This window comes from uncultured Tateyamaria sp., from assembly GCF_947497045.1.
Lineage (GTDB): Bacteria > Pseudomonadota > Alphaproteobacteria > Rhodobacterales > Rhodobacteraceae > Tateyamaria.
The window spans coordinates 115,074-225,644 of the sequence record NZ_CANMEU010000002.1 but is presented as its reverse complement, the minus strand read 5'-3'; the positions used below and the strand labels follow the sequence as shown (position 1 = coordinate 225,644).

Annotated in this window: 122 protein-coding genes, 2 tRNA genes and 1 other RNA gene (2 of these 125 running past the window's edge); 75 read left to right on the top strand and 50 right to left on the bottom strand. The window is 60.2% G+C overall.

The window, feature by feature from the left end; translation table 11 throughout:
- On the top strand, window positions 1–195 hold the 3' end of the coding sequence (locus Q0859_RS04630) for an ATP-binding protein (protein WP_299148912.1). The gene continues 2,007 nt to the left of window position 1, outside the view; 195 of the gene's 2,202 nt are visible here — the last part of the coding sequence; its start codon lies off the left edge, out of view; it ends in the stop codon at window positions 193–195.
- A gap of 6 nt (window positions 196–201) precedes the next feature.
- Here Q0859_RS04630 and Q0859_RS04625 read toward each other — a convergent pair whose 3' ends face one another.
- Window positions 202–801, bottom strand: coding sequence for a gamma-glutamyl kinase (locus Q0859_RS04625; RefSeq protein ID WP_299148034.1), 600 nt, complete (start codon window positions 799–801; stop codon window positions 202–204).
- Between the two features lie 195 nt (window positions 802–996).
- Between Q0859_RS04625 and recA the strand changes: the two genes are divergently transcribed.
- The 3 genes from recA (at window position 997) to Q0859_RS04610 (ending at window position 5,183) form a co-directional block, all read left to right on the top strand.
- On the top strand, window positions 997–2,076 hold the full coding sequence (gene recA / locus Q0859_RS04620; protein WP_299148032.1) for a recombinase RecA: 1,080 nt from the start codon (window positions 997–999) through the stop codon (window positions 2,074–2,076).
- A 163-nt stretch (window positions 2,077–2,239) separates the two neighbouring features.
- Window positions 2,240–4,894 (top strand): alanine--tRNA ligase, encoded by a 2,655-nt coding sequence (gene alaS, locus Q0859_RS04615; RefSeq protein ID WP_299148030.1) that lies wholly within the window; start codon window positions 2,240–2,242, stop codon window positions 4,892–4,894.
- Between the two features lies 1 nt (window position 4,895).
- A complete protein-coding gene (locus tag Q0859_RS04610) occupies window positions 4,896–5,183 on the top strand; it encodes a DUF1330 domain-containing protein (protein WP_299148028.1) in 288 nt (95 codons plus the stop codon).
- A 54-nt stretch (window positions 5,184–5,237) separates the two neighbouring features.
- Here the strand turns inward: Q0859_RS04610 and typA are convergent, their stop codons facing one another.
- The 6 genes from typA to Q0859_RS04580 all read right to left on the bottom strand — a co-directional run bounded on the left by typA (window position 5,238) and on the right by Q0859_RS04580 (window position 10,774).
- Window positions 5,238–7,055 carry a translational GTPase TypA gene (gene typA / locus Q0859_RS04605; protein WP_299148026.1) on the bottom strand — a complete coding sequence of 606 codons (1,818 nt, stop codon included), beginning with the start codon at window positions 7,053–7,055 and terminating at the stop codon, window positions 5,238–5,240.
- Between the two features lie 83 nt (window positions 7,056–7,138).
- Window positions 7,139–7,474: an SMR family transporter gene (locus Q0859_RS04600; RefSeq protein WP_299148024.1), complete on the bottom strand. Its 336-nt coding sequence runs from the start codon at window positions 7,472–7,474 to the stop codon at window positions 7,139–7,141.
- Between the two features lie 297 nt (window positions 7,475–7,771).
- Complete coding sequence (locus Q0859_RS04595; protein ID WP_299148022.1) at window positions 7,772–8,986, bottom strand: NADP-dependent isocitrate dehydrogenase; 1,215 nt, start codon at window positions 8,984–8,986, stop codon at window positions 7,772–7,774.
- Between the two features lie 317 nt (window positions 8,987–9,303).
- Window positions 9,304–9,885: an HD family hydrolase gene (locus Q0859_RS04590; protein WP_299148020.1), complete on the bottom strand. Its 582-nt coding sequence runs from the start codon at window positions 9,883–9,885 to the stop codon at window positions 9,304–9,306.
- Complete coding sequence (locus Q0859_RS04585; RefSeq protein WP_299148019.1) at window positions 9,882–10,121, bottom strand: hypothetical protein; 240 nt, start codon at window positions 10,119–10,121, stop codon at window positions 9,882–9,884. Before Q0859_RS04585 ends, Q0859_RS04590 begins: the two co-directional genes overlap by 4 nt.
- Window positions 10,121–10,774 carry an alpha/beta hydrolase gene (locus Q0859_RS04580; protein ID WP_299148017.1) on the bottom strand — a complete coding sequence of 218 codons (654 nt, stop codon included), beginning with the start codon at window positions 10,772–10,774 and terminating at the stop codon, window positions 10,121–10,123. The genes Q0859_RS04585 and Q0859_RS04580 overlap by 1 nt, the downstream gene beginning before the upstream one ends.
- Window positions 10,775–10,934: 160 nt before the next feature.
- On the opposite strand from Q0859_RS04580, the gene Q0859_RS04575 reads away from it, so the two are divergent.
- From Q0859_RS04575 to Q0859_RS04510, 14 genes are all read left to right on the top strand, one after another.
- Window positions 10,935–11,396: an Rrf2 family transcriptional regulator gene (locus Q0859_RS04575; protein WP_299148015.1), complete on the top strand. Its 462-nt coding sequence runs from the start codon at window positions 10,935–10,937 to the stop codon at window positions 11,394–11,396.
- A 63-nt stretch (window positions 11,397–11,459) separates the two neighbouring features.
- Window positions 11,460–12,500, top strand: a complete 1,041-nt coding sequence (locus Q0859_RS04570) for a cysteine desulfurase family protein (protein WP_299148013.1) — start codon at window positions 11,460–11,462, stop codon at window positions 12,498–12,500.
- A gap of 20 nt (window positions 12,501–12,520) precedes the next feature.
- Complete coding sequence (gene sufB, locus Q0859_RS04565; protein ID WP_299148012.1) at window positions 12,521–14,056, top strand: Fe-S cluster assembly protein SufB; 1,536 nt, start codon at window positions 12,521–12,523, stop codon at window positions 14,054–14,056.
- A gap of 47 nt (window positions 14,057–14,103) precedes the next feature.
- The gene (locus tag Q0859_RS04560; RefSeq protein WP_299148010.1) at window positions 14,104–14,271 is read left to right on the top strand and encodes a hypothetical protein; all 168 of its coding nucleotides are present in this window, start codon (window positions 14,104–14,106) and stop codon (window positions 14,269–14,271) included.
- Window positions 14,268–14,474 carry a hypothetical protein gene (locus tag Q0859_RS04555; RefSeq protein WP_299148008.1) on the top strand — a complete coding sequence of 69 codons (207 nt, stop codon included), beginning with the start codon at window positions 14,268–14,270 and terminating at the stop codon, window positions 14,472–14,474. Before Q0859_RS04560 ends, Q0859_RS04555 begins: the two co-directional genes overlap by 4 nt.
- Window positions 14,471–14,785 carry a heavy metal-binding domain-containing protein gene (locus Q0859_RS04550; RefSeq protein ID WP_299148006.1) on the top strand — a complete coding sequence of 105 codons (315 nt, stop codon included), beginning with the start codon at window positions 14,471–14,473 and terminating at the stop codon, window positions 14,783–14,785. The genes Q0859_RS04555 and Q0859_RS04550 overlap by 4 nt, the downstream gene beginning before the upstream one ends.
- Before the next feature lie 31 nt (window positions 14,786–14,816).
- Window positions 14,817–15,572, top strand: a complete 756-nt coding sequence (gene sufC / locus Q0859_RS04545; RefSeq protein ID WP_299148004.1) for a Fe-S cluster assembly ATPase SufC — start codon at window positions 14,817–14,819, stop codon at window positions 15,570–15,572.
- Window positions 15,572–16,852, top strand: a complete 1,281-nt coding sequence (sufD, locus tag Q0859_RS04540) for a Fe-S cluster assembly protein SufD (protein ID WP_299148002.1) — start codon at window positions 15,572–15,574, stop codon at window positions 16,850–16,852. The genes sufC and sufD overlap by 1 nt, the downstream gene beginning before the upstream one ends.
- Window positions 16,852–17,334 (top strand): YIP1 family protein, encoded by a 483-nt coding sequence (locus Q0859_RS04535; protein WP_299148001.1) that lies wholly within the window; start codon window positions 16,852–16,854, stop codon window positions 17,332–17,334. The genes sufD and Q0859_RS04535 overlap by 1 nt, the downstream gene beginning before the upstream one ends.
- Entirely contained in the window at window positions 17,331–17,927 is a 597-nt protein-coding gene (locus tag Q0859_RS04530; RefSeq protein WP_299147999.1) for a YIP1 family protein, read from the top strand. The genes Q0859_RS04535 and Q0859_RS04530 overlap by 4 nt, the downstream gene beginning before the upstream one ends.
- A gap of 1 nt (window position 17,928) precedes the next feature.
- Window positions 17,929–19,149, top strand: a complete 1,221-nt coding sequence (locus Q0859_RS04525) for a cysteine desulfurase (protein WP_299147998.1) — start codon at window positions 17,929–17,931, stop codon at window positions 19,147–19,149.
- 158 nt (window positions 19,150–19,307) lie between these two features.
- Window positions 19,308–19,384, top strand: a tRNA-Arg gene (locus tag Q0859_RS04520).
- Window positions 19,385–19,480: 96 nt separating this feature from the next.
- The gene (locus tag Q0859_RS04515; RefSeq protein ID WP_299147995.1) at window positions 19,481–20,626 is read left to right on the top strand and encodes a DNA cytosine methyltransferase; all 1,146 of its coding nucleotides are present in this window, start codon (window positions 19,481–19,483) and stop codon (window positions 20,624–20,626) included.
- The gene (locus tag Q0859_RS04510; protein WP_299147993.1) at window positions 20,623–21,480 is read left to right on the top strand and encodes a hypothetical protein; all 858 of its coding nucleotides are present in this window, start codon (window positions 20,623–20,625) and stop codon (window positions 21,478–21,480) included. Before Q0859_RS04515 ends, Q0859_RS04510 begins: the two co-directional genes overlap by 4 nt.
- Before the next feature lie 134 nt (window positions 21,481–21,614).
- Here the strand turns inward: Q0859_RS04510 and Q0859_RS04505 are convergent, their stop codons facing one another.
- Complete coding sequence (locus Q0859_RS04505; RefSeq protein WP_299147992.1) at window positions 21,615–22,184, bottom strand: DUF882 domain-containing protein; 570 nt, start codon at window positions 22,182–22,184, stop codon at window positions 21,615–21,617.
- A 405-nt stretch (window positions 22,185–22,589) separates the two neighbouring features.
- Between Q0859_RS04505 and Q0859_RS04500 the strand changes: the two genes are divergently transcribed.
- From Q0859_RS04500 to Q0859_RS04485, 4 genes are read left to right on the top strand one after another with little or no spacing between them, the layout of a single operon-like run.
- Window positions 22,590–24,128 (top strand): L,D-transpeptidase family protein, encoded by a 1,539-nt coding sequence (locus Q0859_RS04500; RefSeq protein WP_299148909.1) that lies wholly within the window; start codon window positions 22,590–22,592, stop codon window positions 24,126–24,128.
- Between the two features lie 29 nt (window positions 24,129–24,157).
- Window positions 24,158–25,249 carry a UDP-3-O-(3-hydroxymyristoyl)glucosamine N-acyltransferase gene (locus Q0859_RS04495; RefSeq protein WP_299147990.1) on the top strand — a complete coding sequence of 364 codons (1,092 nt, stop codon included), beginning with the start codon at window positions 24,158–24,160 and terminating at the stop codon, window positions 25,247–25,249.
- A gap of 33 nt (window positions 25,250–25,282) precedes the next feature.
- Window positions 25,283–25,543, top strand: coding sequence for an acyl carrier protein (locus tag Q0859_RS04490; RefSeq protein ID WP_299147988.1), 261 nt, complete (start codon window positions 25,283–25,285; stop codon window positions 25,541–25,543).
- Window positions 25,543–26,751 (top strand): beta-ketoacyl-[acyl-carrier-protein] synthase family protein, encoded by a 1,209-nt coding sequence (locus Q0859_RS04485; protein WP_299147986.1) that lies wholly within the window; start codon window positions 25,543–25,545, stop codon window positions 26,749–26,751. Before Q0859_RS04490 ends, Q0859_RS04485 begins: the two co-directional genes overlap by 1 nt.
- Before the next feature lie 59 nt (window positions 26,752–26,810).
- On the opposite strand, the gene Q0859_RS04480 is transcribed toward Q0859_RS04485, so the two are convergent.
- Window positions 26,811–27,449 carry an invasion associated locus B family protein gene (locus tag Q0859_RS04480; protein ID WP_299147985.1) on the bottom strand — a complete coding sequence of 213 codons (639 nt, stop codon included), beginning with the start codon at window positions 27,447–27,449 and terminating at the stop codon, window positions 26,811–26,813.
- Window positions 27,450–27,863: 414 nt separating this feature from the next.
- Here Q0859_RS04480 and Q0859_RS04475 point away from each other — a divergent pair, with 414 nt between their 5' ends.
- Entirely contained in the window at window positions 27,864–29,405 is a 1,542-nt protein-coding gene (locus Q0859_RS04475; RefSeq protein ID WP_299147983.1) for a helicase HerA-like domain-containing protein, read from the top strand.
- Window positions 29,406–29,586: 181 nt separating this feature from the next.
- Here Q0859_RS04475 and Q0859_RS04470 read toward each other — a convergent pair whose 3' ends face one another.
- The 10 genes from Q0859_RS04470 to Q0859_RS04425 form a co-directional block, all read right to left on the bottom strand.
- Complete coding sequence (locus tag Q0859_RS04470; protein WP_299147981.1) at window positions 29,587–30,006, bottom strand: hypothetical protein; 420 nt, start codon at window positions 30,004–30,006, stop codon at window positions 29,587–29,589.
- Window positions 30,007–30,106: 100 nt separating this feature from the next.
- Complete coding sequence (locus Q0859_RS04465; RefSeq protein WP_299147978.1) at window positions 30,107–30,433, bottom strand: hypothetical protein; 327 nt, start codon at window positions 30,431–30,433, stop codon at window positions 30,107–30,109.
- 77 nt (window positions 30,434–30,510) lie between these two features.
- Window positions 30,511–30,996, bottom strand: a complete 486-nt coding sequence (locus Q0859_RS04460; RefSeq protein WP_299147975.1) for an SRPBCC domain-containing protein — start codon at window positions 30,994–30,996, stop codon at window positions 30,511–30,513.
- Window positions 30,989–31,327, bottom strand: coding sequence for a metalloregulator ArsR/SmtB family transcription factor (locus tag Q0859_RS04455; protein ID WP_299147973.1), 339 nt, complete (start codon window positions 31,325–31,327; stop codon window positions 30,989–30,991). Before Q0859_RS04455 ends, Q0859_RS04460 begins: the two co-directional genes overlap by 8 nt.
- A gap of 223 nt (window positions 31,328–31,550) precedes the next feature.
- Window positions 31,551–32,855 carry a branched-chain amino acid ABC transporter permease gene (locus tag Q0859_RS04450; protein WP_299147971.1) on the bottom strand — a complete coding sequence of 435 codons (1,305 nt, stop codon included), beginning with the start codon at window positions 32,853–32,855 and terminating at the stop codon, window positions 31,551–31,553.
- Entirely contained in the window at window positions 32,852–33,862 is a 1,011-nt protein-coding gene (locus Q0859_RS04445) for a branched-chain amino acid ABC transporter permease (protein ID WP_299147969.1), read from the bottom strand. The genes Q0859_RS04450 and Q0859_RS04445 overlap by 4 nt, the downstream gene beginning before the upstream one ends.
- Window positions 33,862–34,293, bottom strand: coding sequence for a hypothetical protein (locus Q0859_RS04440; protein WP_299147968.1), 432 nt, complete (start codon window positions 34,291–34,293; stop codon window positions 33,862–33,864). The genes Q0859_RS04445 and Q0859_RS04440 overlap by 1 nt, the downstream gene beginning before the upstream one ends.
- A gap of 2 nt (window positions 34,294–34,295) precedes the next feature.
- Window positions 34,296–35,120 carry an ABC transporter ATP-binding protein gene (locus Q0859_RS04435; protein ID WP_299147966.1) on the bottom strand — a complete coding sequence of 275 codons (825 nt, stop codon included), beginning with the start codon at window positions 35,118–35,120 and terminating at the stop codon, window positions 34,296–34,298.
- 112 nt (window positions 35,121–35,232) lie between these two features.
- Window positions 35,233–36,015 carry an ABC transporter ATP-binding protein gene (locus Q0859_RS04430; protein WP_299147964.1) on the bottom strand — a complete coding sequence of 261 codons (783 nt, stop codon included), beginning with the start codon at window positions 36,013–36,015 and terminating at the stop codon, window positions 35,233–35,235.
- Window positions 36,016–36,117: 102 nt separating this feature from the next.
- Window positions 36,118–37,314 (bottom strand): ABC transporter substrate-binding protein, encoded by a 1,197-nt coding sequence (locus Q0859_RS04425; RefSeq protein WP_299147962.1) that lies wholly within the window; start codon window positions 37,312–37,314, stop codon window positions 36,118–36,120.
- Window positions 37,315–37,500: 186 nt separating this feature from the next.
- Here Q0859_RS04425 and Q0859_RS04420 point away from each other — a divergent pair, with 186 nt between their 5' ends.
- Window positions 37,501–38,559, top strand: a complete 1,059-nt coding sequence (locus Q0859_RS04420; RefSeq protein WP_299148907.1) for a PQQ-dependent sugar dehydrogenase — start codon at window positions 37,501–37,503, stop codon at window positions 38,557–38,559.
- Between the two features lie 141 nt (window positions 38,560–38,700).
- Here Q0859_RS04420 and Q0859_RS04415 read toward each other — a convergent pair.
- A tRNA-Ser gene (locus tag Q0859_RS04415) sits at window positions 38,701–38,790 on the bottom strand.
- A gap of 194 nt (window positions 38,791–38,984) precedes the next feature.
- Between Q0859_RS04415 and Q0859_RS04410 the strand changes: the two genes are divergently transcribed.
- The 10 genes from Q0859_RS04410 to Q0859_RS04365 all read left to right on the top strand — a co-directional run bounded on the left by Q0859_RS04410 (window position 38,985) and on the right by Q0859_RS04365 (window position 47,125).
- Window positions 38,985–39,812, top strand: coding sequence for a DUF2059 domain-containing protein (locus Q0859_RS04410; protein ID WP_299147961.1), 828 nt, complete (start codon window positions 38,985–38,987; stop codon window positions 39,810–39,812).
- Window positions 39,809–40,588: a DUF2059 domain-containing protein gene (locus Q0859_RS04405; RefSeq protein ID WP_299147960.1), complete on the top strand. Its 780-nt coding sequence runs from the start codon at window positions 39,809–39,811 to the stop codon at window positions 40,586–40,588. Before Q0859_RS04410 ends, Q0859_RS04405 begins: the two co-directional genes overlap by 4 nt.
- A 191-nt stretch (window positions 40,589–40,779) precedes the next feature.
- Window positions 40,780–41,463 (top strand): 50S ribosomal protein L21, encoded by a 684-nt coding sequence (locus tag Q0859_RS04400; protein WP_299147958.1) that lies wholly within the window; start codon window positions 40,780–40,782, stop codon window positions 41,461–41,463.
- Between the two features lie 12 nt (window positions 41,464–41,475).
- Window positions 41,476–41,745, top strand: coding sequence for a 50S ribosomal protein L27 (gene rpmA / locus Q0859_RS04395; protein WP_025046312.1), 270 nt, complete (start codon window positions 41,476–41,478; stop codon window positions 41,743–41,745).
- An 85-nt stretch (window positions 41,746–41,830) separates the two neighbouring features.
- Complete coding sequence (locus Q0859_RS04390; RefSeq protein ID WP_299147951.1) at window positions 41,831–42,379, top strand: GNAT family protein; 549 nt, start codon at window positions 41,831–41,833, stop codon at window positions 42,377–42,379.
- Window positions 42,379–42,981, top strand: a complete 603-nt coding sequence (locus Q0859_RS04385; RefSeq protein ID WP_299147949.1) for a LysE family translocator — start codon at window positions 42,379–42,381, stop codon at window positions 42,979–42,981. The genes Q0859_RS04390 and Q0859_RS04385 overlap by 1 nt, the downstream gene beginning before the upstream one ends.
- A 2-nt stretch (window positions 42,982–42,983) precedes the next feature.
- A complete protein-coding gene (locus Q0859_RS04380; RefSeq protein WP_299148905.1) occupies window positions 42,984–43,520 on the top strand; it encodes a GNAT family N-acetyltransferase in 537 nt (178 codons plus the stop codon).
- A gap of 132 nt (window positions 43,521–43,652) precedes the next feature.
- Entirely contained in the window at window positions 43,653–44,687 is a 1,035-nt protein-coding gene (obgE, locus tag Q0859_RS04375) for a GTPase ObgE (protein ID WP_299147947.1), read from the top strand.
- The gene (proB, locus tag Q0859_RS04370) at window positions 44,675–45,781 is read left to right on the top strand and encodes a glutamate 5-kinase (protein ID WP_299147945.1); all 1,107 of its coding nucleotides are present in this window, start codon (window positions 44,675–44,677) and stop codon (window positions 45,779–45,781) included. The genes obgE and proB overlap by 13 nt, the downstream gene beginning before the upstream one ends.
- A 78-nt stretch (window positions 45,782–45,859) precedes the next feature.
- Window positions 45,860–47,125: a glutamate-5-semialdehyde dehydrogenase gene (locus Q0859_RS04365; protein ID WP_299147943.1), complete on the top strand. Its 1,266-nt coding sequence runs from the start codon at window positions 45,860–45,862 to the stop codon at window positions 47,123–47,125.
- Window positions 47,126–47,145: 20 nt separating this feature from the next.
- Here the strand turns inward: Q0859_RS04365 and Q0859_RS04360 are convergent, their stop codons facing one another.
- Window positions 47,146–47,739: a histidine phosphotransferase family protein gene (locus tag Q0859_RS04360; RefSeq protein WP_299147941.1), complete on the bottom strand. Its 594-nt coding sequence runs from the start codon at window positions 47,737–47,739 to the stop codon at window positions 47,146–47,148.
- Window positions 47,740–47,777: 38 nt separating this feature from the next.
- On the opposite strand from Q0859_RS04360, the gene Q0859_RS04355 reads away from it, so the two are divergent.
- From Q0859_RS04355 to pip, 6 genes are all read left to right on the top strand, one after another.
- Window positions 47,778–47,960, top strand: coding sequence for a DUF3553 domain-containing protein (locus tag Q0859_RS04355; RefSeq protein ID WP_299147939.1), 183 nt, complete (start codon window positions 47,778–47,780; stop codon window positions 47,958–47,960).
- A gap of 104 nt (window positions 47,961–48,064) precedes the next feature.
- Entirely contained in the window at window positions 48,065–48,826 is a 762-nt protein-coding gene (locus tag Q0859_RS04350; RefSeq protein ID WP_299147937.1) for a GNAT family N-acyltransferase, read from the top strand.
- Window positions 48,823–49,656, top strand: a complete 834-nt coding sequence (locus tag Q0859_RS04345) for a lysophospholipid acyltransferase family protein (RefSeq protein WP_299147935.1) — start codon at window positions 48,823–48,825, stop codon at window positions 49,654–49,656. The genes Q0859_RS04350 and Q0859_RS04345 overlap by 4 nt, the downstream gene beginning before the upstream one ends.
- Window positions 49,657–49,871: 215 nt before the next feature.
- Window positions 49,872–50,681, top strand: a complete 810-nt coding sequence (gene rpsB, locus Q0859_RS04340; RefSeq protein WP_299147933.1) for a 30S ribosomal protein S2 — start codon at window positions 49,872–49,874, stop codon at window positions 50,679–50,681.
- Between the two features lie 79 nt (window positions 50,682–50,760).
- Window positions 50,761–51,636, top strand: coding sequence for a translation elongation factor Ts (gene tsf / locus Q0859_RS04335; RefSeq protein ID WP_299147931.1), 876 nt, complete (start codon window positions 50,761–50,763; stop codon window positions 51,634–51,636).
- Window positions 51,637–51,656: 20 nt separating this feature from the next.
- The gene (gene pip, locus Q0859_RS04330; RefSeq protein ID WP_299147929.1) at window positions 51,657–52,622 is read left to right on the top strand and encodes a prolyl aminopeptidase; all 966 of its coding nucleotides are present in this window, start codon (window positions 51,657–51,659) and stop codon (window positions 52,620–52,622) included.
- A gap of 471 nt (window positions 52,623–53,093) precedes the next feature.
- On the opposite strand, the gene Q0859_RS04325 is transcribed toward pip, so the two are convergent.
- From Q0859_RS04325 to Q0859_RS04305, 5 genes are all read right to left on the bottom strand, one after another.
- Window positions 53,094–53,843: a LuxR family transcriptional regulator gene (locus Q0859_RS04325; protein ID WP_299147927.1), complete on the bottom strand. Its 750-nt coding sequence runs from the start codon at window positions 53,841–53,843 to the stop codon at window positions 53,094–53,096.
- Window positions 53,840–54,283, bottom strand: coding sequence for a type II 3-dehydroquinate dehydratase (gene aroQ, locus Q0859_RS04320; protein ID WP_299147925.1), 444 nt, complete (start codon window positions 54,281–54,283; stop codon window positions 53,840–53,842). Before aroQ ends, Q0859_RS04325 begins: the two co-directional genes overlap by 4 nt.
- Before the next feature lie 66 nt (window positions 54,284–54,349).
- Window positions 54,350–54,580, bottom strand: coding sequence for a hypothetical protein (locus Q0859_RS04315; RefSeq protein WP_299147923.1), 231 nt, complete (start codon window positions 54,578–54,580; stop codon window positions 54,350–54,352).
- 13 nt (window positions 54,581–54,593) lie between these two features.
- On the bottom strand, window positions 54,594–54,842 hold the full coding sequence (locus Q0859_RS04310) for a MaoC/PaaZ C-terminal domain-containing protein (protein WP_299147921.1): 249 nt from the start codon (window positions 54,840–54,842) through the stop codon (window positions 54,594–54,596).
- Window positions 54,839–55,843: an NADP-dependent oxidoreductase gene (locus tag Q0859_RS04305; RefSeq protein WP_299147919.1), complete on the bottom strand. Its 1,005-nt coding sequence runs from the start codon at window positions 55,841–55,843 to the stop codon at window positions 54,839–54,841. Before Q0859_RS04305 ends, Q0859_RS04310 begins: the two co-directional genes overlap by 4 nt.
- Window positions 55,844–55,869: 26 nt before the next feature.
- Here Q0859_RS04305 and Q0859_RS04300 point away from each other — a divergent pair, with 26 nt between their 5' ends.
- Window positions 55,870–56,532 carry a histidine phosphatase family protein gene (locus Q0859_RS04300; protein ID WP_299147917.1) on the top strand — a complete coding sequence of 221 codons (663 nt, stop codon included), beginning with the start codon at window positions 55,870–55,872 and terminating at the stop codon, window positions 56,530–56,532.
- Here the strand turns inward: Q0859_RS04300 and Q0859_RS04295 are convergent.
- On the bottom strand, window positions 56,529–57,524 hold the full coding sequence (locus Q0859_RS04295) for an NADPH:quinone oxidoreductase family protein (RefSeq protein ID WP_299147915.1): 996 nt from the start codon (window positions 57,522–57,524) through the stop codon (window positions 56,529–56,531). The two genes, Q0859_RS04300 and Q0859_RS04295, sit on opposite strands and share 4 nt — an antisense overlap.
- Before the next feature lie 137 nt (window positions 57,525–57,661).
- Here Q0859_RS04295 and Q0859_RS04290 point away from each other — a divergent pair, with 137 nt between their 5' ends.
- The 12 genes from Q0859_RS04290 to Q0859_RS04235 all read left to right on the top strand — a co-directional run bounded on the left by Q0859_RS04290 (window position 57,662) and on the right by Q0859_RS04235 (window position 70,161).
- Window positions 57,662–58,486 carry an SDR family NAD(P)-dependent oxidoreductase gene (locus tag Q0859_RS04290; protein WP_299147913.1) on the top strand — a complete coding sequence of 275 codons (825 nt, stop codon included), beginning with the start codon at window positions 57,662–57,664 and terminating at the stop codon, window positions 58,484–58,486.
- A gap of 3 nt (window positions 58,487–58,489) precedes the next feature.
- The gene (locus Q0859_RS04285; protein WP_299147912.1) at window positions 58,490–59,377 is read left to right on the top strand and encodes an SDR family NAD(P)-dependent oxidoreductase; all 888 of its coding nucleotides are present in this window, start codon (window positions 58,490–58,492) and stop codon (window positions 59,375–59,377) included.
- 92 nt (window positions 59,378–59,469) lie between these two features.
- Window positions 59,470–60,666 carry an acetyl-CoA C-acyltransferase gene (locus Q0859_RS04280; protein ID WP_299147911.1) on the top strand — a complete coding sequence of 399 codons (1,197 nt, stop codon included), beginning with the start codon at window positions 59,470–59,472 and terminating at the stop codon, window positions 60,664–60,666.
- Between the two features lie 73 nt (window positions 60,667–60,739).
- Window positions 60,740–61,741, top strand: a complete 1,002-nt coding sequence (locus Q0859_RS04275; RefSeq protein ID WP_299147909.1) for a nitronate monooxygenase family protein — start codon at window positions 60,740–60,742, stop codon at window positions 61,739–61,741.
- Window positions 61,734–62,762 carry a phosphotransferase family protein gene (locus Q0859_RS04270; RefSeq protein WP_299147907.1) on the top strand — a complete coding sequence of 343 codons (1,029 nt, stop codon included), beginning with the start codon at window positions 61,734–61,736 and terminating at the stop codon, window positions 62,760–62,762. Before Q0859_RS04275 ends, Q0859_RS04270 begins: the two co-directional genes overlap by 8 nt.
- A gap of 185 nt (window positions 62,763–62,947) precedes the next feature.
- Entirely contained in the window at window positions 62,948–64,192 is a 1,245-nt protein-coding gene (locus Q0859_RS04265; RefSeq protein ID WP_299147905.1) for a branched-chain amino acid ABC transporter substrate-binding protein, read from the top strand.
- Window positions 64,193–64,338: 146 nt separating this feature from the next.
- The gene (locus Q0859_RS04260; RefSeq protein ID WP_299147903.1) at window positions 64,339–65,295 is read left to right on the top strand and encodes a branched-chain amino acid ABC transporter permease; all 957 of its coding nucleotides are present in this window, start codon (window positions 64,339–64,341) and stop codon (window positions 65,293–65,295) included.
- On the top strand, window positions 65,292–66,590 hold the full coding sequence (locus Q0859_RS04255; protein ID WP_299147901.1) for a branched-chain amino acid ABC transporter permease: 1,299 nt from the start codon (window positions 65,292–65,294) through the stop codon (window positions 66,588–66,590). The genes Q0859_RS04260 and Q0859_RS04255 overlap by 4 nt, the downstream gene beginning before the upstream one ends.
- The gene (locus Q0859_RS04250; protein ID WP_299147899.1) at window positions 66,587–67,342 is read left to right on the top strand and encodes an ABC transporter ATP-binding protein; all 756 of its coding nucleotides are present in this window, start codon (window positions 66,587–66,589) and stop codon (window positions 67,340–67,342) included. The genes Q0859_RS04255 and Q0859_RS04250 overlap by 4 nt, the downstream gene beginning before the upstream one ends.
- On the top strand, window positions 67,339–68,043 hold the full coding sequence (locus tag Q0859_RS04245) for an ABC transporter ATP-binding protein (RefSeq protein ID WP_366523184.1): 705 nt from the start codon (window positions 67,339–67,341) through the stop codon (window positions 68,041–68,043). The genes Q0859_RS04250 and Q0859_RS04245 overlap by 4 nt, the downstream gene beginning before the upstream one ends.
- Before the next feature lie 11 nt (window positions 68,044–68,054).
- Window positions 68,055–69,257, top strand: coding sequence for a serine hydrolase domain-containing protein (locus Q0859_RS04240; protein WP_299148902.1), 1,203 nt, complete (start codon window positions 68,055–68,057; stop codon window positions 69,255–69,257).
- 34 nt (window positions 69,258–69,291) lie between these two features.
- Window positions 69,292–70,161, top strand: coding sequence for an acyl-CoA thioesterase II (locus Q0859_RS04235; RefSeq protein ID WP_299147894.1), 870 nt, complete (start codon window positions 69,292–69,294; stop codon window positions 70,159–70,161).
- Between the two features lie 102 nt (window positions 70,162–70,263).
- On the opposite strand, the gene Q0859_RS04230 is transcribed toward Q0859_RS04235, so the two are convergent.
- From Q0859_RS04230 to Q0859_RS04220, 3 genes are all read right to left on the bottom strand, one after another.
- A complete protein-coding gene (locus Q0859_RS04230; RefSeq protein ID WP_299147891.1) occupies window positions 70,264–71,031 on the bottom strand; it encodes an SDR family oxidoreductase in 768 nt (255 codons plus the stop codon).
- Between the two features lie 78 nt (window positions 71,032–71,109).
- Window positions 71,110–71,742: a DUF1638 domain-containing protein gene (locus Q0859_RS04225; protein ID WP_299147889.1), complete on the bottom strand. Its 633-nt coding sequence runs from the start codon at window positions 71,740–71,742 to the stop codon at window positions 71,110–71,112.
- Window positions 71,743–71,815: 73 nt separating this feature from the next.
- Window positions 71,816–72,514: a B12-binding domain-containing protein gene (locus tag Q0859_RS04220; protein ID WP_299147886.1), complete on the bottom strand. Its 699-nt coding sequence runs from the start codon at window positions 72,512–72,514 to the stop codon at window positions 71,816–71,818.
- Window positions 72,515–72,723: 209 nt separating this feature from the next.
- On the opposite strand from Q0859_RS04220, the gene Q0859_RS04215 reads away from it, so the two are divergent.
- Complete coding sequence (locus tag Q0859_RS04215; protein WP_299148899.1) at window positions 72,724–73,800, top strand: PA0069 family radical SAM protein; 1,077 nt, start codon at window positions 72,724–72,726, stop codon at window positions 73,798–73,800.
- On the opposite strand, the gene bmt is transcribed toward Q0859_RS04215, so the two are convergent.
- The 3 genes from bmt to Q0859_RS04200 all read right to left on the bottom strand — a co-directional run bounded on the left by bmt (window position 73,797) and on the right by Q0859_RS04200 (window position 77,211).
- The gene (gene bmt / locus Q0859_RS04210) at window positions 73,797–74,810 is read right to left on the bottom strand and encodes a betaine--homocysteine S-methyltransferase (RefSeq protein WP_299147883.1); all 1,014 of its coding nucleotides are present in this window, start codon (window positions 74,808–74,810) and stop codon (window positions 73,797–73,799) included. The two genes, Q0859_RS04215 and bmt, sit on opposite strands and share 4 nt — an antisense overlap.
- Window positions 74,811–74,845: 35 nt before the next feature.
- The gene (locus tag Q0859_RS04205) at window positions 74,846–76,723 is read right to left on the bottom strand and encodes a phosphatidylglycerol lysyltransferase domain-containing protein (RefSeq protein WP_299147880.1); all 1,878 of its coding nucleotides are present in this window, start codon (window positions 76,721–76,723) and stop codon (window positions 74,846–74,848) included.
- Window positions 76,724–76,893: 170 nt separating this feature from the next.
- Window positions 76,894–77,211 (bottom strand): DUF1476 domain-containing protein, encoded by a 318-nt coding sequence (locus Q0859_RS04200; protein WP_299147876.1) that lies wholly within the window; start codon window positions 77,209–77,211, stop codon window positions 76,894–76,896.
- Window positions 77,212–77,366: 155 nt separating this feature from the next.
- Between Q0859_RS04200 and purC the strand changes: the two genes are divergently transcribed.
- The 6 genes from purC to Q0859_RS04170 all read left to right on the top strand — a co-directional run bounded on the left by purC (window position 77,367) and on the right by Q0859_RS04170 (window position 85,375).
- Window positions 77,367–78,128 (top strand): phosphoribosylaminoimidazolesuccinocarboxamide synthase, encoded by a 762-nt coding sequence (gene purC, locus Q0859_RS04195; protein ID WP_299147872.1) that lies wholly within the window; start codon window positions 77,367–77,369, stop codon window positions 78,126–78,128.
- A gap of 42 nt (window positions 78,129–78,170) precedes the next feature.
- Window positions 78,171–78,401: a phosphoribosylformylglycinamidine synthase subunit PurS gene (gene purS / locus Q0859_RS04190; protein ID WP_299147869.1), complete on the top strand. Its 231-nt coding sequence runs from the start codon at window positions 78,171–78,173 to the stop codon at window positions 78,399–78,401.
- The gene (gene purQ, locus Q0859_RS04185) at window positions 78,398–79,066 is read left to right on the top strand and encodes a phosphoribosylformylglycinamidine synthase subunit PurQ (protein WP_299147866.1); all 669 of its coding nucleotides are present in this window, start codon (window positions 78,398–78,400) and stop codon (window positions 79,064–79,066) included. Before purS ends, purQ begins: the two co-directional genes overlap by 4 nt.
- Before the next feature lie 37 nt (window positions 79,067–79,103).
- On the top strand, window positions 79,104–80,897 hold the full coding sequence (locus Q0859_RS04180) for an ATP-binding protein (protein ID WP_299147863.1): 1,794 nt from the start codon (window positions 79,104–79,106) through the stop codon (window positions 80,895–80,897).
- A 6-nt stretch (window positions 80,898–80,903) separates the two neighbouring features.
- Window positions 80,904–82,238 (top strand): sigma-54 dependent transcriptional regulator, encoded by a 1,335-nt coding sequence (locus tag Q0859_RS04175; RefSeq protein ID WP_299147860.1) that lies wholly within the window; start codon window positions 80,904–80,906, stop codon window positions 82,236–82,238.
- A gap of 542 nt (window positions 82,239–82,780) precedes the next feature.
- Window positions 82,781–85,375 (top strand): ribonuclease E/G, encoded by a 2,595-nt coding sequence (locus tag Q0859_RS04170; protein ID WP_299147858.1) that lies wholly within the window; start codon window positions 82,781–82,783, stop codon window positions 85,373–85,375.
- A gap of 46 nt (window positions 85,376–85,421) precedes the next feature.
- On the opposite strand, the gene Q0859_RS04165 is transcribed toward Q0859_RS04170, so the two are convergent.
- Window positions 85,422–85,649, bottom strand: coding sequence for a sulfurtransferase TusA family protein (locus Q0859_RS04165; RefSeq protein ID WP_299148897.1), 228 nt, complete (start codon window positions 85,647–85,649; stop codon window positions 85,422–85,424).
- A 92-nt stretch (window positions 85,650–85,741) separates the two neighbouring features.
- On the opposite strand from Q0859_RS04165, the gene Q0859_RS04160 reads away from it, so the two are divergent.
- From Q0859_RS04160 to Q0859_RS04145, 4 genes are all read left to right on the top strand, one after another.
- Complete coding sequence (locus Q0859_RS04160; RefSeq protein ID WP_299147855.1) at window positions 85,742–86,494, top strand: cytochrome c biogenesis protein CcdA; 753 nt, start codon at window positions 85,742–85,744, stop codon at window positions 86,492–86,494.
- Between the two features lie 60 nt (window positions 86,495–86,554).
- Window positions 86,555–87,775: a hypothetical protein gene (locus tag Q0859_RS04155; RefSeq protein ID WP_299147851.1), complete on the top strand. Its 1,221-nt coding sequence runs from the start codon at window positions 86,555–86,557 to the stop codon at window positions 87,773–87,775.
- Window positions 87,772–89,118 carry a cytochrome P450 gene (locus Q0859_RS04150; protein ID WP_299147849.1) on the top strand — a complete coding sequence of 449 codons (1,347 nt, stop codon included), beginning with the start codon at window positions 87,772–87,774 and terminating at the stop codon, window positions 89,116–89,118. Before Q0859_RS04155 ends, Q0859_RS04150 begins: the two co-directional genes overlap by 4 nt.
- Window positions 89,119–89,196: 78 nt before the next feature.
- The gene (locus Q0859_RS04145; RefSeq protein ID WP_299147845.1) at window positions 89,197–90,090 is read left to right on the top strand and encodes a fructose bisphosphate aldolase; all 894 of its coding nucleotides are present in this window, start codon (window positions 89,197–89,199) and stop codon (window positions 90,088–90,090) included.
- On the opposite strand, the gene Q0859_RS04140 is transcribed toward Q0859_RS04145, so the two are convergent.
- The 4 genes from Q0859_RS04140 to fumC form a co-directional block, all read right to left on the bottom strand.
- Window positions 90,079–90,306: a ribbon-helix-helix domain-containing protein gene (locus Q0859_RS04140; RefSeq protein WP_299147842.1), complete on the bottom strand. Its 228-nt coding sequence runs from the start codon at window positions 90,304–90,306 to the stop codon at window positions 90,079–90,081. The genes Q0859_RS04145 and Q0859_RS04140 overlap by 12 nt on opposite strands.
- Window positions 90,303–90,464 carry a hypothetical protein gene (locus Q0859_RS04135; RefSeq protein ID WP_299147839.1) on the bottom strand — a complete coding sequence of 54 codons (162 nt, stop codon included), beginning with the start codon at window positions 90,462–90,464 and terminating at the stop codon, window positions 90,303–90,305. The genes Q0859_RS04140 and Q0859_RS04135 overlap by 4 nt, the downstream gene beginning before the upstream one ends.
- Window positions 90,465–90,566: 102 nt before the next feature.
- The gene (locus tag Q0859_RS04130) at window positions 90,567–90,719 is read right to left on the bottom strand and encodes a DUF4169 family protein (RefSeq protein ID WP_299147837.1); all 153 of its coding nucleotides are present in this window, start codon (window positions 90,717–90,719) and stop codon (window positions 90,567–90,569) included.
- A 7-nt stretch (window positions 90,720–90,726) separates the two neighbouring features.
- Window positions 90,727–92,118: a class II fumarate hydratase gene (fumC, locus tag Q0859_RS04125; protein WP_299147835.1), complete on the bottom strand. Its 1,392-nt coding sequence runs from the start codon at window positions 92,116–92,118 to the stop codon at window positions 90,727–90,729.
- A 181-nt stretch (window positions 92,119–92,299) separates the two neighbouring features.
- Here fumC and Q0859_RS04120 point away from each other — a divergent pair, with 181 nt between their 5' ends.
- Window positions 92,300–92,869: a hypothetical protein gene (locus tag Q0859_RS04120; protein ID WP_299147833.1), complete on the top strand. Its 570-nt coding sequence runs from the start codon at window positions 92,300–92,302 to the stop codon at window positions 92,867–92,869.
- Window positions 92,870–92,872: 3 nt separating this feature from the next.
- Here Q0859_RS04120 and Q0859_RS04115 read toward each other — a convergent pair whose 3' ends face one another.
- The 11 genes from Q0859_RS04115 to Q0859_RS04065 all read right to left on the bottom strand — a co-directional run bounded on the left by Q0859_RS04115 (window position 92,873) and on the right by Q0859_RS04065 (window position 101,158).
- Window positions 92,873–93,376, bottom strand: a complete 504-nt coding sequence (locus Q0859_RS04115) for a ClpXP protease specificity-enhancing factor SspB (RefSeq protein ID WP_299147831.1) — start codon at window positions 93,374–93,376, stop codon at window positions 92,873–92,875.
- Between the two features lie 77 nt (window positions 93,377–93,453).
- Complete coding sequence (gene chrA, locus Q0859_RS04110; protein ID WP_299147830.1) at window positions 93,454–94,719, bottom strand: chromate efflux transporter; 1,266 nt, start codon at window positions 94,717–94,719, stop codon at window positions 93,454–93,456.
- Entirely contained in the window at window positions 94,716–95,432 is a 717-nt protein-coding gene (locus Q0859_RS04105; RefSeq protein WP_299147828.1) for a rhodanese-like domain-containing protein, read from the bottom strand. The genes chrA and Q0859_RS04105 overlap by 4 nt, the downstream gene beginning before the upstream one ends.
- Before the next feature lie 126 nt (window positions 95,433–95,558).
- Window positions 95,559–96,026 carry a hypothetical protein gene (locus Q0859_RS04100; protein WP_299147826.1) on the bottom strand — a complete coding sequence of 156 codons (468 nt, stop codon included), beginning with the start codon at window positions 96,024–96,026 and terminating at the stop codon, window positions 95,559–95,561.
- Entirely contained in the window at window positions 96,023–96,451 is a 429-nt protein-coding gene (locus Q0859_RS04095; RefSeq protein WP_299147824.1) for a hypothetical protein, read from the bottom strand. The genes Q0859_RS04100 and Q0859_RS04095 overlap by 4 nt, the downstream gene beginning before the upstream one ends.
- A 78-nt stretch (window positions 96,452–96,529) precedes the next feature.
- Window positions 96,530–96,880, bottom strand: a transfer-messenger RNA (tmRNA) gene (gene ssrA, locus Q0859_RS04090).
- A gap of 223 nt (window positions 96,881–97,103) precedes the next feature.
- A complete protein-coding gene (locus Q0859_RS04085) occupies window positions 97,104–97,454 on the bottom strand; it encodes a DUF4345 family protein (protein ID WP_299147822.1) in 351 nt (116 codons plus the stop codon).
- 42 nt (window positions 97,455–97,496) lie between these two features.
- Window positions 97,497–98,189 carry a 1-acyl-sn-glycerol-3-phosphate acyltransferase gene (locus Q0859_RS04080; protein WP_299147820.1) on the bottom strand — a complete coding sequence of 231 codons (693 nt, stop codon included), beginning with the start codon at window positions 98,187–98,189 and terminating at the stop codon, window positions 97,497–97,499.
- A 76-nt stretch (window positions 98,190–98,265) separates the two neighbouring features.
- The gene (locus Q0859_RS04075) at window positions 98,266–98,919 is read right to left on the bottom strand and encodes a hypothetical protein (RefSeq protein WP_299147818.1); all 654 of its coding nucleotides are present in this window, start codon (window positions 98,917–98,919) and stop codon (window positions 98,266–98,268) included.
- 12 nt (window positions 98,920–98,931) lie between these two features.
- A complete protein-coding gene (locus Q0859_RS04070) occupies window positions 98,932–100,332 on the bottom strand; it encodes a selenium-binding protein SBP56-related protein (RefSeq protein ID WP_299147815.1) in 1,401 nt (466 codons plus the stop codon).
- Window positions 100,333–100,384: 52 nt separating this feature from the next.
- Complete coding sequence (locus Q0859_RS04065; RefSeq protein ID WP_299147813.1) at window positions 100,385–101,158, bottom strand: FCD domain-containing protein; 774 nt, start codon at window positions 101,156–101,158, stop codon at window positions 100,385–100,387.
- A gap of 84 nt (window positions 101,159–101,242) precedes the next feature.
- Between Q0859_RS04065 and Q0859_RS04060 the strand changes: the two genes are divergently transcribed.
- The 7 genes from Q0859_RS04060 (at window position 101,243) to Q0859_RS04030 (ending at window position 107,894) form a co-directional block, all read left to right on the top strand.
- A complete protein-coding gene (locus tag Q0859_RS04060; protein WP_299147811.1) occupies window positions 101,243–102,043 on the top strand; it encodes a DUF2182 domain-containing protein in 801 nt (266 codons plus the stop codon).
- A 1-nt stretch (window position 102,044) separates the two neighbouring features.
- The gene (locus Q0859_RS04055) at window positions 102,045–102,752 is read left to right on the top strand and encodes a DUF1326 domain-containing protein (RefSeq protein ID WP_299147809.1); all 708 of its coding nucleotides are present in this window, start codon (window positions 102,045–102,047) and stop codon (window positions 102,750–102,752) included.
- Window positions 102,749–103,258, top strand: a complete 510-nt coding sequence (locus Q0859_RS04050; protein ID WP_299147806.1) for a DinB family protein — start codon at window positions 102,749–102,751, stop codon at window positions 103,256–103,258. The genes Q0859_RS04055 and Q0859_RS04050 overlap by 4 nt, the downstream gene beginning before the upstream one ends.
- Window positions 103,258–104,361: a dimethylsulfoniopropionate demethylase gene (locus Q0859_RS04045; RefSeq protein ID WP_299147804.1), complete on the top strand. Its 1,104-nt coding sequence runs from the start codon at window positions 103,258–103,260 to the stop codon at window positions 104,359–104,361. Before Q0859_RS04050 ends, Q0859_RS04045 begins: the two co-directional genes overlap by 1 nt.
- A gap of 84 nt (window positions 104,362–104,445) precedes the next feature.
- Window positions 104,446–105,432 carry an acryloyl-CoA reductase gene (acuI, locus tag Q0859_RS04040; protein ID WP_299147802.1) on the top strand — a complete coding sequence of 329 codons (987 nt, stop codon included), beginning with the start codon at window positions 104,446–104,448 and terminating at the stop codon, window positions 105,430–105,432.
- An 89-nt stretch (window positions 105,433–105,521) separates the two neighbouring features.
- Complete coding sequence (locus tag Q0859_RS04035; protein WP_299147801.1) at window positions 105,522–105,938, top strand: HIT domain-containing protein; 417 nt, start codon at window positions 105,522–105,524, stop codon at window positions 105,936–105,938.
- A 261-nt stretch (window positions 105,939–106,199) separates the two neighbouring features.
- Window positions 106,200–107,894, top strand: coding sequence for a BCCT family transporter (locus Q0859_RS04030; protein ID WP_299147798.1), 1,695 nt, complete (start codon window positions 106,200–106,202; stop codon window positions 107,892–107,894).
- A 95-nt stretch (window positions 107,895–107,989) separates the two neighbouring features.
- Here the strand turns inward: Q0859_RS04030 and Q0859_RS04025 are convergent, their stop codons facing one another.
- Window positions 107,990–108,571 carry a hypothetical protein gene (locus tag Q0859_RS04025; protein ID WP_299147796.1) on the bottom strand — a complete coding sequence of 194 codons (582 nt, stop codon included), beginning with the start codon at window positions 108,569–108,571 and terminating at the stop codon, window positions 107,990–107,992.
- Between the two features lie 152 nt (window positions 108,572–108,723).
- On the opposite strand from Q0859_RS04025, the gene Q0859_RS04020 reads away from it, so the two are divergent.
- The 3 genes from Q0859_RS04020 to Q0859_RS04010 form a co-directional block, all read left to right on the top strand.
- Window positions 108,724–108,948 carry a hypothetical protein gene (locus Q0859_RS04020; RefSeq protein WP_299147794.1) on the top strand — a complete coding sequence of 75 codons (225 nt, stop codon included), beginning with the start codon at window positions 108,724–108,726 and terminating at the stop codon, window positions 108,946–108,948.
- A gap of 90 nt (window positions 108,949–109,038) precedes the next feature.
- Window positions 109,039–110,262 carry an aminotransferase class V-fold PLP-dependent enzyme gene (locus Q0859_RS04015; protein ID WP_299147792.1) on the top strand — a complete coding sequence of 408 codons (1,224 nt, stop codon included), beginning with the start codon at window positions 109,039–109,041 and terminating at the stop codon, window positions 110,260–110,262.
- A gap of 78 nt (window positions 110,263–110,340) precedes the next feature.
- Window positions 110,341–110,571, top strand: the 5' portion of a protein-coding gene (locus Q0859_RS04010; protein ID WP_299147790.1) for a deoxyribodipyrimidine photo-lyase. Its footprint extends 1,188 nt past the window's final position; 231 of the gene's 1,419 nt are visible here — the first part of the coding sequence; its start codon is at window positions 110,341–110,343; its stop codon lies off the right edge, out of view.

Sequence of the window (110,571 nt, the reverse complement as noted above, 5' to 3'; positions counted from 1 at the left end):
ATGCCGGGCAAAGATGGGCCAAGTTGGGTGAAAGAGGCGCTGGTTGAGCGCCCCGAAGTGCGGGTCGTCTTTGTCTCGGGATATGCCGAAGACAGGCTGAGCGATCAGCAAGACAGTATTCCAAATTCGGTGTTCCTGCCCAAACCGTTTTCATTGAATGATCTGGCCGAGACAGTTCACAAACAGCTTCACTGACAGCCCTCAGGCCGTTGGAATGCTGTCATACAACTCAAAATCTTCTGCAAATTTACGGCGAAAGCGTTGTTCGACATCCCGAGACAGCTGTTGAGGAAGTGATGGCGACACGTTCTCGCGTGCCAACTCGAATGTGACGTCAAGCCGATCCGTCAAAAATGACTTGAGGCGATCAGGATCTTCATACCGAAACAAATGCGTCACGCCCGTTCCGTTAGGTTGTGTTTCAAGAAACCTGAACTGGCTTCCGACGTCGGCGAAAGGGGGCTTTTGTCCTTTCATATAAGCGAGGACGAAATCGTCGAAACTTATCCCATGTGTCGCATTTGGTTTGCCTTTCATAAACGGGCGTTGGCGATACCGCCACCAACTGCCAAGCCAACTGATCGGCTCGCGCATCACGGCCATCACCTCAAGTTCGACGTCGCAAACCCTTAAAAACATTGGCCGCACGAACCGATTGTATCGATAAACGGGCGCATGTTTCAGCATGGCGGGTTCGGAAATGACCAGATCCGCGTGCGGGCGCAACGCAGTCTCATAAGCGGTGGTGCCGGTCTTGGGCACGGACAGAAACGCCAGCTTCGCCTTGTAAAATACCAACATGTGCCTGTCCGATCATCATTTTTCATGTCTCTTTGGCCTGTAAACTACTCCTTAATATGTTCAGGCAAAAGATAGATGTAGAGATTTTAATTGAAATGTTCTTCTTTTGATCTCATAAGGAACACAATGGGAACATCGCCAAGGGCACGGTATCGATTGCCGGTTTGAAGCGGGTATGACACAAAGGAAAAAACCATGGCAACGGCAGACCTTTTGACAATGACAGACAAGAAATCAGCAGACAAACAAAAGGCGCTGGACAGCGCTTTGGCCCAGATCGAACGCCAGTTTGGCAAAGGGTCGATCATGAAACTCGGGGCCGAAGGTGCGGTGCAGGACATCAAGGCCAGCTCGACAGGCAGCCTTGGCCTGGACATCGCGCTTGGCATCGGTGGATTGCCAATGGGGCGGATCATCGAGATTTATGGCCCGGAATCATCGGGTAAGACGACATTGACGCTCCACTGCGTCGCAGAGCAGCAGAAATCCGGCGGCGTTTGCGCCTTTGTGGATGCCGAACACGCGCTTGACCCGCAATACGCCAGAAAGCTGGGCGTTGATATTGACGAGTTGCTGATTTCGCAGCCCGATACCGGGGAGCAGGCGCTGGAAATTACTGACACGCTCGTGCGCTCTGGTGCGGTCAATATGGTTGTGGTCGATTCGGTGGCCGCGCTCACGCCCAAATCAGAACTCGAAGGCGACATGGGCGACAGCAGCGTCGGCGTTCAGGCGCGTCTGATGAGCCAGGCCATGCGCAAACTGACCGGATCGATCAGCCGCTCAAATTGTATGGTTATTTTCATCAACCAAATCCGGATGAAAATCGGTGTCATGTTTGGCTCGCCTGAAACCACCACCGGGGGCAACGCGCTGAAGTTCTACTCGTCTGTTCGGCTTGATATTCGCCGGATCGGCGCGCTGAAGGATCGCGACGAAGTTGTTGGCAACGCAACCCGCGTGAAAGTCGTCAAAAACAAGGTAGCACCGCCGTTCAAGCAGGTCGAATTTGACATCATGTACGGTGAGGGCATCTCGAAAATGGGTGAACTGCTGGATTTGGGTGTCAAAGCTGGCGTTGTCGAAAAATCAGGATCGTGGTTCAGCTACGGGGATGAGCGGATCGGGCAGGGGCGTGAAAACGCGAAGGCTTTCCTGAAAGAAAACACCCATATGGCCATTGAAATCGAAGACAAAATTCGCGCGGCACACGGTCTCGATTTTGACATGCCACCCGGAGAGAAAGCCGAAGACGACGATATTCTCGAGGCATAAACAGTTGGGTCAGGGGATGCCCAGAAATCCCTGACGTGTTCGACGGAACACGGACAATACCCGGAGCGGGCTGTCACGACGGTGGCAGCCTGTTTCGTTTGTGGACAGTCGGTGGTGGCGGCGGTATGTCAGGACAACCCAAAGACGTTTCGGAGCAGACGACATGCAATCGCTCAACGATATCCGCTCAACCTTTCTGAATTACTTTGAAAAACAAGGGCATGCGGTCGTGCCGTCCAGCCCGCTTGTACCGCGTAACGACCCCACATTGATGTTCGTGAACTCGGGTATGGTGCAGTTCAAGAACCTGTTTACCGGCTTGGAAAAGCGGAACTACACGCGCGCGACAAGCGCGCAAAAATGCGTGCGGGCGGGGGGCAAACACAATGATCTGGACAATGTCGGTTACACAGCGCGCCATCACACGTTTTTCGAGATGCTCGGCAACTTCAGCTTTGGGGACTACTTCAAAGAAGAGGCGATCCCGTTCGCGTGGAACCTGATCACTGGTGAGTTTGGTATTCCGAAGGACCGGCTCTATGTCACGGTGTACCATACCGATGACCAAGCCTTTGATATCTGGAAGAAACTTGGTGTCCCCGAAGAACGTATCATTCGGATCGCCACCTCGGACAATTTTTGGCAAATGGGTCCGACCGGGCCGTGCGGCCCCTGTACCGAGATTTTTTATGACCATGGGGATCACATCTGGGGCGGTCCTCCGGGCAGCCCCGAAGAAGATGGTGACCGGTTTATCGAAATCTGGAATATCGTTTTCATGCAGAACGAGCAGTTCGAGGACGGCTCGATGGTCGATCTCGATATGCAGTCGATCGATACAGGCATGGGGTTGGAACGGATCGGCGCGCTTTTGCAGGGCAGCCATGACAACTATGACACCGATCTGTTCAAGTTGCTGATCGAGGCCTCCGCACAGGCTACGGGCGTCGATCCCTATGGCGATCAAAATGTGCATCATCGTGTCATCGCGGACCACTTGCGCTCGACCTCGTTTTTGATTGCGGACGGGGTGATGCCCTCGAACGATGGGCGCGGTTATGTGCTGCGTCGGATCATGCGCCGTGCGATGCGACATGCGCATTTGTTGGGTGCAAAAGATCCGGTCATGCATCAACTTGTGCCTGCGCTGGTCCGTCAGATGGGGGTCGCATACCCCGAACTTGGGCGGGCCCAGGCCATGATTGCCGAAACTCTGGAGGCGGAAGAGACCCGGTTCAAACAGACCCTTGAGCGTGGTTTGAAGCTGCTCGATGAGGAGGTCAGTGGCCTAAGTGAGGGCGCTGATCTGCCCGGTGCCGCGGCGTTCAAGCTCTACGATACCTATGGTTTTCCGCTGGACCTGACCCAAGATGCCCTGCGTGAAAAGGGTCACGGCGTCGACACGGATGGCTTTGACGCGGCCATGACCGAACAGAAGGCCAAGGCGCGCGCGGCCTGGTCCGGGTCGGGTGAGGCCGTGGATGCAGCGGTTTGGTTTGATGTGGCGGACGCCAACGGGGCGACGGATTTCCTCGGCTACGACACTGAAACAGCCGAGGCGCAGATCACCGCGCTGGTCGTTGACAGGGTACAGACGATGTCGGCCGAGGCAGGCACGACGGTGCATATCGCACTGAACCAAACCCCGTTTTATGCTGAAAGCGGTGGGCAGGTCGGGGATACGGGCCTCATCCGCACCGAAAATGGCGAGGCGCGAGTCGTCGATACGCGTAAGACAGCAGATGTCTTCGTCCATGTTGCCGAGGTGGTAAAAGGGAGTCTTTCCAAAGGGGAAGCCGCCGTTCTTGAAGTGGATCGCACGCGTCGTGAGGCCATTCAGGCCAATCACTCAGCAACCCATTTGCTACATGAGGCGCTGCGCCAGATGTTGGGCGGACATGTGGCACAGCGCGGCTCGCTGAACGCGCCGGATCGGCTCCGTTTCGATTTCAGCCACACCAAGGCCTTGTCTTCGGACGAGTTGCAGCAGGTCGAGGCGGAGGTGAACGCTTATATCCGGCAGAACAGTGCGGTTGAGACGCGGGTTATGACGCCGGACGATGCGCGCGCTTTGGGTGCTCAGGCGCTGTTTGGCGAGAAATACGGCGACGAGGTACGGGTCGTGTCGATGGGCAAACACGCAGACTCCGGCAAGGGGGCAGGTGGGGACACCTATTCGCTGGAGTTGTGCGGCGGGACCCATGTGCGGCAAACCGGTGAGATCGGTGCGTTTGTGACGCTTGGTGACAGTGCATCAAGCGCCGGCGTGCGCCGGATCGAGGCATTGACCGGGCAGGCCGCAATGGACCATCTGCGGGCACAGGATCAACTGCTTGCACAGGCGGCGACCGCGTTGAAGGCCCCGGCTCAAGACGTGCCTGCGCGTCTCAAGCTGCTGTTGGAAGAGCGCAGGGCCCTCACCGGTGAGATCGCACAATTGCGCCGCGATTTGGCGATGACGGGCGGTGGTCAATCGGCACCAGAGGTGCAGGATATCAACGGGACAGCTTTCATCGCGCAGGTGGTGAGCGGCGTCACGGGCAAGGACCTGCCTGCCTTGATTGACGAACATAAACAACGGATTGGCAGTGGCGCTGTGTTGTTGATCGCAGATACAGACGGCAAGGTTGCCATCGCCGCAGGCGTCACCCAGGATAAGGTGGACAGCCTCAGTGCGGTTGATCTGGTCAAGGCGGCCGTCGCAGAACTGGGCGGGAAAGGCGGGGGCGGTCGACCTGATCTGGCACAGGGTGGTGCCAAGGATGCCAGCAACGCCGCCGCTGCCATCACCGCAGCACAAGCCATCATGGGAGGATAGGATGCCAGCACTCTGGATTGCACATGTCACTGTCACCGACGAAGAGGCGTATAAAAAATACGCCGCAGGGGCCACCGTCGCCATTGCCGATCACGGCGGAACCTTCATTGCGCGCGGCGGGCGCTATGTGCAACTTGAAGGCAAGGATCGCCCGCGTAATGTGGTGGCGAAATTCCCCGATGTCGAAACGGCGGAAAAATGCTATCACTCCGCCGCCTATCAAGCGGCCTTGGCCCATGCCAAAGGCGCATCAGAACGCGAACTGATGATCGTGGAAACGACCGAATAGGTTTCTTTTGACCAAAAATACCGCGGGGTCTGGGGCACCGCCCCAGACCCGACCTTAGCCAGCGCGCGCCATGCGTTTGCGTTCATGCGGATCCAGAAACCGCTTGCGCAGCCGGATCGCGTTCGGTGTCACTTCCACCAACTCATCATCGTCGATATAGGCAATCGCCTCTTCCAGCGACATGGTGATCGGCGTCGTCAGGCGTACCGCTTCGTCCGTACCCGACGCCCGCACGTTGGTCAGTTTCTTGCCCTTCAGCGGGTTCACCTCAAGATCGTTGTTCCGGCTGTGCTCGCCGATGATCATGCCGGTATAGACGTCGGCCTGCGCCCCGATGAACATGCGGCCCCGCTCTTCGAGGTTCCAGAGCGCAAAGGCGACGGACTGCCCGTTTTCCATCGAGATCAGCACACCCGCGCGGCGGCCCGGAATGGCACCTTTGTGCGGTGCCCATTCGTGAAAGACGCGGTTCAGTACGCCCGTGCCGCGCGTGTCGGTCAGGAATTCACCGTGATAGCCGATCAGCCCGCGCGACGGCACGTGGGCCACGATGCGCGTCTTGCCGGCCCCGGCGGGCTTCATCTCGACCAATTCGCCTTTGCGGGTGCCTGTCAGCTTTTCGATCACCGCGCCGGAATATTCGTCGTCGACGTCGATGGTGGCTTCTTCGATGGGCTCGTGGCGCACGCCGTCGATTTCTTGAAACAGCACCTGTGGGCGCGAGATGGACAGCTCAAAACCCTCGCGGCGCATGTTTTCGATCAGCACACCCATCTGCAATTCGCCGCGTCCCGCCACTTCGAACGCGTCACCGCCAGGCGTATCGCTGATCTTGATGGCGACATTGGATTCCGCCTCTTTCATCAGGCGGTCCCGGATCACGCGCGACTGGACCTTTTTGCCGTCCCGGCCTGCGAGGGGGGAGTCGTTGATGCCGAAAGTGACGGTGATGGTGGGCGGATCAATGGGTTGGGCAGGGATCGCGTCCGCGACAGATTGCTCGGCCAGCGTGTCGGCCACGGTCGCCTTGGTCATGCCCGCAATGGACACGATGTCGCCTGCTTCGGCCACGTCAATGGCCGTCTGGTCCAGACCACGGAAGGCGAGGATTTTGGTGCAGCGGAAGTTTTCGATCAACGTGCCGTCGCGCGACATCGCCTTGATGGTTTGGCCCGCTTTCAATGTGCCGGACTCAACGCGGCCCGTTAGCAAACGGCCCAGAAACGGATCACCGCCAAGGGTTGTGGCAAGCATGGTGAACGGCTTGTCCGCATCCGCAAGCTGCGCGGGGGCAGGGACGTGATCAAGGATCAGATCGAACAATGCATCAAGGCCGTTGCGCGGCCCGTCCAGTTCGTGGTCAGCCCAACCGGCACGGCCCGAAGCGTACATGGAAGGGAAATCCAACTGCTCGTCCGTCGCGTCAAGGTTTGCAAACAGGTCAAAACATTCGTCCAGTGCCCGGTCAGGTTCGCCATCGGGTTTGTCGACCTTGTTGACCACCACGATGGGGCGCAAACCCAGTTTCAACGCTTTGGAGGTCACGAATTTCGTCTGCGGCATCGGCCCTTCAGCGGCATCCACCAGCAGCACCACACCGTCGACCATCGACAGAATCCGCTCGACCTCGCCGCCGAAATCGGCGTGGCCGGGGGTGTCCACGATGTTGATGCGCGTGCCTTTCCACTCCACGGATGTGGGCTTGGCAAAGATGGTGATCCCGCGTTCGCGCTCAAGGTCATTGCTGTCCATGGCGCGTTCGGTCGTGGCCTGATTTTCGCGGTAGGTGCCGGATTGTTTCAGCAGCTCGTCCACAAGCGTCGTCTTGCCGTGGTCAACGTGTGCGATGATGGCGATATTGCGCAGATCCATGTCGGGCCTCTTTGGTGCGTTCGAAACCCGAGGGAGCGGGCGGTTGTGCGGCCCATAGCGTGCCGCGCCGCAGAAAGAAAGGTCTAGTGTGTCGCGGTGTCCGAGAACACCTGAATGACCACAATGCCCGCGACGATCAGCCCAAGACCCAACAGCGCGGCCCCGTCCAGTCTTTGGCCAAACACGGCAAAGCCGATCAGCGCAATCAACACGATGCCAAGGCCGGACCACAGCGCATAGGCGATCCCGACGGGGATGTACTTGAGCGCGATGCCAAGGAAGTAAAACGCCACCCCGTAGGCGAGGACGACAACCACGGTTGGCCCGAACCGCGTGAACTGATTGCTGGCCTGCAACGCGGTAGTGCCGATGGTTTCAGCCGTCACCGCAAGGATCAGATAGACGTAGTGAAGCGGCATGGTGCACCCCCAGTGTTCAGCCCCGGATCGGGCAAATCTCCGGATGCACCAGAGTGAAATCAAGCCGCGTCGCAATGCGTTGCGCTTGCCCCTCGATCCTTTCGCATGCGACGTCAGAGGTTTTGCGCCCCACAGGCTGACACCGGCCAAGAAGCCTCCGAGCATGTCGCGTGCGGGGCCGGCTGTCGCGCGGTGATGACCGAGCAGACAGATGCGCTGCTTGATGATATGGTTTCCGGTCATAAAAAAGGGCCCGGCGGTGACCGGACCCTTTGGTGCAAAAAAACTTGAACCGGTTTACCCGGCCAGTGCCGCATTCAGGTTTTCGTCGATCTTTTCAAGGAAACCCATCGTGGTCAGCCATTTCTGATCGGGGCCAACCAGCAGTGCGAGGTCCTTGGTCATGTGCCCGCTTTCGACCGTGTCCACGATGACCTTTTCGAGCGTTTCGGCAAAGTTCATCAGGGGCGCGTTGTCATCGAGTTTGGCGCGGTGCTTGAGGCCACCGGTCCACGCATAGATCGACGCGATGGAGTTGGTCGAGGTTTCCTCGCCCTTCTGGTGCTGGCGGTAGTGGCGGGTGACGGTGCCGTGGGCCGCTTCGGCCTCGACGATTTTCCCATCGGGTGTCATCAGTTGCGACGTCATCAGGCCAAGCGAGCCGAACCCCTGCGCAACCGTGTCGGACTGCACATCCCCGTCATAGTTTTTACAGGCCCAGACGAAGCCGCCGGACCATTTCATTGCGGCCGCCACCATGTCGTCAATCAGGCGGTGTTCGTAGGTGATGCCCGCCTCTTTGAACTTGGCCTCGAACTCGGTCTCAAAGATCTCCTGGAAGATCAGCATGAACTGACCGTCATACTGTTTCAGGATCGTGTTCTTGGTTGACAGGTACACCGGCCAGCCAAGGTTCAGACCATAGTTGAGCGAGGCGCGCGCAAAGTCGCGGATGCTGTCATCAAGGTTGTACATGCCCATGTAGACGCCCGAGGAGGGGGCCTTGAACACTTCGCGCTCGTCCACGGTGCCGTCTTCGCCGACGAACTTCATGGTCAGCGTGCCGGGGCCGGGGAATTTCATGTCGGTGGCGCGGTACTGATCCCCGAAGGCGTGGCGGCCGATCACGATGGGCTGGGTCCAGCCGGGCACAAGGCGCGGCACGTTCGAGCAGATGATCGGCTGGCGGAAGACAACGCCGCCCAGGATGTTGCGGATGGTGCCGTTGGGGCTGCGCCACATCTGCTTGAGGCCGAATTCCTCGACGCGGGCCTCATCGGGCGTGATGGTCGCGCATTTGACGGCGACACCGACCTCTTTGGTCTTTTCGGCGGAGTCGATGGTAATCTGGTCGTTCGTCTCGTCACGCGCCTCGATGCCCAGATCGTAGTAGAGCAGGTCCAGATCAAGGTAGGGTGTGATCAGCTTTTTCTTGATGAAATCCCAGATGATGCGGGTCATTTCATCGCCATCCATCTCGACGATGGGGTTTTCTACCTTGATCTTGGTCATGGGCGGGTCCTTTGGGTTATGTGCGTTTCGCGCAGCGCATAGCGCGTCTGCGGCTGAATTGGAAGCCGTGTATGCGATTGTATACTGAGGTTTTGTGACGCATTACAGAGCCGCATCATACCCGTATGGGCGCGGCGGTATAGTCGGGCTTTGTCGATTTTCGTGACGTCCGCGCGAACGGCTGTTTTCTGCCATCGCACGGTCATATGCGCCGACAAAGGTCCGCGTCTCGAACCTGTCCGGACGATGCCAATGCAATTTCGGAGTGTCCATGGTCGGGCATGCCTATCGGTCCGCATCCTGTTTGCAGGGCGTTCCTATGATGCCCGCGTGGCAAAGAATGCAGCGATCCTGTGCCGCGCATAGGTCCACAGCGCCGGTGCACCCCGTGCGATCTTGGTGCCGACGCGCTCGGCGATCATCGCCTCGGTCACGTCATAGTCTGTCCAACTGCCCCCGCCCGAAGCGAGGTTCAGCATGGGCGGTTGAAATCTGTCCAGTGCCTTGGCGAATTGGGCCGTGGGGGTCTGGGCGGCTTCGAACTCTTCCCAGATCGCGCGCAGATCGGTGCCGATATCCGCGGGCAACAAACCATAGATGCGGTCGGCGGCGGTCTGTTCCTGTGCGGCCACGGCGGCTGCGTCAACCTCATCAAAGATCGGATGGTCACCGGCGTCGATCTCTACCAGATCGTGCAGGATCAGCATCCTGATCACGCGGTTGATGTCAACGTCAGGGCCCGCCTGATCCGCCAGAACCAGCGCATAGAGCGTCAGATGCCAGGAGTGTTCAGCGCTGTTTTCCGCACGGCTGGCATCAGCCAGGGTCGTGGCGCGGGTGATCGATTTCAGTTTGTCCGCCTCATCCAGAAAGGCGATTTGCTGGTCAAGCCTGCTCACTCGGATTTGGCTGCGGCTTGATGTGCTTTGAGTTTTTGCGCCAGAAAGCGGCGGCCTGCGTCATTGGCCATACGTGTCCGCACCGCTGTCAGAAACGCCTCTTCCAATGTCTGGGAGGATGCGCCAAGCACATCGCCGACCTGCATGAACAGGCGGTCGTCCCCGACCTCGCCCTGCACCGCCAGACATTCCTCGGCCAGCCGGTTCGCCATTTCGACAACAACAGGATCGGCCATCAGCGGGATGTCTCGGTCAGGCGGCGTTTGACGTAGTCGGTGGTGTGGCTGATCAGCGTATCCATGTGTGGTTCTTCGAAGAAGTGCCCGGCCCCCTCAATCTGGGTGTGGGTGATGGTGATGCCCTTTTGCTCGTGCAGTTTGTTCACAAGGCCCTCGGTGTCGGCAGGCGGTGCAACGCGGTCAGCTGTGCCGTTGATGATCAGGCCCGATGAGGGGCAGGGGGCCAGAAACGAAAAGTCGTACATGTTGGCGGGGGGTGAGACGCTGATGAACCCGGTGATTTCGGGGCGGCGCATCAGAAGCTGCATCCCGATCCATGCGCCAAAGCTGAAGCCTGCGACCCAGCAATGTTTCGAGTTGTTGTTCATGGATTGCAGATAATCGAGAGCGGAGGCGGCGTCGGACAACTCGCCGATCCCCTGATCGTATTCACCCTGACTGCGCCCCACGCCGCGAAAGTTAAACCGCAACACCGTGAACCCCATGTTGAAGAATGCGTAATGCAGCGAATGCACCACCTTGTGATTCATCGTCCCGCCAAATTGGGGATGGGGGTGCAACACAATCGCGATAGGCGCGTCACGTTCTTTTTGAGGGTGGTAGCGGCCTTCGAGGCGGCCTTCGGGTCCGGGAAAAATGACCTCGGGCATATGCGTGTCTGTCCTCGCGCGTTTTTTGAGGGTCCGATTTCTTGACGAAATTGATCGGATACCTTAGAACGTTTCTAAATTACTGGGCAGGGTCGTGGTCCTGCGGTGAAAACGGATGTATGGCCAATAGGCTGTGACGTCAATTGGGGGTGGATAGGCGATGAAACTTTCAACAAAGGGGCGGTATGCGATGGTCGCGTTGGCGGACATCGCTTTGCAGCCGGGCGATCATCTGGTCAGCCTCAGCGATATTTCGAGCCGTCAGGATATTTCGCTGCCTTATCTTGAACAGTTGTTCGTGAAATTGCGCCGCGCCAATCTTGTGCAATCGGTGCGCGGGCCGGGGGGCGGTTATCGTCTGGCCCGCTCGGCCTCTGACATTCGTGTCGCCGACATTCTTGAGGCCGTCGATGAAAAGGTTGATGCCATGCACAAGGGGGCCGGGGCCTCGGGGGCGGCGTCCGGGTCGCGGGCGCAATCGCTGACCAATCGGCTTTGGGAGGGGTTGAGTGCGCATGTCTATGTGTTTTTGCACCAGACCCGTCTGTCGGATGTGATTGGCAACGATCTTGTGCCGTGTCCGGCGGTGCCCAACCTGATGGCGGTGGTGGATGAGGCGTAGTGCGGGATGGGGGCCAGCCCCCAAACCCCCGGAGTTTTCTTTGCAAGATGAAAGATGGATCAGGTGAGTCGCATTTATCTTGATCACAATGCCACCACTCCGTTGAGGGTAGAGGCGCGTGCGGCGATGGTTGCGGCGATGGATGTGATTGGCAATCCGTCCTCTGTGCATGCCGAAGGGCGCGCGGCGAAATCATTGGTCGAGGCGGCGCGCGCGCAGGTGGCCCGTGCGATGGGTGCGGTGGAGGCGGACATCGTGTTTGTCTCCAGCGCGACCGAGGCGGCCGCGTTGGCCTGTGCGGGGCGTGAGCTGGTCGCGGCCCCGGTTGAGCATGATGCGGTCGGCGCATGGGTCGAGGATCGGTTGAGCGTGGATCGGCGCGGCACTGTTGTGCTGGATGAGCCTGCTGCCAGTGCGCTCCAAATGGCTAATTCAGAGACGGGCGTCATGCAAGACGTCCCTATGGGCACCGCAGTGTGCGACATGACCCAGGCCCTGGGCAAGGTTGCGGTTGATTTCGACGCATCCGGCATCGATATGGCGTTGATTTCCGCGCACAAGCTTGGCGGACCCAAAGGCGTTGGCGCGCTGGTGATCCGCCGGGGCCTTGATGTGACCCCGGCCTTGCGCGGCGGTGGTCAGGAGATGGGCCGCCGGTCGGGCACCGAAAACATCGTGGGCATTGCCGGATTTGGTGCAGCGGCGGCGGCGGCGCAGGCTGACGTTGAGGCAGGTGCGTGGGCGAAAATCGAGAAACTTAGAAATATTCTAGAATGTGCTCTTGAGGCTGCCTCAAATACGACTATTTTTATCGGGAAAGAAGCGCACCGGCTTCCCAACACGACCTGCTTTGCGACTCCGGGATGGAAGGGGGAAACGCAGGTGATGCAGATGGATCTGGCGGGCTTTGCGATTTCAGCCGGATCCGCTTGTTCAAGTGGCAAGGTCAAGGCCAGCAAGGTGCTGACGGCCATGGGATTTGAGGATGTTGCGGGCCACGCGATCCGCGTGTCGCTTGGGCTGGAAACGACGGAACAGGATGTATTGCGCTTTGCCGACGCATGGACGCAAAAGTTGAAGAAACACGAGGCGCGCGCCGCTTAAAGCGTGCAGCACAGAGGGAAATGTCTGATATGGACAATGTTGTAGACGATGTGGTGGTCAAGGATGGCGTTGATCAGGAAACGGTCGATGCGGTTCGTGAGGTTGGCGGTGCGTATAAATACGGCTGGGAAACCGACATCGAAATGGAATACGCCCCAAAGGGCCTTTCCCCTGATATCGTCAAGCTGATTTCCGAGAAAAACGAAGAACCCGAATGGATGCTCGAATGGCGTCTGGCCGCCTACGAGCGCTGGTTGCGGAAAGAAGAGCCCACATGGGCGATGGTCGACTATCCGCAGATCGATTTCCAGGACCAGTATTATTATGCCCGTCCCAAATCGATGGAGGTGAAGCCCAAGTCCCTGGATGAGGTGGACCCCAAGTTGCTGGAAACATATGCAAAACTCGGCATTCCGTTGAAGGAGCAAATGATCCTTGCGGGTGTCGAGGGTGCCGAAGAGGCGGGCGATGCCCCGCGCAAGGTGGCTGTGGATGCCGTATTTGACTCCGTGTCGGTCGGCACGACCTTCAAGGACGAACTGGCCAAGGCGGGCGTTATCTTCTGTTCGATTTCTGAGGCGATCAAGGACCACCCCGAACTGGTTAGGAAATACCTCGGTTCGGTCGTGCCGGTGTCGGACAACTATTATGCGACGCTCAATTCGGCTGTGTTTTCTGACGGCTCCTTTGTCTATGTACCGCCGGGCGTGCGCTGCCCGATGGAGTTGAGCACCTATTTCCGCATCAATGCCGAAAACACGGGCCAGTTTGAGCGGACGCTGATCATTGCCGACAAGGGCAGCTATGTGTCCTACCTTGAGGGGTGTACCGCGCCGCAGCGTGACATTGCCCAACTGCACGCCGCTGTGGTCGAGATCATCGTCGAAGAAGATGCCGAGGTGAAATATTCGACCGTTCAGAACTGGTATCCCGGTGATGAGAACGGCAAGGGCGGCATCTATAACTTCGTCACCAAACGTGCCGATTGCCGGGGTGACCGGGCCAAGGTGATGTGGACGCAAGTGGAAACCGGGTCGGCTGTGACGTGGAAATACCCGTCCTGCATCCTGCGCGGCAATGACAGTCAGGGCGAGTTCTATTCGATCGCCATCGCCAACAACATGCAGCAGGCCGACACCGGCACCAAGATGATCCATCTGGGCAAGAACACCAAGTCGCGCATCGTGTCCAAAGGCATCAGCGCGGGCAAGGCACAAAACACCTATCGCGGGCTCGTGTCGATGCACCCCAAGGCCAAGGAGTCGCGCAACTACACCCAGTGCGACAGCCTGCTAATTGGCGACAAATGCGGGGCACATACAGTGCCTTACATCGAGGTCAAGAACAACTCGTCCCGCGTGGAACATGAGGCGACGACCTCCAAGGTTGATGATGACCAGCTGTTCTATTGCCGCAGCCGTGGCATGGACGAAGAAGAAGCCGTGGCCCTGGTTGTCAACGGGTTCTGCAAGGACGTGCTTCAGGCGCTGCCAATGGAATTTGCCATGGAAGCCCAACAGCTTGTGGCAATTTCGCTTGAAGGGTCGGTGGGCTGATCGTGGTCGGATCAAAGGATCATAAGGCCCCCAATATTCCGGCAACGATGCTGGGTTGGGTCGCCCTTGGCGCTTTGCTGGGTGCCGGGTTGGGGGCGATCTTGGCACCATCGTTGATGGTTGGTTTTGCCGTTGCAGGTGCGATGACAGGCGGGGCTGCGCGTGCGGCATGGTTTGTGTTTGCGCCCAAGTCCGGGACGGATGACGACAGATGATCCAGGACCTTGTTCAACAGTCCGCAGGGGCCGCTGTGGGTGTGTTTATCGGCACGCTGATCGGGCTTTATATGCGCAAACGTAAGGGCAAGACCTCGACCGGATTGCTTGGCGGCTCGCCCTTCGTGATCGCCTCGGCAGCGGCGGGGGCCGCGTTGCTGGCAATGATGCTTTACAGCTATCTCAGTGGGGGCGTGGCATGATCCTGACCACCACAAACACCGTCGAGGGCTACAAGATCACGGACTATCGCGGCATTGTCGTGGGCGAAGCGATCATGGGGGCCAATGTGGTGCGCGATTTCTTTGCGGGTATCACGGACATCATCGGGGGTCGTTCGGGCGCTTACGAATCCAAGCTACAGGATGCGCGCGACACGGCCATGCAGGAATTGGAAGAGCGCGCCGCGCAGGCAGGTGCCAACGCGGTTGTCGGCATCGACCTCGACTATGAAGTGGTTGGGGACAGCATGCTGATGGTGTCCGTTTCGGGCACCGCCGTGATCATCGGATAAACGCGCATCATGCGCCAAAGGAAGAAGAAAAATGCTTAACATCAGAAACTTGCATGTGAAACTCGAAGAAGAGGACAAGCAGATCCTCAAAGGTGTCGACCTGAGTGTCGAGGCGGGCAAGGTGCATGCCATCATGGGGCCCAACGGGTCGGGCAAGTCGACGCTGTCCTATGTGTTGTCGGGCAAGGATGGTTATGAGGTGACCGACGGCACCGCCCATCTGGGGGATATTGATCTGCTTGATATTGAGCCCGAAGAGCGCGCCGCTGCCGGCCTGTTCCTCGCCTTTCAATATCCTGTCGAAATTCCCGGTGTTGGCAACATGACCTTTCTGCGCACGGCGGTGAATGCACAGCGCAAGGCGCGCGGCGAGGACGAAATGAGCGCGGCGGAGTTCCTCAAAGTCGTGCGCGCCCGCGCCAGGGAACTCAAGATCGACGCCGATATGCTGAAACGTCCCGTCAATGTCGGCTTCTCCGGTGGTGAGAAAAAGCGCAACGAAATCCTGCAGATGGCCATGCTTGAACCCAAGATGTGCATTCTGGATGAAACGGATTCGGGGTTGGACGTTGACGCGATGAAGCTGGTGGCCGAAGGCGTGAATGCGCTGCGCAATGAGGGCCGTGGATTCCTTGTGATCACCCACTATCAGCGCCTGCTGGACCATATCAAACCCGATGTGGTGCACATCATGGCGGATGGCCGCATCGTGAAAACCGGCGGGCCCGAACTGGCGCTTGAAGTTGAAAACAACGGGTATGCCGATATCTTGGCTGAGGTGGCGTGATGAGCGCGACCGCAGAAAAACAGAATGCGACCGAAGCGCGGATCGCTGGCCTGAACTTGCAAACAGACGGATGGTCTGCGTCGACACGTTCGGACGCGGTGGCCCGGCTGCGCGCCATGGGCTTGCCTGAACGGCGCGATGAATACTGGAAATTCACCCGCCCCGATGCGCTGACCCAAGCCGACGCGCCACAAGCGGCTCTCTTTGATGCGGGCGAGGCTGCGCTGTTCGAGGGAACCGACACGTTATCGGTCGTGTTTGACGATGGGGTGTTCAACGCCGATGCGTCCGACCCGCTTGCGATGGATCACCTCAGCATTGAGCGGCTGGCCGGGGCGGGCGCGGATATCCACTGGGCCAAAGGCGTTTACGGTGTCCTTGAGGCGCGCGGCCAAACGCCGGTGCCGCGCCCCCTGGCCACGTTGAACACGGCTTTTGCCACCGATGGTGTGCTGATCCATGTGACGGGTAAGGCCCCCAAACCGATCAGCCTTGTCTACAATCACAGCGACGAGGCGTCGGATGCGATCCTGCACCACGTGATCAAGCTGGATGCGGGGGCCGAACTGACTGTGCTTGAAAATGGGCCTGCCGCGGCCCGGTTCAACAAGGTGATGGAGGTCGACATTGCTGACACCGCCACCTTCCACCATGTGCGCGCGCAGGGGCGTGACCATGAACGCCGCGCTGCGACGCATCTTTTTGCGCGCTTGGGCACAGAGTCGACCTTCAAATCCTTTACGTTGACCGTGAACGGACGGCTGACACGCAATGAATGCGTGATCGAGTTGACCGGCGATGATGCGATTGCCCATGTGGCCGGTGCCTGTGTCGGGGACGGTGATTTCCATCACGATGACACGGTGTTCATAACCCATGATGCGGAACGCTGCGAAAGCCGTCAGGTCTTCAAGAAAGTCCTGCGCAACGGAGCCGTGGGCGTGTTTCAGGGCAAGATTCTCGTCAAGGCGGGCGCGCAAAAGACGGATGGCTATCAGATCAGCCAATCGCTTTTGCTGGATGGCGACAGCGAGTTCCTTGCCAAGCCCGAGTTGGAAATCTATGCCGATGATGTGGTGTGTTCGCACGGCTCGACCTCGGGCGCGATTGACGAAGAGGCGCTGTTCTACCTGCGCTCGCGCGGCGTGCCGGAGGCGCTCGCAACCGACCTGCTGACCCTTGCGTTCCTCGCCGAAGCGGTTGAGGAGATCGAAGACGAAGGGCTGCGCGATGTGATCGTGGATCGCCTTGAGGGCTGGCTGGAGCGGCATCGGGGCTGATGGCGCTGACCCACAATATTGCCGCGACCTATCGGGGGCCGGGCCGGGTGATCCGCCGTTTGCTTGACCTTGGCCAACGCGAGGACCGGGCACTGGCCTATCTGATGGGGGCCTGTGCGCTGATCTTTGTGGCGCAGTTGCCCCGGCTGTCGCGCGAGGCCCATCTGACCGGGCAGGACCTTGATATGCTGATGGGGGCGACCCTGATGGCGTGGCTGTTCATCGCCCCGCTTCTGTTTTACGCGATTGCGTTTCTGGTGCGCGGGATTGGCCGTGTGCTTGGCGGACGTGGTGATGCCTATGGTGCCCGACTGGCGCTGTTTTGGGCGCTGTTTGCCTCGACCCCGCTGATCCTGCTGCATGGGTTGGTTGCCGGATTTGTCGGACCGGGCCTTGAGACGCAGATCGTCGGGCTGATCTGGTGCTGCGTGTTTTTGTGGTTCTGGATCGGTGGCGATATCGCGCAGGAGCGGCGCACATGATCAATTGGACGCAACTGGCCGTTGATACGGTGCGCGACCCCAAGGGCACGGCGGACCGGATCATGGGTTGGGACGTGGACCGCACAACGCTTTACATGGCGCTGTGTGCGGTGGCGGCGATCAACGCGATACTGGCCACCGGGCCCGTCGTCCTGGCAGGGCAAGCGGTTGATGATGTCGCGCGCGCGGCGCTGCCGGTTCTGGCCCTGCTTGAGCGACCCATATTGCTGTTCGTCCTGATCGCGGGCGGGCTGGTTGTGATGGTGCAGGGACTGTTCTGGGCGGGGCGCGCGATGGGCGGGCAGGGTGAAATGAGCGATCTGCTGGTCTTGCTGGTCTGGCTTCAGGCGCTACGCGCAGTGGCGCAGGCCGCGATCCTGCTGCTCAGCTTTGTGGTGCCGACCCTTGCGGGACTTGCCGCCCTGGGCGTGATGATCCTGGCCTTTTGGCTGATGCTGCATTTCATCAGCGCAGCCTTGCGATTTGACTCTCTTTTGCACGCGCTTGGACTGCTGGTTGCGGTCGTGGTGGGTGTCTTTATCGGACTGATGCTGATCCTGACCGTGATGGGCGTGTCAGCCGGAGGACTTTGATATGTATGACGTAAATCGCATTCGTGCCGATTTTCCTATCTTGTCACGCGAGGTGAATGGCAAGCCGCTTGTCTACCTCGACAACGGGGCCTCGGCGCAGAAACCGCAGGTGGTGATCGACGCCATTTCGCGCGCCTATTCCGAGGAATATGCCAACGTCCACCGGGGTCTGCACTTTCTGTCGAACCTTGCCACGGACAACTATGAATCCGTGCGCGCCAAGATCACCAAGTTCCTGAATGCGGGCTCCGAAGACGAGATCATCTTCAACTCCGGCACCACCGAAGGCATCAACATGGTCGCCTATGGGTGGGCCATGCCGCGCCTTGAGGCGGGCGACGAGATCATCCTCAGCGTGATGGAACACCACGCCAATATCGTGCCCTGGCATTTCCTGCGCGAACGGCAGGGTGTGGTGCTGAAATGGGTGGATGTGGATGCGACAGGCGCGCTTGACCCGCAAAAGGTCATTGACGCGATTGGGCCCAAAACCAAGCTGATTGCCGTGACCCATATGTCCAACGTGCTTGGCACCAAGGTCGATGTGAAAACGATCTGCGCTGCCGCGCATGAACGCGGTGTGCCTGTCCTGGTTGATGGCTCGCAAGCCGCGGTGCACATGCCGGTGGATGTGCAGGATATCGATGCAGATTTCTATGCGATCACAGGACACAAACTCTATGGTCCGTCCGGGTCCGGCGCGATCTATGTCAAGGCGGAGCGGATGACCGAAATGCGCCCCTTTATCGGGGGCGGGGACATGATCAAGGAGGTCGCCAAAGATGCGGTGACCTATAATGACGGCCCAATGCGGTTCGAGGCGGGCACGCCCGGTATCGTGCAGATGATCGGCCTTGGCGTGGCGATCGACTATATGATGGGCCACGGTATGGATGCGATCCAGGCCCATGAGGATCGGTTACGCGACTATGCGGTGGACCGGCTGAACGGTCTCAACTGGCTTCAAGTACAGGGTACAACCCCCGACAAAGGCGCGATTTTTTCGTTCACGCTGGATGGGGCCGGGCATGCGCATGACATCTCGACCATCCTTGACAAAAAGGGGGTCGCGGTGCGTGCGGGTCAGCATTGCACCGGCCCATTGATGGAGCATCTGGGGCTGACGGCCACGTGCCGCGCATCCTTCGCGATGTACAACACCACGGATGAGGTCGACGTGCTGATCGACGCACTGGAACTGGCGCACGATCTGTTTGCCTGAGGCACCGCATCGCGCGAGATTAGCAATTGCAGCACCTTCGGCACCCCGCTATACCGCCGGGCAGTGATCCTTTGGCTGGATGGCGCGCGGCGCTCGGAGGGCTGAAGGCAAAACCATCGCGAATGACGTGCGCTGGCACCGAAAACGCACCAACACGTGGTCGCATAGCTCAGCTGGATAGAGCGCTGCCCTCCGAAGGCAGAGGTCCCAGGTTCGAATCCTGGTGCGATCGCCACCTTTTTCCCGCACCGGATCAGGAAACATGTCCCAATGTGTTCTTGCTTAGTTCTCGTTGGTCTGATCTATTTGGGCAAAGCGGGGGTCACAGGCTTTGCGTAGTTTCTATGAGTTCTTTGCGGGTGGGGGCATGGCCCTGGCCGGTCTTGGTGAGGGGTGGCAGTGCCTTCTCGCCAATGATTTCGATCACAAGAAAGCCGAGACATATCGCCGGAACTGGGGCGACGACCATCTGATCGTTGATGATATCCGCAACATCGCACCCGAAGACATGCCCGGCGAACCTGATATGGTGTGGGGGTCCTTCCCGTGTCAGGATCTGTCTTTGGCGGGCGAGGGCGCGGGGCTGAGAGGTGACCGCTCCGGAACCTTCTGGCCCTTTATTCACCACATTCAGGCGCTGCGCGACGAGGGGCGCGCGCCGCGCATCATCGCTTTGGAAAACGTGCTTGGGACGCTGACCTCCCACAAGGGTGCGGATTTTACAGCGATTTGTGAGGCACTCAGCAGTCTTGGCTATCGATACGGCGCGATTGTTGCGGATGCGGTGCATTTCGTGCCGCAATCGCGACCGCGCCTTTTCATCATCGCCGTGCGCGCGGATGTGACGGTGCCTCCCATGGCGATCTGCGAGGCACCCAAAGCCCCTTGGCACCCGACCAGTCTGAAAAACGCCTTTGGCAGATTGCCGGGCGTGTTGCAGAACGACTGGCTGTGGTGGTCCATGCCAACCCCGCCAAGGCGCAAAACCAAGTTCGCTGATTTCGTCGAGGACACGCCGACCTCCACCAAGTGGCACAGCGCGTCCGAGACAACCACGCTGCTGTCGATGATGTCAGAGGTGAACCTGGCCAAGGTCGAGACGGCCAAGGCGGCTGGCGTGAAAATGGTCGGAACGATCTACAAACGCACGCGGCATGAACATGGGATCAAGGTGCAACGCGCCGAAATCCGCTTTGACGAGATTGCCGGGTGCCTGCGCACACCTGCGGGTGGGTCATCGCGCCAGTTGATCATGGTGGTCGAGGGTAAAAAGATCAGATCGCGATTGATTTCGACGCGTGAGACAGCGCGCCTGATGGGGCTGCCTGACACCTACGCGCTGCCCGCGCGTTATAATGAGGCCTACCACCTGACCGGTGATGGCGTTGTGGTTCCGGTCGTGCGCTATATCGCCAAGCATCTGTTTGAAAAGCTGATTTCAGAAACCGCACTCGCCCAAAGCCGGGTGCGCGCGTGAGCGAAATACCCTGCGAAAAGAACGCCGAGTTGCGCAAGAAGATCCTGGAGTTCGCCGAGGTGCTCAAGACCCAGGCGCACACGCTTGGCGATCATGGTCTCGACGAGCAGGACTTTTATCAGTCGGGCCTGTTCCGAGGCACGATTGAACGTATCAGAGGCCAGTTTTCCGCGTCGATGAAGGAGAAGCGGGATTTTGTTTCGCTGGTCCTCAGCCATATGCAGGAGGGCGGCTATATCACGGATTGGGGGTCGGCGGGTGAGGCAAACCGCCACGACTATTTTGTGACGCTCAACACCGGACGAACCGCAATCATCGAGTTGAAAGGGTGTCTGGACGGGAACAACACGAACATCTTTGAACGTCCTCCGCACGCGGATGAGTTCATCGTTTGGAGCGTGTGCAGCAATCCAGGTGCCGATCCCCGCCACAACGTGTGGTCCGGCATCCACACCCGGTTGAGTGCCGAGATGATCGACCGAAATCAGCGCATCGACGGGCTGGTTGTCTGGGACTGGATTTGTGGCACGCTGGCCCGACCTTGTCCGAAACTGGCAACGGATCAGACCCGGCTGACCGAGGTCGGCCCATATCGCGTACCACCCCCGTGCATCTATCTGTTTCCCGGCACCGTTCCCAGCCCCCGCAACAATCCAAAACCGCGCGTTAATACGCTCTCGGACGTTGGTATTCTTGATGCGATGCACCAGTGCTTTGGTGGTCTGGACACCGAATTGAACCGGGTCGAGATCGAAGTGGGGCATCAGGGGGCCGAGACCGTGCGTGCCACATCCATCTCGCGCGGTGGGGTCGAGCAGAAAAAGAGCAGCCCGACGCCGATCCGTCGATCATAGTGGAGGGCCTTACTCGCGCTATCGTGGCAAGGCGCGTCGAGACATTGAGCGTTGTTCCGATCCCGACACACAAAAAAGGCGCGAACCCATTTGGAACACGCCTGTCAGTACATATCAAAAAGGGCCGCTTAAAGTCAGCCGCCCCAACTGCGCACGACGCCGCAATCCATATGCACAAAATTCGAGCCGGAATATTTTCCGACCCCACCGCCGCGACAGGCAACAGCGGCGCGCGCCATCTGACTGACTGACCGCGTGGACAGGCGCAGATCAGCGGCTTGCCCTTTCATGTGCAGCGAATTCTTGGCCACACCACGGCTGCGCGAGCGCAACATCGCGTTGGTTTTCGGGCTGCGATAGCCTGACAGCAACATATAGGGTTCGTCAGCCTCCAGCAGATTATGTGCGGCGGCCATAATATCGACCGTTCGCAGGTCCATGTTTTTCACATCATCCGTGCGCCAGTCGCGCATGAAGTGATTCACTTCCTGTACCGCGTCCTTGATGTAGTCGCCCTCGATCCAATAAATCATGTCGATCCGCTCGCCTGTCCGACCGGAATACATCCGGAGGCGGCGAATATCGCCTGATCCGCGCAGAAATCCTGCTGCGTTGGAGTAGGTCGGTGCGGCTGTGATCGCTGTTGCCGCAAATGCGCCCATAAGTGCGCGGCGGGTCATACCCGAAGAGATTTCATGTGTCATTTACTGCGCGCCCCGTACGCCTGCCTGCTGCCTGCCCATGATGTTACACGGGTCTATTCATCTCGTCCCCAGATGCACCATATCTATGTCATAGGACGATTCGTTTACCAAGTGCTGAATCTGTCACACATTTCATCGCAACTGATTTTGGCAGATTCTTGCGCAAATTGGATCTTTTGTGGCGCAGGCCCCGGCCAGCGATGCACATGCGCATCAGACGGGGCCAACTTCGCTAAATGTTGGGGTTGTGAATGGACACTCCACAATCTGATTTGAGATATATTTACCCACTGGCAAGAGATTTATTTTACGAGGTGCAATATGACCGTGACCGTTTCGACTTTCTGGAGGCCCCGCATTTGGGCAACGCTGCTGGCGGTGACGCTGGCTTTGGTCCTGACCGGGATGCCTCAAACGGCGACCGCACAGGTCACAGCATTCAAGCAAGCCGTGGCCGAAGCCGCCGCACGCGACGCGGATATCGCGGCGTTCTACAAGGCGAACGGATATGCCAGTCTGTGGACGGGTCGGTCTGGCAAGGAACGTCAGCGTCGGTCTGCACTGTTCAAGGCGCTGGACGGGGCGGGCAATCACGGGCTGCCGACAGCGCGTTATGATGCCGCCGGATTGCAGGCCAAGATGAAAGCGGCCAAGACCGAGCGGGATCGCGGTCTGGTTGAGGTCGAGTTGAGCCGGACCTTTCTGCAATATGCACGAGATCTGCAGACGGGTGTTCTGGTCCCAAGCCGTGTGGACCGCGCCATTGTGCGTCAGGTGCCCTACCGGGATCGCACGTCCTATCTGGTGAACTTCTCCAAATCCTCACCGGGCGGTTTTTTCAAGGCGCTTGCCCCAAAGACTATGGAATACAATGCCTTGATGAAGGAAAAGCTGCGGATGGAGCGGCTGCTGTCCAAAGGTGGGTGGGGTGCACGCGTTCCGGCCAAGGCGCTGAAACCGGGCCAGTCGGGGGGCGAAGTCGTGGCGATGCGCAACCGGCTGATCGCTATGGGCTTTCTCAAGCGGACCAACAGCCAGACATATGATGCGGCGATGCAATCGGGTGTGCAGCAATTCCAGCTTGCCCATGGTCTGTCCGCGGACGGTGTTGCCGGTGCCGGCACGATGGCAGAAATCAACAAGGATGTGCAGGCCCGTCTACAATCCATCATCGTCGCGATGGAGCGGGAGCGGTGGGTCAATCAGGAGCGTGGCAAACGCCACATTCTGGTGAACATCCCCGATTTTACCGCCAAGGTGATCGACAATGGCAAGGTCACGTTCCAGACGCGTTCGGTGGTTGGGGCCAACAAGGATGATCGCCCGACGCCTGAATTCTCCGATGTGATGGAATTCATGGTGATCAACCCAAGCTGGTATGTTCCCCGCTCCATTGTTACCAAGGAGTATCTGCCTGCGCTGAAACGCAACCGCAATGCGGTCAAGCACATTGAAATTACCGACAGCAAAGGGCGCAAAGTGAACCGGGGTGCTGTGAATTTCTCGCAATATACCGAGAAGACGTTCCCCTTCGCGATGCGCCAACCGCCCAGCAAAGGCAACGCATTGGGGTTGGTGAAATTCATGTTCCCCAACGTGCATAACATCTATCTGCATGACACACCGGCCAAGAACCTCTTTGGTCGCGAGGTGCGTGCCTATAGCCATGGCTGCGTGCGTCTGGCTGATCCGTTCGACTTTGCCTACGCGCTGCTGGCCAAGCAGGAAGCCAACCCGGAAAAGTATTTTCAGTCGGTGCTGGCCACGGGCCGCGAAACGCGGGTTGATCTGAAGTCGCCCGTGCCGGTGCACATCATCTACCGCACCGCCTTTACCACTGCCAAAGGGCACACCCAATACCGCCGCGACATCTATGGCCGGGATGCCAAGGTCTGGCGTGAGCTGTCCAATGCGGGGGTGGCTCTGCGCGCGGTTCAGGGGTAAGTCATGCCCCTGAACATGAGGGGGCATTGATGCAATATACGATTGGCGCTTTGGCCACCGCCCTTGAGGCACAGGCCGTGGGTGACACAAGCCTGACCATAACCGCATTGGCGGAGCCGGGCGATGCCGGTGTCGGCGACCTCGCACTCGCGGGGACACCAAAATACGCCGCGACCTTGAAAGAGGGCCGGGCCGAAGCCGCAATGCTCTGGGCGGATGCGGATTGGCAGGCCCTCGGCCTCAAGGCTGCGATCCTGCCTGTGCGCCCGCGCTTTGCGATGTCGCGGCTGACGTCTATGATGGATCAGGGCCAAGGCTTTGCGCCCGGCATTCACGGCGCGGCAATCATCGACCCTACAGCCCAAATCGGGGCGGGTGTGAGCATCGGCCCGGGGGCGGTGATCGGTGCGGAGGCAGTGATTGGCGACGGGTCGGTGATCGGACCGCTCTGTTATGTCGGCTGGCAAGCGCATCTGGGGCCGGGGACCTTCTTGCGCGAACATGTCAGCATCGGGGCCAAGGTGCGGATCGGGGCACGGTTCATCGCCCACCCCGGCGCGCGCGTCGGAGGCGACGGGTTTTCCTTTGTGACGCCGGAAAAAAGTGGAGCCGAGTCGGTGCGCGAAACCCTTGGCGAGCAGGGGGAGAGCGCAGACCAGGCCTGGGCCCGGATCGCGAGCCTCGGCAGCGTCGAGATTGCGGATGATGTCGAAATCGGGTCAAATACGACGGTCGACAATGGCACCATCCGCGCGACCCGCATCGGCGCGCGCACCAAAATCGACGCGCTGGTTCAAATCGGGCATAATGTGGTCATCGGCACCGACAATCTGCTTTGCGCTCTGGTCGGCATCGCAGGGTCCACCACGATGGGCAATTTCGTGGTCTGTGCCGGACAGGTCGGCGTTGCTGATAATCTGAAAATCGGGGATCGGGTGGTGATCACCGCGGGTTCCAAAGTGCTGAGTTCGGTGCATACGGGAAAGGTGATGATGGGCTATCCCGCCACCGAAATGAAAGGGCAGATCGATACTTACAAGGCCCTGCGCCGACTGCCCCGCTATTTGCGCGACATCGCAGACCTCAAGAAAGCGGTTTTCAAGGCGGACCCCAGTGACTAAATCAACGCCAGAACGGGCAAAGGGGCGGCTGCCATGAGCGTGCAGGACAAGGTGATTGAAATCGTCGCTGAACAGGCGGTGCTTGAACCGGGTGATGTCCATCTGGACAGTACGCTTGAGGATCTCGGGATTGACAGTCTGGGGTTGGTCGAAAGCATATTTGCGATCGAAGAAGAGTTCGACATATCGATCCCCTTCAACGCCAACGAGCCGACCAAAAGCGATTTTGATATCTCGACCGTGCGCTCGATTATTGCCGGGATCGAGACGTTGATCGCGGGCGAGATCCCCTGATGCACCGCGTTGTCATCACGGGGGCCGGCACGGTCAACGCCCTTGGTCACGATGTTGCCGACACGCTTGAGGCGATGCGCGAGGGGCGCTGCGGGATTGGTGCGCTTGACTTTCAGGATGTGGACCGGCTGTCGATCAAGATTGGCGGTCAGGTGCACGGGTTTGAGGCCGAAGGGCGCTACAACCGCCAACAGATGAGCCTCTATGACCGCTTTACCCAATTCACGCTGGCCGCCGCCAAAGAGGCCATCGCGCAATCCGGGCTGACCTTTACAGGCGAACTTGCGGCGAAATCGGGGGTCGTTCTGGGCACCGCAGGCGGCGGCGTCAGCACGTGGGATGCCAATTATCGCTCAGTATATGAAGAGGGCAAGAACCGGGTGCATCCCTTTGTCGTGCCCAAGTTGATGAACAATGCCGCGGCCTCTCATGTGAGCATGGAATATAACCTCAAGGGCCCATCCTTTACCGTCTCGACGGCCTGTGCCTCGTCCAATCACGCCATGGCCCAGGCCTTTCAGATGGTGCGCACGGGCATGGCCCCGGCCATGGTGACAGGCGGATCGGAATCCATGCTGTGCTTTGGCGGGGTCAAGGCGTGGGAAGGTTTGCGCGTCATGTCCAAGGACGCGTGCCGTCCGTTTTCGGCCAATCGCAACGGTATGGTGCAGGGCGAAGGGGCGGGGGTGTTCGTATTCGAAGAGTATCAACGCGCCCGTGCGCGGGGTGCGGATATCCTGTGCGAGGTGGTCGGGTTTGCGATGTCCTCGGATGCCGCAGATATCGTGATGCCGTCCAAGAATGGGGCGGCGCGGGCCATGTCAGGGGCTTTGGCCGATGCCCGCATTAATGCCGATCAGGTCGGCTATATCAATGCGCATGGCACCGGCACCGCCGCCAACGACAAGACCGAATGCGCCGCTGTGGCGGATGTGTTTGGGCCGCATGCGGACAAGCTGATGATCTCATCTACCAAATCCATGCACGGGCACTTGATTGGCGGCACCGGGGCTGTCGAATTGCTGGCCTGCATCATGGCGCTGCGCGACGGGGTGATTGCACCCACCATCGGCTACGAGGAGCCTGACCCCGAGTGTGCGCTTGACGTTGTGCCAAACGAAGCGCGCGAGACCAAGATCGATGTGGCCCTGTCAAATGCCTTTGCTTTCGGGGGTATGAACGCGGTCATTGCCATGCGCCGGGTCTGAAACGCGAAAAGGCCACCCCGGATCGCGGGATGGCCTTTCAAAGATGCAATCAACAGCGCTCAGTTCTGCGCGATTGTCGTCTTGTTGTAGGACGCTGTGAAGCCGGTCAGCGACAATTCCAGTTCGACCTTCTGGTCGGGAGCCTGTGCTGGTACCAAGGTCACCTTGGCCGCGTTGCCATTCCTGAACGAGGCCACCTCTTCGGCAACCATGCCCACGCGCGAATAGCACCCGATGGAATTGCAGAACGCATAAGGATACCGGCGCGCCTGACCACCATCGACCTGAATGGTCAATTGCTGGGGCAGCGAGGTTTCCAGTGGAACGATGATCGTGGCACCCGCAACGGCACGGCCACCTTCGGGCAGGCGGAAGATCGAGATTTCGGCGACCGGCGTACCCTCGTCATCCTGCATCAGCTGATACATCTGGCAGGGGTCTTCGCCGTCTTCGGTCCTGATGCAGCGCATTTCCCAATCGCCAATCTTCTCGGCGACATAGTTCTGGCCCACCTGCGGGCCGCTGGCGTCTTCACCAAGGCTCAGCTGATCCTCGATCGAGGACCCGCCGGTCCCGGCGTCGGCTTCTGCCTCGGTGGCGGGCGCGTCTGTATCTGTGGTTTCGGTGTCTGTGGATTGTGCCATCAGCGCGGCAGGCAACAAAAATGCCATCGACAAGGCAATCAGAGAAATACGCATATCAGATCCGTCTTGTTTCATTTTGCAGGCGAGATAGCACGCCCGGAACCCGCTGTCAGGGCCAAAGCGTAAAGATTTGATGCAGGCACGGCGGACGAACGCTGAAACGCAAAAAAGGAGGCCCCAAAGCCCCCTTTTTCAAGTATTTTTCTCCCCGTCGGACTGGCCGACTTATTGGTGGTGACGTTACGAGAGGACCTGTCAGCGGTCAACAGCTAATCCGTGCCAATCCGGTCACATTCTGTGCCAGCGCGTGTTTGGAAAAAAGGCCGCGCACAAGGCGCGGCCAGTCTGACAGGGAGGAAATGTTCCACGCCAGGAGGACTCGTAGGCGGGAACAAGAACACTATGGCACCCAAGTGTTAACTTTGTATGGTCGGGGCGACAGTGCCCATGGACAAAAGGTTAACACACATGAGCGACGACATCTTTATCGGCGGCGGCGGCCTGGACTACGGCACGTCCCAAGGATTGACCCTGAAATATGCCAACCGTCACGGACTGATCGCCGGGGCGACGGGCACGGGTAAGACTGTGACCTTGCAAATCCTCGCCGAAGGGTTTTCCAATGCAGGCGTCCCGGTGTTCCTGTCAGACGTCAAAGGGGATCTGTCCGGCCTCGCCAAGTCCGGCACGCCAGAGCACAAATTGCACGGCCCCTTCACCGAACGCGCGGCCAAGATCGGCTTTGCGGATTATGCCTATCACGCTTGTCCCGTCACGTTCTGGGATCTGTTTGGTGATCAGGGCCACCCGGTGCGCACCACGATCACCGAAATGGGCCCCTTGCTGCTGGCCCGGCTGCTGGAGTTGACCGAGGCACAAGAGGGCATTCTCAACATTGCCTTCCGTCTCTCGGATGAGGAGGGCCTGCCGCTGCTGGACCTCAAGGACCTGCAAGCGCTGCTGGTGTGGATCGGTGAGAATGCGAAATCGCTGTCCTTGCGCTATGGCAATGTGTCGACCCAATCCATCGGGGCCATCCAGCGCCGCCTGCTGGTGCTCGAAAATCAGGGCGGGGCGGGCCTGTTTGGCGAACCGGCGCTGGAACTCGCGGACCTGATGCGTGCGGATGCGGACGGGCGCGGCATGATCAACATCCTCGCCGCGGACAAGCTGATGGGTGCACCCGGCCTTTATGCGACCTTCCTGTTGTGGTTGCTGTCGGAACTGTTCGAGGAATTGCCCGAGGTGGGTGACCCGGACAAACCCAAGCTGGTCTTTTTCTTTGACGAGGCGCATCTGCTGTTCGAGGACGCCCCCAAGGCGCTTGTCGACAAGGTTGAACAGGTCGCCCGCCTCATCCGCTCCAAAGGGGTGGGGGTCTATTTCATCACGCAAAACCCGGCGGATGTGCCCGAGGATATTCTGGGCCAGCTTGGCAACCGCTTTCAGCACGCCTTGCGCGCCTTCACCGCCAAGGACCGCAAGGAATTGCGCATGGCGGCCGAGACGTATCGCGAGAACCCCCGTTTTTCGACCGAAGAGGCCATTCGCGAAGTTGGCGTGGGCGAGGCCGTGACGTCCATGCTGCAAAAGAAAGGCGTGCCGGGGATCGTCGAGCGTACGTTGATCCGGCCCCCCTCATCCCAGTTGGGCCCGGTCACCAAGGCCGAGCGTGCCGCACATATGGCGGCAGGCGACATGGCCGGGAAATACGACGCACCCCTTGATCGAAAATCGGCCTTCGAAATTCTCAAGGCCCGTGCTGACAAGGCGGCAAGCGAGGCCGCTATGTCCGAGGAAAAGGCCGAAGAAGGCGGGCCTGTCTTGCGTGAATTTAACGCAGGTCGGCGGTATGCGGGCACCCGCGTGACACGCTCCACCTCGCGCAACACACGATCCGCGCCCGGCTTTGGTGAGGCGATGACCAAGATGGTGGTGAAGGAACTGACAGGGGTGACCGGCAGGCGCATGGTGCGCGGGATATTGGGCGGACTGTTCAAGGGGCGGTGAAGGTGGACGGCTGTTCGGGGCCGTTCTCGTCGTAGCAAACAGCTTGGACAACAGCGATGCTGCGCCGCATTCGAGGCCCGCTCTGAGCCCAGAGTCACGGATGCTTTGGGTAGCATGAACGTTAACTATGAAGTTACGGTAATTTGAGCCAAGCCAAGCCGGATTGATACTGGGCAAAGGGCTATTGGTTCAAAACAGCAAAATAAGACCTATTCCAGTAGATCAGAGCAAGGAAAACCATGCTGACAAGGTTCGGTATCGCGATCTGTGTCATTCCAAGCTGATCCGCCAAAGTAAATAACGCGACACCCCCATTTAGAAGGAACAGACCAATGTAGAAAAAAGCCCAAGGAAGCCCCCAGGGTTTTCTGTTCCACAAAGCGTAGAAGAATACCAATGGTCCAATGAAATCGAGAAACATTACTACAAGGAGGGCGGTGGTTCCAAATACGAACGTGCCCAACACGGGCAATCCTTTCGCCATCAAGGTCGGTAGGTTCATAGCCGACCCAATTGCCCATAGTACCATGACAATCGATAGCACCTTGAGGCCGCGGGGGATCGGCTTCCAGCGGACATGCGGTGTCGCAACGTCGCTCATTTCTGGCTCCTTGAGTTTTCTCATCTGGCAACATAAGCGCCGGATTCGGTTCGCAAGAGGCACCCTGAGGTCGGGTCGGAGGATGCCTTGTCGGTGTTTGTCAGCCAAGCTTGCTGTGGATGAGCCCCAAAAGGATGCCGAAAGCCGAGAACTGCACAAGACCAACGAACGCTTCAACTCTGATCCATGCGAATATGTCCGGCGTTTCGTACTTTGCAGGTTCGACCAAAGTGATGTAGGCGATCAGGAAGACGCCAAAGGCAGCAGCAATCGCGAAGCCATTCGCAATCGTAGCGTCGCCTTCCCGCCATGCGCGCAAAGCAACTGACATAATCAGCCCCTGCATAACCATCGCAGCAAAACCCATTGGAATGATCGGATTTTCGCGCAAATAGGATATCGCCGCGAAATGATCCTTGTTCACCATGAAATGGGACAGACCCTGCGCCGCAAAGCTGACGCCCATAAATGCAAGGACTGATACGGCATGTACAGTTGTGGCCATCATTCTGGCTTTCCCAGGAGGTCTGCCAATTTGTCGATGGCTTGGTTCCATCCGCCATCCCCGGCAGTTCCGGCAACAACGCCAACATGAACCATCGTCACGCGCGTCTTACCATCCGTTTCACTCAGCTCGACGATTACTTCGGTGATGTCAGGATGGCCCTCTGGCATGCCCATGCTTTGCGGCGAAATAATCGTGCCGTCTGCGTCGCACATGCTTTCTGTGTAGACGAGGCGGGATGGCCGATTGACTTCTTTATAGACACCGGTGAACCACATCGACATCGTGCGCTCTGGTGATGTCATTTCCATACAAACCTTCCGAATGCCCCCCACGACAACATTCATTTCCGCTGTCGGCACTGACATGCCCATCGGTCCATACCATTTCTTGAACATGTCCGGATCAACCCACATGCTCCAGACCGTTTCGATGGGCGCATCGAATTCACGCTCTACCCGTACCCAGTTTGGTTGTTCACTCATCGTTTGTGTCTTTCATTGTTTGGAGAATACCGGCCATCACATCAAAGCGCGCATCCCAAATGTGGCGATATTGATCGGTCCAGTTGGCGACGACTTCTAGTGGCTGTGTATTCAATGTGCAGGGACGAAATTGCGCGTCGCGCCCACGTGTGATTAGGCCAGCATTTTCGAGAACACGGATGTGTTTCGAGATCGCAGGCAGGCTCATGTCGAATGGCTCTGCCAACGCATTCACCGTCGCTTCGCCCTGCGCCAAATGCGCAAGGATTGCTCTCCGAGTTGGATTGGCCAGCGCGGCAAAGGTCGCGTCAAGTTGATCGGAATGGTTCATGTCACATATAATAAACTACTTAGTTAATTAATCAAGTGGTAAAATTCAGGGAGAGCCCAGGTTGTAGATTCTACGGTCAAATAGTTTTTAAAAAGCCGACGTTGATTGATTTTTCTTGAACGGCAGTAAATCCCGCAAAGCGGGCGTTGGCGCAAAGGCTACGAATACTCAGTTTGTCCGCCCAATTGACCCCGATCCGTACCCACGCTCGCCGAGCCCGAACCTAACGCTCCGGGATCAACCCGCGCGGGCTGAACCGCAGCACCAGCAGCAACACGAGCCCCATCGTCAGCAACCGCATGTGCGCCGCCGACTCCAGCAGATGAGTGCGCAGCCAATACCCTTCGGCCATGCCCGACGTCACCAATTGCATCAGGCCCAGACCGATCGGCTCGACCATCACCCAGAGCCACCAGATCAGGAAGCCGCCCAAGACCGCGCCCAGATTGTTGCCCGATCCGCCCACGATCACCATCACCCACACAAGGAAGGTAAAGCGCAGCGGCTGGTAGGTGCCGGGCGTCAACTGTCCGTCCAGCGTCGTCATCATCGCCCCCGCAATTCCGCAGATCGCCGAGCCGAGCACAAACACCTGCAAGTGGCGCGCGGTCACGTCCTTGCCCATGGCCTCGGCGGCGACCTCATTGTCGCGGATCGCGCGCATCATCCGCCCCCAGGGGGAATGCAGCGCCCGTTGGGCCAGCACGAACAGCACGATCAGTACGGCCGCAAAAAGACCCGCATAGATCAGCTTGACCCAGATAGTTGAGGCAAAGACCGGATCCAGCCCAAAGCCCGCGGCCTGTTCAACAAAGGCGGGATCGTTTTGCAGGTTGATTTCGTAGGGGGCAGGGCGGGGCAGGCCGACGACATTCTTGACACCGCGCGCCAGCCAATCCTCGTTCTTGAGGACCGCAATAATGATCTCCGCAATGCCGAGGGTTGCGATGGCAAGGTAGTCCGAGCGCAGGCCCAAGGCCGTCTTGCCGATAATCCACGCCGCCCCCGCAGCCAGCAATCCGCCCACGGGCCATGCGATCAGCACCGGCAGGCCAAGCCCGCCCAGATAGCCCGCATTGGCCGGATTGATCGCCTCGACCGCCTGTACGCCACCATCAAAGACGGCGCGGTAGACAAAAAAACCGATGAACAGGATGGCAATCATTGCGATGGTGCGCATGCGCCCCTTGGGCAGCGCGCCATATGCGAGGATCGCACCCACGATTGTGGCCGCACCCAAGATCAGTGAGATGATGACACGCGTGCCCCCGGCCGCCCAGGCCTCCGGCTCGGGCGGCATGGAAATCAACACGGTCGCAAGGCCGCCAAGGGCGACAAAGCCCATGATGCCGACATTAAACAGCCCGGCAAAGCCCCATTGCAGGTTTACACCCAGGGCCATGATCGCCGAAATCAGCCCAAAATTCAGCACAAACAGCGCCGAGTTCCAACTTTGGATAAAGCCGGTGCCAATGATCAGCACGGCGATGAACCCGAAATAGAGGATATTGCGTTGCGTGTCGGTCATACCGATTTCCCCGCGAACAGACCCGTGGGCCGAAAAAGCAGCACGATCAGCAGGATCACAAAGCTGACCGCAAATTTGTAGTCGGTCGACAAAAGCTGCGCCAAGCCGTCCGGTGCCAGCGCGTCGGGCAGGGCGTAGGTGGCAACCTTCTTCCAGGCATAAGTGATGGTGACTTCGGAAAATGCGATTACAAAGCCCCCCGCGATGGCCCCGATGGGGGATCCAAGCCCACCCACGATGGCCGCAGCAAAGATCGGCAACAGAAGCTGGAAATAAACGAATGGCTTGAAGGACTTATCAAGCCCATAGAGCACACCCGCAATCGTCGCCAACGCCGCCACGATCAGCCATGTGACCATCACAACCCGTTCGGGATTGATGCCTGACAGCAGCGCGAGGTCTTCGTTATCGGAATAGGCGCGCATGGATTTGCCCGTGCGCGTGCGGTTGAGGAAATAAAACAGCAGCGCTACCACAATCACGGCAGTGATCACCGTGATGCCTTGGGTCGTCTTGATCGCCAGCCCCTCCTTCAGCCCCGTCAGCGCCTTGAAGTCACGCACTGAAATGATGAACCGCTCCCCATCCGAAAACCGCTGATCGTCAGGGCCGATGATAAAGCGCACAAGGCCATTCATTATGAACATCACCCCAAGCGAGACGATGACAAAAATCACCGGCTTGGCCTTTTGGGTCCGGTAGAATTTGTAGATGCCCCGGTCGGTCGCGAGGATCAGCGCCGCACAGCCCGCAATGCCAAAGGGCAGGGCGAGCAGGGCCGTGGGCAGCGGCCCGCCGGAGATCCCGATACTCTGAAAGGCCCATGTGACAAGGATCGTGCACATCGTGCCGAAGGCCATCGTGTCGCCATGGGCGAAGTTCGAAAACCGCAGGATGCCGTAAATCAGCGTGACCCCAAGCGCGCCAAGGGCCAGCTGCGAGCCGTAGGCAATGGCCGGGATCAGAACAAAGTTCGAGAGAGCCACAATGGCGTTTAGGAGGTCCATTATTCGATCACCTTACAGGTTCCGGCATATTTCCAGACATGGTTGTTAGCCGAATTTTCTGCCATCTGCCGGAGTACGAAATCAGCCTGAACACTCTCATTATTGCAGCTCAAGTTTATCAACCCACGATCCGCCGTTGCGCCGGCCTGGTACCAATCGAAATCGTTGAAATGCGGGCGTGCTTCCTTGAAAGAGATATCAATGTCTTTGCCTTTGACGTCGATCCCACGTGAGCGCACAATCGCCTCAAACGTACGGGTGTTCTGAGCGCAGATTTGCTTTGGCGCATCCGGCAAATATTGCTCCAGTCCAAGGCAGCCTTTCTCCGATTCACAAACGCAAAATTCATTGCTCTGACAGGCATAGGTGTTCGCAGCGACCGGGACAGCCGTCAGTATGCCGAAGGCGGTAGCAAAGATGCGAAGACTCATCCTCATCCCCCCAAAAACGATTTGCGCACTTCGGGATCGGCCAGCAATTCCTTGCCCGTCCCCGTAAACGCATTGCGCCCCTGCACCAGAACATAGCCTTTGTCCGCGATCTCAAGGGCTTGGCGGGCGTTCTGTTCCACCATCAGGATCGGGATGCCGGTGCGGGCCACCTCGATGATCCGGTCAAACAGCTCGTCCATGACGATGGGGCTGACGCCAGCCGTCGGCTCATCCAGCATCAACACCTTGGGCTGGGTCATCAGCGCGCGGCCCACGGCGACCTGCTGGCGTTGGCCGCCCGACAACTCGCCGGCGGCCTGATTGCGTTTTTCCTTGAGGATCGGGAACAGATCATAGACCTGCGCCATGGTGCTCCGAAAATCGTCACGACGGATAAAGGCCCCCATCTCCAGGTTTTCCTCGACGGTCATCGAGGTAAAGATGTTCGAGGTCTGGGGCACAAACCCCATGCCCTTGCTGACCCGGTCCTGGGGGGACAGGGATGTGATATCCTCACCATCCAGCCGCACCGACCCCTGGCGTACATTCAGCATCCCGAACACCGCCTTCATTGCGGTGGATTTGCCCGCACCGTTGGGGCCGACAATCACGGCAATCTCGCCCGGGTTCACCGCAATCGTGCAGTCATGCAGGATGTCGGGGCCCGCGCCGTACCCGCCCGTCATCGTATCCCCGATCAGAAAGGCCGAACCTGTGTCCATCACCTGACCTGTGCCGGGTGAGGGGCGCAACGCCCCGGCCCCTTTGGGATTCGCAATCGAAGCATCGCGATTGCCGCGGGTGTCCTGATAGGGATCGCCGCTCATGCGTCACCTCCCCAAGACCGGTTATGTTTCTTTTGACCAGAAATACCGCGGGGAGCGCGAGGGGCAGCGCCCCTCGCATCGGTCGGATTGGCTGTGCCAATTCGAAACAGGATCATGCGCCCACCTTGTCTTTGTTTTTCAGGCCCGTGCCCAGATAGGCCTCGATGACCTGTTCGTTGGCCTTGATCTCAGCCAGGGTGCCTTCGGCCAAGACCTTGCCCTCGGCCATGCAGATCACGGGGTCGCAAATGCGACCGATGAAATCCATGTCATGTTCGATCACCACAAAGGTGTAGTTGCGCTCCTGATTGAGCCGCAAGATCGCGTCGCCAATGGTGTTCAGAAGGGTGCGGTTCACACCCGCGCCAACCTCGTCCAGAAACACGATCTTGGCGTCCACCATCATGGTCCGCCCGAGTTCGAGCAGCTTTTTCTGCCCGCCCGACACCTGACCGGCCTTGTGATCGGCCAGATGTTCGATCGTGAGGAATTCAAGGACCTCATCGGCCTTGGCCGCCAGCGCACGTTCGGCATCCGCGATCCGCTTGCGCCCGAACCATGTATTCCAGAGCGTTTCGCCCACCTGATCGCCCGGCACCATCATCAGGTTCTCGCGGCAACTCATCGAAGAAAACTCATGCGCGATCTGGAAGGTGCGCAACAGCCCCTTGTGAAACAGTGTGTGGGGCGGCAGGCCGGTGATATCCTCACCGTCCATGGTGACACGGCCCGACGTTGGTTGAAGAACACCTGCGATCACATTGAAAAGTGTGGTCTTTCCTGCGCCATTCGGACCGATCAGCCCGGTGATGGATCCCGGTTCAATGGTCAGGGTTGCCCCGTCCACCGCGTGAAAGCCGCCAAAATGTTTGTGAATGTCGTCAACGACAATCATATATTTCCCCGATTGTGCCTTGCGCAGCTTTAAAAGCGGTCTTCAAGATATTGAAACAGCCCGAGGATTTCGCCTCGGGCTGCTTGTTCGCCGATCTTTCGATCAGCGGTATTTGATGGTCGAATAGACGCCGTCGGCAAATTCGATTTCCTGATAGTTGCCCGCCGATTCACCGGGGCCGATCAGTTCCACAGCCGAGGCACCGACATAGTCGATGTCTTCGCCTGCCTTGATCAGCTCCAGACCCTTGGCCAGCTCACCGGGGAAGATCTGCACGCCGGGCGCGTTGGCCACGTCAAACACGTGCTCTTTGTACGCGGCGCTGTCGGTCGAGTTGGCGGCCTGCATTGCAAACATCAGCAGGGCAGCGGCGTCATAGCTTTCGGGTGCGAAGGCACCTGTGCCATCAAAACCAGCCGCTTCGGCCAGTTCGACAAAGCTTGCCGCGCCGGGGCTGTCCGTGCCGGGATAGGCACCATAGGATCCGTTCAGCTCTTCGCCGAAGTTCTCGTTCAGCTTGGCACCCACCATCCCGTCGGGGAAGTAGAACGTGTCGAACGCGCCTGTGTCGAGAGCGGCGCGCACGATGCCCGACCCACCTTGGTCGACATAGCCCGCGACAACCAGCGTTTCACCGCCACCCGAGGCCAATGCGCCGACTTCAGCAGAGTAGTCTGCCTTGCCGTCTTCATGGGCTGCCGAAATCGTGACGGTGCCACCGGCTTTTTCGAACTCGGCCTGGAACGCATCCGCCAGACCCTTGCCGTAGTCGTTGTTGGTGTAGGTCAACGCGACTTCGTTCACACCGCGATCCTGGAGGATGTTGGTGATGATCACGCCCTGACGCGCGTCCGAAGGGGCTGTGCGGAAGAACAGCCCGTCATCTTCGGCTGTCGACAGACCGGGCGATGTGGCGGAGGGTGAAATCATCACAACTCCGTTCGCACGGGCCACGTTTTGCAGGATCGCGCCGGTCACACCCGAGCAATCCGCGCCCATGATGCCGTGCACGCCATCCGATGTGATCAGACGTTCGGCGGCAGCCGTCGCCGCACCCGCATCGATACATGTGCTGTCACCGCGCACCGATGTAACGGTCGCGGAATCCAGCAGCGCGCCGGATGCGGTCACCTCGGCCATTGCCATTTCAGCACCTGCGCCCATGGCGGGTGTGATCGATTCCAGCGGCCCGGTGAAACCGAGAATTACGCCGATCTTGACCTCTGTGGCGTGGCCATCCGCAAATGCGGTGCCCGCCATCAGAGCCGTTGCGGCCGAAGCCATCATCAATTTTTTCATTTCGTTACTCCCTGTGGAATTTTTTCCTGGCGCGGAGCCTATGCGCCGAAAATCCAAATGAAAAGTCGAATAATGGGCCGTGACCCACGGGAATGTGGGTGGATGTGGGGGGCGATCTCTCTACCTTGAAAGAAAACCCGTCAAAGGAGAGCCAAAATGCGAACACTGTTGATATGTGCAGCTATGATGACCCCCGGGATCGTACTGGCGCTGAACACCGACCAGGGCGGTGTGACCACCGCTGCGGTGGTCACCGGGCTGGATCAGCCATGGGCCGTCGTGCAATTGCCCGATGGCAGTCTTTTGGTGACCGAGCGGGCCGGCAACCTTGTGCGCATCGCTGACAGTGCTGCCTCTCGGGTGCGGGGTGTTCCGCGTGTGGCGGCTGAGGGGCAAGGCGGTTTGCTCGACATCACTCTGGCCCGTGATTTTGCGACCACGCGCACCCTTTTCCTGACCTATTCCAAACCGCAAGGCGGTGGGTCCGGCACGGCGCTGGCCGCGGCGGAGTTGAGCACGGATGGCAGCCGCCTTGAAAACCTGCGCGACCTGTTTGAAAGCGCGCCGGGGGGCAACACCAACCGCCATTTTGGCAGTCGTGTGGTCGAGGGCACGGATGGCAAGCTCTATGTGACCATCGGGGATCGCGGCGACCGCCCTTCTGCGCAGGATCGGACCCTGCACAACGGCTCGATTGTGCGGGTGAATCGCGACGGCACGGTGCCGGACGACAATCCGTTTGTGGGGCAGGCGGATGTGCTGCCCGAGATCTGGTCCTATGGCCACCGCAACCCCCAAGGGGCGGGTCTGGATGCGCAGGGCACATTGTGGACCGCCGAGCATGGGGCGCGCGGCGGGGACGAGGTGAACCGCGTGCAAAAGGGTGCGAATTTCGGCTGGCCGGTGATTTCCTATGGCGTGCATTATTCAGGCGGCAAGATCGGCGATGGCACGTCCGCCCCGGGAATGGAGCAGCCCGCGCACTATTGGGACCCCTCCATCGCGCCGTCTGGATTGATGGTCTATCAGGGTGATATGTTTCCGGAATGGAAGGGTGACATGTTCGTCGGCTCGCTCAAGTTCAACTATATCTCGCGCCTTGAGATATCGGGTGAAGATGCGCGCGAGGTCGAACAGATCGAAGGGGACGAAACGGCGCGCGTACGTGACATCGTGGAGGCACCAGACGGGAGCATCCTGTTCATCTCGGTCGGAAATGGCACGGTGTATCGGATGGCGCGGTGAATGGTGCAGCCAAAGGCAAGGTGCGCTTGGGCCGCTAAAGTCATTGGTGCTACAAAGAAAGAATGGCGGAGTGGTTCGGACAAAGTCCGGACCCGAGCCACCGCGCTCAAGTAGCCGAAGGCGGTAGCGCAAGAAAGAAGATGGCGGAGAGACAGGGATTCGAACCCTGGGAACCCGTGAAGGCTCAACGGTTTTCGAGACCGCCCCGTTCGACCACTCCGGCACCTCTCCGCGGGGGTCTGGTGCGCCCAACTAGAGCCTCTGTGAGCCAAGGGCAAGACGCTTTTTGCACTGACCGGTGCATCTGTGGCGCGACAGGCCATGAACGCCCGTGGCACACGCGAAATTTCGGCCACTGGGGGTGACATTGCCGCCCCTCACCGCCACTTTAGTTGGAACTCGCCACATCACGTAAGAGGATAGACATGCGCGCACTTCGTTATGGCCTGACCGTTTTGACCCTTTGCCTGACCCTGCCGGGTGCTGTTCTGGCGGCGGACCGGGCCAAGTTGCAGGACTTTCTTGAGGTGACGGGCTTTGATGTGGCGCTGGAAAGCATCCGCCTGTCAGCCAGTTCCGCCCCCCAGATGCTGGGCCTTGAGGCCGAGGATTTCGGCACCGAGTGGACGCGGCTCACAACCGAAGTCTTTGCCACTGACACGATGCACGACATGGCCCTCGATATCCTCGAGGAGACCCTTGAGGACGATATGCTGACCCACGCGGCAGAGTTTTACGCCACCGATCTGGGCCAGCGCCTCGTGGAGGCGGAGAACGCCTCGCATATGAAAGAGGATGACGCGCTGAAACAGGAAAGCGGTGAGGCGATCGTGGCGGGTCTTGAGGCGCTCGACAGCCCGCGCCTTGACTATATCAAGCGGATGAACGCGGCATCGGACAGTGCGGGCACTGCGGTGCGTGCCATTCAGGAGGTGCAGGTGCGCTTTCTGCTGGCCGCATCCGGTGCGGGTGTGATCGAGTTGCAGATGGACGAGCCGGACTTGCGTGAGCTTCTCTCAGCGGACGAAGAGGCGCTGAAAGAGAGCATCGAGCAGGGGGCAATCAGCGGTGGGGCCTATACCTATCAGGCGTTCTCGGATGACGAGGTGCTGGAATATGCCAAGGCACTCGAACATCCCAAAATGCGCCGCGTCTATGACCTGATGAATGCGGTGCAATACGAGATCATGGCCAACCGGTTCGAGGCACTGGCCAGTGCGATGCAACGCCTTCAGCCGAGCCAGGAGTTATGAGACCGCTGCGCACAGCCTTTGCCGCGCTGTGCCTGAGCGCAAGTGCGGCCCTTGCCAATCCGGATGTGGATCGGCTGATCGAGGCGATGGGCGTGCCCGCGTTGATCACCGCCTTCTCGCAGGACGGGATCGAGTCGGGAACCGCGATCAACGACACGATGTTGCAAGGGCAGGGGGGCACGGTCTGGGCTGAAACGGTGCGCAAGCTGTACGATCCTGCGCGCCTGCGGGCCGAATTGCAGGACGCCATGGCCGAAATGCTGGATGAGAGCACCACCGCTCAGGCGCTGCTGTTCTTTGAAAGCGATATCGGGGTCAAGATCATCGATCTCGAAGTGCAGGCCCGTCAGGCGATGCAGAACCCGGACCTTGAGGCGGCCGCCCGCGCCGCCGGTGCCGGGGCAGGCCCTGCCGTCACCCAATTTCTGGATCTGCGGGACCTTGTCACACGCAACACTGATGCCGCTGTCATGGCCCAGACCGCGTTCTTTGCCGGGATCGCCGAAACATCGTTGCGCAGCGCCACCCCGCCGGATGTGGAAGCCCAACGTCCGGCCATCATGGAAGAGACGAGCGCGTGGCTGCACGGCTATTACACGCTGATCCAGTCGCCCATGACCGCAGACGAGATCGAGACCTATACAGGGTTCTGGGCAACTGATGTCGGGCAGGCCCTTGATGATGCCTTGTTTGACGCCTTTGCTCAAAGCTATGCGACGCTGTCTTACGGATTGGGGCAGGCCGCAGGCGCCTTGATGCCTGAAAATGAGCTGTGATCCCGATAGCGCTTGACTTGGCGGTGTGATCTGACAATAAGCCCGCACAACTGGCCAGCGTTCTTGCTGGCTCGTTTCGTTTTAATGACGCTCCGGATGGGGGCGCGCTGTTCGAGGCGACCTTTGAATGCAAGGGTCACAAACACCGGAACTCCGGGGCCACAGAACGCGGCAGACAAAGGAAAAGACCCATGTTCGCGGTTCTCAAAACCGGCGGCAAACAGTACAAAGTTCAATCGGGCGACACGCTCCGCGTTGAAAAACTGGCCGCAAACGCAGGTGACAAAGTTCAATTCAATGACGTTCTGATGATTGGTGGCGACAGCCCCATCGTTGGCGCGCCCACCGTGGCAGATGCCGGGGTGCAGGCCGAAATCATCGAACAGATCAAAGGCCCCAAGACGATCAACTTCGTCAAACGGCGCCGGAAACATTCGTCCAAGCGCACCAAGGGCCATCGCCAGCAACTGACCCTGCTGCGCATCACCGATATCCTGTCCTCGGGTGCGGACAAGTCCGGCGTGATGGCCGCTGTGAACGGGGCCGGGTTCGGTCCTGCCGTCAGCGATGCCAAGCCCGCCAAAGCCAAAAAGCCCGCTGCAGCCGCGCCAACGCCCAAGGCCGAAGCCCCCAAGCCCGCCAAAAAAGCGGCTCCCAAGAAAGCTGAAGCGGCTCCCGCAGGTGCAGACGACCTCAAAGAGCTGTCCGGTGTTGGTCCCGCCCTTGAGAAAAAGCTGCACGCCGCCGGTGTGACCACGTTCGCGCAAATCGCGGCATGGACCCCCGAGGACGTTGCTGCTATGGACGAGAAACTGTCTTTCAAAGGCCGGATCGAGCGTGAAGGCTGGATCGACCAGGCCAAAGCAAAAGCGTAAAGGAGAGCACAGATGGCACATAAAAAAGCAGGCGGCTCATCCCGTAACGGTCGCGACTCCGCAGGGCGTCGCCTTGGCGTCAAGAAATATGGCGGTGAAGCGGTCATTCCCGGCAACATCATCGTGCGTCAGCGCGGCACCAAGTTCTGGCCAGCCGAAGGCGTCGGCATGGGCAAGGATCACACGATCTTTGCAACCGTTGACGGTTCAGTCACCTTCCATAAGGGTCTGAAAAACCGCACGTTTATTTCGGTTCTGCCAGTGGCGGAGGCCGCAGAGTAAGCCGCACCCCAAAAGGTTTTGACAAAATCAGGGATCGGCGGACACGCCGGTCCCTTTTTCTTTTTCGCGTTTGGAGGGCAGGATCATGGCCCAACACGACAAACCCATTTTGAAAGGCCCGCAGGTCACCCTGCGCCCGGCTGTGTCAAGTGATGTGGATGCCCGCTTTGCACTTGGCAACACGCCTGAAATCCATGCCATGTTCGGCGCAGATCCGTCTCAGGTCCGGGATATCACGCCCGAAGCCGCACAGGCCTGGGTGCAGTCCCAGATCGACACGCCGCACGCCTGGATTATCGAAGCGGGCGGGGCGCTGATCGGCGCGATGCGCCTGCATTCGATCAATCACGCGGATCGGCGCGCGCAGCTGTCCATCGGCATTCTGGACCCGAACGCCCTGGGCAAGGGCTTTGGCACCGAAGCGATGCGGCTGCTGGCCACCCACGCCTTTGACACGATGGGCCTGCACCGGCTTGGCTGCCGTGTGCTGGCCTTCAACGAACGGGCCACGGCGGCCTACATCAAGGTGGGCTTTGTGCAGGAAGGGCGCGAACGCGAATCTGCCTGCATCGGGGCCGCCTGGCACGATGATCTGATCATGGGTCTGCTCGACCGCGATCTGGAGCGACTCTGATGAGCGTCGCCGTCGCTTCATTTGCAGTGTTCGCAGCGAGCCAGGTGGGCACGCCCGGACCAGCGAACATGGCGCTGCTGGCCACAGGGGCGCGTTATGGCTTTCGGGCCGCGCTGCCATTTGTGGCCGGGGTCGCCTTGGGCAAGCAACTGATCATCTGGCCCATAGGCTTTGGCCTGATGGAGCTTGCGGACCGTGCACCATGGGTGTTTGAGACGCTCAAATGGGTCTCAGCGGTCTATATCATGTGGCTGGCGTGGAAGGTGGCAAACCTGCGTCTTGGGGCAGGCAATGACGCGCTCAAAGCGCCCGGTTTCGCTGCGGGGCTGATCGTGCATCCGCTCAACCCCAAAGCATGGGCGATGATCGTGGCGGGGTTCACCAGCTTTGTGACCCCGGGAACGGATCCTGTCATCGCGACGACATGGATCGCGGCGATATTGCTGGGCACGCAGATCCTGTTGCACCCGCTGTGGACGCTGGCGGGCAATACGATCGCGCGCACCCTCGCAGGAACCATTTGGGAACCCTATCTAATGTATACGCTCGCAGGGCTGACGGTGGCGTCCGTCCTGTTTGTTCTGTTCGGAGGAGGAACATGACAGTGGAGATGAAAAAAATCGTAAGCCAACCCACCATCGAAACCGAACGCTTTGTGCTGCGGCCCTTGCGCAAGTCCGACATGGGCCTGATTGAAATGTATGCCAGTGACAAGCGCGTGGCGTGCATGACCACCTCGATCCCGCACCCGGTCCCACCCGGCATGACCGAAGGCTTCGTGGCCCGCGCCATGGCAGATGAACGCGACGAAGACGTCTGGGCCATGGATGGCCACAAAAGCGGTGGGGCCGAAGTCATGGGCCTGATCTCGCTTGAGCGGATGGACCGTAACCAGTCCGAAGTCGGATACTGGGTCGCGCCGCCGTTCTGGAACACGGGGCTGGCTTCGGATGCGGTGCAAGCACTGGTCGAGGCCAACCCGATGGACAATGCCAACATGTTTGCCTCGGTCTTTCAGGACAACCCGGCCTCGGCGCGGGTGCTGACCCATTGCGGCTTCGAATATCTGGGCGACGCGGAATCCTTCTCGGTGGCCCGCGACGCCCCTGTGCCCACATGGACCTACAGCCGCAAGCTCTGACCTCTGCCTTCTTTTGACCAAAAATACCGCGGGGGAGGCGCAGCCGGGGGCAGAGCCCCTTTTGACCGTACTGCTTCGCAAACCCCTCACGTGCCCATTCCAATGACGCCCAAACTCCTCTAGGACGCCGCCATGAAGTTTCTTGATCTCTGCAAGGTTTACATCCGCTCGGGTGCAGGCGGGAATGGGTGTATCTCGTTCCGGCGCGAAAAATACATTGAATATGGCGGCCCCGACGGGGGTGATGGCGGCACGGGTGGTTCGGTCTGGGCCGAAGCGGTGGATGGGCTGAACACTCTGATCGATTTTCGTTACCAGCAGCACTTCTTTGCCAAGAACGGCGTGCCCGGTATGGGACGCCAGCGCACGGGCAAGGACGGCGACGATATCGTGCTGCGCGTCCCGGTAGGCACCGAAATTCTGGACGAGGATCAGGAAACCGTCATTGCCGACATGACCGAGTTGGGGCAGCGGGTCGAACTGGCGCGCGGCGGCAATGGGGGCTGGGGCAACCTGCACTTCAAATCCGCCACCAACCAGGCCCCGCGCCGCGCCAATCCGGGTCAGGAGGGTGTGGAACGCACGCTGTGGCTGCGGCTGAAACTGATTGCGGATGTGGGTCTTTTGGGGCTGCCCAATGCGGGCAAGTCGACCTTTCTGGCGACCACATCCAACGCGCGCCCCAAGATCGCGGACTACCCGTTTACCACGTTGCACCCTAATCTGGGTGTGGTTGGTGTGGACAATGTCGAATTCGTGGTGGCTGACATTCCGGGCCTGATCGAAGGGGCCTCAGAAGGACGCGGGCTTGGCGACCTGTTTCTGGGCCATGTGGAGCGTTGTGCGGTGCTCTTGCACCTGATTGACGGCACATCCGATACGGTGGCCGAGGACTACCAGACCATCATTACCGAACTCGAAGCCTATGGCGGTGATCTGGCGGCCAAGCCCCGGATAACGGTGCTGAACAAGGTTGATGCGCTGGATGAGGAAGAACGCGCAAGCCAAAGAGAAGAATTGGAAAAAATGTCTGGTGGACCTGTGATGATCATGTCCAGCGTTGCGCGTGAAGGGGTCACCGAGGTGCTACGGGCCTTGCGCGCCGAGATCGACGATGACCGCATCCGCCACCGCCCACAGGAAGAGATCGAGCCATGGCGCCCCTGACAAAGGCCAAACGGCTGGTCGTCAAAATCGGATCGGCATTGTTGGTGGATCGCGCAAGCGGCACCTTGCGTCAGGATTGGCTGAACGGTCTGGCGCAGGATGTCCAATGGCTCAAATCCCACGACGTGCAGGTGGTGCTGGTGTCTTCAGGCTCTATCGCCTTGGGGCGGGGCGTATTGGGACTGCCCGCACATGACCTCGCGCTCGAACAATCCCAGGCCGCCGCGGCGGTGGGTCAAATTCGTCTGGCGCGCGCCTACGAGGCGGCGATGGCCCCCCACGGCATCACCACCGCGCAGGTCCTTGTGACGCTTGAAGACAGCCGCGACCGACGCCGCTATCTCAATTCCCGCGCCACGCTCGAACAGCTGATCGCGCTTGGCGCACTGCCGATTGTGAACGAAAATGACACCGTGGCGACGGATGAAATCCGCTTTGGTGATAATGACCGTTTGGCAGCGCAGATCGCGGCAACCATCGGGGCAGATCAGCTTGTTTTGCTGTCGGATGTAGATGGGTTTTACTCGGCCAATCCCGGCGATGATCCGACTGCGACGCGATACGATGTGATCGACACGATCACACCCCAGATCGAAGCGCAGGCCGGTGATGCGGGCTCTGGCCTGTCCAAAGGGGGCATGAAAACTAAGCTGATGGCGGCCAGGACGGCCACCGCCGCGGGCTGCGCCATGGCAATTTGTCAGGGCGGTGACATGCGCCCGCTTCAGGCGCTCGATACCGGGGCGAATGCCACGTGGTTTACGGCGACGCTGGACCCGCAGGCGGCGCGCACGCGTTGGATTGCTGCCATGAAACCCTTGGGTGCTGTCACATTGGATGCGGGCGCGGCACAGGCTTTGTCAAAAGGAAACAGTCTGTTACCTGCGGGAGTTCATGCGGTTTCAGGTGCTTTTGGGCGGGGTGATCCGGTCGCAATCATCGGACCGGACGGGCACCAGCTTGGCCTTGGCCTCAGCCGCTATACCGCCGCCGAGGCGCAAAGGATCAAAGGCCACCACAGTGCCGAGATCGAGGCGCTTTTGGGCTATCCGGGTCGCGCGGCGTTGATCCACCGGGATGATATGGCGCTTTGAGTTGCGTCTTCTGACTGGCAATACCGCCGACCGAGGCATAAAATCCGGCACACTCCAGTGCGACAAGGGACATGTGGCATGAAAGATTTCGACGACATTCCGGCGCTGATGGCAGAGATCGGGGCCCGTGCCAAAACGGCTGCCGCGACGCTCGCCTTCGCCAGTGCCGAGCGCAAACACGCAGCCCTCATCGCGGCCTCGGAACATGTCTGGACGCAACGCGCGGAAATTATAGCAGCCAACGCGCGCGATATGGACTATGGCCGCGAAAAGGAGCTGTCGGATGCGATGATGGACCGCCTGCGGCTGGACGAAGAGCGCGTGCGCAGCATCGTGGACGGATTGCGCGCCGTGGCCGAACAGGCCGACCCGGTGGGCGAAGTGCTGGCCGACTGGACCCAAGCCAGCGGTCTGCATATCCAGCGGGTGCGCACGCCTCTTGGCGTGGTCGGGGTCATCTACGAAAGCCGTCCCAATGTCACCGCTGATGCGGGCGCGCTCTGCCTCAAGGCGGGCAACGCCGTCATCCTACGCGGCGGGTCCGAGAGTTTTCATTCCTCCGCCGCGATCCACGCAGCCCTCGTGCAAGGCTTGCGCGATGCCAATCTGCCCGAAGACGCGATCCAGCTGGTGCCAACCCGCGACCGCACCGCGGTGAGCAAGATGTTGACCATGACGGACACCATCGACGTGATCGTCCCACGTGGTGGCAAGGGGTTGGTGGGCCTTGTGCAACGTGAAGCGCGCGTGCCCGTCTTTGCCCACCTTGAGGGCATCGTGCACATCTATGTGGACAAGGACGCGGACCCGCAAAAGGTGCTGAGCGTGGTGTTGAATGCCAAGACCCGGCGCACTGGCATTTGTGGCGCGGCGGAATGTCTGCTGATCCATCAGGACGTTGCGCAGACCATCGGGCAGGGCGTCGTGCGCGCCTTGATCGACGCAGGTGTCATGGTCCACGCCGACATCGGCCTCCAGTCGATCGAAGGCGTGGTGGCCGCGCAGGATCAGGACTGGGGCAAGGAATATCTCGATATGGAGATCGCAGCCCGTATTGTCCCTGATCTGGACGCGGCGATGCACCATATCCGCACCTATGGATCAAACCATACCGACTGCATCCTGACGGAAGACACGGCGACGGCCACCCGGTTCCTGACGGAACTTGACAGCGCCATTCTGATGCACAACGCCTCGACCCAATTTGCTGATGGGGGCGAGTTCGGGATGGGGGCCGAGATCGGGATCGCCACGGGCAAGATGCACGCGCGCGGCCCGGTTGGGGCGGCGCAACTGACCAGTTTCAAGTATCTGGTGCGCGGCGACGGCACCGTGCGCGGCTAAGCCATCGCGGCGGCGGGGTCTTAGAACCGGATGCGCAGCAAGTCCGGGGTGATTTCGGTCTCGACCGTGCGCCCCGCATCACCGGCCACCGCGCTCAGCAAGGCGAACTGCACATGGGCTGGGGCCAGATCCGCCACCTCCGCCCCCTTCAGCAAATCCCACAACGCCGGATCGGCATTGGTTTTCTGCGAAAATCCGGTCACGGACCAGCCATGTGCGTCGCGATTGACCTCGACCCGGCCGCCATAGGGCATGCTGCTTTCAAGGCATTGAATGGCCAGAAACGCCATGCGGATTGCCCATCTGGGCTGACCATCAAGCGGCCCATAGGCCAAGGTCATCCGACCACCGCGTGAGGTGTCATTCAGGATCGACACCACCTCGGCCCGGCCCATTTCGGTGTTGCTGGCCGCGCCATAGGCAATGCGGAAATACCGGATTCGTGCGCTGGCATTCTCCACACTTTCCGAGATGAGGTCGATTTCAGGCCCATCCCGCCCATCGGACATGCCAAGCAGTTCCAGGCCGTTGTTGATCGCCCCGATTGGGGATATGAGATCGTGACAGATGCGGCTGCCGATCAGCGCGGCAAGATTGACATTAGACTGGCCCATGCTGGGCCCCCGAACGATGCCCACAGAAAAGGTGAGACATGGAAGATTTGAACGCCATTCTGGCTCCCGGCATGTTGGTCCGCCACCCCACCCAGGACGACTGGGGGATCGGTCAGGTTCAAAGCAATATCGACGCCCGCGTCACCGTGAACTTTCCCGATGCGGGCAAGGTGGTGATCGATGGCACGCGTATCGCCCTTGTGCCCGTCTTTGATGCCTGAACATCCTTTCTGAAACATTAACATCTTGCTGCATGAATGCAACTATAAGGCGAGGTGGTGATGCCCTCTTTACGGGGCTGCCAAAGGATTGGTAGACGGCGCCCATGACACTGATCCACGCGCCCGTATTTCGTGTGACCCTTGCGCGGGGGGATGCTGATCTGCGGGCGGCCCAGGCCTTGCGCTATGATGTGTTCGTGCGCGAATTGGGTGGCGGTGGCCCTCTTGTTGATCATGCTGCAGGTGTTGAGCAGGACAGGTTTGACCCGTTTTCCGACCATCTGCTTCTGACGGATGAGGTGGCGGACCGGGTTGTGGGCGTCTACCGCATGCTGCCTGCCGAGCGCGCTGCGCAAGCGGGTCAGTTTTACTCCGAAGATGAATATGATCTCGCACCTTTGCGCGCCTCGGGGCGGCGGCTGCTGGAATTGGGCCGATCCTGCCTGCATGCGGATTACCGGGGTGGGGAGGCGATGTTTCACCTGTGGAACGGTTTGGCGGCCTATGTGGCGCAGCATCGCATTGATATCATGTTCGGAGTCGCCTCGTTCCATGGCACGGATGTGGCTGCGCTGGCGGCACCGCTGTCGTTGCTGCATCATCGCCACCTTGCACCCGCCCCCTTACGCGTGCGGGCCAAGCCACCCCATGCGGTCGCGATGGACCTTATGCCCGAGGCCCGGATCGACCGGCGGGCAGCCATGATCCAGATCCCTGCGCTCATCAAAGCCTACCTGCGCCTTGGCGGCGTTGTCGGGCAGGGGGCTTATGTGGATCACGCCTTTAACACCACCGATGTATGTCTGATCATGGACACAGCCGCCATGTCAGAGCGGCAGCGGCGGATCTATGGGGCGGCCCCATGAGCGTGACATGGGAGGGCGGCCCACCGCCCAAGGCCTCTGACATCACAGGGCTTGGATGGGTTCGGGTGTTGCTGCGGGGCGGAGGCATTGTCGCCGTTGTGGGGCTTGGCCTGTGCCTGCTGTTGCCGCTGCGGTTGATCGAGCGGCCCTTGTTCGGTTTGGCGCGGCCCTGGACGCCGTGGATCACCCGGACAGTGTGCCGGTTGGCCTTGCTGCTGTTGGGATTGCGTCTGGTGCGTCGTGGGATACCGATGCGCGGGCAGGGGGCGGTCGTTGCCAATCACTCAAGCTGGCTGGACATCTTTGTGCTGAATGCCAGCGACCAGGTGTTCTTTGTGTCGAAATCCGAGGTGGCGAACTGGCCGGGTATTGGCTTGCTGGCGCGGGCCACAGGCACGCTGTTCATTGCGCGCGACCGGACCAAGGCACGTGCGCAGACTGACCTGTTTCAGGAACGACTGGGCGCAGGGCAGCGCCTGTTGTTCTTTCCCGAAGGAACCAGCACGGACGGATTGCGGGTGCTGACCTTCAAATCGACGCTGTTTGCGGCGTTCTTTGTGCCAGCCTTGCGCGACAAGACGTCGGTGCAGCCGGTGTCGGTCACGTATCACGCGCCCGAAGGCGGCGACATCCGCACCTATGGGTGGTGGGGGGATATGGAGTTTGGCGGCCACCTGCTGACAACGCTGGCGCTGGCCCGGCAGGGCTGGGTCGAGGTGGTCTATCATCCGGCCGTTGCAGTGGCCGACATGCCAGATCGCAAAGCACTGGCCGCGGCAGCGGAAAAACAGGTCCGCGAGGGGCACGCACTTGCTTCAGACACGGGCTGAGCCCGCCTGCCTCTTTCATTGTTCTCAAAATACTCAAATTCGGCCGGAGTCGCGCCATTCCCCCTTGCCAAGGCGCGCGCAACCTCCTAAAGCGCACCCACTCAATCCGCAGTCCGGGGCGGGCCTATGGGAGAGACATCCCCATAAAGTCCACCGGTTGGCGCATCTGCGCTGCACCCCCGGACAAGGCGAAAACCGGAAAAAGGAATTACGACATGGCTCTTCCCGAGTTCTCCATGCGCCAACTGCTCGAAGCAGGCGTACACTTTGGTCACCAGACACAACGCTGGAATCCCCGTATGGGCCCGTTCATCTATGGTGCGCGCAACGGCATCCACATCATGGACCTGACGCAAACCGTCCCCATGTTGGACCAGGCGCTGCAGGCAATCCGCGACACCGTCGCCAAGGGCGGGCGCGTCCTGTTCGTGGGCACCAAGCGTCAGGCGGCACAGCCTGTGGCCGAAGCGGCTGAAAAATGCGCGCAATATTACATGAACCACCGCTGGCTTGGCGGCACGCTGACCAACTGGCAGACCGTGTCCAAGTCCATTCAGCGCCTCAAGGCCATCGACGAGCAATCCGAGATCGGTTTTGAAGGTCTGACCAAGAAAGAGCGTCTTGGCATGGAACGTGACCAGGGCAAATTGCAGGCCTCGCTTGGCGGGATCCGCGAAATGGGCGGTCGCCCCGACCTGCTCTTCGTCATCGACGTCAAGAAAGAAGCACTTGCCGTGGCCGAAGCGAACAAACTGGGCATCCCGGTTGTGGCCGTGGTCGACACCAACTGCTCGCCTGATGGTGTGGACTACATCATCCCCGGCAACGACGATGCAGCCCGCGCCATCTCTCTCTATTGCGATCTGGCAAGCCGCGCTGCCCTTGACGGCATGACCGCACAACTCGGTGCCGCTGGTGTTGATCTGGGTGCCATGGAAGAAGCCCCCGCCGAAGAGGCCGTGGCCGAAACCGAAGCCGCAGCCGAGGCCCCTGCAGAAGAGGCAGCGGCCAAGGCCGACAGCTAAGCCCTGTCACAGCCCTGACAGTCGCGGCGGTGTCGAGCACCGCCGCACAAAATCCCTATTTCAGTGAGGAGAGCCGATCATGGCAATCACAGCAGCAATGGTCAAAGAACTGCGCGACAGCACGGGCGCAGGCATGATGGATGCGAAAAAAGCGCTGACGGAAACCGATGGTGACATGGAGGCGGCGGTCGACTGGCTGCGCACCAAGGGTCTTGCCAAAGCCGCCAAGAAATCGGGCCGCACCGCTGCCGAGGGCCTCGTGGCTGTCGTCGTGGACGCTGGCACGGGCGTCGCGGTCGAAGTGAACTCGGAAACCGATTTCGTCGGCAAGAACGCTGAGTTCCAGGACATGGTGTCCGGCATCGCCAAAGTCGCGCTTGGCGCGGATGATGTGGATGGTCTCAAGGCCGCTGACATGGGTGGCAAATCCGTCGCGGACGTCGTGACCGACAAAATCGCCACCATCGGCGAGAACATGAGCGTGCGCCGCATGGCGAAGCTGACCGGCGACACGGTCGTCTCCTATGTCCACAACGCAGCCGCCCCCGGTATGGGCAAGATCGGCGTTTTGGTCGCGATGACCGGTGGCGATGCCGCGTTCGGCAAGCAGGTTGCGATGCACATCGCGGCGGTAAACCCTGCCTCGCTGTCCGAGGATGATCTGGATGCGTCCGTCGTCGAAAAGGAAAAGCAGGTCCAGATGGACATCGCCCGTGAAAGCGGCAAGCCCGAAGCGGTGATTGAAAAGATGATCGTGGGCCGGATGAAGAAATACATGTCCGAAGTCACGCTGCTGAACCAGCAATTCGTGGTGAACCCTGACCTGACCGTGGCCAAGGCCGCCGAAGAAGCAGGTGCTGCGATCACAGGCTTTGCCCGTCTTGAAGTGGGCGAAGGCATCGAAGTCGAGAAAGAAGACTTTGCAGCGGAAGTCGCCAAAGTCGGCCAAAGCTGATCTGACCCCTTGCAAAGTTTATGAAACGGCGCGCCCATGAGGCGCGCCGTTTTGCTTTGGAGGGTTGCACGATGATGCTGAATGTCGGTGATGGGCATGAGATTTACATCCGTCAGGCCGGGCAGGGGATCGATGCGCTCGTGCTGCATGGCGGTCCCGGATCGGGCTGCACTGACGGGCACTATGATCTGTTCGACCTCACCCGCTATCGCGTGATCCTAATGGATCAGCGCGGGGCAGGGCGCAGTACCCCCTCTGCTGCCAATGATCTCGCAGCCCTCGATCACAACACCACCGAGCACCTGATCGCGGATATCGAAGCGGTCCGCCGACATTACGGCATTGAAGAATGGGTGTTGTTCGGCGGCTCGTGGGGCACGACCCTCGCAATGGCCTACGCCCAGACCCATCCGACCCGTGTGCGCGCCATGGTGCTGGCAGGGGTCGCGACGACAGCGGCGCGTGATCTGCAATGGCTTTACGGCGACGTGGGCAACCTCTTCCCCGAAGCCCATGCCGCCTTCTGCGATCATGTCCCCGAGGTCGGGCGGTTGCCCGAACACACGCCCGCGCGGATCAGTGCCTACTACGACCGTCTGCGTGACCCCGCCCGCGCGCAAGCCGCAGCGGATGCATGGTGTGCATGGGAGACGGGGATTTTCGGCGGCGACATTCACGACCCCGGCTCGCGTTATGCCGATCCGGGGTTCCGGCGCGGCTTTGCCCGGATCGTAACGCATTATTTTGCTCATGGTGCGTGGTTCAACGATGATCAGTTGCTGCACAATGTGGACCGGATCGCGCACATCCCCTGCACGATGATCCACAGCCGGCTTGACCCGTCCTGCCCGCTGCGCTGTCCTTGGGAATTGGCACAGGTCTGGGATGCCGCGACCTTGCAGGTTTTGGGCGGCAGCACACATTCCGCGCTGGACGCAGAAATGCGGGTCGCGATCCGTGCGGCGACGGATGCGTTGACGATCTGATCAAGGGGGGGCAAAGGCGGGCGGAACCGTTTGTTTGGGACTGGGTTCCGCCCCTTTGGAAGCACCCAATGCCACGGGGAAGAGACGTGCAGGTGCGTTCAAAGTCCGACCCGCCTGTGGAAAAATACACAAACGAGCCGGGTCCGGTAAGACCGGTCAAAACAGAGAGCCCACGAAATCGCGCGGGGTCTGTTCTGCTGCTCCCTGGCCAAAGCCACCACTCACGGAACATCCCTAGAATGCAAATTTACCTAGCGTTAAGAAAGTGGGGGATTCCTTACCCTTTGGTCAAAAACTACAAGTGACGTGAGGTTATCCGCAACATTATGTCTATATTTCAGATGTTTAGGTTGTAACCGATACAGCAGCCGGATTTCTGCCCTGACAGAGCGTGATGTCAGGCCCCAAGCGCTTTGGTTGGGCGAGGTGGTGCTCAAAGCGGCAGACTGATTCTGCAACCTATGCGAATATTTACGCTTCCAGGATGAACATCTGGTTGGCAAATGCCGCCTTCAGCACGGCCTGTGCGGTGGTTTCAACCGCCAGTGCTTCGCGTGCCAGACGCAGGTGTTTTTCGATCGTGGCCGAGGTCAGACCCATGATAACGGCAATATCCTGCATCGTCTTGCCATCGCCGACCCATTCCAGCGCCTCGCGCTGACGCTTGGTCAGTGACCGATTGGGTGCCGTATAGGGCAGGGTGAGGATCTTGAGGTGCGCAACATTGTTCATCAGATGAATATCGCGCCCATGTTCGGCCCAGACCGCATCGATATCATCTTGCGACATGCCTGCCTTGGCCGTCAGCGCAATCGCCCCCTTGGAGCGGGCCGACACGGACTTGAAGCTGATCGTATATCCGGCCGTCACACCCATCGAATAGTTGAATTCCAGTACGCGCTGTTCGGCAGGTGTCAGGGTCTTGGTGCTTTGCATCTGGGCCAGAATGCCCCAACTGCACGCCCCTTCGTTGTTAAGCGCCCAGTTGACCATGGGGGCGTGTACATAATGCTGCTCGCCCATGAACACGTTTGTGTAGGCGCTGTCATGGTTCGTCAGGATGATGAAATCCTCGGGATCGCCAAGCGAATTGCCGGACCGATAGCGGGTGAATCCATAGATCAGCCGGTCAAAGCCATACTCTTCCATGCGGCGGCTATGGGCTTCCCACAGCTCTTCGATGGTCTGGCAGTTGGACAGGCGGTGCAGATAGCTTTTCACGATGTGTCCTCCAGATGTCCGAGCAACGCATCAAGCGCCAGCGTGTATCCTGCTGCCCCAAAGCCGCAGATCATGCCCACGGCGACAGGGGCGATAAAGCTGTGATGGCGAAACGCCTCGCGTGCATGAATGTTGCTGAGGTGCAGTTCGACCACCGGCAGTTCGGTGCCCGCAATTGCGTCATGCAGCGCAATCGAGCTGTGGGTATAGGCCCCCGCATTCAGTACGATCCCGTCATGGGTGCCTTTGGCGGCGTGAATCGCATCGACCAGCGCGCCTTCGTGGTTGGACTGCGCACAGGTCACCTCAAATCCCTTGGCCTGCCCGTGTGCGGCGCACATCGCTTCGACATCGGCCAGCGTGGTGTGCCCGTAGATCTCCGGTTGGCGTGTACCAAGCAGGTTCAGGTTGGGCCCGTTGAGAATAAGAACGGATAGCATTTCAAAATTTACCCTTGAGATACGCAGGTGTTAGCGAGTTTTTCGGGGTCCTGTCCAGTGTTGCGATCAGGGCTGGGCGTCAAATACCGCCAGTCCAAGCCATTCTGCCACAAGTGCGGGCGCCTCGTGCCCCTCGATTTCGATGCTCAGCCGGGTTTCGCGCATCAGCTCCGTGGCGGACCGCAGGGTCACAGCCGTCAGCGTAAAGCGTCCCCGCAACCGGCTGCTGGCCCGCACAGGGTTCAGAAACCGAATGCGGTCAAATCCATAGTTGATGCCCATGGTTTGCCCCGCCATCAGCGGAAAACAGTCATAGGCAAAGCGTGACGCAAGGCTGAAAGCGTGACGCAAGGCTGAGCGTCAGAAAACCGTGGGCGATGGTTCCGCCGTGGGATGTGTCGCGGGTGGCGCGTTCAGGGTCGGTGTGGATCCACTGGGTGTCATGTGTGAGATGTGCAAACTGATCGATCATCACCTGATCGACCGTGATCCAGTTCGACACACCCACCTCTTGGCCGATCTGCGCCGTCAGAGTGGCGTGAGCTTGCGCGATACTCATGCCGGGTCCGGTCCGACGCGCACCATCCGCTTGCCCGTGTTGTCGCCGTTCAACAGGCCGATCAAGGCTGCGGGCGCGTTCTCCAACCCGTCCACGATGTCTTCGCTGACCTTAATCTTGCCCTCAGCCACCCATGTTTGCAGCGCGCGCGTCGCTTTGGCGTCGTTATGGGCGAAGTCCATGACAATGAACCCCTCCATCCGCAGCCGCTTGACCACCACAAGGCCGGGCAGGTTGCGCGGCCCGGTGGGCGTGTCGGTGTCATATTGACTGATCGCTCCGCAGCACACGACCCGGCCTCGCTCGTTCATCAGCGGCAGCGTGGTTTCGAGGATCTGGCCGCCCACATTGTCGAAATACACATCCACACCGTCCGGGCAGGCCGCCTTCAGCGCCTTGAACAGCCCGCCCGCACGGTAATCAACACACCCGTCAAAGCCCAAGTGATCGGTGACATAGGCGCATTTGTCCGGCCCGCCCGCGATGCCCACGACACGACACCCCAATGCCTTACCGATCTGGCCCACATAGCCGCCGACCGATCCCGCAGCGGCAGAAACGACGATGGTTTCCCCTGCGAGCGGTTGGCCGACACTCAGCAGGCCGTGAAAAGCGGTCTTACCCGCGATGCCGTAAACGCTCAACAAATGGGACAGGGGCGTAATCTTGGGCAGCTTCTGGAGCTTGTGGGCCGGTCGGGTCACATGATCAGCCCACACGGATTCGGCGGCGACAATGTCGCCGGAGCTCAAGCGCGGCGATCTGCTCTCGACCACCTCACAGATCGCATAGGTCGGCATCGCGTCGCCCGGCTTGACCGCATCGCGATATGTCGCGCCCTGCATCCACGACCGGTTGGCCGCATCAATGCTCATCAGGATGGTGCGCAACAGAACCTCACCCTCTTGCGGTTCTGGCATGGGCACATTGCTAAGCTGGAAATGCCGGGCCTCAAGCGCGGCGGTGGGCAGGCTGGCCACAGTGATCTGATGGTTGGTCATTGGCAGGCTCCGATGTATGAGGGGGCATGACGCAAGAATATCGCCAGCCCGTATATGCGCCGCCCAAAGGGGCGACCGACTTGATCCTGATCCGGCATGGGGAAAGCGCACCTGCGCGACCGGATGTGAGTTTTCCGATGAAGGACGGCCATGGGGATCCGCCCTTGCATCCGCAAGGGGAACGGCAAGCAAATGCCGTGGGTGATCGTCTGAAAAATGACACGTTTGCAGGGCTTTACGTGACGAAGTTGACGCGAACGCATCAGACGGCGGCCCCGTTGGCCGCGCATCTGGGAATGGTGCCGGTTGAAAACCCGGATCTGCACGAAGTCCATCTGGGGGAATGGGACGGCGGGCTCTATCGGATCAAGGCCGCCGAGGGCGATCCGATCTACCGCGAGGTGGTCGCATCGCAAGACTGGTCGGCAATTCCAGGGGCCGAGACGCGCGACGTATTTTTTGGACGTGTTCGCAAAGGGTTGCAAGACATAGCTGACGCGCATGCCGATCAACGGGTCGCTGTGTTCGTGCATGGCGGCGTGATTGGTGCTGCACTTGCCATGGCGTCCGGGTCCGAGCCATTCGCGTTTCTGGGCGCGGCCAATGGATCGATCAGCCGCCTTGTGGTGCAGGGTGACCACATGTCGGTGCGTGGTTTCAACGATATCGCGCATTTGCACCACCTTTAAGGGGCCAGCAGGACAACCTTGCCCAACACTTTGCGATCCGAAATCATCTCCAGCGCTTGCGCGCCATCCTGCATGGGAAAACGTGCCGAGATGTGTGGTTTGACCTGACCTTTGGCATACATCTCAAAGAGTTCTGACATGTTCTGCATGTGACCTGCTGGATCGCGATAGATCGAAGCCCCCCAGAACACGCCCACGATCTGACAGCTTTTGAGCAATGTCAGGTTCAGCGGAATCGCAGGGATACCAGCGGGAAATCCCACAACCAGAAACCGACCGCCCCAGGCCATCGACCGGATGACAGGTTCTGCATAGTCGCCGCCGACCGCATCATAGGCCACGTGAACCCCCTCGGGTCCGGCTGCCGCCTTGATTTGTGCCGACAACTCTTTTTGTGCGGCACGGTCCATATCGCGCGGATAGATGATTGCCTCGTCCGCGCCAAGTGACGTGCAAAACTCCGCCTTGTCCTGACTGCTGACGGCGGCAATGACGCGCGCCCCTGCCGCTTTGCCCAACTCTATGGCGGCAGCCCCCACGCCACCCGCAGCACCAAGGATCAGCAGCGTCTCACCCGGTTTCAATTCTGCGCGGTTCTTCAAAGCGTAATGGGACGTTCCGTATGTAAAAATAAAACATGCCGCATCCTCGAATGACATCCTTTCGGGCATCTTGAGGCAGGCGTTCGCCTGGGCGCAGATATGGGTGGTAAACCCGCCAAAGCCGGTCATGGCAATCACCTTGTCACCCACGACAAAGCCGCTGACCCCGTCGCCAACCGCATCCACAATGCCCGACACTTCGCCACCCGGCGCAAAGGGGCGTGGCGGTTTGATCTGATAAAGATCGCGGATGATCAGCGTGTCGGGAAAGTTCGCGCCCGCCGCTTTGACCGCGATGCGCACTTCGCCCTTCTTGGGGGTGGCGTCAGGCAGTTCGGTCCATTCCAGCGTGTCCGGGCCGCCGGGGGTGGTGCTGAGCAATGCGTGCATATGGTGGCCCTTTCGGCGTGACGTTACGGCAGGGGTGCAATGCATCTGCCTTTGCCACATCCTGCAAGGGCGTGGGCCGCGCTGTAAAGCGGTGCGCCGCGCGACGTTGCGACAGCCTGATGCAAAGGACATAAAGAATGGACCCCAAAACATTGTTTTCATTGCAAGGTAAGGTCGCCCTGGTGACAGGCGGCGCGACCGGTATCGGGCGGATGGCCGCCACAGGGCTGATGATGGCAGGCGCGCATGTGCTGATCGCCAGCCGCAAGGGGGATGCGTGCGAGGCGGTTGCGCGCGCGTTGAACGCGATGGACAGCCCCGGCACGGTCGAAGGGTTCGCAGGTGATGTCAGTTCCGAAGACGGGATTGCGGCGCTGGTCAAAGAGGTCGGCGAACGCAGCGACAAGTTGCATATCCTGATGAACAATGCGGGTGTCACCTGGGGTGCCCCTTTGGGTCAATTCCCCCATGCGGCGTGGGAAAAGGTGATGAATGTGAATGTGGCGGGCCTGTTCCACCTAACACAAGCCTTACTGCCAACGCTGATCGCATCCGCAAGCCCGGACGATCCGGCGCGCGTGGTCAATGTGGGCTCGGTCATGGGCGAAGCGGCATTGGGTGACGGGGCTTATTCTTATGCGGCCTCCAAGGCGGCGGTGCTGCATATGACCAAGATCATGGCTAAGGAACTGGCAGGCCACCACATCACCGTCAACGCGCTGGCTCCGGGACCGTTCGTAAGCAAGATGACCGCTTTCGCCACCGCAGATGAGGGGATGCGCGACAAGGTGGGCGCGGACGTGCCCCTGGGCCGCGTGGGCCGGGACGAGGATATCGCGGGCTGCATGCAGTTCCTGTGCGGGCGGGGCGGGGCCTACCTGACAGGTGCCGTGTTGCCGGTCTCTGGCGGGATACAGGTGATGAGCGGGCCGAACCTGTTTCGCGCCGCGCTTGAGGGCTGAAAGATGATAAATTTCACGGACCGCGTCGCAATTGTTACAGGGGCCGGGGCGGGCCTTGGGCGCAGCCACGCGCTTGGGTTGGCCGCTCGCGGCGCCGCGGTTGTGGTAAATGACATGGGCGCGGGTGCCGATAACGTTGCAGCCGAGATCGAAGCCGCAGGTGGGCGCGCATGGGCGTATCGCGCGGATGTCTCGGACACCGAAGCCGTCGCGGATATGATCGCCCAGACCCAAGCCAAATGGGGCCGTATCGATATTCTGATCAACAACGCAGGGATCCTGCGGGACAAGACCTTTGCCAAGATGGACATGGCCGATTTCCGCAAAGTGGTTGATGTGCATCTCATCGGCAGCGCCAATTGCTGCCACGCGGTCTGGCCGATCATGCGCGATCAGGGCTACGGGCGGATTGTGCTGACCGCATCGGGCTCGGGGCTTTACGGCAATTTCGGGCAGGCCAATTACGGGGCCGCCAAGGCCGCGATGGTTGGGCTGATGAACGTGCTGCATCTGGAAGGCGCACGCGATGATATCCGGATTAACACGCTGGCCCCGACAGCCGCAACAGCCATGACCGAAGGGCTGTTGCCGCAAACAGCCCTTGATGTGCTCGGGCCAGAGACAATCACGCCCGGCGTGCTGTATCTCGCCAGCGAAGACAGCCCAAGCCGCACCATTCTGTCAGCAGGCGGTGGCACTTTTGCCGTGACGCAAATCCGCGAAACCCAAGGCACCCTGATCCAAGGCGAGATCACCCCCGAAGCGGTCGCTGCCGCATGGAACGACATCACGGATGCCACGGATGCACAGGACCTCGAAAATGCCTTTGCCCAAACCCGCAAATACGCCCTGCGCGCCGCCAAAGCCAAAGGGGTGACGCTTGACTGGTAAGGCACGATCCGTCTTCATCTTGCCAGGAAAACTCTGGGGTCCGGGGCAACGCCCCGGTCCTGTATTCACCACAAAACCAAGGAATTGATCTCATGCGCGACGCTGTCATCGTCTCAACCGCCCGCACTCCGATTGGCAAGGCCTATCGCGGCGGGTTCAATGCCACACCGCCGCAAACCCTTGCCGGACATGCCATCGAACACGCGGTCAAACGTGCCGGGATCGAAGGGAATGCGGTGCAGGACGTGGTGTTCGGGGCGGCATTGCAACAGGGGCACCAGGCGAGCAATATCGCGCGTCAGGCGGCGATCCGGGCGGGCTTGCCCGTGACGGTTGCGGGGATGAGCCTTGATCGCCAATGCGCCAGCGGCATGATGGCGATTGCGGCGGCGAGCAAACAGGTGGTGATCGACGGGATGGACGTGGTCGTGGGCGGCGGCGTCGAAAGCGTGTCGATGGTGCAAACGCCCGAAATGCGGGTCCACAGCGATCCCTGGCTCAAGACGCACAAACCCGAAATCTACATGACCATGCTGGAAACCGCCGAGACGGTCGCGGCGCGCTATGGGGTCAGCCGCGAGGCGCAGGACCGCTATGCGGTGCAATCGCAGGCCCGCACCGCTGCCGCCCAAGAGGCGGGCAAGTTTGATGACGAGATCGTGCCGCTCAGCACAGTGATGAAAGTGCAGGATCGCGAGACCAAAGAGGTGTCCGAGCACGAGATCACCGTCGCCAGAGACGAGGGCAACCGTCCGGGCACCACTTATGAAAACATCGCGGGCCTCAAGCCCGTCTTTGCCGATGGTATCCACGTCGACCAGGGGCAGTTCATCACCGCCGGCAACGCCTCGCAGCTCAGCGACGGGGCCTCGGCCGCGGTGGTTATGGAGGCGTCACTGGCCGAAAAGCGCGGCCTGTCCCCGCTTGGGCGCTGCGTCGGTGTGATGGCCGCGGGGTGTGAGCCGGACGAGATGGGCATTGGCCCGGTCTTTGCCGTGCCCAAACTGCTTGCCGCACATGGTCTCGGTATGGACGATATCGGGTTATGGGAACTCAACGAAGCCTTTGCCGTACAGGTGCTGTATTGCCGCGACACACTTGGCATCCCGGACGAGATCCTGAACGTCAATGGCGGTGCGATTTCGATCGGGCACCCTTATGGCATGTCGGGTGCACGTATGGTTGGTCACGCGCTGATCGAGGGCAAGCGGCGCGGTGTGCGCCACGTCGTGTGCACCATGTGCGTGGGCGGCGGTATGGGGGCGGCTGGCCTGTTCGAGGTCTTGTGAGCGTGTGCGATTGGCGCATCTGTCGGAGCCTCCGGCGGCGGTATTTTTGGTCAAAAGAAACAGGGATCTGTGCATGATTGATCGAGCACCCTTGCCGCAGGCGTTGCAGGGCCTGCGCATTCCGATGATTGCCGCCCCTTTGTTCATTATCTCGGTACCGGAACTGGTGATTGCGCAGTGCAAGGCCGGGATCGTTGGATCCTTTCCGGCGCTGAATGCGCGCGAGGCCGACGGCGAGCCACCACTGCTTGAGACGTGGCTGACCCAGATTTCCGAGGCGCTGGATGCCCACAATCAGGCCCATCCTGACACGCCTGCGGCCCCTTTTGCGGTAAATCAGATCGTGCACCGTTCGAACGCCCGGCTGGACCGAGACCTTGAGATTTGTGCCCGTCACAAGGTACCGATCTGGATCACCTCGCTTGGGGCGCGGGTCGATGTCAACGAGGCCGCCCATTCCTGCGGCGGCGTGGTGCTGCATGACGTGATCAACAACACCTTTGCGCGCAAGGCCATTGCCAAGGGGGCTGATGGGCTGGTGGCCGTCGCCGCAGGGGCGGGCGGGCATGCGGGCCAGCAATCTCCCTTTGCGCTGATCCGTGAAATTCGCGACTGGTTTGACGGTCCTGTGGCCTTGTCAGGTGCCATCGCAACGGGTGAGGCCTTGTTGGCGGCGCGCGCCATGGGGGCGGATTTCGGCTATACCGGATCGCCCTTCATCGCCACGAACGAGGCCAATGCCCAAGCCGACTACAAGCAGATGATTGTCGACAGCGGGGCCGAGGATATCGTCTATTCCTCTTTGTTCACAGGGGTGTGGGGAAATTACCTGCGCGGCTCGGTGGCGGCGGCGGGCATGGACCCTGACGATCTGCCCCAGGCGGATGCCAGCACCATGAATTTCGCGAGCGGCTCGTCCAAACCCAAGGCATGGAAAACCATCTGGGGGGCCGGGCAGGGTATTGGCGCGATCACCTCTGTCGGCCCGGCGGGCGCGATTGTGGACCGCATGGTGCGCGAATATGCCCAAGCGGGGCACGCCCTTGCCGCAGAGTTCGCCGGTCGGCATGAGTAACGCGCAAACATTGGATCTGGGGGCCGTTGCAGCCTACCTTGCCCCGCACCTGCCCGGCTTTGATCGCCCCATCGAGGCGACGAAATTCGAAGGCGGCCAATCCAACCCGACCTTTTTGTTGCAAACCAGCGCGGGCAACTACGTGCTGCGGCGCAAACCGCCGGGTCAATTGCTGAAGTCGGCCCATGCGGTGGATCGTGAGTTTCGTGTGCAACATGCTTTGCGTGATACGGATGTGCCCGTCGCGAAGGTACACGTGCTGTGTGAGGATCCGAGCATCATCGGCTCTGATTTCTATGTGATGGACCATGTGCCGGGGCGCAATTTCAACGAGCCTACGATGGAGGGTCTTACTCCGCCGGAACGCACCGACGTGATTGATGATATGAACCGGGTTCTGGCCGCCCTGCACAGCGTCGATATCGAGGCTGTGGGCCTTGCCGATTACGGCCCCCCCGGCAACTACTTCGAGCGGCAGGTGGGGCGGTGGTCCAAGCAGTACCGCGCCTCTGAAACGCAGAATATTGCGGCGATGGACGCCCTGATGGAACGTCTGGTGAGCGATATGCCGGCCGATGACGGGCAGCGCACGCTTGTCCATGGGGACTACCGGATCGACAATCTGATTTTTGAGGCGACCGGCACCAGATGCCGGGCCGTTCTGGATTGGGAACTGAGCACGATTGGCCACCCCTATGCGGATCTTGCCAGTGTGATCATGCAGTGGCAACTTCCCGCCGGTGCGCAGGGGCGGGGGCTGATGGGCGTGGATCGCGGCGCGCTCGGGTTGCCCTCGGATGAGGCGTTCATCGCGGCCTATTGCGCGCGGCGGGGTCTGCCGGGCATTGATCGGTTCGGATATTATCTGGCGTTTTGCTTCTTTCGGATGGCGGCCATTATCCAGGGCGTTCTGAAACGGGCGCTGGATGGAAACGCCTCCAACCCCGAGCGGGCGATGCAGGTGGGCGCTTTTGTGCCGGTCTTTGCAGAGAACGGGTTGAAAGCCCTGAAATCCATTTGATAACAGAATAATAAAGGATTTACTTCATGTCCTTCCGTGCAGATGCATGACACCCGCAACAATTGAATGCTGCCTGATGTCAACGCTTGACATATCCCCGATCTGTGCAACGCTAAGCCCATTCCGACCAAACAATCATGCCCGTCAGAGGCGACTGGTTGGGTCCATGTTCTAGGGAGGAACACATGCGCACATCCACCACCCTTGGCGTGGCTGCGGCCCTGACCCTGACGGTCAGCGCATTCGCAGCAACCGCCGACACCATCAAGATCGCCTTCATCGATCCGCTCAGCGGCCCCTTTGCGGGAACTGGCGTGAACGGGCTGCACCAGTACGAATTCGCTGCCGAAGAACTTGTGAACAAGCAAGGCGGGGTTCTGGACGGCGACATGTTCGAGATCGTCGCCTTTGACAACAAGATCAGCCCCAAGGAATCCCTGATCCAGCTGCAAGTCGCCATTGATCAGGGCATTCGCTACATCGCCCAGGGCAACTCGTCCGGCGTGGCCAGTGCGCTGACCGAAGCCATCAACAAACACAACCGCCGTAACCCGGATGACCGGGTGCTGTTCCTGAACTATTCCGCCGTCGACCCGGCGCTGACCAATGACAAGTGCAACTTCTGGCATTTCCGCTTTGACGCCAATGCCGACATCAAGATGGACGCTCTGACGGACGTGATCGCCGCCGATGACGAGATCAAAAAGGTCTATATCATCGGGCAGGACTATTCCTTCGGCAAAGCGGTCTCTTCTGCCGCCGTACGTTTCATCGGCGAAAAGCGCCCCGATATCGAGATCGTCGGGAACGAGCTGCACCCCATCGGCAAGGTCAAGGATTTCACGCCCTACAGCCGCAAGATCGTGGCTGCCGAGGCGGATGCGATCATCACAGGGAACTGGGGGGCAGATATGCTGGGCCTTGGCAAATCCGTCCTTGAAAACGGGTATGAGGGGCCGATCTTTACCTACTATGCCGCCGCAGATGGCATCACGGCGGCCTTTGGCGCAACGGGCGAGGGCGCGTTGCGCCTTGTGGCCGAAGGGCAGATCAATCCACCCGCCAATGACCGTGCCGCCGCCTATTATGAGGCCTTCAAAGCCAAGTACCCGGACGGTAACATCAGTCAGGCCCGCATCACCAACGTGATCGAGATGCTGGCACGCGCCATCAACGAGGCAGGCAGCGCCACCGACGTGGTGCCAGTTGCCTACGCCCTTGCGGGGATGGAGCATGAGAGCATGTGGGGTGGCAGCGTTATGATGCGCGAGCAGGATCACCAGCTCATTCAGGATGTGCACATCCATGCCCATACCGGTAACGATGTCACCTTTGACTATGACAATTCCGGCTTCGGGATCAAAGTCGAGGAAACAGTGACGATGGCGGCCATGGACTCGCCCACCACCTGCGAAATGGATCGGCCCTGATGCGTGATGGGGCCGTGCCCGAGGTGCGTGGCCCCTTCTTTTGACCAAAAATACCGTGGGGGAATCGCGTCAGCGATGGGGGTGAAACCCCCTCAAAACATGTCGTGGCGCAGCCGCATTCGGATCACGCGAGGGACGGAACACTCTTGGATCTCATTCTGGTCAATCTGATCGACGGGTTGGTGACGGGGCTTTTGCTCTTCATGCTCTCGGCCGGGCTCACGCTGATCTTTTCGATGATGGGCGTGCTGAACTTTGCCCATGCCAGTTTTTACATGCTCGGGGCCTATTTCGCCTTCCAGATCAGCCTCGCGCTCGGGTTCTGGATGGGGCTGCTGATCGCACCACTGATTGTTGGCGTGCTCGGGGCGGGGGTCGAACGTTATGGGCTGCGACGGGTGCATCAATACGGCCATGTCCCCGAACTGATCTTTACGTTCGGGCTTGCGCTGCTGATCGAGGAACTCGTGCAATTCATCTGGGGCAAGAACCAGATGCCTTACGCAGCCCCCGACATCCTGCAATTCACCGCCTTCTCCATCGCGGGGAATTCGATCCCGGCCTACAAGATCTTTATGATCTTCATCTCGGTTGCGATCTTTATCGGGCTGCTTTGGGTACTGACGCGCACGCGCGTGGGCATGATCATTCAGGCCGCACTGACCTATCCCAAAACGGTCGAGGCCTTGGGGCACAACGTGCCGCTGATCTTCATGGGCGTTTTTGGTGTCGGCACAGCGCTGGCCGGGGTCGCGGGCGTCATCGCAGGGCCGGTCCTTGGCACATTCCCCGGCATGGCCTTTGTCCTCGGCTCCATCGTCTTTGTTACCATCGTCATCGGGGGGCTTGGCAGCCTGTGGGGGGCGCTGGTCGCCTCGCTGCTGATCGGCTGGATCACCACATTCTCCAAGGCCTATAACCTGCGGATGGAGGATCTGCTGACCACGCTCGGGTTCACCAAACCCGAGGCCATCGCTGACAGTCCGTGGCGCGATCTCTGGAGCATCACAAGCCCGCAGATCGCCGATATCCTGCCCTATATCCTGATGGTGCTGATCCTGATTTTCCGCCCCTACGGCCTGTTCGGAAAGCGGGACGCATGAGCGATCAGATCACCAGCGAGCCGACCAAACCGGCACAACGGATGCGGGCGGGCAGCATGGTGTTGCCGCTGGCCCCATGGCTCATCGCCGCCGTTGCCCTCGTGGTGCTGCCTTTCATCTTTACGAACAATTCCGCCATCACGATTATGAACCAGATGGCGATCACGATCATCTTTGCGCTCGCTTACAACATGTTGCTGGGGCAGGGGGGCATGCTGTCCTTTGGGCATGCGGTCTATGCCGGGGTGGGCGGTTTCGCCTGTATGCATATCATCAATGCCGAGGATTTCTTTGCCGGGCTGCCGCTGCCGCTGCTGCCCATCTTCGGCGGGCTGTTCGGGATGGGGCTGGCCACCATTGTTGGTTCGTTTTCCACCCGCAAGGCAGGCACCGTCTTCGCCATGATCAGTCTTGGCGTGGGCGAGTTGATCGCCGCCTGTTCCGTCATCATCGTCGCCTTTTTCGGCGGCGAAGAAGGCATCTCGGGCGACCGCACCTATGGTTTGCCCTTTTTCGGGGTCGAGTTCCTGCAACAGATCGAGGTCTATTACCTCATCGCCGCTTGGCTGATGATTTCGGCCATCCTCATGTACCTCTATTCCCGCACGCCCATGGGGCGCATGGCCAATGCGGTGCGTGACAACCCCGAGCGGGCCGAATTTCTTGGCTATTCCGCGCGGTGGGTCCGTTTCTATTCCTTTGTGGCGTCTGGTTTCTTTGCGGGGATCGCGGGGGCGCTTTTTGCGATCAACTATGAAATCCTGACCGAGGAGAACCTCAACACCACCCAATCCGGCATCATCCTGCTGGTCACGTTTCTGGGCGGCGTCGGCTTCTTCTTCGGCCCGATCCTCGGGGCGATCGTGTTCACGCTGGTGCAGACGGTGCTGAGCCTTCAGACCGAGCTTTGGGCGTTCTACCTCGGCATCATTTTTGTCGCCACGGTCATGTTCTTTCCCGGTGGTCTTGCGGGACTGCTGATGATGCACGTGCCCGCGTGGCGCATGGGCAAGATCGGGCATCTTGCATGGCCTTACCTCAAGACGCTTGGGGGAGGGCTGATCGGCAGTCTTGGGGCCGCCGCCTTGATTGAGATGGTGTTCCACTTGCGCCACGCTTCGATCGGGGATCACGAGATGACACTGTTCTGGACAACCTTTGACAGCCACACCGTGCTGCCATGGATCATCGCGGGCGTAACCACCCTGATCGGGTTCGGCATCTGCCGCGCCACCGCCCCCGCACTGGTCGAGGCATGGAACGAGGCCAACGCCGCCCCCAAGGTGGCACCATGACGGCCGCGCTCGCTCTTGAGGGGCTGACCAAATCCTTTGGCAAGACCGAGATCATTCGCGGCGTAGACCTTGCCATCGGCAAGGGCGAACGCCATGCGATCATCGGCCCCAACGGGGCGGGCAAATCCACCCTGTTCAACCTCATCACGGGCCGCTTTTCGCAAACCGCGGGCACCATCCGCCTGCACGGCACTGATCTGGCGGGCAAGGCCCCGTTTCAGATCAACCGCATGGGTCTGTCGCGCAGTTTCCAGATCACCAACATCTTTCCGAAGATGACCGTGTTCGAAAACGTGCGTTGTTCGCTGCTGTGGGCGATGGGCTATCGCTACAACTTCTGGTCCATGGTGGGACGCAGCCGGGCGCTGACCGAAGGGGCGGATGCGATCCTCGAACAGATCAACCTGACCGCACGGCGTGACCTGCCCGCAGGGGTGCTCAGTTACGCCGAACAGCGCGCGCTTGAGATCGGAATCACCATCGCGGGCGGTGCGGATGTGATCATGCTCGATGAGCCAACGGCGGGGATGAGCCATTCCGAAACCGACTATATCGTCGATCTGATCCGCACCGTGACCGTGGGCAAGACGCTGGTGATGGTCGAACACGACATGGGCGTCGTCTTTGGTCTTGCCGATCAGATTTCGGTGCTGGTCTACGGCGAGATCATTGCCACCGGCACCACCGAAGCGGTGCGCGCCAATCCGAAGGTGCAAGAGGCCTATCTTGGTGGCGTGCTGGAGGATCACTGATGCTGGAAGTGCGCGATATGCATGCCTATTACGGTAAGTCCCACATCCTTCAGGGGGTGAACCTGTCGATTGCCGAAGGCGAGATCGTCGCGCTGTTGGGCCGCAACGGAGTAGGGCGGTCCACCACCTGCAAGGCCGTGATGGGCGAGGTGACGCCCCACGGCTCGGTTCGTTTCAAGGGGCAGGAGATTGCGGGCAAAAAGGCGTTCGAGGTCGCCAATCTCGGCATCGGCTACGTGCCTGAAAACCGCGATATCTTTCCGGGTCTGACCACACGGCAAAACCTGATTCTTGGCCTCAAGCCGGGACAAAAGGACGGGGCCGGGCGCTGGTCGATGCAGGACATGTTCGAGATGTTCGAAAACCTTGACCGGCGCGCGGATGTGGAGGCCTCGGTGCTGTCGGGGGGCGAGCAGCAGATGCTGACCATGTGCCGCACGCTGATGGGCGACCCGGATCTGGTGATGATCGACGAGCCGACCGAGGGGTTGAGCCCCCAGATGGTGCAGCGTGTCGCGCAACTTTTGCAGGAAATCGCGCGGCGCGGCATCGCGACGCTTCTGGTCGAACAAAAGCTGTCGATCGCGCTGGATATCGCGCACCGGGTCTATGTGATGGGGCATGGGCAGGTTGTGTTTGAAGGCACGCCAGCCGAGTTGAAGGCGCGTGAGGATGTGCGCAAGGAATGGCTTGAGGTCTAGGGGGCGTGACGCTGAACCTTGATAAAGGCCGCCTTGCGCGGATTACCCCATGGGCTGCGTCCTACGTCGAACAACGCAAGTTCGCAGGCCTATCGGTGCTGATCCGCCAGCACGGGATCGAGGTCTTCTTTGACAGTCACGGCGTGCGTGACATCGAAACGGGTGCGCCGTTTGCCCGCGACACGGTCGCGCGTATCTATTCGATGACCAAGCCGATCACCTCGCTGATCCTGATGATGCTGGTGGAAGAGGGTAAGGTGCATCTTGATGCACCCTTGTCGAGGTTCCTCCCCGGCTTTGAAAACTGCCGCGCCTTGGTACCTGGTGCGACGACCATTGATCAGACCGAACCTTGCGCAACGCCCACGCTGCACCAGTTGCTGACGCACCGCTCGGGGCTCAGCTATCCGTTCAACCCGGGCGTCCTGGCGCAGGTGATGGCGGATCAGGACCTGCTGTTCAAGCCGAACGCGGGCACGCTCACCACGCAATGCGACGCACTGGCCGCCCTGCCGCTGGCCTTCGCCCCCGGTGCGCGGTGGGAATATTCGGTGGGCATCGACGTGATCGGACGGGTGATCGAGGTGATGACGGGCCAACCGCTCGATCAGGTGTTTGCAACCCGTGTGCTTGACCCGCTCGGGATGCACGACACAGCCTTTTCAGTGCCAGAGCACGTGCGCGACCATTTCGCCGCCCTCTACACCCCACTTGCGGGCAACGCGATGGATCTGAACGGTGCGGACACGGGCGACGATCCCCTGCGCCTTGTGGATGCGTCCACAACCTCACCCTTTCTCGATGCCACCTGCTACAGCGGCGGCGGCGGGCTGGTGAGCACAATCGACGACTATATGCGCTTTGCCGAGGCGCTGCGGTTAGGCGGGCAGGGGCTGGTCTCGCCCTCGACCGTCCAATTCATGCTGTCCAATCACCTGCCCGGCGATATCGCGAGCCTTGGCCCTGCCAGCTTTGCCGAACAACCGATGGAGGGGGTGGGCTTTGGCATTGGCGGGGCTGTGGTACTTGATCCGGCGCGCAGCCGGGTGCCGGGATCGGTGGGGGATTTCAGTTGGGGCGGGATGGCCTCGACCTTTTTCTGGATCGACCGGGTGCATGATATCAGCGTGGTCATGTTCACCCAACTCAGCCCATCCTCAAGTTATCCGGTGCGAGCTGAACTCAAGGCACTGGTGCAGGGCGCACTGATGTGACAGGCATTGGGGCACGCCAAGGACGGAGCCTAACATGACCGACGCACACCAGACCCTGCTGAACCTGCTGGCGGTGGAACGGCTCGAGGTGGATCTTTTTCGCGGTACCGGGCAGGGCGGCGAGACGCCCACGCGCATATTTGGCGGGCAGGTGATCGGGCAGGCCCTGGCGGCCGCCTACAAGACGGTCGAGGATCGGCTCTGCCATTCACTGCATGCCTATTTCATCCGGCCCGGTGATCCCGAGATGCCGGTGGTTTATCAGGTGGATCGCGCGCGGGACGGGGGCAGCTTCACAACGCGGCGGGTCGTGGCCATTCAAAACGGACGGCAGATCCTGAACATGTCCGCCTCATTTCACGTAAGCGAAGAAGGTTGGGCGCACCAACATGCAATGCCGGATGTCGAAGGGCCCGAGGACCTTGCGGATCGCAACACCCTGCGCGCCGGGATCATCGACAGGATTCCCGAAAAATACCATAAAGAATTCCTGCGCCCACGCCCCATCGACATCCGTGAAGTGGCCCCGCGCGACTTCTTCACGCCCGAACCGATGGATGACAAAAGCCATCTGTGGTTTCGGATGGCGGCGGCCAAGGGGATCAGCCCGCAACTGCAGCACTGTCTGCTGGCCTATGCGTCCGATCTGAATCTTCTGGGCACCGCACTGCGCCCGCATGGGCAGACGTGGTTCACAGGGAAGGTGATGGCGGCGAGCCTCGATCACGCCATGTGGTTCCACGCGTCCGCAGCCTTTTGCGACTGGCACCTGTACACGATGGACAGCCCCTGGTCGGGAGGCGGGCGCGGCTTCAACCGCGGCATGATCTACGATCGCGATGGAACACTCGTGGCCTCCGTCGCGCAGGAAGGGCTGATCCGTCCGATCACCCCCAAATCCTGATCCCTCTTCATCTTGCCAGGAAAACTCCGGGGGTGTGGGGGCTGGCCCCCACGGATGGCGTATGTAGGAGCTAGCCTTTACGAATGTCTGGCATGCGGGTCGTCAATCGCGTGTATATGCGCGGTTCAACTTGCGCATCCCCGCAATCCAGCGATCATAATCCGACGTCTTGCGCTGCATGTAGGTGCGCACATCCGGGTGGGGCAGCACCAAAAATGTCTCGTCCTGAATGGCCGTGATGCAGGCGGCAGCGGCATCTTCGGCCTCGATCATGCCGTCGATGGCCGCCACATGATCCTCAAACCCCGCGGTCATCGCCGTGCGCACGGCTTGGGGGCAAAGCACCGACACCTTGATCCCGGCATCGCCGTGGGTGATGGCAAGCCACTCGGCAAGGCCCACAGCGGCGTGTTTGGTTACACCGTAAGGGGCCGATCCGATCTGGTTCAACAACCCGGCGGCAGAGGCGGTGTTGAGCAGATATCCACCCCCGCGTGCGACCATCAGTGGCACCACATGGCGCGCGGCCCAGACGTGGGCCATCACGTTGATATCCCACAAACGCTGCCAGTCCACGTCGGGCAGGTCCGTACCGCCTTCGATCAGCACGCCCGCATTCGAGCAAAAGATATCAATCGGGCCGACCTCGGCCTCGACACGCGTGATCAGGTCTTGGATCTGATCGGGGTTGGCCACATCAACCTCGCGCGATATCCCATTGATTTCCAGCGCAATAGACCGCGCACCCGCAATGTTGCGATCTGCGCACACCACCTGCGCCGCACCCGCTTGGGCAAAGGCCGTGCACAAAGCGCGCCCAATACCGCTGGCCGCCCCTGTCACAACGATGATCTTGTCGGTGATTTCCACAAGGCACCCCGGCTCAAAAGATATCTGACCACAAATCTACGGCGAAACACGGATCAACCCAAGCGCGATTGCGCAGGCTCACAGCGTTGACAGGGTGGTTTCCAGATCGCCATAGCCCGTCAAGCGGCGCTCAAACGTGAGACCCAGAGTCTCTGCCGCCGCCTGCGCCTTGGCCGTCAAGGTCGGATCATCGGTTTGCGCCTGGTAGACCAGCTTTTCATAATTGCCGAAATACATGTCGCGCAGCTCGGGGTGCCGGTCGAGGCCCATGGGTTTCATAATGAACGCATCGAACTGGCGCACAAGGAAATCAGTCAGGTAGAAGGTGGTGATTTCACTTTCACTTTGGTGTGCAAATCTCTCATTTCCCTCAAAAAAACTGTAGCAGTGAGGGCCTGCGACCATCTTGACGCCCATCTCGTCACAGGCCGCCTGCAACAGCCCGCCCGTGCCGCAATCCGCGTAAACAACAAAGATATCAGCATAGGTTTCACGATGTTTGGCCACCGCTGCGCGCACCGCATCCGTGATCTGATCGGGATAGAGGTGCAGTTTGGCCGGCAGGCAGGTCAGGTCCATATGCGTCCACCCGTTCGCGCGCTTGAGGTCCAGGATTTCGCGCGCCAGTGCCCCGCAGGCGATCAGCAGGATACGGCCCATGCCCGAGGGGGCCGGACCGTCTTGGGTCAATATGGTATCGTCGATCTGCATCTGCTGTCCCAAAGAAAAAGGGCCCGCGCTGTGATCAGCTCGGGCCCTGTCATATCATGCGACCCCGCGCCCGTCAGGCCGTGACTTGATTGTGCTTGCGGGCCATGAAGTCCTTGGCCGTTTCAACAGCCACGGCCGCATCCCGGCAATAGGCATCCGCACCGATGGCTTTGCCAAACTCTTCATTCAGTGGCGCGCCGCCCACCAGCACGATATAGTCGTCGCGAATGCCCTGTTCGACCATCGTGTCGATCACGACCTTCATATAGGGCATCGTTGTGGTCAGCAGCGCGGACATGCCCAGAATGTCGGGGCCTTCGGATTCGATGGCACCCAGATAGTTTTCGACCGGGTTGTTGATGCCCAGATCGACCACTTCGAAACCCGCACCTTCCATCATCATGCCGACAAGGTTCTTGCCGATGTCATGGATGTCGCCTTTGACGGTGCCGATGACCATCTTGCCAACGCGGGGTGCTCCGGTTTCGGCCAATAGGGGCTTGAGGATGGCCATACCGCCCTTCATTGCGTTGGCCGCCAGCAGTACCTCGGGCACGAACAGGATGCCATCGCGGAAATCAGCGCCCACGATGGTCATGCCGCCCACGAGGGCCTTGGTCAGAATGTCATAGGGCTGCCATTTGCGTTCGAGCAGGATGTTGACCCCTTCCTCGATCTCTTCCTTGAGACCGTCGTAAAGGTCGTCAAACATCTGCTGCACAAGTTCCTCGTCATCGAGGTCCGCGAGGATGATTTCGTCTTCGTCTGACATGGGCATTCCTTGATCGTCAGGTGCACGCACCCGGGGGCCTATGGGGGAGGTTATCGTCCAATATGTCGCAAGGGCACTGTCCGAATTGCGACATGGACAACGCCGTGCGCGACGCGCAGGGGTACTTTTCCACGACGCCCATGGCGGTGGGTCCCCTGATTTCGAACTCTTTTCTGGTGTATGTTCCTGTTGTGTTCTATTGTGGCTGCATGGGTGCAGATTTGCAGACGGCACGGCCAAAAGGGCGCGGCGCGGTGACCAACGCGGTCAGCCGTTATGACGCGTTGACCCGGCACATCGAGCCCGATGGCTGGGACCGGGACGAAGGGCTGCCGACATTGCGCACCGAGGTCAGTCTTGAGCGACCCCGCAGCCTCATCAGTTACAACCGCTCGCCCGATTTGCCGTTTGATCGGTCGATCAATCCCTATCGTGGCTGCGAACATGGGTGTGTCTATTGCTTTGCCCGACCCAGCCACGCGTATCTGGGCCTGTCGCCGGGGCTTGATTTCGAAACCCGGCTGATTGCCCGTCCCGATGCCCCGGATGTGTTGCGCGCAGAATTGGGGCGCAAGGGTTACAAGGTTGCGCCATTGGCCATCGGGACCAACACGGACCCCTATCAACCCATTGAGAAAGAACACGAAATCATGCGTCGCTGCCTTGAGGTTCTGGAAGAGTGCGGCCACCCCGTTGCGATCGTGACGAAAGGCGCGCTGATTGAACGCGACATTGATATTCTGGCCCGTATGGCGCGGCGCGGGCTGATACGGGTCGGTATTTCGGTAACCACGCTCGACCCGGTTTTGTCCCGCGCGATGGAGCCGCGCGCGCCTGCACCAGCCCGGCGTCTGACCACGATCCGGCGTCTGGCCCAGGCGGGCATTCCGGTGCGCATCATGGCCTCGCCCATGGTGCCCGCGCTCAGCGATCCCGAGCTTGAGGCGATCCTGGCGGCAGGCAAGGACGCAGGTGCACGCACGGCCAGTTGGATCATGCTGCGGCTGCCGCGTGAGGTGTCGCCGCTCTGGCAGGAATGGCTGGCTGTCACATACCCGGACCGGGCCCCACGCATCATGGCGCGCCTGCGCGAAATGCACGGCGGCAAGGAATATGACGCGGCCTGGGGGCGGCGCATGCGCGGGGAGGGGCCATATGCTGAGATCGTTGCGCATCGCTTTGCCGTTGCCATCAAGCGTTTGGGATTAAAGGAGAAAGGCCGACCGATGCGGTGTGACCTGTTTCGCCCGCCGCGCCCTGATAGTGACCAGTTGGAGTTGTTTTAGGCCGCACGCCGCCCGCGTCGTTTGCGCACGGGTGTGTCGCCGTCGCCCGTGCCGTCATTGGCCGAGGAAAACGCACCAAGAGCGGCAACGATTGCCTCCAACGTCGGTGACGATTGGCGCGGTCGGGTGTCGAGGGCCGTGCGCATATGGCGCAAATGCTCGGGCGTGGTACCACAGCACCCGCCGATGATGCTGGCCCCGCAATCGCGCGCCAGCACCGCATAGTCGGCCATCAATTCGGGTGTGCCATCATAATGGATGTGCCCGTCGTGATATTTCGGGATGCCCGCGTTGCCCTTGGCGATCAGCGGCAGTTCGGTGCCGGTCGCCGCAAAGCCCAAGACGGTGCGCAACAGGTCGGATGCGCCGGTGCCGCAGTTGGCCCCAAAGGCCGCAGGCGGATTGTCGAGGCCCGCCACAAGGGCGGCCATGTTCGTGCTGGTTACGCCCATCATGGTGCGCCCGGCGGTGTCAAAGCTCATCGTGCCGACCCATGGCAGGCCCGCCAGCGCAAACCCTTCGGCGGCGGCGCTGTATTCCTCGGGGGCCGATATCGTTTCGAGCCAGCCGATATCTGCACCACCCGCCTTCAGGCCCGCGGCGGTTTCGTGAAACATCTCGACCGCATTGGCATGGGTAAGCTCGCCCACGGGTTCCATGATCTCGCCGGTCGGCCCGACCGAGCCTGCGACGATCACCTTGTGCCCGGCGGCGTCGGCCACATTGCGCGCCAGTTCGGCAGAGATCTTGCTGAGTTCAAAGGCGCGATGCCCGGCATCGTGCAATTTCAGCCGCGACGCATTGGCCCCGAACGAGTTGGTCAGAAAGACGTCACTGCCCGCATCCACTGCCCCTTTGTAAAGCGCGGTGATCTTGTCGGGCTCTTCCTCATTCCACATTTCAGGCGCATCACCCGACATCAGGCCCATCGCAAACAGGTTGGTTCCCGTCGCCCCGTCGGCCAGCAACGTGCCCTTTTCAACGAGCAGTTCGGTCAATGGGTTGCTCATGGCGGTCTCCTCGCGCGCGTGTTTTATTCTGTGTCTCACGCGGCAGTTTTTGAGGCCAGTTCATAATTCTCATCATTAACATGAGGTGCGCTTGTATCCAGGCGTGGCAATGGTGGTGGTTTGTGCACGGCGCGGGTGATGTCGGCCAACCCGAATGCAAGGGCGCGCCAGCTGCGCGCGGCGGCATAACGCGGGACCCATCGCGGCGCGAAGCTGGACTTGAACTGACGCAATCCCGGCCCGCCCGCACGTGCAGAAAGCTGTTGCGCCGCCCATCGCCAGAGGGTGCTGGCCGGATCGGGGCAGGCGGGGGTTGCGGCCAGACAGAATTGGGTCGCACCTGCGTGTCGGGCATGGATGATGGCGGCATGCACCAGCGCGTGCATAGTGCCGTCCGGTGCCGTTTGGTCATGGCGCATGAGGTCAAGGCACCATTCGGTTTCTGACCGGTGCGCGGTCACAAAGGCGACCAATGTGCCCGCCGCATAGGCGCAACCAACCCATTGATCCTGAACGTAGTCTTCAGCGAACCGCCCCATGCTGCCGCCGCGTGCGATCCCATGGGTATGTTGCCAAGCGGTATCTATCCGCGCCATTGCCCCAAGGGGCAGCGGTGCCCCGCTGCCCACCAGAACCCCGGCCTTGTCCGCCGCGCGCAGTTTGCGCCGCAGCGTGCGCCTTGTCGGCAGGGACGGGGTGTAGCTGGCCGTGTCGATTACCGCGTCATCTGCGATATGAAGCACGCGCCAGCCGGATGCGCGTGCCACCTGCGCCAGTCGCGGCCCGCATTTGTAGATCATGGGCACGTGCCCCATCTGCTGCGCCCCTGTGCGCAGGTGCATCAGCGCGGCATTGCTTGATCCGGCCACGGGATCACTGAACAGTGTCAGCGTCTGCCCCGTGGGCCAAAGTGCGAGCACGCTTGATCCCCATCGTGCGATCTGACCGCCATTTTGCAGGACCACACCCGCTTCGCTGCGCGGGGCCTTGTGGTGTGCGACCGGCGGAAGCGGTTGGCGATCAGCGGTCCGGCAGGGGCGCAAGAGTGCGAGCGCAGCAAGACCCGCAGGCAGCGCATAATAGATCAGGCGATAACCCAGAATGGCCGCCAAGACCGGGGCAGGATCGTCAAGGGGCAGGGCAGCAACCAGGACCAGTTCGAACGGTCCGACACCGCCGGGGGTGTTTGAAATCAGCCCACAACCCAATGCGATCAGAAACAAGGGAAAGAAGGTGGCAAAAGGAAGTGTTCCCACGGGCAGCAGCACAAACAGCGCGCCCGCCGCAAATGCGGTGTCAAGCAGCGACCAGCCAAGAATGGCGCGCGCTTTCAACAGGTTGGGCAGGGGCAAGGCGCGCCCGAATACACGGATATGAGGCCACCAGACCAGCAATGCGATCAAGACAGGCACCGCCGCGCTCACCATGACGGCAGGCCAGAACGTCCACGCCGGGGCGGGTAGGATCAGGCAGGCCAGTGCCGTGATCACCATCCATGCGCTCACGAATGTCAGAGAGACGAAGGCCGACAGGCTCAGCGCTGCCGGGAACGACAGGTCCGGCAGCATGCGCCAGCGCGCAACGGCACCCGTCAGCAATCCAAATCCGAGCGTCTGGCCAAGGGCGATTCCTGCGGCCCCCGACACACGCGCATCGCGGGGTGCGATTCCGGTCTTGAGCGCGGTATGGGCCACGGCGTCATATTGGGCGACGGCCCAGAAACTGCCTGCTGTCATCAGCGCGGCCAACGCCCATTTTGCCCCTGCGATGCCCGCCAGTTGGTGCGGCAGGCTGAGCACGATATCGGGGGACACCTTCTGGGACAACGCAAACAGACATCCCGCCAGAATGATGACTGGCAGCCCCGCGCGCGCGGCGACCTTGAGTGATGATGACAGTAAAATGGCGCGCATCGCACACCCTCCCGATCCCGCAAATACCCTGTATCAGGGGTAAGGGATGAAGGTGCGCCAAAGATTAAGGCGCGAGACGCGAATGCAAACAATCAAAATAAAAACGCGCAGGAAAACGGGTGGGCTGCGCGTTCTGTTTTACTTCAAGATTGGCTTGGAGATGTTTGAAATCAGTCGGTTTCACTGAGGATCTGTGCTTTGGCCTGACCCATCAGTTCGGCCATCTTGGCACGGATCGTGGCCTCGTCCGCCTTGTCACCCAGATCGCCCGACACCTTGCGGTAGACGTCTTCGTGCCCGGCTTCCTCGAAATCGGATTTCACGACTTCGCGGGCGTATTCCGCGGCCTCATCGCCGGTTTTACCCAAGAGCTCCGCAGCCCACAGACCCAGCAACTTGTTGCGTCGTGCATCAGCCTTGAACTGCATTTCGGCGTCATGCGCATATTTCGATTCGAATGCGTTTTCACGGTCGTCAAAGCTGCTCATCTGTCAAAGCCCTCGTGTTAATGTGGTGTTATATCAAGATATGCGAAGACACAGGTCCGTGCGCAACCCCTTTGCTTGCGGCATTTCACCCGATTGCTTATGAGAGCGCAACGGCGGGCCGCATCCAGGCGCACGCCAGAGCCGAGAGGACGCCCATGGCGCGACGCAAGAAGATTTACGAAGGCAAAGCCAAGATCCTGTATGAAGGCCCCGAGCCCGGTACGATTGTGCAGTATTTCAAGGATGACGCGACCGCTTTCAACGCCCAGAAAAAGGACGTCATCGAAGGCAAGGGGGTGCTGAACAACCGCCTGAGCGAATATTTTATGACCGGCCTCGCCCAGATCGGCGTGCCGACCCACTTTATGAAGCGGTTGAACATGCGCGAACAGCTGGTGCGGTCCTGTGAGATCGTGCCGCTCGAAGTGATCGTGCGCAACTATGCGGCCGGGACGATGAGCCAGCGCCTTGGCATCGAAGAGGGCACGCAATTGCCCCGGCCCATTGTCGAATACTGCTACAAGGACGACTCCCTTGGTGACCCGCTTGTCACCGAGGAACATATCGCCGCCTTTGGCTGGGCCAGCCAGCAGGACATGGACGATATCCTGAGCCTCGCGCTGCGCGTCAACGACTTTCTGTCGGGCGTCATGCTGGCCGTCGGCATTCGTCTGGTGGACTTCAAGATCGAGGTGGGCCGCGTTTATGACGGGGATTTCCAGCGTCTGATCGTCGCCGACGAGATCAGCCCGGACAGCTGCCGGTTATGGGACATCGAGACGGGCCAGAAGCTCGACAAGGATGTGTTCCGCCGCGATCTGGGCAATCTGGCGGACGCCTATACCGAGGTGGCCCGTCGCCTGGGCGTGCTGCCCAAGACATCGACCCCGATCACCAAACCGACGCTGATCAATTGATCCGTTTTTTTTGAGTATTTTTGGAACAATGAAAGGCGAGGCATGAAAGTGACCGTACATGTGATGCTGAAAACCGGCGTGCTGGACCCACAAGGCGAGGCGGTGCGCCACGCGCTTGGTGCGTTGGGCTTTGACGGTGTGAACGGCGTCCGGCAAGGCAAGGTGATCGAGCTGGATCTGGCCGAGGGCACATCTGAGGCGGATGTGGAGGCGATGTGCGAGCGTCTGCTCGCCAACACGGTCATCGAAAGCTACCGGGTGGACATGCCATGAAGGCGGCCGTCGTCGTTTTTCCCGGATCGAACTGTGATCGCGATCTTGCGGTGGCTTTCAAGGCGGCGGGCGCCGAGGTCGAGATGGTCTGGCACAAGGACACCGACCTGCCTGCGGGTGTTGATATCGTGGGCGTGCCCGGCGGCTTTTCCTTTGGCGACTACCTGCGTTGCGGGGCCATTGCGGCCAACTCCCCGATCTGCCGGGCCGTCAAGGCCCATGCGGATCGCGGTGGCTATGTCCTGGGGGTGTGCAACGGCTTTCAGGTGTTGACCGAAACAGGTGTGCTGCCCGGCGCATTGTTGCGCAACGCGGGCCTCAAATACATCTGCAAAACCGTGCGTCTGCGGGTCGAGACGGAGATGTCGGATTATCTGCACGGTTACGGTGAAGGTGATGAGATCGACATTCCGATTGCGCACCATGATGGCAACTATTTCGCGGACAAAGAGACGCTGAGCCGCCTGCGCGGCGGGGATCAGATCGCGTTCACCTATGTGGACAACCCCAACGGGTCCTGTGACGACATCGCGGGTATCCTGTCGGAAAACAGACGGGTCCTTGGGATGATGCCCCATCCCGAGCGGGCGGCGGATTTGGGCCATGGTGGCACGGATGGACAAGCGTTGTTTCGCGCAGTGGCGGGGCAGTTAACGGCTGCGTGACTTGATGCGGGTGACGTATGGGCAGTAGTCTCGGCGAATGGCAGTGACCCGACCAGCACCCAACCCCAATCCCAACCCCGACCCGCGTGCGCGTGCGACAAGTTGGCGGGTGCGCCTGGCGCTTGGTCTGTTGACCGTGGCGGCTGTGGCCACGGTGTATTTTACCAACCGCCTTTTGACCGACCGCTTTACCGAGACGACGCGCAACCGCGCCGAGTTGCGGCTGGCGCTGTATTCCGGCAACCTGCTGAGCGAATTGCGCCAAAATGCGATTGTGCCCCAGTTGCTGGCCCGCGACCCCACCTTGATTGGTGCACTGAATTCGGCGGATTATCAGCAGTCCACCCAACGCCTGATTTCATTTGTCGAGGAAATCGGGGCCGCCAACCTGATCCTGCTGGACAGTGACGGGCGCGCCGTGGCGGCCACCGACCGCAATCGCCTTGGCTCCAATCACCGGATGGAGCACTATTTTATCGACGCTTTCCGCGCCACCGGCACCATCTTTACCTTAGCAGAACGCGAAGCGGGCGGGTTCGCCTTTACCTATTCGCGGCGCATCACGGCGGGCAACGAAGTGCTGGGGGTGATCGCGGTCGAGGTCGATCTGCAAAAATTCGAACGCGCCTGGTCGGATATTTCGGCGGCCGTTCTTGTGACCGACAGCACCGGTGAGATCATCCTTGCGACCGAACCCCGCTGGCGGGGCCGCTCCGAGGAAGAGGCGCTGGCCCGCCAAACCCCACAAAGCGCGATTGAACGCGCCATTCGCGCCACCGCCGACTGGACCGCGCTGCCGCCCGACGCCTACCTGCAAGGCGAAGGCGTGATGCGTCTTGAAACCCGCATACCGTTTCGCGGCTGGCGCATGGCCTCGTTCACCACCTACGCTTCGGTCCGGGAACGGGTGAACGGGGTGCTCGCGCTCGAAATCATGGGATTCGCGATCCTGCTTGCGCTGTCGTTTTATGCGCTCAGCCGCCGCTCGGCCTTGCGCATGGCGCTGTTTGCGCGCGAGTCGGCAGAGCTTCGCCATCTGAACGTGCAGTTGCAGCGGGAAATTGCCGAACGCAAACGGGTGCAGGAAGACCTCGCCGTTGCCGAACAAACCCTTGAACAGTCATCCAAACTTGCGGCTCTTGGCGAGATGTCGGCGGCCGTCAGTCACGAGTTGAACCAGCCCCTTGCCGCGATGAAAACTTATCTGGCGGGCGCGCGTTTGTTGCTGCGCCGCAATCGCCCGGACGAGGCCCTTGTCAGCTTTGGGCGCATTGATGATCTGATCGAACGGATGGGGGCCATCACGCGCCAGCTGAAGTCTTATGCGCGCAAAGGTCAGGACGTGTTCAGCCCTGTAAACATGGGCGATGCGCTGGCTTCGAGCCTGTCGATGATGGAACCGCAATTGCGCCAGCGCCGGGTGCTGATCAACCGCATGGTCCCCCCTGAACCCATCGAAGTTCTGGGGGACCGGATGCGCATCGAACAGGTGATGGTAAACCTCTTGCGCAACGCCATTGACGCCACCAAATCAGAGAAAGAACCAAAGGTGGATATCATCCTTTCGGCGGGGGAAACCGCGACCCTTACGGTGCGCGATAATGGCCCCGGCATTGTTGATCTGGATGCGCTGTTTGAGCCATTTTACACCACCAAGCAGCCCGGCGACGGGGTTGGCTTGGGCCTTGCCATCTCGTCCGGCATTGTGAACGATTTGGGCGGACGGTTGACCGCACGCAATGGACAGGCTGGCGGGGCCGTTTTCGAGATGCAGTTGCCCATCCTTGATGAGGATGCGGACCATGACAAGAAAATCGCAGCGGCGGAGTAGATCAAAATGACCCAAGCCATGAAAATCGCCATCGTCGATGACGAGCAGGACATGCGCCAATCCATCAGCCAGTGGCTGGCGCTGTCGGGCTATGACACCGAAACCTTTGCCAGCGCCGAAGATGCGCTCAAGGTCCTTGGCCCCGAATATCCCGGTATCGTGATTTCGGACATCAAGATGCCCGGCATGGATGGGATGCAGTTTTTGAAAAAGCTGATGGGCAATGACTCGGCGCTGCCTGTCATAATGATCACGGGCCATGGCGATGTGCCCATGGCGGTCGAGGCGATGCGTGTGGGTGCCTTCGATTTCCTTGAAAAGCCCTTTAACCCGGATCGGATGTCCGAGTTGGCCAAGAAGGCCACCGGCGCGCGTCGTCTGACCATGGACAACCGTGTACTGCGCCGCGAATTGTCCGATGGCGGCCAGTTGATGAAAAAGCTGATCGGGCAGAGCCCGGTAATGGAGCGGTTGCGCGAGGATATCCTCGACCTTGGCCAGGCAGACGGTCATGTGCTGATCGACGGCGAAACCGGCACCGGCAAAACCCTTGTGGCCCATGCGCTGCATGCGGTGGGCAGCCGTGCGGGCAAGAAATTCGTGCTGGTGAGCTGTTCGGCCTGGGAAGAAGATGCGCTGGCCAAGCGCCTCTTTGGCCCGATGTTGCCTGAAGATGCCCAATTGCCCGCGATCGAAGAGGCGCGGGGGGGCACGCTTGTCCTCGAAGATATCGAGGCGCTGAGCGAAACCCTGCAAGCGCGCCTTCTGTCGGTGATCAACGAGCAGGGCACGCCCGCCGAAACCCGCATCGTGGGCATCTGCAACATGCAGGAGGCCGGCAAGACCTGCGAAGACGCGCTGCGCCCCGATCTGTTCTATCGTCTCGCTGCCCTCAAAATCACCGTACCGCCCTTGCGCCAGCGCGGCGAGGATATCCTGACGCTGTTTACCCGGCTCGGGGATCAGTTTGCCGATGAATATGGCTGCGACGCGCCCAAGGTCTCCGCCCAGGAGGCCGCGCAGCTGTTGCAGGCCCCATGGCCGGGCAACGTGCGCCAGTTGATCAACATCGCCGAACGCGCAGTGCTGCAATCGCGGCGCGGCACCGGATCCATCGCGTCCTTGCTGATGAACGATCACGAGGAAATGCAGCCCGTGATGACCACCGAGGGCAAGCCGCTGAAAGAGTATGTCGAGGCGTTCGAGCGGATGCTGATCGACAACACGATGCGGCGCCACAAGGGGTCCATTGCGTCCGTAATGGACGAGTTGTGCCTGCCCCGCCGGACCCTGAACGAGAAGATGGCGAAATACGGGCTGCAACGCTCGGACTATCTCTAAGGTCTCTCGATATGAAGACAGCTAAGGGTGCGCATCCTGCGCGCCCTTTTTCGCGCGTTGAGGATCGAGGTGCCGGACATCAGTGGCGCGGCGCGCCCATCCTTTGGGCGCAAGATGTGGCGATCGGGCGCTTCGATGAGCCGTCGCGCATTTGGCCATTGTATTTGCACCACCATTCCTCTTATCTAAGAGGGAAGGGACCTCGACGCGCATTCGCGTCGCCCTTGTTGAGTTTCGCTGTATGGACCTGCCGGGCGGCATGACCCCCCCGAAAAGTTCGACAGACCGATTGGGCCTCGCAAGAGGCCACGAGATGCTGACGCAGGTGAAAGCCTGGCGCAGCTTATGAACGGATACGCCGCCCCAAGGGGCGAGTCGTGTCGGAGAAGAACCGCGATGACGCGCGTGAGGACATTAAACATCCCAGCAGAAGGCCCCTTGGGTCAGGCCTGCCGCGTGTCACAGATCGCTTTAACAAGACACCCCCGATCCACGCTGGCACCCCCGGGTGACCGGCTGGCATGCGGGTGCAATGGACTTTTATGCCAAAGAAAATGCTTATCGATGCCACCCACGCGGAAGAGACCCGCGTCGTGGTGGTTGACGGAAACAAGGTCGAGGAGTTTGACTTTGAATCCGAAAACAAACGCCAGCTTGCCGGCAACATCTATCTCGCAAAAGTAACACGGGTCGAACCTTCGCTTCAGGCGGCCTTTGTGGACTATGGTGGCAACCGCCACGGCTTCCTTGCGTTCTCGGAAATCCATCCCGACTATTATCAGATCCCGGTCGCTGACCGCGAGGCGCTTATGGAAGAAGAACGCGCCTATGTTGAGGCACAGCGCGCCCGCGACGAGGCCGAGGAAAAGCCGAAACCCAAACGGTCGCGCCGCTCCAAGGCGGCCAAGGCCAAGAATGACGATCCCACGACCTCGACCGAGGTGGAGGGCATGGAGACCATCGACCTTGAGGCCGACGTGCCCGAGGACGAGGCGGCCTCGCCCATGGAAACCGTCGCCGAAACGCCCGTGGAAACGCCTGCCGCGGACGAGACGGACGACGAGGATCACAACACGGACGACGATGATGATCCCAAAGCGGCCGATGCCACATCCAAGGATGACAGCATCGAGTCGGTGGCCGACGAGGACGACACGGATGACATCCGCCCCGTGCGCAAGCCGCGCCCCAAACGCTACAAGATCCAGGAAGTCGTCAAGGTCCGCCAGATCCTGCTGGTGCAGGTCGTCAAGGAAGAACGTGGCAACAAGGGCGCGGCCCTGACCACGTATCTGTCGCTGGCCGGTCGCTATTGCGTGCTGATGCCCAACACCGCACGCGGTGGCGGTATTTCCCGCAAGATCACCAATGCGGCCGACCGCAAGAAGCTCAAGGAGATCGCAAACGAAATCGACGTACCGCAAGGCGCGGGCCTGATCGTGCGCACCGCCGGGGCCCAACGCACCAAGGCCGAGATCAAGCGCGACTATGAATACCTGCAACGCCTTTGGGAACAGATCCGCGAGCTGACGTTGAAATCCATCGCGCCCGCCAAGATCTATGAGGAAGGCGACCTCATCAAACGCTCGATCCGCGACCTTTATAACCGCGAGATCGACGAGGTGTTTGTCGAAGGCGAGCGCGGTTATCGCACCGCCAAGGACTTTATGAAAATGATCATGCCGTCCCACGCCAAGAACGTGAAACGGTATGAGGAAACCCTGCCGCTGTTCGCCCGCTATCAGGTCGAAACCTATCTGGGCGGCATGTTTAATCCGACCGTGCAGCTGAAATCGGGTGGCTATATCGTGATCGGCATCACCGAGGCGCTTGTGGCCATCGACGTGAACTCCGGCCGCTCGACCAAGGAAGGCTCGATTGAGGAAACCGCCCTCAAGACCAACCTTGAGGCCGCCGAAGAGGTAGCGCGCCAATTGCGTCTGCGTGACCTTGCGGGCCTGATCGTCATCGACTTCATCGACATGGACGAACGGCGCAATAACACCGCTGTCGAAAAGCGGATGAAGGACAAGCTGAAAACCGACCGCGCGCGCATTCAGGTGGGCCGTATCTCGGGCTTTGGCCTGATGGAGATGTCGCGCCAGCGTCTGCGCCCTGGCATGATCGAGGCCACCACACAGCCCTGCGCGGCCTGTCACGGCACCGGCCTGATCCGCTCGGACGACAACCTTGCCCTGTCCATCTTGCGCCAGATCGAAGAGGAAGGCACGCGCCGCCGCTCACGCGAGGTGTTGGTCAAATGCCCTGTCGGCATCGCCAACTTCCTGATGAACCAGAAACGCGAGCACATTGCGCAGATTGAAGGCCGCTATGGCCTGTCGGTCCGCATCGAGGGTGAACCACATCTGGTCAGCCCGGATTTCTCGGTCGAAAAGTTCAAGACCGCAACGCGGGTTGTGAAACCTGCGGCGGCGCATGTCGTTTCTGTCGACACCTCGCTGATGGATCAGATCGACGAGGACGAGGCAGACGCAGATGTGGATGCCAGCGAAGCGCCTGAGGCGTCCTCGACCAAATCGGACTCCAACGGGGGCCATCACAATGGCGAAGACGGCGAAGGCAAACCCAAACGCCGTCGTCGTCGGCGGCGGCGGGGTCGTGGCAAATCCTCCGGGGATGAGCAGAACGGCGATGCTCACAACGCCGAAGGTGGAGCCAATGAGACATCCGAGCCAGAGGCCGTACCAGAACCTGCCGCTGAGCAGGTCGAGGTCACAGATGGCGATGCCGAGGTAAAGAAAACGCCCAAGCGCACCCGTCGCAAATCTACGACAACAGCGCCTGAGACCGCCAAAGAGGATGCACCCGCCGCTGAGGTGGACGCGGCGGCATCGGCTGACGCAGCCCCTGAGACCGCCGGGGAAGAGGCCCCGAAGCCGAAACCCCGCCGTTCACGCAAAAAAGCGGCTGTTGCCCCCGAAGCAGCGGCAGAGGCGGAGACGGAGACCAAGGCCGAACCGGCCCCCGAACCCGAAGTTGCCGCGGCAGCGCCAGAGGCAGAAGCGGCAGCACCAACGCCTGAACCCGTCGCAGCCAAAGCCGTGGCCGCAGAGCCCGCTGCCCCCGAAGCGCCACCCAAGCCAAAGAAACGCGGCTGGTGGTCGCTTGGTAAGTAAGCCGGACAGCTAGAGAGACAAAAGGGCGTGCCACAGCGGCGCGCCCTTACTTTTTGCGGATCACGTAGGTCTGGACGAGGCCCTCAAGATCGCTGGACACCAATATATGCCCGGCCTCTGCACAGAAATGTGGCACGTCCACCACGGCTGCCGGATCATCGGCCTGCATGGTCAATGCCTCACCCGGTGCCAGGGCCATCAGCCGCTTGCGCGCCTTGAGGACGGGCAGGGGACACAGCAGCCCCGTTGCATCAAGTGTGTGCGGATCATCCATGTCTTTCAAATAGGGGCGATGTTTCAGGCTGTCCACAGACATGTGACCGAACGGCCCGTGACCTGCGCCCCCGCACAGGTTAGGTGCAACGTATGTTTGGAATTGATATCATCGACGCAAGTCTGATCCCTGCGATGAGTGTTGCGCTGCTTGCAGGCATCCTGAGCTTTCTCAGCCCCTGCGTGCTGCCGATTGTGCCGCCGTATCTGGCCTATATGTCCGGCCTCAGTGTTGGTGAGATGTCGGATGATCGCACGCAGCGCAACCGTGTCACGATTACGGCGCTTTTCTTTGTGCTGGGCCTGTCGACCGTCTTTCTGATCCTCGGTTTCACCGCATCGGTCTTTGCGCAATATTTCCTGCAAAATCAGGTGCTTTTCGCGCAGATTTCAGGGGCAGTCATCATGGTCTTTGGCCTGCATTTTCTGGGCGTCTTCCGTATCCCGTTTCTGGATCGCGAGGCGCGTATGGATGCAGGCGACCGGGGTGGTTCGGCCTTTGGGGCCTATATCCTTGGGCTGGCCTTTGCCTTTGGCTGGACCCCTTGCATCGGCCCGCAGTTGGGGGCCATTCTGACACTTGCAGCTTCCGAGGCGTCTGTCGCCCGCGGCACGGTTCTGCTGGGCATCTACGCGCTTGGGCTTGGCATTCCATTTCTGCTTGCGGCGATGTTTATGAGCCGGGCCATGGGTCTGATGAACCGCCTCAAGCGGCACATGGTGCTGATCGAGCGGGTCATGGGCGGGCTGTTGTTGTTGGTCGGGGCGGCGATGCTGTTTGGTCTGTTCACCCGCTTTTCATTCTGGCTGCTTGAACAGTTCCCCGCATTGGCCACTCTGGGCTAGGCGCAACGCCTTACTTTGGCCCAACAAACCCGCTAGACTGCGCCAAAATCAGGTGCAGTTATGAGCAGTTCGCATCCCCCAAAAGTAAGCCGTCGCCGGGTGTTCTACATCCCCGGCTATGACCCGATTCATCCTCGCCGCTACCGCGAGCTTTATCGCAAGGAAGGTGCTGCGCAGGCAGCGATTTCTGGCTATGAGATCGCGCTGAAACCGGGGGCAGGCGGGGATCACTACGGTTGGCAGGTGGACGCGCGGATTGACGGCACAGATACTCACGCCGATATTGAGGTGCTGGTCTGGTCCGACATTGTGCGCGACAGTATGGACGCCTCAATCCCCGGCACTTACCTGCAATTGCTGCGCACCGCGTGGACCTATATCGCCACCGGCGCGCTGTGGCGGTTGATGCGGCTGCGCAAGGGGCCGGTGATCGCCGCCCTTTATCCGGTGGGGATGTTGCTGGGGCAGTTGCTGCTTGCGCTCGGGCTCTGGTGGGCGCTGTTCCGGGTCGGAGGTCTCGCCGGACCTACTGGCACATCAGGCGGGGCCGCAGTGGGCGGGGTTGTGTTTGTGGCATTACTGCGCTGGTTCAAGGCCAAGGACGGCAAATTTTTCGCCTATTACCTGATGCATGACTACGCCTATTCGGCCGCCTCGCGTGGCGCGAACCCACCCGCGCTTGAGGCGCGGATGGCTGAGTTTCAGGCCAGCGTTGACGCTGCCCTGAATACGGATGCCGACGAGGTGCTGGTGGTTGGCCATTCCTCGGGCGCGCATCTGGCCGTGTCGATCCTTGCCGATCTGATCCGCGCCGGAAAGGTCGCCCCGGACGGCCCCGCATTGGGGTTCCTGTCGCTTGGCCAGGTTGTCCCGATGGTGTCATTCCTGCCCGACGCACACCGCTTGCGCGCGGACCTGCAATACCTTTCGACCCAAGAGGCACTGACATGGGTCGATGTGACAGCGCCGGGCGACGGCTGCGCCTTTGCGTTGTGCGATCCGGTGGCGGTCTCGGGCGTGGCACCGACGGCCAAACGCTGGCCGCTGGTCTTTTCAGCCGCCTTCACCCAGACCCTCAGCCCCGCGCGGTGGAAGGCGCTGCGCTGGCGGTTTTTCAGGCTGCATTTCCAGTATATGTGCGCCTTTGATCGCCCCAAGGATTATGACTATTTCCAGATCACGGCGGGGCCGATGACGCTTGGCGCGCGCTATGCAGATCGCCCGGCCTCCAAGTCGCGGATTGATCATGCGGTGTCCAAATACACGTCCGTGGCCGCATGATCCCGCCCAAACCCGCCAGCCGTCCCGACCGCGTCTCGCTTTGGCGCTATATGCAGCTTTTTCGGCGCGATATCCTGTCGGCGCAGCCTGCGCGTCTTTATCGGGCCTGGATGGCTGAGTTTCGCACGCCGTTTTTTCGCAGCTATCTGATGAACCAGCCGGAACTGGTGAAAACCGTGCTCAGGGATCGCCCGGACGATTTCCCCAAATCGGATCGGATCGGCGAGGGGTTGCGCCCTTTGCTGGGCAATTCCGTCTTTCTGACCAATGGGGACACATGGAAACGACAGCGGCGCATCATTGACCCGGCCTTTGAGGGGGGGCGACTGCGCGAGACGTTTGAGGCGATGTGGGACGCCTCCGAAGCGGCTGCTCAACGGCTCCCAGAGGGTGTCACGGAGATCGAGGAACAGACCAGCCACGCCGCTGCCGATGTGATCTTTCGCACGTTGTTTTCGATCCCGATCGAGAATGATCTGGCCAGCGCCGTGTTCCACGAATTTCGCGCCTACCAACGCAGCCAGCCGATCCTGAACCTTGCAGCCTTTGTGCCGCTGCCCGGATGGATGCCCCGCCTGTTTCGCCGCGACACCCGCGCAAGTGCGGCGCGGATCCGCGACCTGATCACGCAACTGGTCGAGCAGCGCGCGGATCAGATCGTGCAAGGCGTCGCACCGGATGATCTGGCGACCAAGATTATGACGACTGTCGATCCCGAAACGGGCGATACGTTCTCGGCCGAGGAAATGGTGGATCAGGTCGCGATCTTTTTCCTTGCGGGCCACGAAACAAGCGCGTCGGCGCTGGCTTGGGCGCTTTATCTGCTCGCGCTTTATCCCGACTGGCAGGCGAGGGTCGCCGCAGAGGCACAGGCGCTTGAGCGGTGCGATTTCGCGGTCATGTCCAAATTGCCGATCACCCGTGATGTGTTTCGCGAGACGCTGCGGCTTTATCCTCCGGTGCCGATGATGGTGCGCGAGGCGAGCTGTCCCGAGCGGTTTCGCGACCGCGATGTGCGCAAAGGCAGCCAGTTGGTCCTTAGTCCGTGGCACCTGCATCGCCACACACGGCTGTGGGACAGGCCCGATGATTTTGATCCCGCCCGCTGGCACACCGAGAATGGCAAGGCCTGTCAGCGCGACGCTTATATCCCGTTTTCCGCCGGGGCGCGGGTGTGCACGGGTGCGGGCTTTGCCATGGTCGAGGGGCCGCTGATTCTCGCGCGTCTGCTGCGCGATACAGAGGTTTCAGTGATGCCTGAGCGCGTTCCAGTGCCTGTTGCGCACCTCACCGTGCGCGCCAAGGACGGCATATGGCTGAATTTGCGCAAACGGGAGCGCTAACATCGCCGTCACGGGATTAACCGCGCCCGCAGAATGGGTTAGGGCTGATATATCAGAAACTTGACGCCGGAGACGATCATGCCCGATTTTGCCAGAATGCGCGACCAGATGGAAAATGGGGCAGGCTTTATTGCGGCTTTGGACCAGTCGGGTGGTTCAACGCCCAAGGCGCTTGCACTTTATGGGGTGGATGCCGCCGAATATGATGGCGAAGAGGCGATGTTTGCCGAAATCCAACGGATGCGGGCCCGGATCATCTCATCCCCCGACTTTACCAGCCAAAAGGTCATCGGTGCGATCCTGTTTGAAAAGACGCTCTCTGAACAGATCGGCGGGCAGGCGGTGCCCGCCTATCTGTGGGACAAACGCGGCGTTGTGCCCTTCCTCAAGATCGACAAGGGGCTGATGGACGAAAGCAATGATGTGCAGGTCCTGAAACCCATTCCGGGGCTGGCTGACACGCTGGCTGCGGCCCGTGAGACGGGGATTTTTGGGACCAAGGAACGCTCGGTCGTGCATGGTGCCAATGCCGCCGGGATCGAGGCCATCGTCGCCAATCAGTTCGAGGTGGCCCATGCGGTGATGGAGGCGGGCATGGTGCCGATCGTCGAGCCCGAGGTGAATATCAACTCCGCCACCAAAGCCGAAGCCGAGGCGATGTTGGCAGACGCCCTGATGCGCCACGCCGCGCAATTGGGCGAGGGGCAGAACATCATGCTGAAACTGACACTACCCGAACAACCGGGGCTTTATGATGCGCTGGCGGATCATCCGCGTGTGATGCGGGTCGTGGCCTTGTCGGGGGGCTATTCGACGCAGGATGCCAGTGCGCGCCTGTCCCAGAACCACAAGATGATTGCAAGTTTCAGCCGCGCCCTCACCGAGGGGTTGCAGCGCGATATGGACGAAGACGGGTTTCGCGCGGCCCTTGGCGGCAATATCGACCAGATTTACCGTGCTTCAATCGCCTGAGCAGTCCTTGTACCACGCCAGCACATAGACACGGATCGCCGAGGCGAGGCCGACTTCTGCTTCGCGTGATGCATCAATGTCGCTGGCCAATGCGTTGATTGGAATGGATTGTGCGGCGGCGATATCGCGGAAGGCCGTCCAGAATTCAGGTTCCAGCGAAACGCTGGTACGGTGCCCTTTCAGGGTCAATGAGTGTTTTTGGGGCCGTATGCTCAATGCTCGGCCCAGAACCGGCGCGCGGGATCCAGCGCCCCAATCCGTTCATAGGTGTTCAACAGGCGCGCAAGGGCCCCTGTATTGGCGTGAATGTAGCGCCGGGCGCGCCGCAATGCGCGGGCGCGACGTCGTGCGGCATAATCAATCTCGTGGTCCATAATGACACCTGTTCGTCGTAATCAGCGCCAAATATGGTCGCCCATTGTGGCTATTCGATGCCATCATCTGATCCGTTCGGGGGCGTTTGCAGGGCTTTGCCGTTAAAAATGCGCGCCACGCGGGAGTTTTCGCCTTTGGCGCGCATTTTTCTGGTCTTTGGTCAGCCCAAACCGCACCGCATTCGCCTGCGCCTTTGCAGCAGTGCGGGCGCGGGCCTTGCGGGCTTTGTTCAGGTTGATGGGCTGATCGCTCATGGGCGGCTCACTTGGGTCCAATCATGTTTTCGGGGCGGACCACGCGGTTGAAGGTCTCTTCATCCACGAAGCCCAGGGCAATCGCCTCTTGCAGCAGGGTGGTGCCGTTCTTGTGCGCAGTCTTGGCGACCTTGGTGGCATTGTCATAGCCGATTTCGGGCGCAAGGGCCGTGACCAGCATGAGCGACTCGCGCATCAACTTGTCGATGCGCACCTCGTCGGCCTGCAAGCCAACCACCAGATTGTCGGTAAAGGCGGACGCCGCATCGCCCAGCAACTGCATGGATTGCAACACGTTATAGGCCATCATGGGCTTGTAGACGTTCAGCTCGAAATGCCCTTGCGAGCCTGCAAAGCCTACAGCCGCATCATTGCCCATGACATGCGCGCACACCTGGGTCAGCGCCTCGCATTGGGTCGGGTTCACCTTGCCGGGCATGATGGACGAGCCGGGCTCGTTTTCGGGCAAAACCAATTCACCCAGCCCACAGCGTGGGCCGGAGCCGAGCAGGCGGATGTCGTTGGCGATCTTGAACAGCGACGCAGCAACCGTCTTCAGCGCGCCTGATATTTCGACCATGGCGTCGTGGGCGGCCAGGGCCTCGAACTTGTTGGGCGCGGTGACAAAGGGCAGGTCGGTGATGTCAGCCATATGGGCCGCGACCGCCTCGGCCCAGCCCACTTGGGTGTTCAGACCCGTGCCCACAGCCGTGCCACCCTGGGCCAGCTCGTAAATGCGGCCAAGCGCGTCGTTCACGCGCTGAATGCCCATCGCAACCTGATGGGTGTAGCCGGAAAACTCCTGACTGAGCGTCAGGGGTGTTGCGTCCTGTGTGTGCGTGCGCCCGATCTTGATGATGCCGTCAAAGGCCTCAACCTTGGCCTGCAAGGCGGCATGCAGCTTTTCCAGCCCCGGCAGCAGCACGTCACGCGCGGTCATCGCGGTCGAGATGTGCATGGCCGTGGGAAAGGTGTCGTTGGATGACTGGCCCATATTGCAATGGTCATTGGGGTGCACAGGGTCTTTGGAACCGATCACGCCGCCCAGAATCTCGATGGCGCGGTTGGCGATGACCTCGTTGGCATTCATGTTGGACTGGGTGCCCGACCCGGTCTGCCACACGACCAGCGGGAAATTGTCGTCGAACTTGCCCGCAACCACTTCGCCGGCGGCTTCGATGATGGCATCCGCAAGGCGACCGTCCAGCGTGCCCTGGGCCTTGTTCTGCATCGCGCAGGCTTTCTTGATCACGCCAAGGGCACGCACGATGGGCAGGGGTTGTTTTTCCCAGCCAATCGGGAAATTCATAATCGAGCGTTGGGTTTGGGCACCCCAGTATTTATCGGCCGGAACCTCAAGCGGTCCAAAGCTGTCGGATTCGGTGCGGGTGTCGGCCATGGGCGGCTCCTTGCTGGTATGTTCACGCCTGTAGCATGTACCGAGGGTGACGTGTGTAAACAAGCACAGCACCGACTTGCTGCGCTGCGGGCACATGGATGTGATGCAAAACACGTGTAAGTTAACGATTGAGCACCTATATTGAGCCAAGAAAGATGCGCGCAATCAAGGAAGTCAGCACATGAATACCACCCGCACAGCCACATGGTCGGTTTCGCGCCCCATGATCGGGGCCTTGATGGCGCTGAGTGTCGCACTGCTTTTGCTTGCGGGGCAGGCGCGGGCCGAGTTGGATGCCTTTTATGGCAGCTATGCGGGATCAGCCGACGTGATGGCGCTGGATGGCAGCAAAATCCCGCGCGACATGAGTGTTGTGATCTCGGGCACAAAGACCGGATTTCAGGTGCAATGGACCTCAGTGACCTACCGCTCTGATGGGCGCACCACCGAGAAATCCTATACCATCGACTTTGTCCCGAGCGACCGCGAGGCCGTCTATGCCGCTGCCCAGAAAAAGAACGTATTCGGGCATGAGGTGCAGCTTGATCCGATGAAGGGCGAACCCTATGTCTGGGCGCGCGTTTCAAGGCAGACACTGACAGTGTACTCGTTGTTTGTTGGTGCGGATGGGGGCTACAGCCTGCAACAATACGACCGGACCCTGACCGAAGGCGGGCTGCAATTGCGCTTTCAGACCATTCGGGACGGAGCCATTCAACGCGCGGTCGAGACGTTTTTGACCAAAAGCTAGGCGTTACTTGCGAAAACTGTCGAGTGAGACCACTTCGGCGTCCTTGGCCGTTTCCGCACCTTTGGTGTCGGCATCCACCTCCTTTGGGGCAGATGTCGCATGGCTTGGCATGATCTCGGGCGGTGCGGTGACTGCGGCATCCTCGCCCTCCTCGTCCTGAGACTCAAAGCGCAGCCCGAATTCCACCGACGGATCGACAAACGTCTTGATCGCGTCGTAAGGAATATAAAGCGGCTCGGGGGCATCGCCAAAGTTCAGCGTGACCGCAAACCCTTCGACACCCACGTCCAGCTTGTCATACCAGTGCTGCATCACGACCGTCATCTCACCGGGGTAGCGATCACTCAGCCAGTCCGCCAGTTCGGCATCCGGGTGGCTGGTGTCAAAGGTGATGAAAAAGTGGTGCGAACCGGGCAGCCCATTGTCAGCCACGTCCAGCAATACCTTGCGAATGAGACCACGCATGGCCTCATGCATCAGGTTGCCGTAATCAATGCTCCGGCTCATGGCGCTCCTCATGGGTTACATCGCCACCATATCCCAATTTATCGCCGTGAAAAGAGGGGTGCGTGCAATGAGATGGATTATGTCAGCCCGGTCAGCGATATTGCGCAGCCAAGTGCTGCCATAAGCGCCAGAACCGGCAGTAAACTCAGCCGCGTCCCCAGCATCAACGCGCCTGCAACCCCCGTCAGGATCAGCGCCCAAAGGTCGAGCGTGCCAAGGTCAGGGATCGGCAGCGCAAGTCCGGGCGCGGTTGCGATCCGGGCAAACAACACATGCAGCGCAAACCAGACCGACAGGTTCAGAATGACGCCGACCACCGCCGCAGTGATGGCGCGCAAGGCCGCTGCAAGCCGGGGTCGCGCGGCGATCTGGTCGAGGTATGGGCCGGCCGCGAAAATCCACAAGAAACACGGCGTGAACGTCACCCACAGCGCAACGCCCCCCGCGACAATCGCCATGCCAGGCCCGCCTTGTGCGTATCCGGCCAGCAGGGCCACAAATTGCGTCACAAGGATCAGCGGCCCCGGCGTGGTTTCGGCCAGCCCAAGGGCGTCGATCATCTGCCCGGTGCTGATCCAGCCGAATTCCTGCACCACAGTTTGCGTCATATAGGCCAGCACCGCATAGGCCCCGCCGAAGGTGACCACCGCCAGCCTGGAAAAGAACAGCGCAACCTCCAGCAGAAACGTCTGATCCGTGATCCACAACAGCGCCACAGGGCTTGCCCAGATCGCGCCCCAAATCGCGCCCCAAATCGCGATTGTCCGGGGGGTGTTGGTGTGTTGAGGGGCGTCAGGCGTTGCCGGGGTCTGAGCCGGGGTTGCAAGATATCCGTACACGCCAGCTGCGATCACGATAAGCGGAAACGGCACCCCAAAGGCAAAAAGGGCGACAAAGGCAAGCCCGGCCAACATCCACGCAGCGGGGCCTTTCAACGCCTTTGTCCCCAGGCGCAGGAGGGCTTGCAGCACCACCACGATCACAGTGGCTTTGATGCCCAGAAACGCGGCCCGCACAAGGGGAAGGTCGCCGAAATGGACATATCCGATCGCAAGGCCAAAGATCACGCATGCGCCCGGGACGACAAACAGCAACCCCGCCAGCAATCCGCCCGCCACACCGCGCAGCCGCCAGCCCGCATAGGTGGCCAGTTGCATCGCTTCGGGGCCGGGCAACAGCATGCACAGCGACAGGGCGCGCAGGTATTGCGCCTCGCTCAGCCACTTTTCGCGGCTGACAAGGGCGTCGTGCATCAGTGCGATCTGGGCGGCAGGCCCACCAAAGGACAGCAGGCCAATGCGTCCAAATACGCGCGTCATGTGGGTCCAGTCGGGCTGCATCATGCCACCTCGCGCAACGCATCGAGGTGCGCAACCCACGCAGCATCAAGGATGGGCAAGGCGGCACCACAGGCACCTTCGGGCCCGACCTCCTGCGTCCCTGCGGCCCTCAACAGGGGCAACCAATGGGGTGTCCCTTGATCAAATTCGGCAAGGAACGCTGACAATGGGGGGTGGTCGAGGCCGATATCCATGCAAAACAGTGCCAGTCGGGAAAGGTGCGGCGCGGTTGCATCAAAACGCATTGCGACCTCGGTGCACATGGGGGCGGGGACCCACATCACGGTGGCGGCGGGGTCAAACCAGCGGTAAATGATCCATGCGGCCACGATGGCATTGCTTGTTTTGGCGGGCAACACCCACGCCGCGTCGATCTTGGGGCGTGCATGCAGCGCGATGCGGGGCAGGTTGCGCGCCGCCCAGTTCTGATTTCCTCCCTCAAGGGCGTGGGCCTCGATTCCTTGGATGCGCAGCAGTGCTGCCGCCCCATGGCTGAGTTTCAGCCCCTTTTTGCAGATGACAACCACCGGGCCGGGTGTCGATCTGCGCCCGGCCCAGTCCTGAATTTCAAGATGTGACACATGGCGTGCACCCGGCACCCGCCAGGGATCGGCGGCGATATCTTCGGGAATGCAAACGTCGATAAGGGTAGGGGCCTTTGGTGTGGCAAGTTTGCGCATCACATCATCAGCGGAAATGGTCAGGGTCTGGTCCAATGGGGCATCCTTTGAGCATAACAAAAGATGCGACATTTGGGCCAAGGCATGCCTGCGGCCTGTCGGGGCAGTCGCGATTGGCCCCATAGGCAATGGGTAGTGGGGCGGCTGTGCGGCGTCAAGCCTTCAGGTCAGGCGGTTGCCGCCCATCAAGAGCGGATAGATATCGGGTGGTAATTGGCCAAGCTGCTCGAAAAAACGCAGCATGTCGAATTGAGGATAGCTTTCGACCAGCAGACCGCCCGACTGGCGCGACATGATCTGCTGATAGACCACGACAGTTTTGCCATCGGTGCGCGAACTGCATGTGATCTCAAGAAAGGCGGAGGCCCAATCGCCGCTGTCGATGGCATGGATGAAGCGTACTTTGATGTCACGTACCAGCCGGTTGAGGATCAGCATCCATTCGCGCACTTCGTTCACATCGACGGCCCGGTCCGCAACCAGGATAGGGTGCGTTGAGGAGGGAACAAAGTAATCTTCGATCCGGTCGAACTGCGCCTGTTCCCAGATCTCGGTATAAAAGGCGCGCAGGATTTGGGATGTCTTTCTCGTTTGGGTTTCGCGCGCCGGATATGGGGCTGACTGGGTCAATTGAGCCGGTTCCCGCTGAGCATGATCGCCATCGCATCCTCAGGCAGGAGGCCAAGTTGTTCAAACAGCGATAGAGAATCCACACCGCTGTTGATCTGGACCATCCGCGTGCCCTCAAAACGGGCGATGATCTGGTTGAACACATGCACCGGCGCGCCGGTTTCGGCGGACTGGCTCTTGATCTCGACCAGGGCGGACAGCCAGTCGTCCTGTTCGACCACGATCGGATAGGACACCTGGATCGGCCCCAGCAATTCGCGCACCATGCTGACCAGTTCGGTGAAATCATCCGCATCAAAGGGCATATCGCCCATAATGCCCCGCGTGCGGGCATCAGGGGCCAGCACGCGCGGGATCGCCGTCAGATCGCCCTTGACCCATATATCCTCAAAATAGGTTTGCAGCGTTTCGAGCTTTTGCGGCATGTGACGCCCTTCCGCGACCATCCAGTGGACTTCGGATGTAGCAAGGCTGCGTTAACAAGGTCTGAAGCGGTGTGGAAAAGTGCAGGCTTCTGTTGCCAGGTGCCTGCGAACCCCGCCTTACGCGGCTAGGCGCAAGGACTTAAGTTTCAATGTTAGTAACAGCTTACGCTGCGACTGCCACTGGAGCACGATTGTCATTTGCAATTGTACAAGTTTCGCCGGTAACGGTGGCAGACAGCCGAGACAAAGCAAACCCCTTTAGACGTCCGTCGATCCTGTTTCGACCCCATGGTCCCCCAAATGAAGGGATGTTTGGTGGAGTCGCCGGGTACCGCCCCCGGGTCCGATCCGCTTATTACGAGCGCGTTTATGTCCATAGTCCCGAAAGACATGCTAAACATAGGCGGGTGATGCGCCAGTTGCAATCTGCGGGTGCCTCTGGCGTGGAATTTTTTTGCGACAAGGGCAAAGTCTTTCCTTATGCAATAGATGAAATATGGCGTTTATTGCTTTGTTATAAAAAGACTTTATAACGTATGATGGACATAAACTTTGCGCCAACTACAAGTGAATCCGATGGTAAACGGCACAAGCGCATCGTTGATCAGGGCGACGTGCAGCCCGACGCTTGACCCGCAGCCTCGGGGCTGGTTCAGAGATTGGCGGCGATGAACCACGCCGCCAGTGCGGCTTCGATCCCGCCAAACAGCATCACTTTGGCAAAAGGCGGCTTGTCGAGGACCAGTGAGACCGCCCGGCCCAAAGTCGCACCGGTAAAGGCAAATCCGATCATCCCATAGCCCAATGGATGGTCCAGCCACAACGCGCCAAGCCCGGCCACCACGAACAGCCCGCCCACGCTGGCGCGCAACTCACTCAACCCCATGGTGCTGTGCGTCGTGGTCAGGTCCAGCGCGCTGGCAGTATAGCGCGGGGCCAGAAACCCGAACAGCCCGAAGCCGATGGTCAGTAGGCAGGCGATGATGTTGAGAATGTCTGTCATGCGGTGGAGGTAGAGCGCGCGGCGGTCCTTGACAAGCGCGGCTTACAGATCGTGGGTGATGGGTGTGTTCAGCAATTCTTCGAGCCGGGCGTTGAAGGCGGGCAGGGGAAGGTTCGGGTCCAGTCCTTCGAGCGGTGTCAGCGCCACACCGACATGACGACGCCCCTTTGTGCGGCCCAGAAAGCTCCAGAACAGATCATAAGTGGCGCGCTGGAACTGCCCCAACCCGTCAAGGCGCAGCAGGACCACGGGGGTGTCCGGTTCGCTGCGCAGAATGTCATGCACTCCTGACAACCCCGGCGCGATGATCTCTTGCGGTTGGCGCCGGGTCAGGCCCGCTGGAAACAGCAGCACACAGTTGCCATTGTCCAGCACGCGATGAATCACCCCCAACGTGTGCTGCTTTCGTGCCGCACGCCGCTCATCCGGCCAGGATTTGGGCGAACTCATCGGAATGGCCGACCCGATCCACATCGGCAGCCACTGCATCCAGTGGTAATATTCATTATAATGCACTGTGGGCCGTATCCGTTTGGTCGAATACAGTATCGCCGAGATCAGCGGCCCGTCATGGCGGCTGACATGTGTCGCAAGGATCAGAGTGCCGTTGTCCGTTTGCAGCAGGTGCTTGCCTGAACAACTGACATTGTAAAACAGTGCGTAGTAGCTGCGGATCAGGATGAAGAGCGTGTGGCGCACCCATTTGCCAAACGTGGCGTCAATCAGGCGGAGCATAGTCCTCGTTTCGAGTTGGGGCGGTTGGCGCATACCTTTTCGGTCTGCTTGGGCAGCGTCAATGGCTTTTTGAACGCTAAAGCGCCATCCAGAGGCCCAGACCGCCCACCACAATCAGGCTAAACGCCCAGACGAGTTCAAGGTCAAACCAGCTGCGGCTGAGAAATTGCAGACCCAGCCAGCGGTGCGTGGCATAGGCCATCGCCCCGCCGGACCCCATCATGGCCACCGTGTGCAGGACTGCGACCCCAAGCGCGAGGGCGGTTGTGGCCATAAGGGCCGAGGCAGCGCGGTGGCCCGGGTCAAGCTCTTCGATGGCGCATAGGCCCAGGTAGATCGGGACCAGCATGAGTGCGGCCCCATGCGCGAGTGCCACGAGAAAGGACCAAAGCGCCAGCCGGTGCGGCGGAATGCGCGCCAGAAAGCGGGGATGGCGGCGCGTGATGGCCAGAAACAGACCCATCCCGATCACGATGATCCCGGCCCCGATGCGGATTTCGCGTTCAAAGTCGATCAGCAGGGTCATCATCGAAAAGGGCAGCAATATTCCCAGCATCGCCGCGAAATGCCCCGCCGACAGCGCGCCGAGCGCGGGCCAGAGTGCTGCACGCCGCCGTTCGAACAGCGCAGAGGAGACCGCCAGCGGCCAGCCCATGCCCGGATTGAGGCCGTGATAAAGTCCCGAGAGGATCACGGCGAGCCAGAGGCCCGCCGCTGTCGTCATGTCCATCTAGACGCCCATCTAGACGGAAGGATAGCAGAAGCTGTCGGTCGAACAGTCCCCACCCTCGAGCCGGATCTGATGACTGCGATAACCTTCGGGGAATTTCGTCCAGAAATCCTTGTCCAGCGTCAGCCCGCCGTTTTCACCCACATGGGCCATGACCATCGCCGCACCCCGGTCGCCGGGATAGAACTGGTCATCCCATGTGGAGTAAAGCGAGTTCGTCCAGTAGACGCGCTTGCCGTCGCGACTGATCTCGACCATCTGCGGGCCATAGCCGAAATCCTCGCCATTGGGATGCTTGTGCTTGGCCACGATCCCGCCGATTTCGACCTTGCCTGCCAGCACCGGGTTCATCGGGTCGGTGACGTCATATTGGTGCATCTCGCCCAGACCCCAACAGGCGACATAAAGGTATTTGTCGTCCAAACTGAGGTCGATATCCGTGACCAGAGGCGGCACCGCGCCAAAGCCCTTGAGCAGGTCGGGCAGATCGTCGGCATCCGCAGGCACGGGGTCGATGGTGATGGTCTTCTTGGCCTGCCACTCGCCATTCTCATCGCGCCACCACGTGAAAATCGAACCTTGCAGGTTGGTGGTGTCCACAACCACGCCGCAGAACCCGTATTCCTTGACCGGGTCATGCGCGGGCCGGATTTCAAGCGCCATCTGGTGATTTTCGCCCAAATCCAGCGACTTGACCACCTTGCGCGCACGCAAATCCCAGAAGTGGATCGTGTGCCCGTACTTGTTGGAGAGCAAATCCTCGGCCACCACACCGTTTTCGAATTGCGGCGGCAGACCCCATTCGGAACTCACCATGTAATCGCGCGGCAGGTTCCACCAGAAATCATAATGCTTGTCCTGAATGCCGCGATCCATCTCGTAGCGGCCCTGGATTTCAAATGTCTGACAATCCATGATGAAGATGCCGGGCGGGCCGTCAGTGCCATCCGCGCCACCACCGCCAAGGGTCGAGACATAGATGCCTTCGGGGCCGCAATGGATCGTGTGGGGGCGGGAATAACCCGTCTTGGCCATCAACTCTTCGGGTTCGATGATCTTGTGGATCTTGGCATCGCGCGGGTCCTTCACGTCGATGATGTAGATGCGCGAGGACCGGATGCCCGGAATGATCAGGTAACGCCGTTCGAGAAAGGCATGGCCCGTCAGCGGCGAAAGCGACGAAGAACAGGCGTTCCAGCCGAAGTGGTGAAATTCGTCGCCGAGGTTGGGCACATAGAGTTCGTGCACGATCTGCCCGTAACTGTCTGATTTCGGGTCAACATCGACAACGGCCAGCCCATCGGGTTTGGTGCCATCGGGGCTGAGCATCAGCGTAAATGCCAAGGTCTCGACCGGGGCCTCCATGGCCATTTTGGGGCTTGGGTGAAATGTGGGGTCTGGTCTCAAATTCATAGCGTCCTCCCTGACGTCTAGATTTGCCTGCCCCTGCTTATTCATGCCGAGGTCAGGCTGAACTCTGCTCCTTGGTCTTTGCACCTTTGGTGGGGCGGTCACGCTGCTGGCGTTCGGCCACCACCGTGTGACCGAGATCACGGGTATAACTTTCAAGCGCGGCAAGGGCCGCTTCGGTGCCCAAGGCATCGCGCGCTTCAAGCGTGCTGACCATGTTCTGATGCAGCATCACGATGCGCTCGCGCGAGCGGGCGGTGAAGGTGATCATGTTCATCAGAGGCTGCATCGCCTCGACCGCTCCGGCCAGTTGATAGCTCAGCATCGGATTGCCGGCCGCATCCACCAGCGCGCGGTGAAACGTGACATCAGATGCGCAAAACGCCTCGTCACTCAGCCCGGGTTCGGATTGGCGGGTGATTTCGGCGCGCATAGTCGCCAGATGATCAGGCGTGCGCCGGGTGGCTGACAAAGGCGCACAGGCCCGTTCAAGCGCATAGCGCGCCTCACAGGCCACATCGAAACTGACCGCGTTCATGGACAACAACAGCGTCGAGGTGGTGACCGCCTGGGCATAGGCATCCTCAAACCGAAGCCGGTTCACGAAGGCTCCGCCCGTGGCCCCACGCTGCGTGCGGATCAGGGATTGCGCGGCCAGCCGCTTGAGGGCCTCGCGCACGGTGGGGCGCGAGACGTCGAATTGATCGGCCAGTTCCGCCTCGCTCGGCAGACGTTGATCCACGATCAGATCACCTGCCACAATCGCATCCCGGATCGCCTTGGCAATCTGGGCGGAAAAGTCGGCGCTGCTGTCAGGATCAATTTTCATCTGGTCACTTTTTAATTGTCTGGCATTTTAATGTCTGACATTTAATCTGGCAAGCATTGAGTCGCAGCATCCTTGGGAGGACATATGCCGCATCTTGTTCGCTCGACCCTGTGGCTGGGGTTTTTCGGGGCCATTCTGGCGGCGTGGTGGATGATGTACGCCATGTCGATGGACATGGATCTGGACCTGCTTGGGCGGCCCGGCGAGATGGGTGCGCGCATGGCCGCGATGGACCCGCACATGCCGATGTATATGCCGATGGCGAATTTTGGCCCGCTGTTTGCGATGTGGGCGATTATGATGGCGGCGATGATGCTGCCTACGCTTGTGCCGACCTTGCGCGCCTATGAGGATCTGATGGTATCGGCCACGGGGACGCGTGCGGGGTGGCTGGGTGTGGTGCTTGGATATCTGGTCGTCTGGGTCGCCTTTGCCGCGCTGATCGCGGGGGTGCAACTGGCGCTGCTTTATGGCGGGGTGATCGACATGCTCGGCATCTCGAAAACCTCCACTTTTGCGGGATTTCTGCTGCTGGTCGTCGGCGCGTTTCAATTCAGTCGTGCCAAAGAGGTGTGCCACGGCGTCTGCCATTCCCCGATGATGTATTTTCTGGGCCATTGGCGCACCGGAGTGGTGGGAGGCGCGCGTATGGGCCTTGGCCTTGGTGCGTTCTGCGTGGGCTGTTGCTGGGGCTTTATGGCGCTCGGGTTCGTGGGCGGCGTGATGAGTCTGGCCTGGATGGGCCTTGCGACGCTGTTCATGGTGCTCGAAAAACTGCCGCAGATCGGGCATGTTGTCACCAAACCCATGGGGGCGATCCTGATTGCCGCCGGGCTGGCGGTGCTGGCCCAACCCTTTATCGCCCCAAATATCGGAGGACTATGAGATGGCCGTAAAACGACGCGCTGACGCGGACAAGCTGCCGGTCAGCCAACGTATCGACAGCCGGATGCCCAATCCGGGCCGCCGTCAGATGACCCCAACCGAATGGGCGATCAAGGGCGAGCTGTTTCTAAACTGCTCGTGCGAGTTGTTCTGTCCCTGCGTCGTCTCGCTTGGCGCGCATCCGCCCACCGAAGGGCACTGCCACGCATGGATGGCCATCGCCATCGACGAAGGTCATTACGAGGGCGAGGACCTGTCGGGGCTGAACGTGGGGCTGATGGTCGACATCCCCGGACGCATGGCTGAGGGCGGCTGGCGCGTGGCGGCTTATGTGGATGAACGCGCAAGCGGCAAGGCGTATAACGGGCTTTTGCAGATATTTTCGGGCGCGGCGGGCGGCACCACGGGGCTGTTCACGATGCTGGTCAGCGACATTGTGGGAGCCGAGCGTGAGAAGGTCGAGATCGTGCGCGAGGGCAAAAAGCGCGGCCTTTATATCGGGCGCAAGATCCAGGGCGAGATCGAGATGATCGACGGCAAGGATGCGGACCATCCGGTTGTCATCTCCAACTCCAAATACTGGATGGGGCCTGACATCATCGCCGCACGCGGCACCAAATCGAAAGTGCGCGATTACGGGCGCATCTGGGACTTTGGCGGCAAATCGGCTGAGATCTGCCCGATTGACTGGAAAGGCCCCAAGCCGTGATCGAGGCAGGGTATGTCCGTTCGATGGCCCGGTACAACGCGTGGCAAAACCGCCAGTTGACCACGCTGCTGAGCGACATGCCAGATGCCGACTTGCGCAAGGATCGTGGCGCCTTCTTTGGCTCGATCATGGCGACACTGAACCATATCCTGTGGGGCGATACCCTGTGGATGAACCGGTTTGAGCCGCGCATCGCGCCCCCGGACGTGCCGCCCGCCAAACATGCCGAGTTCACCCCGACCTTCGCGGTGTGGAGTGCTGAGCGGTTCCGTCTGGACGGGGCGATTCGCATGTGGGCGGACACGCTGCGCACGCTCGATCTCAAAGGGGAATTGGCGTGGTATTCCGGGACGTTAAAGCGCGACTTTCAACAACCTCTGGCCAATTGCGTTGTCCATTTTTTCAACCACCAGATCCATCATCGCGGCCAGGTGCACGCGATGATGACCGCCGCCGGGCGCGAGGCTCCGGTCAGTGACATGGTCTTTATGCCCGAGGATGAATGATGGCAGTCATATCCCCTTCGCGTCGGCTGCGCCGTACTCCGTTTTCCGCTGGCGTTGAGGCGGCAGGCGTCAAGGCCTACACCGTTTACAACCGCATGTTGCTGCCAACCGTTTTTGACAGCGTCGAGGCGGACTACCGCCACCTCAAGGACCATGTGCAGGTCTGGGATGTGGCGGTCGAGCGACAGGTGGAACTGCGCGGACCGGATGCGGGGCGCCTGATGCAGATGCTCACCCCGCGCGATTTGCGTCGGATGTTGCCGGGCCAGTGTTATTACGTGCCCATCGTGGACGAGACGGGCGGCATGTTGAATGACCCCGTGGCGGTCAAACTGTCCGAGGATCGGTGGTGGATCTCCATCGCGGATTCCGACCTGCTGTTGTGGGTCAAGGGGATTGCCAACGGCTATCGTCTGGACGTGCTGGTGGATGAACCTGACATCTCGCCCTTGGCCGTGCAGGGTCCCAAGGCGGACGATCTGATGGCCCGTGTGTTCGGGGATCGTATTCGTGACATCCGCTTTTTCCGCTTTGACATGTTCCAGTTCGAAGGGCGCGATCTGGCCATTGCACGCTCGGGGTATTCCAAGCAGGGCGGGTTCGAGATCTACGTCGATGGCACCGAGATTGGGATGCCACTGTGGAATACCCTGTTTGAGGCGGGCGCGGATTTGAACGTGCGTGCGGGCTGTCCCAATGCGATTGAGCGGATCGAGGGCGGTTTGATGTCCTATGGCAATGATATGACCGACGACAACACCCCCCATGAATGCGGCTTGGGCCGGTTTTGCGACACGCAGACGGCCATTGGTTGTATTGGGCGGGACGCCTTGTTGCGTGTGTCCAAGGAAGGGCCCGTCCAGCAAATACGCCCCATTGCGATCCATGGTGATCCGGTGCCCGGCTGTGATCGGGTGTGGCCGCTTTATGGTGGTGGCAAGCGTGTGGGGCAGGTGACCTCGGCGGCCTGGTCGCCTGATTTTCAGACCAACGTGGCCATCGGGATGGTGCGCATGACCCATTGGGATCCGGGCACGCCGTTGGAAGTCGAAACGCCAGATGGTATGGCCCGTGCAACGGTGCAGGACGTGTTCTGGATTTGAGCCTCGGACTGGGGCGCTGCCCCAGACCCCGGAGTTTGTTTGGCAAGATGAAGCAGGGGATCAGCCCCCGGATAGGAGATCGATATGTTTGATGCGTTGGTGGTGGACAAGGATGAAGGCAGCGGCAAGACGTCGGCTGCGGTGCGCCAGATATCGCTCGATGATCTGCCTGCCGGAGAGGTGACGGTTGCGGTCGAGTATTCGACCGTCAACTACAAGGACGGGTTGTGCATCGGCTCCGGTGGTGGGTTGGTGCGGAAATATCCCCACATTCCCGGTATCGATTTTGCTGGCACGGTCGAGGCGTCGGACGATGACCGCTATGCGCCCGGCGACAAGGTTGTGCTGACCGGCTGGCGCGTGGGTGAGGCCCATTGGGGCGGATATTCCCAAAAGGCCCGCGTGAAGGCGGATTGGCTTGTCCCGCTGCCCGAGGGCCTGGATACCCGTCAGGCCATGGCTGTGGGCACCGCTGGTTTCACTGCGATGTTGGCTGTGATGGCGCTGGAAGATCATGGGCTGAAGGCTGGTCCTGTTCTGGTCACGGGTGCGGCGGGCGGTGTCGGGTCTGTTGCTACTGCGATCTTGGCCAATCTGGGTCACAAGGTGGCGGGTGTTACGGGTCGGCCCGAAACGGCCGATTATCTGACCTCGCTTGGGGCCAGCCAGATCGTGGCCCGTGAAGAGATCAACGAGACCGTGAAACGCCCGCTTGAGGGCGAAACATGGGGCGGTTGCGTTGATGCGGTGGGTGGCGCGATGCTGGCCCGTGTGTTGGGCCAGATGGAATATGGTGCCAGCGTGGCTGCCGTGGGTCTGGCCGGGGGGGCGGGACTGCCTGCGACCGTCATTCCGTTCCTGCTGCGTGGTGTGAACCTGCTTGGCATCGACTCTGTGATGCAGCCCTATGACAACCGGGTGCGTGCATGGGGCCGGATCGCCAAGGACCTGCCGATGGACAAGCTTGAGGATATGGTCCAGCCCGCGACACTTTCAGACCTGCCCCAGCTTGGTGCGGATATTCTGGCCGGGCAGGTCAAAGGCCGTGTGGTCGTGGACCTCAATGGCTGAGAGTGACCTGACGGCGCGGGTGGGCTTTGCGCTTTGTCCGCGCATCGAACCCGTCCGTCAGAGTGTTGAGCAAGAGGAAGGGGCACGCCATGACTGCCTATGATGACCAGAACATATTCGCCAAGATCCTGCGCGGCGAAATCCCCGCCTTCAAGGTCTATGAGGACGATGAGACCTTGTGTTTCATGGATATCATGCCGCGCACGGACGGGCATTGTCTGGTGATCCCCAAGACGCCCTGCCGCAACGTGCTGGATGCCTCGGACGCCCAACTGGCCACTGTCATGGCGACGGTCAGGAAGGTTGCCAACGCGGCCAGGACCGCCTTTGCAGCGGACGGGATCACCTTGCAACAGTTCAACGAGACAGCCGGAGGGCAGGAGGTGTTCCACCTGCATTTTCACATCCACCCGCGCCATGACGGTGTTGCAATGCGCGCACCCGGGCAGATGGGGGATATGGACGCTATCAAAGGCCACGCCGAAGCGATCGCGAACGCGCTCTAGCTTTGTTTCCCCGGTCTGCGGCGGAGCACCGGGCGGCAAGTGCTCATGGGTCTGCGCGGTTTGCAGCGCGGCACCACCCGAGGTGCCAGATGCGCGCAAAATCGCCGAAAGGTGAAGAATTGACGGTGATTTTCACCAATATGCGCAAGACGACCGTTTGAATGAAGGTTTCGGCGACAAAATCGGCAATTAACGTTTCGCGTATCAGGCGCGGCGTGGTTTCCTGTGCGTCACAAAAAAGTGAAAAACAGGAAGGAAGCCATGTCTATTCAACCTCCATTGACGGAACTGCCGATCAAGACCGCAGATAACGGTTTTTATCGGGGGTTCAGCGTTGACGTGACGGTGGTCAGTAAGATGATCATCTCGGTCCTTGTCGTGTGGTGCATCTTTTGGCCCACGCAGTCGGGCCGCGTATTGAGCGATTTCAACAGCATCATTCTGTCGAACTTTGCGGCCTGGTATATCTGGGTTGTCGCGTTTTTTATCATTGTGTGTCTGGGGCTGGCGTTGTGGCCGGCGGCGGGCAGGTTGAACCTTGGGCAACCGGGCGAAAAACCGGAATTCAGCAACTTCTCGTGGTTTTCGATGATGTTCGGGGCCGGGATCGGTGTCGGCATGCTGACCTGGGCTGTGGCCGAACCTGTCGCGCATTTCGGGTCAAACCCGGAAACCATTCAGGGGATCACCACTGGTGGCACGGCAGACAATGTGCGTATGGCCTATAAGTGGTCTTTCCTGCATTGGGGCCTTGGCGCGTGGGCCTGTTACGCGGTTGCAGGCCTGTCGCTGGCGTTCTTCAGCTATCGTCGTGGCTTGCCACTGACTATCCGTTCGGCGCTGACCCCGCTGTTTGGGTCGTCGCTTTCGGGCAAGCTGGGTCATTTGATTGACATCGTGGCTGTGGTTGCGACCATCCTTGGCGTTGCCCAAACCCTTGGTTTCGGGGTTGAGCAATTCGTGGCGGGCCTGACCCGGATCGGGATCGGCGGTTTGATGAATGAAGATGGCGGTGCCACCTTCGTGGGCATCGTTGTTGCGTTGCTTGTGATCATGGGGGCGTCGACCCTGTCCGCCTTGTCGGGCGTGGGCAAGGGCATCAAGTGGCTCTCCAACATCAACATGGTGTTGTCGATCTTCTTGCTTGGGTTCTTCATCATCTTCGGGGCCACATGGTTTGGGGCCACTGCGATGGTCGTGGGCATCTGGGACTATCTGGTTGCACTGCCCGCGATGAGCTTCAACGTCTTCACATCGGATGGGGTTGACGGGTCCGAGTCCTTCCTGCTCACGCAGTGGCAGGGCTGGTGGCCTGTGTTCTACTGGGCCTGGTGGATCGCCTTTGCGCCGTTTGTGGGTCTGTTCCTTGCGCGTATTTCGCGTGGTCGCAGCATCCGTGAGTTCGTGCTGGGTGCCATGATCGTGCCTGCGCTGATGTGCTTTGTCTGGTTCGCCTGGGCAGGCGGGACGGCCATCGATCTGGAACTGAACGGTGGGGCCAATGGCGTCATCTTTGATGCGGCCAATGGCGACAAGATCTTTGCCATGACCGAGTTCATGCTCGCCCCTATCGCGCAGGCCCTGGCCTGGGGCATGGCGTTTCTGATTGTCGTGTTGTTGATGACGTTCCTTGTGACATCTGCGGACTCGGCCGTTTTGATCGTGAACACCATCAATGCAGCCGGTGATGAAGGCCCCAAGGCGCGCCCACATATCCTGTTCTGGGGTGTGGCGCTTGGCCTTGTTGTGGGTGGTCTGCTGCTGTCGGGGGGCACCTCGGCAATCCAGACCGCCATGGTGATCGGTGCGCTGCCGTTCTCGGTGGTGATGGTGTTGATGTGTATCGCGCTGATCAAGGCGATCTACAATGACAGTCGGCGTGAAGCGGCAGGCGTGCCTTCGGTCCATTCCGAGATCGAGGGGGCAACCGGAAACGGATTGTCACCTGCCGAGTAGGTCGGTCCAAGAAAAAGAATGAGGCCCTCGCATGGATATGCGGGGGCCTTTTTTGGTGGGGCAGGCAGGGCACTGTCGCCGTTGGCAATGACCGGTTATTTGGAACTCTGGTCGAATGAAACCATCTCAGGGGTGCCGCGCCCATCGTTCCACCAACGGTTCGAATTGTCGTTTCTTGGCGTGTAGTTTGCTCGGCTTGCCCATTCCTCGCGGATGTGAATGATCGGCTCTTCGTACTGATGAGCGTGCAAAGCCGCCTCCATGATCTTTTGGAGAAGTTGCACATCGCGCTCGAAAGACACTTTCAGCTCGACCGAGGGGTAAACCTCGGTGCCGTCAGCTTCAAAGTCTTTGTTGTGAATCCTGGTGACCGTTTGTTCCCCGGGTCTTCCCGTCTCTGCTCCTTGAGCAGTCACGGTAGCATTTCGCTCGTAAGCGCCGACGGCAAGCGGGTGAACTTTGAAAATGGCGTCCAACAACCGCTCGGCATCATCCGGTCGTATATTTATCTCCATACGAAATACGGGAATTAGTCTTCCGAATTGAGATTCGTAGTTTTCGATGCCACTCATTCGTTGCTCTCCCGCGCCAGCCCTGTTCGAGGATAACACATACCTTCGCCAGAATATGTCAGTGGTGTCATCTGACATCGCCTTTTGCATCGTCGCATCGCTCACTCTGGGCTCAGAGCCGACCGTCATCACATTCCGCATGTTTCAGGCCATTGCCCCGGTGCCCATCACGCAATCCACCTCCGAACTCCCCAACTTTCCCTTGCATTTCCCCGTGGCCTTGCGAACATGTCCACGCCTACTTTTCGGGGGATGATATGCGGTTCTTTTGTCTGGCGTTCTTGTGTCTTGGTCTGACGGCCTGTGTTGCGGGGGTCGAGTTACCGGCCGGGCCCGCGCCTGAACCCGAGCCTGTTCCCTTGTTCGAGCCGGACAATCCGGGGGCGTGGTGTGGCTATGCCAACCGGCTGATTGCGAACCCCAATGCCGATCCCGACCTCAAGGCGAATGTGCAAACGCTGGCGCAGCAGCGCGGCTGCTGAGGGCGGCGCGACCAGCAAAGGCACCAAACCCTTGATCCTTCGGTCATATGTCGCGATCCTGTGCGCATCCAAACGCACAGGCCCTGGCATATGACCCTCGATCTTGATTTCGTCCGCGCGCAATTTCCCGCGTTTTCCGAACCGTCGCTGCAAGGGCAGGCGTTCTTTGAGAATGCAGGGGGCAGTTATGCCTGCGGACAGGTCATCGACCGGCTCACCCGGTTTTACACGCAGCGCAAGGTGCAGCCCTACAGCGATTACGACGCCTCCCGACTTGGCGGAGAGGAGATGGACGAGGCACGCAGGCGTATGGCCGCCATCCTCGGGGTTGATGCGGACGAGTTGAGCTTTGGCCCCTCGACCACCCAAAACACCTATGTGCTGGCGCAGGCCTTTGCGCAGATGATGCGGCCGGGTGAGGCGATCATCGTCACCAATCAGGATCACGAGGCCAATACCGGGCCGTGGCGTCGGCTGGCCGATCGGGGGATCGAGGTGCGCGAATGGCAGGTGGATCCAAGCACCGGGCATCTGGACACCGACGCGCTTGAGGCGCTGCTGGATGACAACGTGCGCCTTGTCTGCTTTCCCCATTGCTCGAACGTGGTGGGTGAGATCAATCCGGTCACGGAGATCACGGCACTGGCACACGCAGCCGGGGCTTTCGTCTGTGTGGACGGGGTCAGCTATGCACCGCACGGATTTCCGGACGTGGGCACGCTTGGGCCCGACATTTACCTGTTTTCGGCCTACAAGACCTACGGACCCCATCAGGGTTTGATGGTGATCCGCCGCGCTCTGGGGGAGTTGCTGCCCAATCAGGGGCACTATTTCAACGCTGACAGCCTTTGCAAACGGTTTACCCCCGCAGGCCCGGACCATGCGCAAGTGGCCGCCTGCGCGGGCATGGCCGACTATGTGGATGCGCTTTATGCCCATCATGTGGGCGGGGATGCGGATGCAACCGCGCGTGGGGTGGCGGTGCATGATCTGATGCGTGCGCGCGAAGAGGTCGCTTTGGCCCGCGTGCTCGACGCCGTCAAGGATCGCAACGATCTGCGCGTGATCGGACCCGTGGATGCGGCCACAAGGGCACCGACGCTGGCGCTTGATCTAGGGCGTGATCCCGTGGCCGTGGCCGCCAGGCTGGCGCAGCACGGGATCATGGCGGGGGGCGGGGATTTCTATGCGGTGCGCGCGCTGAATGCGATGGGGGTCGATCCGGACGTCGGTGTCTTGCGGCTGAGTTTCACGCATTACACGTCCGATGCCGAGATCACGCAGCTGCTTGAAGCGCTCGACGCTGTTCTTTGACCCAAGGTCAAGCGTGCCCGACTTGATCCGCACGCGATGGTGCTACGTAACCTCTCATAACAAAAGGGAAACGGGGCGTTGAGCAGCACACCGATTATTTTATGGTTCCGCAGGGATTTCCGGCTGAGCGATCATCCGGCGCTGAGTGCGGCCAGCGCAACGGGGCGGCCCGTCATTCCGGTCGTGATCCGCGACAAAAGCGTGGATGATCTGGGGGCGGCACCCAAATGGCGGTGGGGCCTTGGGGCGGCACATCTGGACGGGTCCTTGCGCGACAAGGGCAGCCGGTTGATCTGTCGTTCAGGCGAT

Bases quoted from the DNA above. Each gene is read 5' to 3' on its own strand.
- Q0859_RS04200 (WP_299147876.1), bottom strand. From the start codon at position 77,211: ATGAGCAGCTTTGACGACCGTGAAAACGCATTCGAATCGAAATATGCG.
- Q0859_RS04170 (WP_299147858.1), top strand. From the start codon at position 82,781: ATGCCAAAGAAAATGCTTATCGATGCCACCCACGCGGAAGAGACCCGC.
- Q0859_RS04460 (WP_299147975.1), bottom strand. From the start codon at position 30,996: ATGAGTGAACAACCAAACTGGGTACGGGTAGAGCGTGAATTCGATGCG.
- Q0859_RS04255 (WP_299147901.1), top strand. From the start codon at position 65,292: ATGAGCGATCAGATCACCAGCGAGCCGACCAAACCGGCACAACGGATG.
- Q0859_RS04065 (WP_299147813.1), bottom strand. From the start codon at position 101,158: ATGAAAATTGATCCTGACAGCAGCGCCGACTTTTCCGCCCAGATTGCC.
- Q0859_RS04150 (WP_299147849.1), top strand. From the start codon at position 87,772: ATGATCCCGCCCAAACCCGCCAGCCGTCCCGACCGCGTCTCGCTTTGG.
- Q0859_RS04070 (WP_299147815.1), bottom strand. From the start codon at position 100,332: ATGAATTTGAGACCAGACCCCACATTTCACCCAAGCCCCAAAATGGCC.
- Q0859_RS04600 (WP_299148024.1), bottom strand. From the start codon at position 7,474: ATGCCGCTTCACTACGTCTATCTGATCCTTGCGGTGACGGCTGAAACC.
- Q0859_RS04155 (WP_299147851.1), top strand. From the start codon at position 86,555: ATGAGCAGTTCGCATCCCCCAAAAGTAAGCCGTCGCCGGGTGTTCTAC.
- sufB (WP_299148012.1), top strand. From the start codon at position 12,521: ATGTCTGATATGGACAATGTTGTAGACGATGTGGTGGTCAAGGATGGC.
- Q0859_RS04440 (WP_299147968.1), bottom strand. From the start codon at position 34,293: ATGAGTCTTCGCATCTTTGCTACCGCCTTCGGCATACTGACGGCTGTC.
- Q0859_RS04575 (WP_299148015.1), top strand. From the start codon at position 10,935: ATGAAACTTTCAACAAAGGGGCGGTATGCGATGGTCGCGTTGGCGGAC.
- Q0859_RS04360 (WP_299147941.1), bottom strand. From the start codon at position 47,739: ATGGGCCAGTCTAATGTCAATCTTGCCGCGCTGATCGGCAGCCGCATC.
- Q0859_RS04500 (WP_299148909.1), top strand. From the start codon at position 22,590: ATGCCTCAAACGGCGACCGCACAGGTCACAGCATTCAAGCAAGCCGTG.
- Q0859_RS04430 (WP_299147964.1), bottom strand. From the start codon at position 36,015: ATGATTGTCGTTGACGACATTCACAAACATTTTGGCGGCTTTCACGCG.
- Q0859_RS04480 (WP_299147985.1), bottom strand. From the start codon at position 27,449: ATGCGTATTTCTCTGATTGCCTTGTCGATGGCATTTTTGTTGCCTGCC.
- Q0859_RS04080 (WP_299147820.1), bottom strand. From the start codon at position 98,189: ATGCTCCGCCTGATTGACGCCACGTTTGGCAAATGGGTGCGCCACACG.
- Q0859_RS04400 (WP_299147958.1), top strand. From the start codon at position 40,780: ATGTTCGCGGTTCTCAAAACCGGCGGCAAACAGTACAAAGTTCAATCG.
- Q0859_RS04045 (WP_299147804.1), top strand. From the start codon at position 103,258: ATGGCAGTCATATCCCCTTCGCGTCGGCTGCGCCGTACTCCGTTTTCC.
- Q0859_RS04275 (WP_299147909.1), top strand. From the start codon at position 60,740: ATGATTGATCGAGCACCCTTGCCGCAGGCGTTGCAGGGCCTGCGCATT.
- Q0859_RS04035 (WP_299147801.1), top strand. From the start codon at position 105,522: ATGACTGCCTATGATGACCAGAACATATTCGCCAAGATCCTGCGCGGC.
- obgE (WP_299147947.1), top strand. From the start codon at position 43,653: ATGAAGTTTCTTGATCTCTGCAAGGTTTACATCCGCTCGGGTGCAGGC.
- Q0859_RS04390 (WP_299147951.1), top strand. From the start codon at position 41,831: ATGGCCCAACACGACAAACCCATTTTGAAAGGCCCGCAGGTCACCCTG.
- Q0859_RS04535 (WP_299148001.1), top strand. From the start codon at position 16,852: ATGGCGCTGACCCACAATATTGCCGCGACCTATCGGGGGCCGGGCCGG.
- Q0859_RS04265 (WP_299147905.1), top strand. From the start codon at position 62,948: ATGCGCACATCCACCACCCTTGGCGTGGCTGCGGCCCTGACCCTGACG.
- Q0859_RS04160 (WP_299147855.1), top strand. From the start codon at position 85,742: ATGTTTGGAATTGATATCATCGACGCAAGTCTGATCCCTGCGATGAGT.
- bmt (WP_299147883.1), bottom strand. From the start codon at position 74,810: ATGAGCAACCCATTGACCGAACTGCTCGTTGAAAAGGGCACGTTGCTG.
- Q0859_RS04345 (WP_299147935.1), top strand. From the start codon at position 48,823: ATGAGCGTGACATGGGAGGGCGGCCCACCGCCCAAGGCCTCTGACATC.
- Q0859_RS04560 (WP_299148010.1), top strand. From the start codon at position 14,104: ATGCTGGGTTGGGTCGCCCTTGGCGCTTTGCTGGGTGCCGGGTTGGGG.
- pip (WP_299147929.1), top strand. From the start codon at position 51,657: ATGAAACGGCGCGCCCATGAGGCGCGCCGTTTTGCTTTGGAGGGTTGC.
- Q0859_RS04385 (WP_299147949.1), top strand. From the start codon at position 42,379: ATGAGCGTCGCCGTCGCTTCATTTGCAGTGTTCGCAGCGAGCCAGGTG.
- sufD (WP_299148002.1), top strand. From the start codon at position 15,572: ATGAGCGCGACCGCAGAAAAACAGAATGCGACCGAAGCGCGGATCGCT.
- tsf (WP_299147931.1), top strand. From the start codon at position 50,761: ATGGCAATCACAGCAGCAATGGTCAAAGAACTGCGCGACAGCACGGGC.
- Q0859_RS04030 (WP_299147798.1), top strand. From the start codon at position 106,200: ATGTCTATTCAACCTCCATTGACGGAACTGCCGATCAAGACCGCAGAT.
- Q0859_RS04055 (WP_299147809.1), top strand. From the start codon at position 102,045: ATGGCCGTAAAACGACGCGCTGACGCGGACAAGCTGCCGGTCAGCCAA.
- typA (WP_299148026.1), bottom strand. From the start codon at position 7,055: ATGGATCTGCGCAATATCGCCATCATCGCACACGTTGACCACGGCAAG.
- Q0859_RS04220 (WP_299147886.1), bottom strand. From the start codon at position 72,514: ATGTCAGACGAAGACGAAATCATCCTCGCGGACCTCGATGACGAGGAA.
- Q0859_RS04295 (WP_299147915.1), bottom strand. From the start codon at position 57,524: ATGCACGCATTGCTCAGCACCACCCCCGGCGGCCCGGACACGCTGGAA.
- Q0859_RS04435 (WP_299147966.1), bottom strand. From the start codon at position 35,120: ATGAGCGGCGATCCCTATCAGGACACCCGCGGCAATCGCGATGCTTCG.
- Q0859_RS04410 (WP_299147961.1), top strand. From the start codon at position 38,985: ATGCGCGCACTTCGTTATGGCCTGACCGTTTTGACCCTTTGCCTGACC.
- Q0859_RS04130 (WP_299147837.1), bottom strand. From the start codon at position 90,719: ATGAGCGATCAGCCCATCAACCTGAACAAAGCCCGCAAGGCCCGCGCC.
- Q0859_RS04585 (WP_299148019.1), bottom strand. From the start codon at position 10,121: ATGGCCGATCCTGTTGTTGTCGAAATGGCGAACCGGCTGGCCGAGGAA.
- Q0859_RS04625 (WP_299148034.1), bottom strand. From the start codon at position 801: ATGTTGGTATTTTACAAGGCGAAGCTGGCGTTTCTGTCCGTGCCCAAG.
- Q0859_RS04020 (WP_299147794.1), top strand. From the start codon at position 108,724: ATGCGGTTCTTTTGTCTGGCGTTCTTGTGTCTTGGTCTGACGGCCTGT.
- Q0859_RS04470 (WP_299147981.1), bottom strand. From the start codon at position 30,006: ATGAGCGACGTTGCGACACCGCATGTCCGCTGGAAGCCGATCCCCCGC.
- Q0859_RS04425 (WP_299147962.1), bottom strand. From the start codon at position 37,314: ATGAAAAAATTGATGATGGCTTCGGCCGCAACGGCTCTGATGGCGGGC.
- Q0859_RS04165 (WP_299148897.1), bottom strand. From the start codon at position 85,649: ATGGATGATCCGCACACACTTGATGCAACGGGGCTGCTGTGTCCCCTG.
- Q0859_RS04120 (WP_299147833.1), top strand. From the start codon at position 92,300: ATGAATACCACCCGCACAGCCACATGGTCGGTTTCGCGCCCCATGATC.
- Q0859_RS04420 (WP_299148907.1), top strand. From the start codon at position 37,501: ATGACCCCCGGGATCGTACTGGCGCTGAACACCGACCAGGGCGGTGTG.
- Q0859_RS04290 (WP_299147913.1), top strand. From the start codon at position 57,662: ATGGACCCCAAAACATTGTTTTCATTGCAAGGTAAGGTCGCCCTGGTG.
- rpmA (WP_025046312.1), top strand. From the start codon at position 41,476: ATGGCACATAAAAAAGCAGGCGGCTCATCCCGTAACGGTCGCGACTCC.
- acuI (WP_299147802.1), top strand. From the start codon at position 104,446: ATGTTTGATGCGTTGGTGGTGGACAAGGATGAAGGCAGCGGCAAGACG.
- proB (WP_299147945.1), top strand. From the start codon at position 44,675: ATGGCGCCCCTGACAAAGGCCAAACGGCTGGTCGTCAAAATCGGATCG.
- Q0859_RS04205 (WP_299147880.1), bottom strand. From the start codon at position 76,723: ATGCGCGCCATTTTACTGTCATCATCACTCAAGGTCGCCGCGCGCGCG.
- Q0859_RS04085 (WP_299147822.1), bottom strand. From the start codon at position 97,454: ATGACAGACATTCTCAACATCATCGCCTGCCTACTGACCATCGGCTTC.
- Q0859_RS04465 (WP_299147978.1), bottom strand. From the start codon at position 30,433: ATGGTGAACAAGGATCATTTCGCGGCGATATCCTATTTGCGCGAAAAT.
- Q0859_RS04355 (WP_299147939.1), top strand. From the start codon at position 47,778: ATGGAAGATTTGAACGCCATTCTGGCTCCCGGCATGTTGGTCCGCCAC.
- Q0859_RS04015 (WP_299147792.1), top strand. From the start codon at position 109,039: ATGACCCTCGATCTTGATTTCGTCCGCGCGCAATTTCCCGCGTTTTCC.
- Q0859_RS04315 (WP_299147923.1), bottom strand. From the start codon at position 54,580: ATGGCGGGGCAAACCATGGGCATCAACTATGGATTTGACCGCATTCGG.
- Q0859_RS04610 (WP_299148028.1), top strand. From the start codon at position 4,896: ATGCCAGCACTCTGGATTGCACATGTCACTGTCACCGACGAAGAGGCG.
- Q0859_RS04180 (WP_299147863.1), top strand. From the start codon at position 79,104: ATGGCAGTGACCCGACCAGCACCCAACCCCAATCCCAACCCCGACCCG.
- Q0859_RS04305 (WP_299147919.1), bottom strand. From the start codon at position 55,843: ATGACCAACCATCAGATCACTGTGGCCAGCCTGCCCACCGCCGCGCTT.
- aroQ (WP_299147925.1), bottom strand. From the start codon at position 54,283: ATGCTATCCGTTCTTATTCTCAACGGGCCCAACCTGAACCTGCTTGGT.
- Q0859_RS04280 (WP_299147911.1), top strand. From the start codon at position 59,470: ATGCGCGACGCTGTCATCGTCTCAACCGCCCGCACTCCGATTGGCAAG.
- Q0859_RS04115 (WP_299147831.1), bottom strand. From the start codon at position 93,376: ATGAGCCGGAGCATTGATTACGGCAACCTGATGCATGAGGCCATGCGT.
- Q0859_RS04135 (WP_299147839.1), bottom strand. From the start codon at position 90,464: ATGGACCACGAGATTGATTATGCCGCACGACGTCGCGCCCGCGCATTG.
- Q0859_RS04075 (WP_299147818.1), bottom strand. From the start codon at position 98,919: ATGGACATGACGACAGCGGCGGGCCTCTGGCTCGCCGTGATCCTCTCG.
- Q0859_RS04365 (WP_299147943.1), top strand. From the start codon at position 45,860: ATGAAAGATTTCGACGACATTCCGGCGCTGATGGCAGAGATCGGGGCC.
- purQ (WP_299147866.1), top strand. From the start codon at position 78,398: ATGAAGGCGGCCGTCGTCGTTTTTCCCGGATCGAACTGTGATCGCGAT.
- Q0859_RS04250 (WP_299147899.1), top strand. From the start codon at position 66,587: ATGACGGCCGCGCTCGCTCTTGAGGGGCTGACCAAATCCTTTGGCAAG.
- Q0859_RS04215 (WP_299148899.1), top strand. From the start codon at position 72,724: ATGGGTGCAGATTTGCAGACGGCACGGCCAAAAGGGCGCGGCGCGGTG.
- Q0859_RS04060 (WP_299147811.1), top strand. From the start codon at position 101,243: ATGCCGCATCTTGTTCGCTCGACCCTGTGGCTGGGGTTTTTCGGGGCC.
- Q0859_RS04505 (WP_299147992.1), bottom strand. From the start codon at position 22,184: ATGACACATGAAATCTCTTCGGGTATGACCCGCCGCGCACTTATGGGC.
- Q0859_RS04595 (WP_299148022.1), bottom strand. From the start codon at position 8,986: ATGACCAAGATCAAGGTAGAAAACCCCATCGTCGAGATGGATGGCGAT.
- Q0859_RS04235 (WP_299147894.1), top strand. From the start codon at position 69,292: ATGACCGACGCACACCAGACCCTGCTGAACCTGCTGGCGGTGGAACGG.
- Q0859_RS04455 (WP_299147973.1), bottom strand. From the start codon at position 31,327: ATGAACCATTCCGATCAACTTGACGCGACCTTTGCCGCGCTGGCCAAT.
- fumC (WP_299147835.1), bottom strand. From the start codon at position 92,118: ATGGCCGACACCCGCACCGAATCCGACAGCTTTGGACCGCTTGAGGTT.
- Q0859_RS04475 (WP_299147983.1), top strand. From the start codon at position 27,864: ATGAGCGACGACATCTTTATCGGCGGCGGCGGCCTGGACTACGGCACG.
- rpsB (WP_299147933.1), top strand. From the start codon at position 49,872: ATGGCTCTTCCCGAGTTCTCCATGCGCCAACTGCTCGAAGCAGGCGTA.
- Q0859_RS04270 (WP_299147907.1), top strand. From the start codon at position 61,734: ATGAGTAACGCGCAAACATTGGATCTGGGGGCCGTTGCAGCCTACCTT.
- chrA (WP_299147830.1), bottom strand. From the start codon at position 94,719: ATGATGCAGCCCGACTGGACCCACATGACGCGCGTATTTGGACGCATT.
- Q0859_RS04495 (WP_299147990.1), top strand. From the start codon at position 24,158: ATGCAATATACGATTGGCGCTTTGGCCACCGCCCTTGAGGCACAGGCC.
- Q0859_RS04490 (WP_299147988.1), top strand. From the start codon at position 25,283: ATGAGCGTGCAGGACAAGGTGATTGAAATCGTCGCTGAACAGGCGGTG.
- alaS (WP_299148030.1), top strand. From the start codon at position 2,240: ATGCAATCGCTCAACGATATCCGCTCAACCTTTCTGAATTACTTTGAA.
- Q0859_RS04300 (WP_299147917.1), top strand. From the start codon at position 55,870: ATGACGCAAGAATATCGCCAGCCCGTATATGCGCCGCCCAAAGGGGCG.
- Q0859_RS04530 (WP_299147999.1), top strand. From the start codon at position 17,331: ATGATCAATTGGACGCAACTGGCCGTTGATACGGTGCGCGACCCCAAG.
- Q0859_RS04525 (WP_299147998.1), top strand. From the start codon at position 17,929: ATGTATGACGTAAATCGCATTCGTGCCGATTTTCCTATCTTGTCACGC.
- Q0859_RS04550 (WP_299148006.1), top strand. From the start codon at position 14,471: ATGATCCTGACCACCACAAACACCGTCGAGGGCTACAAGATCACGGAC.
- purS (WP_299147869.1), top strand. From the start codon at position 78,171: ATGAAAGTGACCGTACATGTGATGCTGAAAACCGGCGTGCTGGACCCA.
- Q0859_RS04310 (WP_299147921.1), bottom strand. From the start codon at position 54,842: ATGAGTATCGCGCAAGCTCACGCCACTCTGACGGCGCAGATCGGCCAA.
- Q0859_RS04175 (WP_299147860.1), top strand. From the start codon at position 80,904: ATGACCCAAGCCATGAAAATCGCCATCGTCGATGACGAGCAGGACATG.
- purC (WP_299147872.1), top strand. From the start codon at position 77,367: ATGGCGCGACGCAAGAAGATTTACGAAGGCAAAGCCAAGATCCTGTAT.
- Q0859_RS04145 (WP_299147845.1), top strand. From the start codon at position 89,197: ATGCCCGATTTTGCCAGAATGCGCGACCAGATGGAAAATGGGGCAGGC.
- Q0859_RS04580 (WP_299148017.1), bottom strand. From the start codon at position 10,774: ATGCCCGAGGTCATTTTTCCCGGACCCGAAGGCCGCCTCGAAGGCCGC.
- Q0859_RS04450 (WP_299147971.1), bottom strand. From the start codon at position 32,855: ATGACCGACACGCAACGCAATATCCTCTATTTCGGGTTCATCGCCGTG.
- Q0859_RS04445 (WP_299147969.1), bottom strand. From the start codon at position 33,862: ATGGACCTCCTAAACGCCATTGTGGCTCTCTCGAACTTTGTTCTGATC.
- Q0859_RS04555 (WP_299148008.1), top strand. From the start codon at position 14,268: ATGATCCAGGACCTTGTTCAACAGTCCGCAGGGGCCGCTGTGGGTGTG.
- Q0859_RS04350 (WP_299147937.1), top strand. From the start codon at position 48,065: ATGACACTGATCCACGCGCCCGTATTTCGTGTGACCCTTGCGCGGGGG.
- Q0859_RS04485 (WP_299147986.1), top strand. From the start codon at position 25,543: ATGCACCGCGTTGTCATCACGGGGGCCGGCACGGTCAACGCCCTTGGT.
- Q0859_RS04095 (WP_299147824.1), bottom strand. From the start codon at position 96,451: ATGCCGCAAAAGCTCGAAACGCTGCAAACCTATTTTGAGGATATATGG.
- Q0859_RS04285 (WP_299147912.1), top strand. From the start codon at position 58,490: ATGATAAATTTCACGGACCGCGTCGCAATTGTTACAGGGGCCGGGGCG.
- sufC (WP_299148004.1), top strand. From the start codon at position 14,817: ATGCTTAACATCAGAAACTTGCATGTGAAACTCGAAGAAGAGGACAAG.
- Q0859_RS04405 (WP_299147960.1), top strand. From the start codon at position 39,809: ATGAGACCGCTGCGCACAGCCTTTGCCGCGCTGTGCCTGAGCGCAAGT.
- recA (WP_299148032.1), top strand. From the start codon at position 997: ATGGCAACGGCAGACCTTTTGACAATGACAGACAAGAAATCAGCAGAC.
- Q0859_RS04225 (WP_299147889.1), bottom strand. From the start codon at position 71,742: ATGCAGATCGACGATACCATATTGACCCAAGACGGTCCGGCCCCCTCG.